Source organism: Ruegeria sp. HKCCA5929 (genome assembly GCF_013034525.1).
Taxonomy (GTDB): domain Bacteria; phylum Pseudomonadota; class Alphaproteobacteria; order Rhodobacterales; family Rhodobacteraceae; genus Ruegeria.
Genome location: NZ_WQGE01000004.1, coordinates 1 through 112,679, shown reverse-complemented (window position 1 = coordinate 112,679; position 112,679 = coordinate 1). Strand labels below are relative to the sequence as shown.

116 protein-coding genes, 1 tRNA gene and 2 pseudogenes (1 of these 119 running past the window's edge) are annotated in these 112,679 nt (G+C 56.6%); 75 read left to right on the top strand and 44 right to left on the bottom strand.

What is annotated here, in order from left to right:
* The 26 genes from GOV90_RS11600 to GOV90_RS11480 all read left to right on the top strand — a co-directional run.
* Positions 1-497 carry the 3' portion of a crotonase/enoyl-CoA hydratase family protein gene (locus GOV90_RS11600; RefSeq protein ID WP_171092181.1) on the top strand. Its footprint begins 292 nt before the window's first position, so 497 of the gene's 789 nt are visible here — the last part of the coding sequence; the start codon falls outside the window, past its left edge; the stop codon is at positions 495-497.
* Between the two features lie 187 nt (positions 498-684).
* A complete protein-coding gene (locus tag GOV90_RS11595; protein WP_050602775.1) occupies positions 685-1,050 on the top strand; it encodes an NADH-quinone oxidoreductase subunit A in 366 nt (121 codons plus the stop codon).
* On the top strand, positions 1,041-1,574 hold the full coding sequence (locus tag GOV90_RS11590) for an NADH-quinone oxidoreductase subunit B family protein (protein WP_010442777.1): 534 nt from the start codon (positions 1,041-1,043) through the stop codon (positions 1,572-1,574). Before GOV90_RS11595 ends, GOV90_RS11590 begins: the two co-directional genes overlap by 10 nt.
* An 11-nt stretch (positions 1,575-1,585) precedes the next feature.
* Positions 1,586-2,188 carry an NADH-quinone oxidoreductase subunit C gene (locus tag GOV90_RS11585; RefSeq protein WP_171092179.1) on the top strand — a complete coding sequence of 201 codons (603 nt, stop codon included), beginning with the start codon at positions 1,586-1,588 and terminating at the stop codon, positions 2,186-2,188.
* A 24-nt stretch (positions 2,189-2,212) separates the two neighbouring features.
* Positions 2,213-2,335: a hypothetical protein gene (locus GOV90_RS21305; RefSeq protein ID WP_256367953.1), complete on the top strand. Its 123-nt coding sequence runs from the start codon at positions 2,213-2,215 to the stop codon at positions 2,333-2,335.
* Positions 2,335-3,558, top strand: a complete 1,224-nt coding sequence (locus GOV90_RS11580; protein ID WP_171092178.1) for an NADH-quinone oxidoreductase subunit D — start codon at positions 2,335-2,337, stop codon at positions 3,556-3,558. Before GOV90_RS21305 ends, GOV90_RS11580 begins: the two co-directional genes overlap by 1 nt.
* Positions 3,558-4,676, top strand: coding sequence for an NADH-quinone oxidoreductase subunit NuoE (gene nuoE / locus GOV90_RS11575; protein WP_171092176.1), 1,119 nt, complete (start codon positions 3,558-3,560; stop codon positions 4,674-4,676). The genes GOV90_RS11580 and nuoE overlap by 1 nt, the downstream gene beginning before the upstream one ends.
* 30 nt (positions 4,677-4,706) lie before the next feature.
* Positions 4,707-4,928 carry a DUF5337 domain-containing protein gene (locus tag GOV90_RS11570; RefSeq protein WP_171092174.1) on the top strand — a complete coding sequence of 74 codons (222 nt, stop codon included), beginning with the start codon at positions 4,707-4,709 and terminating at the stop codon, positions 4,926-4,928.
* A 12-nt stretch (positions 4,929-4,940) separates the two neighbouring features.
* Positions 4,941-6,239, top strand: coding sequence for an NADH-quinone oxidoreductase subunit NuoF (gene nuoF / locus GOV90_RS11565; RefSeq protein WP_171092173.1), 1,299 nt, complete (start codon positions 4,941-4,943; stop codon positions 6,237-6,239).
* A 5-nt stretch (positions 6,240-6,244) separates the two neighbouring features.
* Positions 6,245-6,661 (top strand): MAPEG family protein, encoded by a 417-nt coding sequence (locus GOV90_RS11560; protein ID WP_171092171.1) that lies wholly within the window; start codon positions 6,245-6,247, stop codon positions 6,659-6,661.
* A gap of 37 nt (positions 6,662-6,698) precedes the next feature.
* On the top strand, positions 6,699-7,049 hold the full coding sequence (locus tag GOV90_RS11555; protein WP_171092169.1) for a hypothetical protein: 351 nt from the start codon (positions 6,699-6,701) through the stop codon (positions 7,047-7,049).
* 101 nt (positions 7,050-7,150) lie between these two features.
* Positions 7,151-7,555: a DUF5333 domain-containing protein gene (locus GOV90_RS11550; protein ID WP_253284637.1), complete on the top strand. Its 405-nt coding sequence runs from the start codon at positions 7,151-7,153 to the stop codon at positions 7,553-7,555.
* A gap of 3 nt (positions 7,556-7,558) precedes the next feature.
* Entirely contained in the window at positions 7,559-8,005 is a 447-nt protein-coding gene (locus tag GOV90_RS11545) for a DUF5333 family protein (protein WP_171092168.1), read from the top strand.
* A 7-nt stretch (positions 8,006-8,012) separates the two neighbouring features.
* The gene (nuoG, locus tag GOV90_RS11540; protein ID WP_171092166.1) at positions 8,013-10,034 is read left to right on the top strand and encodes an NADH-quinone oxidoreductase subunit NuoG; all 2,022 of its coding nucleotides are present in this window, start codon (positions 8,013-8,015) and stop codon (positions 10,032-10,034) included.
* Between the two features lie 204 nt (positions 10,035-10,238).
* Positions 10,239-11,276: an NADH-quinone oxidoreductase subunit NuoH gene (gene nuoH, locus GOV90_RS11535; protein ID WP_171092162.1), complete on the top strand. Its 1,038-nt coding sequence runs from the start codon at positions 10,239-10,241 to the stop codon at positions 11,274-11,276.
* A gap of 4 nt (positions 11,277-11,280) precedes the next feature.
* On the top strand, positions 11,281-12,054 hold the full coding sequence (locus GOV90_RS11530) for a class I SAM-dependent methyltransferase (RefSeq protein ID WP_171105705.1): 774 nt from the start codon (positions 11,281-11,283) through the stop codon (positions 12,052-12,054).
* A complete protein-coding gene (gene nuoI, locus GOV90_RS11525; protein WP_170331439.1) occupies positions 12,051-12,545 on the top strand; it encodes an NADH-quinone oxidoreductase subunit NuoI in 495 nt (164 codons plus the stop codon). The genes GOV90_RS11530 and nuoI overlap by 4 nt, the downstream gene beginning before the upstream one ends.
* The gene (locus tag GOV90_RS11520) at positions 12,542-12,952 is read left to right on the top strand and encodes a carboxymuconolactone decarboxylase family protein (RefSeq protein ID WP_171092158.1); all 411 of its coding nucleotides are present in this window, start codon (positions 12,542-12,544) and stop codon (positions 12,950-12,952) included. Before nuoI ends, GOV90_RS11520 begins: the two co-directional genes overlap by 4 nt.
* Positions 12,949-13,551, top strand: a complete 603-nt coding sequence (locus GOV90_RS11515) for an NADH-quinone oxidoreductase subunit J (RefSeq protein WP_170615376.1) — start codon at positions 12,949-12,951, stop codon at positions 13,549-13,551. The genes GOV90_RS11520 and GOV90_RS11515 overlap by 4 nt, the downstream gene beginning before the upstream one ends.
* A 4-nt stretch (positions 13,552-13,555) precedes the next feature.
* Complete coding sequence (gene nuoK / locus GOV90_RS11510) at positions 13,556-13,861, top strand: NADH-quinone oxidoreductase subunit NuoK (protein WP_005984024.1); 306 nt, start codon at positions 13,556-13,558, stop codon at positions 13,859-13,861.
* Positions 13,862-13,868: 7 nt separating this feature from the next.
* A complete protein-coding gene (nuoL, locus tag GOV90_RS11505) occupies positions 13,869-16,046 on the top strand; it encodes an NADH-quinone oxidoreductase subunit L (protein ID WP_171092156.1) in 2,178 nt (725 codons plus the stop codon).
* Positions 16,046-17,590 carry an NADH-quinone oxidoreductase subunit M gene (locus GOV90_RS11500; RefSeq protein WP_171092154.1) on the top strand — a complete coding sequence of 515 codons (1,545 nt, stop codon included), beginning with the start codon at positions 16,046-16,048 and terminating at the stop codon, positions 17,588-17,590. The genes nuoL and GOV90_RS11500 overlap by 1 nt, the downstream gene beginning before the upstream one ends.
* Before the next feature lie 15 nt (positions 17,591-17,605).
* Positions 17,606-19,048 carry an NADH-quinone oxidoreductase subunit NuoN gene (nuoN, locus tag GOV90_RS11495; protein ID WP_171092152.1) on the top strand — a complete coding sequence of 481 codons (1,443 nt, stop codon included), beginning with the start codon at positions 17,606-17,608 and terminating at the stop codon, positions 19,046-19,048.
* 54 nt (positions 19,049-19,102) lie between these two features.
* The gene (locus tag GOV90_RS11490; protein ID WP_171092150.1) at positions 19,103-19,852 is read left to right on the top strand and encodes a biotin--[acetyl-CoA-carboxylase] ligase; all 750 of its coding nucleotides are present in this window, start codon (positions 19,103-19,105) and stop codon (positions 19,850-19,852) included.
* Positions 19,853-19,864: 12 nt separating this feature from the next.
* Positions 19,865-20,644, top strand: a complete 780-nt coding sequence (locus tag GOV90_RS11485; RefSeq protein ID WP_171092148.1) for a type III pantothenate kinase — start codon at positions 19,865-19,867, stop codon at positions 20,642-20,644.
* Positions 20,641-22,308, top strand: a complete 1,668-nt coding sequence (locus GOV90_RS11480; protein WP_171092146.1) for a ribonuclease J — start codon at positions 20,641-20,643, stop codon at positions 22,306-22,308. The genes GOV90_RS11485 and GOV90_RS11480 overlap by 4 nt, the downstream gene beginning before the upstream one ends.
* A gap of 10 nt (positions 22,309-22,318) precedes the next feature.
* Here the strand turns inward: GOV90_RS11480 and GOV90_RS11475 are convergent, their stop codons facing one another.
* Together GOV90_RS11475 and GOV90_RS11470 are read right to left on the bottom strand one after the other, a co-directional pair.
* A complete protein-coding gene (locus GOV90_RS11475; RefSeq protein ID WP_171092144.1) occupies positions 22,319-23,020 on the bottom strand; it encodes an NUDIX hydrolase in 702 nt (233 codons plus the stop codon).
* 25 nt (positions 23,021-23,045) lie between these two features.
* Positions 23,046-23,444, bottom strand: a complete 399-nt coding sequence (locus GOV90_RS11470; RefSeq protein ID WP_171092142.1) for a DUF983 domain-containing protein — start codon at positions 23,442-23,444, stop codon at positions 23,046-23,048.
* Positions 23,445-23,664: 220 nt separating this feature from the next.
* Here GOV90_RS11470 and GOV90_RS11465 point away from each other — a divergent pair, with 220 nt between their 5' ends.
* The 4 genes from GOV90_RS11465 to GOV90_RS11450 are packed head-to-tail and all read left to right on the top strand — an operon-like array spanning position 23,665 to position 25,572.
* On the top strand, positions 23,665-24,135 hold the full coding sequence (locus tag GOV90_RS11465) for an EF-hand domain-containing protein (RefSeq protein ID WP_171092140.1): 471 nt from the start codon (positions 23,665-23,667) through the stop codon (positions 24,133-24,135).
* 6 nt (positions 24,136-24,141) lie between these two features.
* Positions 24,142-24,759: an RNA polymerase sigma factor gene (locus tag GOV90_RS11460; protein WP_171092138.1), complete on the top strand. Its 618-nt coding sequence runs from the start codon at positions 24,142-24,144 to the stop codon at positions 24,757-24,759.
* Complete coding sequence (locus GOV90_RS11455; protein ID WP_254429057.1) at positions 24,749-25,102, top strand: hypothetical protein; 354 nt, start codon at positions 24,749-24,751, stop codon at positions 25,100-25,102. The genes GOV90_RS11460 and GOV90_RS11455 overlap by 11 nt, the downstream gene beginning before the upstream one ends.
* A complete protein-coding gene (locus GOV90_RS11450) occupies positions 25,099-25,572 on the top strand; it encodes a periplasmic heavy metal sensor (protein WP_171092134.1) in 474 nt (157 codons plus the stop codon). Before GOV90_RS11455 ends, GOV90_RS11450 begins: the two co-directional genes overlap by 4 nt.
* 6 nt (positions 25,573-25,578) lie before the next feature.
* On the opposite strand, the gene GOV90_RS11445 is transcribed toward GOV90_RS11450, so the two are convergent.
* Positions 25,579-26,979 (bottom strand): diguanylate cyclase, encoded by a 1,401-nt coding sequence (locus GOV90_RS11445; RefSeq protein ID WP_171092132.1) that lies wholly within the window; start codon positions 26,977-26,979, stop codon positions 25,579-25,581.
* An 88-nt stretch (positions 26,980-27,067) separates the two neighbouring features.
* Between GOV90_RS11445 and GOV90_RS11440 the strand changes: the two genes are divergently transcribed.
* The 5 genes from GOV90_RS11440 (at position 27,068) to GOV90_RS11420 (ending at position 31,441) form a co-directional block, all read left to right on the top strand.
* A complete protein-coding gene (locus tag GOV90_RS11440; protein ID WP_171092130.1) occupies positions 27,068-27,352 on the top strand; it encodes a DUF3572 domain-containing protein in 285 nt (94 codons plus the stop codon).
* A 24-nt stretch (positions 27,353-27,376) separates the two neighbouring features.
* Positions 27,377-28,069 (top strand): HAD family hydrolase, encoded by a 693-nt coding sequence (locus tag GOV90_RS11435; RefSeq protein WP_171092128.1) that lies wholly within the window; start codon positions 27,377-27,379, stop codon positions 28,067-28,069.
* A 117-nt stretch (positions 28,070-28,186) separates the two neighbouring features.
* A complete protein-coding gene (locus GOV90_RS11430; RefSeq protein ID WP_171092126.1) occupies positions 28,187-29,746 on the top strand; it encodes a trimethylamine methyltransferase family protein in 1,560 nt (519 codons plus the stop codon).
* A gap of 118 nt (positions 29,747-29,864) precedes the next feature.
* Positions 29,865-30,452 carry a heme NO-binding domain-containing protein gene (locus tag GOV90_RS11425; RefSeq protein WP_171092124.1) on the top strand — a complete coding sequence of 196 codons (588 nt, stop codon included), beginning with the start codon at positions 29,865-29,867 and terminating at the stop codon, positions 30,450-30,452.
* On the top strand, positions 30,449-31,441 hold the full coding sequence (locus tag GOV90_RS11420) for a GGDEF domain-containing protein (protein WP_171092122.1): 993 nt from the start codon (positions 30,449-30,451) through the stop codon (positions 31,439-31,441). The genes GOV90_RS11425 and GOV90_RS11420 overlap by 4 nt, the downstream gene beginning before the upstream one ends.
* Before the next feature lie 14 nt (positions 31,442-31,455).
* Here GOV90_RS11420 and GOV90_RS11415 read toward each other — a convergent pair whose 3' ends face one another.
* The 8 genes from GOV90_RS11415 to GOV90_RS21375 all read right to left on the bottom strand — a co-directional run bounded on the left by GOV90_RS11415 (position 31,456) and on the right by GOV90_RS21375 (position 39,053).
* Positions 31,456-32,154 (bottom strand): CbiX/SirB N-terminal domain-containing protein, encoded by a 699-nt coding sequence (locus GOV90_RS11415; protein WP_171092120.1) that lies wholly within the window; start codon positions 32,152-32,154, stop codon positions 31,456-31,458.
* Positions 32,155-32,215: 61 nt separating this feature from the next.
* The gene (locus tag GOV90_RS11410; RefSeq protein ID WP_171092118.1) at positions 32,216-33,148 is read right to left on the bottom strand and encodes an AEC family transporter; all 933 of its coding nucleotides are present in this window, start codon (positions 33,146-33,148) and stop codon (positions 32,216-32,218) included.
* Positions 33,149-33,202: 54 nt separating this feature from the next.
* Entirely contained in the window at positions 33,203-34,000 is a 798-nt protein-coding gene (locus GOV90_RS11405) for an MBL fold metallo-hydrolase (RefSeq protein ID WP_171092117.1), read from the bottom strand.
* Positions 33,997-34,803: a TatD family hydrolase gene (locus tag GOV90_RS11400; protein ID WP_171092115.1), complete on the bottom strand. Its 807-nt coding sequence runs from the start codon at positions 34,801-34,803 to the stop codon at positions 33,997-33,999. Before GOV90_RS11400 ends, GOV90_RS11405 begins: the two co-directional genes overlap by 4 nt.
* Positions 34,800-35,921: a DNA polymerase III subunit delta' gene (locus tag GOV90_RS11395; RefSeq protein WP_171092113.1), complete on the bottom strand. Its 1,122-nt coding sequence runs from the start codon at positions 35,919-35,921 to the stop codon at positions 34,800-34,802. Before GOV90_RS11395 ends, GOV90_RS11400 begins: the two co-directional genes overlap by 4 nt.
* A 3-nt stretch (positions 35,922-35,924) precedes the next feature.
* Positions 35,925-36,551 carry a dTMP kinase gene (gene tmk / locus GOV90_RS11390; protein ID WP_171092111.1) on the bottom strand — a complete coding sequence of 209 codons (627 nt, stop codon included), beginning with the start codon at positions 36,549-36,551 and terminating at the stop codon, positions 35,925-35,927.
* Positions 36,548-37,714, bottom strand: coding sequence for a D-alanyl-D-alanine carboxypeptidase family protein (locus GOV90_RS11385; RefSeq protein WP_171092109.1), 1,167 nt, complete (start codon positions 37,712-37,714; stop codon positions 36,548-36,550). Before GOV90_RS11385 ends, tmk begins: the two co-directional genes overlap by 4 nt.
* Before the next feature lie 16 nt (positions 37,715-37,730).
* Entirely contained in the window at positions 37,731-39,053 is a 1,323-nt protein-coding gene (locus GOV90_RS21375; RefSeq protein WP_171092106.1) for an SPOR domain-containing protein, read from the bottom strand.
* A 202-nt stretch (positions 39,054-39,255) separates the two neighbouring features.
* Between GOV90_RS21375 and GOV90_RS11375 the strand changes: the two genes are divergently transcribed.
* Positions 39,256-39,345: transfer RNA gene (locus tag GOV90_RS11375), tRNA-Ser, on the top strand.
* 126 nt (positions 39,346-39,471) lie between these two features.
* On the opposite strand, the gene GOV90_RS21180 is transcribed toward GOV90_RS11375, so the two are convergent.
* Together GOV90_RS21180 and GOV90_RS11370 are read right to left on the bottom strand one after the other, a co-directional pair.
* The gene (locus GOV90_RS21180; RefSeq protein ID WP_253284635.1) at positions 39,472-39,627 is read right to left on the bottom strand and encodes a DUF5993 family protein; all 156 of its coding nucleotides are present in this window, start codon (positions 39,625-39,627) and stop codon (positions 39,472-39,474) included.
* A gap of 147 nt (positions 39,628-39,774) precedes the next feature.
* Positions 39,775-40,719: an aldo/keto reductase gene (locus GOV90_RS11370; RefSeq protein ID WP_171092105.1), complete on the bottom strand. Its 945-nt coding sequence runs from the start codon at positions 40,717-40,719 to the stop codon at positions 39,775-39,777.
* Between the two features lie 614 nt (positions 40,720-41,333).
* Here GOV90_RS11370 and GOV90_RS11365 point away from each other — a divergent pair.
* Positions 41,334-41,852, top strand: a complete 519-nt coding sequence (locus GOV90_RS11365; protein ID WP_170750418.1) for a redoxin domain-containing protein — start codon at positions 41,334-41,336, stop codon at positions 41,850-41,852.
* 24 nt (positions 41,853-41,876) lie between these two features.
* Here GOV90_RS11365 and GOV90_RS11360 read toward each other — a convergent pair whose 3' ends face one another.
* Complete coding sequence (locus tag GOV90_RS11360; protein WP_174825423.1) at positions 41,877-42,545, bottom strand: GntR family transcriptional regulator; 669 nt, start codon at positions 42,543-42,545, stop codon at positions 41,877-41,879.
* Positions 42,546-42,867: 322 nt separating this feature from the next.
* On the opposite strand from GOV90_RS11360, the gene GOV90_RS11355 reads away from it, so the two are divergent.
* The 9 genes and pseudogenes from GOV90_RS11355 (at position 42,868) to GOV90_RS11315 (ending at position 50,416) form a co-directional block, all read left to right on the top strand.
* Positions 42,868-43,842, top strand: a complete 975-nt coding sequence (locus GOV90_RS11355; protein WP_171092102.1) for a TRAP transporter substrate-binding protein — start codon at positions 42,868-42,870, stop codon at positions 43,840-43,842.
* A 76-nt stretch (positions 43,843-43,918) separates the two neighbouring features.
* Positions 43,919-44,452: a TRAP transporter small permease gene (locus GOV90_RS11350; protein WP_171092100.1), complete on the top strand. Its 534-nt coding sequence runs from the start codon at positions 43,919-43,921 to the stop codon at positions 44,450-44,452.
* Positions 44,453-44,454: 2 nt separating this feature from the next.
* A complete protein-coding gene (locus GOV90_RS11345; protein WP_050605415.1) occupies positions 44,455-45,741 on the top strand; it encodes a TRAP transporter large permease in 1,287 nt (428 codons plus the stop codon).
* Positions 45,742-45,760: 19 nt separating this feature from the next.
* The gene (locus tag GOV90_RS11340; RefSeq protein WP_170519537.1) at positions 45,761-46,195 is read left to right on the top strand and encodes a heme-binding protein; all 435 of its coding nucleotides are present in this window, start codon (positions 45,761-45,763) and stop codon (positions 46,193-46,195) included.
* A 10-nt stretch (positions 46,196-46,205) separates the two neighbouring features.
* A complete protein-coding gene (locus tag GOV90_RS11335; protein WP_170750424.1) occupies positions 46,206-47,078 on the top strand; it encodes an NAD(P)-dependent oxidoreductase in 873 nt (290 codons plus the stop codon).
* 54 nt (positions 47,079-47,132) lie between these two features.
* Positions 47,133-47,876 (top strand): SDR family NAD(P)-dependent oxidoreductase, encoded by a 744-nt coding sequence (locus GOV90_RS11330; RefSeq protein ID WP_170777634.1) that lies wholly within the window; start codon positions 47,133-47,135, stop codon positions 47,874-47,876.
* 72 nt (positions 47,877-47,948) lie between these two features.
* Entirely contained in the window at positions 47,949-48,872 is a 924-nt protein-coding gene (locus GOV90_RS11325) for a sugar kinase (protein ID WP_171092098.1), read from the top strand.
* 16 nt (positions 48,873-48,888) lie between these two features.
* Positions 48,889-49,632: a ribonuclease activity regulator RraA gene (locus GOV90_RS11320; RefSeq protein ID WP_170750430.1), complete on the top strand. Its 744-nt coding sequence runs from the start codon at positions 48,889-48,891 to the stop codon at positions 49,630-49,632.
* A 79-nt stretch (positions 49,633-49,711) separates the two neighbouring features.
* Positions 49,712-50,416, top strand: a pseudogene (locus GOV90_RS11315) (IS6 family transposase).
* A gap of 143 nt (positions 50,417-50,559) precedes the next feature.
* Here the strand turns inward: GOV90_RS11315 and GOV90_RS11310 are convergent.
* On the bottom strand, positions 50,560-52,197 hold the full coding sequence (locus GOV90_RS11310; RefSeq protein WP_170777636.1) for a GMC family oxidoreductase N-terminal domain-containing protein: 1,638 nt from the start codon (positions 52,195-52,197) through the stop codon (positions 50,560-50,562).
* A 10-nt stretch (positions 52,198-52,207) separates the two neighbouring features.
* Positions 52,208-53,236 carry a LacI family DNA-binding transcriptional regulator gene (locus GOV90_RS11305; protein ID WP_171092096.1) on the bottom strand — a complete coding sequence of 343 codons (1,029 nt, stop codon included), beginning with the start codon at positions 53,234-53,236 and terminating at the stop codon, positions 52,208-52,210.
* Between the two features lie 238 nt (positions 53,237-53,474).
* Between GOV90_RS11305 and GOV90_RS11300 the strand changes: the two genes are divergently transcribed.
* The 8 genes from GOV90_RS11300 to GOV90_RS11265 all read left to right on the top strand — a co-directional run bounded on the left by GOV90_RS11300 (position 53,475) and on the right by GOV90_RS11265 (position 62,438).
* Positions 53,475-54,941 (top strand): aldehyde dehydrogenase family protein, encoded by a 1,467-nt coding sequence (locus GOV90_RS11300; protein ID WP_216602310.1) that lies wholly within the window; start codon positions 53,475-53,477, stop codon positions 54,939-54,941.
* 54 nt (positions 54,942-54,995) lie between these two features.
* Positions 54,996-55,970, top strand: a complete 975-nt coding sequence (locus tag GOV90_RS11295; protein WP_170558391.1) for an ABC transporter substrate-binding protein — start codon at positions 54,996-54,998, stop codon at positions 55,968-55,970.
* Positions 55,971-56,037: 67 nt separating this feature from the next.
* A complete protein-coding gene (locus tag GOV90_RS11290) occupies positions 56,038-57,573 on the top strand; it encodes a sugar ABC transporter ATP-binding protein (RefSeq protein ID WP_253284633.1) in 1,536 nt (511 codons plus the stop codon).
* Positions 57,558-58,535, top strand: coding sequence for an ABC transporter permease (locus tag GOV90_RS11285; protein ID WP_170750436.1), 978 nt, complete (start codon positions 57,558-57,560; stop codon positions 58,533-58,535). The genes GOV90_RS11290 and GOV90_RS11285 overlap by 16 nt, the downstream gene beginning before the upstream one ends.
* A gap of 3 nt (positions 58,536-58,538) precedes the next feature.
* Complete coding sequence (locus GOV90_RS11280) at positions 58,539-59,534, top strand: ABC transporter permease (protein WP_170403549.1); 996 nt, start codon at positions 58,539-58,541, stop codon at positions 59,532-59,534.
* Complete coding sequence (locus GOV90_RS11275; protein ID WP_058277402.1) at positions 59,534-60,631, top strand: mandelate racemase/muconate lactonizing enzyme family protein; 1,098 nt, start codon at positions 59,534-59,536, stop codon at positions 60,629-60,631. Before GOV90_RS11280 ends, GOV90_RS11275 begins: the two co-directional genes overlap by 1 nt.
* Positions 60,631-61,671: a zinc-binding dehydrogenase gene (locus GOV90_RS11270; protein ID WP_171092095.1), complete on the top strand. Its 1,041-nt coding sequence runs from the start codon at positions 60,631-60,633 to the stop codon at positions 61,669-61,671. Before GOV90_RS11275 ends, GOV90_RS11270 begins: the two co-directional genes overlap by 1 nt.
* The gene (locus GOV90_RS11265; protein ID WP_171092093.1) at positions 61,668-62,438 is read left to right on the top strand and encodes an SDR family oxidoreductase; all 771 of its coding nucleotides are present in this window, start codon (positions 61,668-61,670) and stop codon (positions 62,436-62,438) included. Before GOV90_RS11270 ends, GOV90_RS11265 begins: the two co-directional genes overlap by 4 nt.
* Positions 62,439-62,468: 30 nt before the next feature.
* On the opposite strand, the gene GOV90_RS11260 is transcribed toward GOV90_RS11265, so the two are convergent.
* The 7 genes from GOV90_RS11260 to GOV90_RS11230 all read right to left on the bottom strand — a co-directional run bounded on the left by GOV90_RS11260 (position 62,469) and on the right by GOV90_RS11230 (position 69,232).
* Positions 62,469-62,888, bottom strand: coding sequence for a secondary thiamine-phosphate synthase enzyme YjbQ (locus GOV90_RS11260; RefSeq protein ID WP_171092091.1), 420 nt, complete (start codon positions 62,886-62,888; stop codon positions 62,469-62,471).
* A gap of 112 nt (positions 62,889-63,000) precedes the next feature.
* Positions 63,001-63,864 carry a sugar phosphate isomerase/epimerase gene (locus GOV90_RS11255; protein ID WP_171092089.1) on the bottom strand — a complete coding sequence of 288 codons (864 nt, stop codon included), beginning with the start codon at positions 63,862-63,864 and terminating at the stop codon, positions 63,001-63,003.
* A gap of 11 nt (positions 63,865-63,875) precedes the next feature.
* On the bottom strand, positions 63,876-64,766 hold the full coding sequence (locus GOV90_RS11250) for an NAD(P)-dependent oxidoreductase (protein ID WP_171092087.1): 891 nt from the start codon (positions 64,764-64,766) through the stop codon (positions 63,876-63,878).
* Positions 64,767-64,990: 224 nt separating this feature from the next.
* Positions 64,991-66,172 carry a mannonate dehydratase gene (gene uxuA / locus GOV90_RS11245; protein WP_171092084.1) on the bottom strand — a complete coding sequence of 394 codons (1,182 nt, stop codon included), beginning with the start codon at positions 66,170-66,172 and terminating at the stop codon, positions 64,991-64,993.
* Entirely contained in the window at positions 66,169-67,221 is a 1,053-nt protein-coding gene (locus GOV90_RS11240) for a Gfo/Idh/MocA family protein (protein ID WP_171092082.1), read from the bottom strand. Before GOV90_RS11240 ends, uxuA begins: the two co-directional genes overlap by 4 nt.
* Complete coding sequence (locus tag GOV90_RS11235) at positions 67,218-68,219, bottom strand: Gfo/Idh/MocA family protein (RefSeq protein WP_171092080.1); 1,002 nt, start codon at positions 68,217-68,219, stop codon at positions 67,218-67,220. The genes GOV90_RS11240 and GOV90_RS11235 overlap by 4 nt, the downstream gene beginning before the upstream one ends.
* Positions 68,216-69,232 (bottom strand): Gfo/Idh/MocA family protein, encoded by a 1,017-nt coding sequence (locus GOV90_RS11230; protein ID WP_171092078.1) that lies wholly within the window; start codon positions 69,230-69,232, stop codon positions 68,216-68,218. The genes GOV90_RS11235 and GOV90_RS11230 overlap by 4 nt, the downstream gene beginning before the upstream one ends.
* A gap of 123 nt (positions 69,233-69,355) precedes the next feature.
* Here GOV90_RS11230 and uxaC point away from each other — a divergent pair, with 123 nt between their 5' ends.
* Together uxaC and GOV90_RS11220 are read left to right on the top strand one after the other, a co-directional pair.
* A complete protein-coding gene (uxaC, locus tag GOV90_RS11225; protein ID WP_171092076.1) occupies positions 69,356-70,699 on the top strand; it encodes a glucuronate isomerase in 1,344 nt (447 codons plus the stop codon).
* On the top strand, positions 70,700-71,896 hold the full coding sequence (locus tag GOV90_RS11220) for a mannitol dehydrogenase family protein (RefSeq protein ID WP_171092074.1): 1,197 nt from the start codon (positions 70,700-70,702) through the stop codon (positions 71,894-71,896).
* Here GOV90_RS11220 and GOV90_RS11215 read toward each other — a convergent pair.
* The 10 genes and pseudogenes from GOV90_RS11215 to GOV90_RS11170 form a co-directional block, all read right to left on the bottom strand.
* Positions 71,883-72,746, bottom strand: a complete 864-nt coding sequence (locus tag GOV90_RS11215) for a sugar kinase (RefSeq protein ID WP_171092072.1) — start codon at positions 72,744-72,746, stop codon at positions 71,883-71,885. The genes GOV90_RS11220 and GOV90_RS11215 overlap by 14 nt on opposite strands.
* A complete protein-coding gene (locus GOV90_RS11210; RefSeq protein WP_170383330.1) occupies positions 72,743-73,624 on the bottom strand; it encodes a DMT family transporter in 882 nt (293 codons plus the stop codon). The genes GOV90_RS11215 and GOV90_RS11210 overlap by 4 nt, the downstream gene beginning before the upstream one ends.
* 3 nt (positions 73,625-73,627) lie before the next feature.
* Positions 73,628-74,554, bottom strand: a pseudogene (locus tag GOV90_RS11205) (NAD(P)-dependent oxidoreductase); the annotation flags it as partial.
* A gap of 100 nt (positions 74,555-74,654) precedes the next feature.
* Positions 74,655-75,659, bottom strand: a complete 1,005-nt coding sequence (locus GOV90_RS11200; protein ID WP_171092068.1) for a Gfo/Idh/MocA family protein — start codon at positions 75,657-75,659, stop codon at positions 74,655-74,657.
* A complete protein-coding gene (locus tag GOV90_RS11195) occupies positions 75,656-77,158 on the bottom strand; it encodes a UxaA family hydrolase (protein ID WP_171092066.1) in 1,503 nt (500 codons plus the stop codon). The genes GOV90_RS11200 and GOV90_RS11195 overlap by 4 nt, the downstream gene beginning before the upstream one ends.
* A 24-nt stretch (positions 77,159-77,182) precedes the next feature.
* Positions 77,183-78,133, bottom strand: coding sequence for a phytanoyl-CoA dioxygenase family protein (locus GOV90_RS11190; RefSeq protein WP_171092064.1), 951 nt, complete (start codon positions 78,131-78,133; stop codon positions 77,183-77,185).
* A gap of 10 nt (positions 78,134-78,143) precedes the next feature.
* A complete protein-coding gene (locus GOV90_RS11185) occupies positions 78,144-79,766 on the bottom strand; it encodes a TRAP transporter large permease subunit (RefSeq protein WP_142634770.1) in 1,623 nt (540 codons plus the stop codon).
* Positions 79,766-80,608, bottom strand: a complete 843-nt coding sequence (locus GOV90_RS11180) for a TRAP transporter small permease subunit (protein ID WP_170558357.1) — start codon at positions 80,606-80,608, stop codon at positions 79,766-79,768. Before GOV90_RS11180 ends, GOV90_RS11185 begins: the two co-directional genes overlap by 1 nt.
* A gap of 16 nt (positions 80,609-80,624) precedes the next feature.
* Entirely contained in the window at positions 80,625-81,794 is a 1,170-nt protein-coding gene (locus GOV90_RS11175; protein ID WP_171092062.1) for a mandelate racemase/muconate lactonizing enzyme family protein, read from the bottom strand.
* A gap of 79 nt (positions 81,795-81,873) precedes the next feature.
* Positions 81,874-82,887, bottom strand: a complete 1,014-nt coding sequence (locus GOV90_RS11170) for a TRAP transporter substrate-binding protein (protein ID WP_171092060.1) — start codon at positions 82,885-82,887, stop codon at positions 81,874-81,876.
* Between the two features lie 198 nt (positions 82,888-83,085).
* Here GOV90_RS11170 and GOV90_RS11165 point away from each other — a divergent pair, with 198 nt between their 5' ends.
* Positions 83,086-83,736 (top strand): GntR family transcriptional regulator, encoded by a 651-nt coding sequence (locus GOV90_RS11165; protein WP_171092058.1) that lies wholly within the window; start codon positions 83,086-83,088, stop codon positions 83,734-83,736.
* Here GOV90_RS11165 and denD read toward each other — a convergent pair.
* Both denD and GOV90_RS11155 read right to left on the bottom strand, forming a co-directional pair.
* Positions 83,733-84,668, bottom strand: a complete 936-nt coding sequence (gene denD / locus GOV90_RS11160) for a D-erythronate dehydrogenase (protein ID WP_174825426.1) — start codon at positions 84,666-84,668, stop codon at positions 83,733-83,735. The genes GOV90_RS11165 and denD overlap by 4 nt on opposite strands.
* A gap of 29 nt (positions 84,669-84,697) precedes the next feature.
* Positions 84,698-85,582 carry an NAD(P)-dependent oxidoreductase gene (locus GOV90_RS11155; protein ID WP_171092054.1) on the bottom strand — a complete coding sequence of 295 codons (885 nt, stop codon included), beginning with the start codon at positions 85,580-85,582 and terminating at the stop codon, positions 84,698-84,700.
* Positions 85,583-85,771: 189 nt separating this feature from the next.
* Here GOV90_RS11155 and GOV90_RS11150 point away from each other — a divergent pair, with 189 nt between their 5' ends.
* The 5 genes from GOV90_RS11150 to GOV90_RS11130 are packed head-to-tail and all read left to right on the top strand — an operon-like array spanning position 85,772 to position 90,595.
* On the top strand, positions 85,772-86,419 hold the full coding sequence (locus tag GOV90_RS11150) for an SDR family oxidoreductase (RefSeq protein WP_171092631.1): 648 nt from the start codon (positions 85,772-85,774) through the stop codon (positions 86,417-86,419).
* Positions 86,416-88,212, top strand: a complete 1,797-nt coding sequence (locus tag GOV90_RS11145; protein WP_171092052.1) for an IlvD/Edd family dehydratase — start codon at positions 86,416-86,418, stop codon at positions 88,210-88,212. Before GOV90_RS11150 ends, GOV90_RS11145 begins: the two co-directional genes overlap by 4 nt.
* A gap of 11 nt (positions 88,213-88,223) precedes the next feature.
* Positions 88,224-89,072: a fumarylacetoacetate hydrolase family protein gene (locus GOV90_RS11140; RefSeq protein WP_171092050.1), complete on the top strand. Its 849-nt coding sequence runs from the start codon at positions 88,224-88,226 to the stop codon at positions 89,070-89,072.
* On the top strand, positions 89,065-89,988 hold the full coding sequence (locus GOV90_RS11135; protein ID WP_171092049.1) for a 2-hydroxyacid dehydrogenase: 924 nt from the start codon (positions 89,065-89,067) through the stop codon (positions 89,986-89,988). The genes GOV90_RS11140 and GOV90_RS11135 overlap by 8 nt, the downstream gene beginning before the upstream one ends.
* Positions 89,989-90,004: 16 nt before the next feature.
* A complete protein-coding gene (locus GOV90_RS11130) occupies positions 90,005-90,595 on the top strand; it encodes a LysE family translocator (RefSeq protein ID WP_171092047.1) in 591 nt (196 codons plus the stop codon).
* A 47-nt stretch (positions 90,596-90,642) separates the two neighbouring features.
* Here the strand turns inward: GOV90_RS11130 and GOV90_RS11125 are convergent, their stop codons facing one another.
* Entirely contained in the window at positions 90,643-91,410 is a 768-nt protein-coding gene (locus GOV90_RS11125) for an SDR family oxidoreductase (protein ID WP_170777660.1), read from the bottom strand.
* Positions 91,411-91,479: 69 nt separating this feature from the next.
* Here GOV90_RS11125 and GOV90_RS11120 point away from each other — a divergent pair, with 69 nt between their 5' ends.
* Complete coding sequence (locus GOV90_RS11120) at positions 91,480-92,538, top strand: L-idonate 5-dehydrogenase (RefSeq protein WP_171092044.1); 1,059 nt, start codon at positions 91,480-91,482, stop codon at positions 92,536-92,538.
* A 4-nt stretch (positions 92,539-92,542) separates the two neighbouring features.
* Positions 92,543-93,349: a phytanoyl-CoA dioxygenase family protein gene (locus tag GOV90_RS11115; protein WP_253284632.1), complete on the top strand. Its 807-nt coding sequence runs from the start codon at positions 92,543-92,545 to the stop codon at positions 93,347-93,349.
* A gap of 196 nt (positions 93,350-93,545) precedes the next feature.
* Here GOV90_RS11115 and GOV90_RS11110 read toward each other — a convergent pair whose 3' ends face one another.
* Positions 93,546-94,322, bottom strand: coding sequence for a GntR family transcriptional regulator (locus GOV90_RS11110; RefSeq protein ID WP_171172851.1), 777 nt, complete (start codon positions 94,320-94,322; stop codon positions 93,546-93,548).
* A gap of 10 nt (positions 94,323-94,332) precedes the next feature.
* Between GOV90_RS11110 and GOV90_RS11105 the strand changes: the two genes are divergently transcribed.
* Both GOV90_RS11105 and terL read left to right on the top strand, forming a co-directional pair.
* Positions 94,333-94,512 carry a hypothetical protein gene (locus tag GOV90_RS11105; protein WP_171172850.1) on the top strand — a complete coding sequence of 60 codons (180 nt, stop codon included), beginning with the start codon at positions 94,333-94,335 and terminating at the stop codon, positions 94,510-94,512.
* On the top strand, positions 94,499-95,977 hold the full coding sequence (terL, locus tag GOV90_RS11100) for a phage terminase large subunit (protein WP_171172849.1): 1,479 nt from the start codon (positions 94,499-94,501) through the stop codon (positions 95,975-95,977). Before GOV90_RS11105 ends, terL begins: the two co-directional genes overlap by 14 nt.
* 408 nt (positions 95,978-96,385) lie before the next feature.
* Here terL and GOV90_RS11095 read toward each other — a convergent pair whose 3' ends face one another.
* Entirely contained in the window at positions 96,386-97,429 is a 1,044-nt protein-coding gene (locus GOV90_RS11095) for an AraC family transcriptional regulator (protein ID WP_170357385.1), read from the bottom strand.
* Positions 97,430-97,620: 191 nt separating this feature from the next.
* On the opposite strand from GOV90_RS11095, the gene GOV90_RS11090 reads away from it, so the two are divergent.
* The 8 genes from GOV90_RS11090 (at position 97,621) to GOV90_RS11055 (ending at position 105,099) form a co-directional block, all read left to right on the top strand.
* Positions 97,621-99,138 (top strand): amidohydrolase family protein, encoded by a 1,518-nt coding sequence (locus tag GOV90_RS11090; RefSeq protein WP_170343540.1) that lies wholly within the window; start codon positions 97,621-97,623, stop codon positions 99,136-99,138.
* A 51-nt stretch (positions 99,139-99,189) separates the two neighbouring features.
* Entirely contained in the window at positions 99,190-100,575 is a 1,386-nt protein-coding gene (locus GOV90_RS11085) for an amidohydrolase family protein (protein ID WP_170422135.1), read from the top strand.
* 74 nt (positions 100,576-100,649) lie between these two features.
* Positions 100,650-102,329: a hypothetical protein gene (locus GOV90_RS11080; protein ID WP_170392031.1), complete on the top strand. Its 1,680-nt coding sequence runs from the start codon at positions 100,650-100,652 to the stop codon at positions 102,327-102,329.
* Positions 102,330-102,469: 140 nt separating this feature from the next.
* Positions 102,470-102,799 carry a hypothetical protein gene (locus GOV90_RS11075; RefSeq protein WP_170357382.1) on the top strand — a complete coding sequence of 110 codons (330 nt, stop codon included), beginning with the start codon at positions 102,470-102,472 and terminating at the stop codon, positions 102,797-102,799.
* A 78-nt stretch (positions 102,800-102,877) separates the two neighbouring features.
* Positions 102,878-103,243, top strand: a complete 366-nt coding sequence (locus tag GOV90_RS11070) for a DoxX family protein (RefSeq protein WP_170342826.1) — start codon at positions 102,878-102,880, stop codon at positions 103,241-103,243.
* Positions 103,240-104,538, top strand: a complete 1,299-nt coding sequence (locus GOV90_RS11065) for a carbohydrate porin (protein ID WP_171096785.1) — start codon at positions 103,240-103,242, stop codon at positions 104,536-104,538. Before GOV90_RS11070 ends, GOV90_RS11065 begins: the two co-directional genes overlap by 4 nt.
* A 20-nt stretch (positions 104,539-104,558) precedes the next feature.
* Positions 104,559-104,768 (top strand): hypothetical protein, encoded by a 210-nt coding sequence (locus GOV90_RS11060; RefSeq protein ID WP_171096784.1) that lies wholly within the window; start codon positions 104,559-104,561, stop codon positions 104,766-104,768.
* Positions 104,769-104,823: 55 nt separating this feature from the next.
* A complete protein-coding gene (locus tag GOV90_RS11055; protein WP_170343544.1) occupies positions 104,824-105,099 on the top strand; it encodes a glycine zipper domain-containing protein in 276 nt (91 codons plus the stop codon).
* Positions 105,100-105,288: 189 nt separating this feature from the next.
* Here GOV90_RS11055 and GOV90_RS11050 read toward each other — a convergent pair whose 3' ends face one another.
* The 6 genes from GOV90_RS11050 to GOV90_RS11025 form a co-directional block, all read right to left on the bottom strand.
* The gene (locus tag GOV90_RS11050; RefSeq protein ID WP_170342831.1) at positions 105,289-106,326 is read right to left on the bottom strand and encodes an AraC family transcriptional regulator; all 1,038 of its coding nucleotides are present in this window, start codon (positions 106,324-106,326) and stop codon (positions 105,289-105,291) included.
* Between the two features lie 530 nt (positions 106,327-106,856).
* Positions 106,857-107,615 carry an SDR family NAD(P)-dependent oxidoreductase gene (locus GOV90_RS11045; protein WP_170343551.1) on the bottom strand — a complete coding sequence of 253 codons (759 nt, stop codon included), beginning with the start codon at positions 107,613-107,615 and terminating at the stop codon, positions 106,857-106,859.
* An 18-nt stretch (positions 107,616-107,633) separates the two neighbouring features.
* Positions 107,634-108,455, bottom strand: a complete 822-nt coding sequence (locus tag GOV90_RS11040; RefSeq protein ID WP_171096783.1) for an ABC transporter permease — start codon at positions 108,453-108,455, stop codon at positions 107,634-107,636.
* 7 nt (positions 108,456-108,462) lie between these two features.
* Positions 108,463-109,314, bottom strand: a complete 852-nt coding sequence (locus GOV90_RS11035; RefSeq protein WP_093962199.1) for an ABC transporter permease — start codon at positions 109,312-109,314, stop codon at positions 108,463-108,465.
* Between the two features lie 38 nt (positions 109,315-109,352).
* Complete coding sequence (locus GOV90_RS11030) at positions 109,353-110,516, bottom strand: PotD/PotF family extracellular solute-binding protein (protein ID WP_093962198.1); 1,164 nt, start codon at positions 110,514-110,516, stop codon at positions 109,353-109,355.
* A gap of 34 nt (positions 110,517-110,550) precedes the next feature.
* Positions 110,551-111,651 carry an ABC transporter ATP-binding protein gene (locus tag GOV90_RS11025; RefSeq protein ID WP_253284631.1) on the bottom strand — a complete coding sequence of 367 codons (1,101 nt, stop codon included), beginning with the start codon at positions 111,649-111,651 and terminating at the stop codon, positions 110,551-110,553.
* 153 nt (positions 111,652-111,804) lie between these two features.
* Between GOV90_RS11025 and GOV90_RS11020 the strand changes: the two genes are divergently transcribed.
* Positions 111,805-112,572: a helix-turn-helix transcriptional regulator gene (locus tag GOV90_RS11020; RefSeq protein WP_093962973.1), complete on the top strand. Its 768-nt coding sequence runs from the start codon at positions 111,805-111,807 to the stop codon at positions 112,570-112,572.
* Positions 112,573-112,679: the final 107 nt, after the last annotated feature.

Here is a 112,679-nt window from a genome sequence, read left to right as displayed (position 1 = left end):
TGCCCAAGCCCTTGATCGGGGCATTGCAAGGCAACGCCTTTGGCGGTGGCGTCGGGATGGCGGCTGTGTGCGACATCGCCATTGGCGTCGACAGCCTGAAGATGGGATTGACGGAAACGCGGCTGGGTCTGATCCCGGCAACAATCGGGCCATACGTCACCGCCCGTATGGGTGAGGCGCGCGCACGACGTGTTTTTATGTCGGCCCGTCTGTTTGATGCCGCCGAAGCTGTAGATCTAGGATTGTTGGCGCGAAGTGTATCGGCGGATCAATTGTCAGCTGCTGTCGAGACGGAAATTCGACCCTATCTGACCTGCGCACCAGGGGCTGTTGCTTCGGCCAAAGCGCTTGTTCAGAGCCTCGGGCCGCGCATTGACGATGCCGTGATCGATCGAACCATACATGCGCTGGTCGAACGGTGGGAAACCGAAGAGGCGCAGGAAGGGATTTCGGCGTTTTTTGAGAAACGTAGCCCATCCTGGAGTAACACGGGATAAGCGGTCTCTGCTTATTTGTTCTTGAACACCAGCGCTGCGATTCTATGCCGCGCTGTCAAGTGCATGTTTGATGTCGTGGGGCATTGTGTTCGGTTGACCACCTGACCCCGCACGGATAGAGAATGTCCAGTCAACACGCCAATTGACGGCGCACCCTTTTGGGAGATGCGCAGGAAAGGAGCTATTCGTGGAAGACCTGCTGCGGGAGTACCTCCCGATTCTGGTGTTTCTGGCCGTTGCCGTGGGCCTTGGGATCGTCTTGATTCTGGCCGCTGTGGTACTGGCCGTCCGCAATCCCGACCCTGAAAAGGTCAGCGCATATGAATGTGGGTTCAATGCCTTCGACGATGCGCGGATGAAATTCGACGTTCGGTTTTATCTGGTGTCGATTCTCTTCATCATTTTCGATCTGGAAATTGCCTTCCTGTTTCCATGGGCCGTCGGCTTTAAGGACATCAGCGATGTAGGCTTCTGGTCCATGATGGTGTTCCTGGGCGTTCTGACCATTGGCTTTGCCTATGAATGGAAGAAAGGGGCCCTGGAATGGGAGTGATGACGGGTGCAAACACCGCCGGTGTCGACAAAGAAGTTGCCACTCAGGCCCTGAACGCGGAACTGCAGGACAAAGGGTTTCTGCTGACCTCGACCGAGGATATTATCAACTGGGCCCGCACCGGTTCTCTGCACTGGATGACCTTTGGTCTGGCCTGCTGCGCGGTTGAGATGATGCATACCTCAATGCCGCGCTACGATGCGGAACGGTTTGGCATCGCGCCGCGTGCATCCCCGCGCCAGTCGGACGTGATGATCGTCGCGGGCACGCTGACCAACAAGATGGCCCCCGCGCTGCGCAAGGTTTACGACCAGATGCCCGAGCCGCGTTATGTGATCTCGATGGGTTCCTGCGCCAACGGTGGTGGCTACTATCATTATTCTTATTCGGTCGTGCGTGGCTGTGACCGTGTTGTGCCGGTGGACATTTACGTGCCCGGTTGTCCTCCGACCGCTGAAGCGCTGCTGTATGGCCTGATGCAGCTGCAACGCAAAATCCGCCGTACCGGCACCATCGTCCGCTGAGGAGAGAGTTGATGAGCGAAGCACTCAAAGAACTCGGTGCACAGCTGGAGCTGAAGCGGGCAGATTGTGTTTTGTCCTGGGATGTGACCCATGACGAGCTGAACGTGGATGTGGCCCCGTCGAACCTGGTGGAATTTGTCGAATTCCTGAAAACCGACCGGTCCTGCCAATTCTCATCTTTGGTGGACATCACCGGTGTCGACTATCCCGAACGCGCAAAGCGGTTTGATGTGGTCTATCATTTCCTGTCGATGTACCAAAACCAGCGTATCCGCCTGCGGGTTTCGATCCGCGAGGAAGACATGGTGCCGTCCATCGTCGACGTTCACCCCTCGGCCAACTGGTTCGAGCGTGAGGTGTTCGACATGTTCGGCATCCTGTTCTCGGGTCACCCGGATCTGCGGCGTATCCTGACAGACTATGGGTTCCGCGGCTATCCGCTGCGCAAGGATTTCCCGACCACAGGTTATACCGAAGTACGGTATGACGAGGCGCAAAAGCGTGTGGTCTACGAACCGGTCAGTCTGGTTCAGGAATATCGGCAGTTCGATTTCATGTCCCCGTGGGAAGGTGCGAATTACATCCTTCCGGGCGATGAAAAGCAGGAAAGCTGACACTGATGATGGAGCGTTGCTGAGATGTTGGGAGAACTGATCATGCTCGGGGCGCTTGGAGTTTTGCTTGCTGGGGCTGCTGCCAAGGCGGCCGAGGCCGAAAAGGTCCGGGTTCGGGCCGAAGCGAAGAAGAAACGAGGGCGTTGATGGACGGCTCAAGATACGATGACGGCAGCACGGACGCGCTGAGCGGAGAACAGAAGATCCGCAACTTCAACATTAACTTCGGCCCGCAACACCCTGCGGCGCACGGGGTTCTGCGCCTTGTGCTAGAGCTGGACGGCGAGATTGTCGAACGCTGCGATCCGCATATCGGCCTGCTGCACCGTGGTACCGAAAAGCTGATGGAAAGCCGGACCTACCTGCAGAATCTGCCGTATTTCGACCGTCTGGATTACGTGGCACCGATGAATCAGGAACATGCCTGGTGCTTGGCCATCGAAAAGCTGACCGGTGTTGAGGTGCCGCGCCGCGGCTCGCTGATCCGGGTTCTGTATTCCGAGATCGGGCGCATCCTGAACCACCTGCTGAACGTGACCACGCAGGCGATGGACGTCGGCGCGCTGACCCCGCCTCTGTGGGGGTTCGAAGAGCGCGAAAAGCTGATGGTGTTTTATGAGCGCGCCTGTGGTGCCCGCCTGCACGCCGCCTATTTCCGCCCCGGTGGTGTGCATCAGGATCTGCCGCCCGAACTGCTGGACGATATTGAGGCGTGGAGCCACGAGTTCCCCGCCGTTCTGGATGATATTGATGGTCTGCTGACCGAAAACCGCATCTTCAAACAGCGCAACGCCGATATTGGCGTCGTGACCGAAGATGACATTCAGAAATACGGCTTTTCAGGCGTAATGGTCCGTGGGTCCGGTCTGGCATGGGACTTGCGCCGCGCGCAGCCCTATGAATGCTATGACGAGTTCGAGTTCCAAATTCCCGTCGGCAAGAACGGCGACTGCTATGACCGCTATCTGGTGCGGATGGAAGAGATGCGCCAGTCGCTGTTGATCATCCGTCAGGCCATTGCCAAAATCCGCGAATGCCCCGGAGACGTCCTGGCCCGCGGCAAGATCACCCCGCCGAAACGATCGGACATGAAGACGTCGATGGAAAGCCTGATCCATCACTTCAAACTGTATACCGAAGGTTTCCACGTCCCCGCAGGCGAGGTTTATGCCGCTGTCGAGGCCCCCAAGGGCGAGTTCGGCGTCTATCTGGTCGCCGACGGCACCAACAAGCCTTACAGGGCCAAACTGCGCGCGCCGGGCTTCCTGCACCTGCAAGCCATGGACCACGTTGCCAAAGGCCACCAACTGGCCGACGTCGCCGCCATCATCGGCACCATGGACGTCGTATTTGGAGAAATTGACCGCTAATGCTCCGCCGTCTTCATCCCGAACAACCCAATAGCTTCGCCTTCACCGCTGCCAATCAGCAATGGGCCGAAGCGCAGATTACCAAGTACCCCGAAGGCCGTCAGGCCAGCGCGGTGATCCCGCTGCTGTGGCGCGCGCAGGAGCAGGAGGGCTGGCTGTCCCGCCCGGCGATTGAATCCGTCGCCGACATGCTGGGCATGGCCTACATTCGCGTGCTCGAGGTTGCGTCCTTTTACTTCATGTTCCAACTACAACCGGTTGGTTCGGTGGCGCATATTCAGGTGTGCGGCACGACCTCCTGTATGATCTGCGGGGCCGAGGATCTGATTGCAGTTTGCAAGGAAAAGATTGCCGCCAAACCACATGAGCTGTCTTCCGATGGCAAGCTCAGCTGGGAAGAGGTCGAATGCCTCGGCTCTTGTACCAATGCGCCGATGGCGCAGATCGGCAAGGACTACTACGAAGACCTGACGGCTGAGAGTTTTGGTCAGATCATCGATGATCTGGCCGCTGGAAAGGTACCGACACCCGGACCACAGAACGGGCGCTATGCGGCTGAGCCGTTGAAGGGGTTGAGCAGTCTGTCGGAATATGAAGCCGGCAAGCCGCAATACAACGCAAGCGTTGAGCTGGCGACGGATCTGGGCGACACGGTCAAGCGCATCGACGGCACCGAAGTGCCGATCCTGACGCCTTGGTTGGGCAAGGATGGCAAGCAGGCCGGAGCCTCGGCTGCGGCGAAGCCTCCCAAGGCACCAGAACCCGCGAAACCGGCGGTGAAACAGGCGGAAGAAGCAAAAGCCAAGGCTGAGCCGGAAGCTGTCAAAGAAGACGCGCCCAGAACGCTGACCGAGGCGCGTGGCGGATTGCCGGACGACCTTAAGCTGCTGAAGGGTGTGGGACCGAAGCTGGAAGAAACGCTGAATGAGCTGGGTTTCTATCACTACGACCAGATCGCGGCCTGGACACCCGAACATGTGACCTGGGTTGATGCACGTCTGAAGTTCAAAGGCCGGATCGAACGCGACGGCTGGATCGAACAGGCGGCCAAGCTTGCGCTGGGTGACGAAACCGAATTCGCCAAACGTGCCAAGGAAGACGGCACCTACGAAGACTAAGCGGATGCCCACCCGGGGCATCAGGGAAAGATGGACAAAGATAAGGAACAGGCCATAGCCCGCAAGGGTCGACACATCGGAGTGGTCATCGCCGTGACCATGCTGATCTGGCTTGCCATGAACCTGTTCATCGGCCCGGCGCTGGGTTTGACCACCCGGCACGCCTTGCTGTTTGATCTCGCTGCCTTGGCGGGTTTCATCTATGCAGGCATCAACATTTTTCAACTCTGGCGCATGCGTCAGGACAGCTGAAGGTAACACGCGATGCTGAAGGATCAGGACCGGATCTTTACCAACATCTACGGGATGCATGAGCGCACGCTGAAAGGCGCACAGGCCCGCGGGCATTGGGACGGCACTGCTGGCCTGATCGAAAAGGGCCGCGACTGGATCATCCAGACGATGAAGGACTCAGGTCTGCGCGGTCGCGGCGGCGCGGGCTTCCCGACGGGCCTGAAATGGTCGTTCATGCCAAAGGAAAGCGACGGTCGTCCGGCCTATCTGGTGGTGAACGCGGATGAATCCGAACCCGGCACCTGCAAAGACCGCGAGATCATGCGCCATGATCCGCATACGCTGATCGAAGGTTGTCTGATCGCCTCTTTCGCGATGAACGCGCACACCTGCTATATCTACCTGCGCGGCGAATACATCCGCGAGCGCGAGGCGCTGCAGGCCGCGATTGACGAGGCTTATGACGCCGGTCTTTTAGGCAAGAACGCCGCTGGTTCGGGTTGGGATTTCGATATCTTCCTGCATCACGGGGCAGGCGCATATATTTGCGGCGAGGAAACCGCCCTGATCGAAAGCCTTGAGGGCAAGAAGGGCATGCCACGGATGAAACCTCCGTTCCCGGCGGGGGCTGGCCTTTATGGCTGCCCAACCACGGTGAACAATGTGGAATCAATTGCCGTTGTGCCGACCATTCTGCGCCGGGGTGCGGACTGGTTCGCAGGTTTTGGCCGTCAGAACAACGCGGGCACCAAGCTGTTTGCGATTTCGGGCCATGTGAACAACCCGTGCGTCGTCGAAGAGGCCATGTCGATCTCATTCGAAGAGCTGATTGAAACTCATTGCGGCGGCATTCGCGGCGGTTGGGACAACCTGTTGGCGGTAATCCCGGGTGGGTCCTCTGTTCCTTGCGTGCGCGGTGAAAACATGCGCGACGCGATCATGGATTTTGATTACCTGCGCAATGATCTGGGCTCGGGCCTTGGTACGGCTGCGGTGATCGTAATGGACAAGTCGACGGACATCATCAAGGCGATCTGGCGGCTATCGAAATTCTACAAGCACGAAAGCTGCGGACAGTGCACGCCCTGCCGCGAAGGCACCGGCTGGATGATGCGGGTCATGGACCGTCTTGTGCGCGGCGAGGCCGAATTGGAAGAGATCGACATGCTGTTTGATGTGACCAAACAGGTCGAAGGCCATACCATCTGTGCCTTGGGTGACGCGGCCGCTTGGCCGATCCAGGGCCTGATCCGCAACTTCCGGGAAGAGATCGAGGACCGCATCAAGGCCCAGAAGTCGGGCCGCATGGGTGCGATGGCAGCGGAGTAAACCGAATGGAAGCCTTTGCTGAATATTCACACGCCATAGCATCCGTTGTGTTTTTCACGTTGGTGGTTCTGTTTTTGGCCCCGTTTTCTGCGCTGGCCAAGCAGGGCAAGGGATTGGCACCGGGTGCGACGCCTGAACAAGACTACGGTGATCAAGCCTATCGTTTGAACCGGGCCTATCTGAACGGAACTGAAACACTTCCGGCGTTTCTGACTGTTGTAGTTGCAGCAATTTTGTTGGGGGTCAGCCCATTCTGGGTCAACCTTCTGGCGTCAGTTGCTTTGGTTGCGCGCTTGCTCATGCTGGTGGTGCATCTTAGGGGGATCGGCAAGCCGAACAGCGGTCTGCGGTCCGTGCTGTATGTGCTGGGCTGGGCCTGCATGTTTGTAATCGGCCTTATGGCCTTGGTGGCGGCGTTTTAACGGCAAGGCGGCGGTAAAGACTGCAATGAGGGAAAGTATGAAGATCTCGAAGACCCTGGTTGTTGTTCTGGCTTTGGTCAGTGTATCCGCCTGCGGATTGATCAGACCGTCCGAGGACCGGCTTTTGTTCGATGGTCAGGCGTTCCGGACCAAGGCCAAAGCTGTCGACAAGAAGAAGTCGCCCGCCGACTTTACTGTGGTCGTCAAAGGTGTGTCTGCGTCATTGGATGGCGCGCGTGAGGCCGGGCGCCATGAAGGCACAAAGTTCTGTGTGCAAAACTTCGGATCGTCGCGGATTGATTGGAAAGTGGGGCCGGACACGGAACCGCAACAGCTTACCATCGCGGATGATCAACTCACATTTGCAGGAACCTGCAAACGCCCATGATGTCCAGTGTTTTTGCATATCACGACAGGGCGCGTAGGGCGTTATTGCCTAGCAGACGCGCATCCTTTCGTCTTGGAAATTCCAAGACGAAAGGAAAACCTATGTCCTATGCAAAAACAATCGCTATGGCTGCCTTGATGGCTGTTCCTGCGGTAGCAGAGGCAAAACCGCCCTTGAGGGATGTCAAAGAGATCGACAATGAACTCTATTACATCGCCATCGCAAACGAGATTTCGGAATACTGCCCCTCGATCAGCGGGCGACGACTGAAGGCGATCAGTGTGATGTGGGGGCTGCGCTCCAAAGCGAATGACTTGGGATACACAGACCGGGAAATCCGGTCTTATGTCGAGTCGGACGCAGAAAAAGACCGCATGCGCGCCAAGGGTGAGGCTTATCTGGCCTCAAACGGGGTGACTTATGAAAACCCCACCACGTTTTGCACGTTGGGCCAGAAGGAAATTCAACGAAACAGCGCCATTGGCGTTTACTTGAGGGCGGATTGACGGATGGGCGTTCAGGTTCTCAGATCCGGGACAGTTGGTGCGACATTGCTGATGTCATTATCGGCGTGCGAAACGCCAACCAGCTCTGCGACCGACACTGTCGCCTCTCGGGCAGAGTTTCGCGCCGAGCTGCCGCCGGAACTGTACGATTTCGCGTTCTCTGCAGCCGTGGCTGAGCAAATCGCTGGCGAATGCCGGGCGATTTCGTTTAATCGACCCGAGGCGCAGGCGCAGATGAAATCACTGGACGCCGAGCTCAAGGCCAAGGGTTATCAAGAAAGCGATATCCGCTATTTGGCCGATGCCATTCCGCGTAAGCGCGCGCAGGACGACCTAATCAAATACATCCAGCAAAGCGGCGTTGTCGTGGGCGAGCCCGACACGTTCTGCGCAGCTGGCCAACGCGAGATTGCCAACGGCACCCGGATCGGTGCATTCCTGAAAGGCTAACGAAATCATGTCTGACCTCCGCAAGATCAATATCGACGGGCAGGAAATCGAAGTCGAAGGCGCGATGACCCTGATCCAGGCTTGTGAGCAAGCCGGGGTAGAAGTGCCGCGTTTTTGTTATCATGAACGTTTGTCGATCGCCGGGAACTGCCGGATGTGCCTGGTTGAGGTTGTGGGCGGCCCGCCCAAACCAGCGGCTTCGTGCGCGATGCAGGTACGCGACCTGCGCCCGGGGCCGGAAGGTCAGCCTCCGGTCGTCAAGACAAACTCGCCCATGGTCAAAAAGGCCCGTGAAGGGGTGATGGAGTTTCTACTGATCAACCACCCGCTGGATTGTCCGATTTGCGACCAAGGCGGAGAGTGTGACCTTCAGGATCAGGCCATGGCTTATGGTGTCTCGGGCTCGCGTTTCAAAGAAGCGAAGCGCGCAGTCGATGATCTGGATCTTGGCCCGCTGGTTGGCACGGCAATGACGCGTTGCATTAGCTGCACCCGCTGCGTGCGTTTCACGACCGAGGTCGCCGGGATCACGCAGATGGGTCAGACCGGGCGGGGCGAGGATGCCGAGATCACCTCGTACCTGAACGAAACACTGCAGTCGAACCTGCAGGGCAATATCATCGACTTGTGCCCGGTGGGCGCACTGACGTCGAAACCTTACGCCTTTACCGCTCGCCCATGGGAACTGACCAAGACCGAGAGCATAGACGTCATGGACGCCCTTGGTTCGAACATCCGCGTGGACACCAAAGGGCGCGAAGTGATGCGCTTCCTGCCGCGCAACCATGATGGCGTGAATGAAGAGTGGATCAGCGACAAAACCCGCTTTGTCTGGGATGGCCTGCGTCGTCAGCGCTTGGACAAGCCCTACATTCGCGAAAACGGCAAGTTGCGCCCGGCTTCATGGCCCGAGGCGCTGACCAAAGCTGCTGAGGCGCTGAAGGGCGCCGAAAAACCTGCTGGGATCGTGGGCGATCTGGCCTCGGTCGAGGCGACCTTTGCTTTGAAGCAGATGATCGAAGGGCAGGGCGGTGTTGTCGAATGCCGCACGGATGGTGCCAAGTTGCCTGCTGGCAACCGCGGGGCTTATGTCGGAACCGCTACGATTGAAGACATAGACTCGGCCGAACGCATTCTGCTGATCGGGACCAATCCGCGTGATGAGGCTCCGGTACTGAACGCGCGGATCCGCAAAGCCTGGGCGCATGGTGCCGAGGTGGCTCTGGTCGGTCCCGCAGTAGATCTGACCTATGACTACCATCACATGGGCGATGATCGCGCGGCCTTGCAGAAGGTCGTCGACAGGGGGCGTGACGACGCCATCAAGGGCAAACCCTCGCTGGTGATCGTGGGGCAGGGTGCCCTGCAAGAAGCGGATGGTGCTGCAGTATTGGCGTCCGCGCAAACCATTGCAGCCAATACCGAAAGCAGGCTTTTGGTACTGCACACTGCGGCCTCGCGCGTGGGTGCGATGGATGTAGATGCGACCAACGAAGGTGGCATGGATGCCGTCAACGCTGCCGACGTGATTTACAATCTCGGTGCCGATGAGGTCGAGATCGGCGAAGGCGCGTTTGTTATCTACCAGGGCAGCCACGGAGACCGTGGCGCTCACCGCGCCGACGTGATCTTGCCGGGCGCGGCCTATACCGAAGAAAACGGTTTGTTCGTGAACACTGAAGGACGCCCGCAACTGGCGATGCGTGCCGGTTTTGCGCCGGGCGAAGCTAAGGAAAACTGGGCCATTCTGCGGGCATTGTCGGCCGAGTTGGGCGCGAAACTTCCATTCGACTCACTGGCGCAATTGCGAACCGCACTCATTGAAGCTGTGCCGCATCTGGCCCGGATCGATGAGGTGATCGAGAATGAGGTTCAACCGCTCGACGCAGCGCCGCTGGGTCAGGCCACGTTCCGCAATGCGGTCAAGGATTTCTATCTGACCAACCCGATTGCCCGTGCGTCGCAACTGATGGCCGAGCTTTCGGCACAGGCGCAGGCACGTCAGACCGGAAAGATCGCGGCAGAATGAGCCGGAACCGTTTCATATCACAAGCAAAGGCGGCTGCCGGGTGGCAGTTCGCCGCGCTGGATTTGTGTGTGAAACTGAAGATTAAGGGTGGCGCTGAAGCGGCAGATGCTGTTTACACCAACGCGCCGACCCAGTCGCACTTTGCGCAGGCACCTGGCCTTTGCATCGCGCGCGGAAAACGGAATACCCACGGTGTGAGGACCAATGGCTGATTTCTTTAACACCCCAGGCGGAATAGCCATCATCATTCTGGCGCAAGTGCTTGCAGTTGTTGCGTTCGTGATGATCTCGCTGTTGTTCCTTGTTTACGGCGACCGCAAGATCTGGGCCGCTGTCCAGATGCGTCGCGGACCGAACGTGGTTGGCGCGTACGGCTTGCTGCAATCGGTGGCCGATGCATTGAAATATGTGGTCAAAGAGGTCGTCATCCCGGCGGGGGCAGACAGGACCGTCTTTATCCTTGCACCGCTCACCTCTTTTGTACTGGCGATGATCGCCTGGGCAGTGATCCCGTTCAACGACGGCTGGGTTCTGTCAGACATCAACGTCGCCATTCTCTATGTTTTCGCTGTGTCTTCGCTGGAAGTTTATGGCGTGATCATGGGCGGTTGGGCGTCGAACTCAAAGTACCCGTTCCTTGGGTCTTTGCGCTCTGCTGCGCAAATGATTTCGTACGAGGTTTCGATCGGCCTGATCATCATCGGTGTGATCATCTCGACCGGGTCGATGAACTTTGGTGACATTGTGCGCGCGCAGGACGGCTCGTTCGGCTTCTTCAGTTGGTACTGGCTGCCGCACTTCCCGATGGTGTTCCTGTTCTTCATTTCGGCGTTGGCTGAAACCAACCGGCCACCCTTCGACCTTCCTGAAGCGGAATCTGAACTGGTCGCCGGTTACCAGGTTGAATACTCTGCCACACCCTTCCTTCTGTTCATGGCTGGTGAATACATCGCGATCTTCCTGATGTGCGCGCTGACCACGCTGCTGTTCTTCGGCGGCTGGCTGTCACCGATCCCGGGCCTGCCCGATGGCGTGCTGTGGATGGTCGCGAAGATGGCGTTCTTCTTCTTCCTCTTCGCAATGGTCAAGGCGATCACGCCACGCTACCGCTATGACCAGTTGATGCGGTTGGGTTGGAAAGTCTTCCTGCCGTTCTCGCTGGCCTGGGTGGTCTTTGTGGCCTTCGCGGCAAAGTTCGACTGGTTCTGGGGTGCGTTCGCCCGTTGGAGCACAGGGGGCTAACGCGTTGGGTATCGATTTCACAGTCTTCTCCAAGCTTGTCGAGTTTTCGACACGGCACTCTGTGGAAGGCCGTTCATTGATGCTGGGCCGTCAGGAATTTGTTCGCCTGCGGCCGCCCAGAATCTTTCAGCGCAAACTGCGCCGAGAGGGGCTGGACCATATTCAGTTGGAAGACCTTCAGCAGTCGGATGGCTACAGCGAGACGTTCTTTCGCAAGCTGGGGTTCGGTGAAGTCGAAACTATGGATTTCTCGGACCATGAAGGCGCAACGATCCTTCAGGACCTAAATCGCCCCATTCCGAAAGAACTTGCGGGTCAATTCGATTTCATCTTCGACGGCGGAACGATTGAGCATGTGTTTAACGTCCCCGTTGCGTTGGAAAACGTGTTTCACATGCTGAAGCCCGGCGGGCATTTCATCTCGGTGAATGGCCTGAACGGCTGGGCCGGGCATGGGATGTATCAGTTCAATCCGGAACTGGTCTATTCGTTCTGGCGTCGGAACGCGGGCTGCGTGGTCAACACGTGCCAGGCGATTCAACGCAGCCGTGCCTTTCACCAGGCGATTTTGGATCTACAAGATCCGGCGGATGGAGAACAACGGATCGACCTGGGCGATGCCCTCCCGGATGGGCAGGTCTATTTGTATTATGAAATCCAGCGCGGTTCCGAAGCGGCTCTCATGGACACGGTTCTTCAAAGTGACTACGAGACGCACTGGCGTGACTACTCCAATGCCGGTGGAACGCGATATGATCAGAAGGTTAGCTCTCTATGACTCAAATCGACTACACCCGCGCCGCCAAGTACTTTCTGCTACAGGACTTCTGGGTCGGTATGAAACTGGGGCTCAAGTACTTTTTCGCTCCGAAGGCCACTGTGAACTATCCGCACGAAAAGGGCCCTTTGTCGCCGCGATTCCGTGGGGAACACGCTCTGCGTCGTTATCCCAACGGTGAAGAACGCTGCATCGCTTGCAAACTGTGTGAAGCGGTTTGTCCCGCGCAAGCCATCACCATCGACGCCGAGCCGCGCGAAGACGGCAGCCGCCGTACAACACGTTACGACATCGACATGACCAAATGCATCTATTGCGGCTTCTGCCAAGAGGCATGCCCGGTTGATGCCATCGTCGAAGGCCCGAATTTCGAATTCGCGACTGAAACCCGCGAAGAGTTGTTCTATGACAAGGAAAAACTGCTGGATAACGGCGAACGCTGGGAGGCCGAGATCGCCCGCAATCTGGAAATGGACGCGCCGTATCGATGACTGACAGCCCGACAAATCCGTTCGAGCTGATGATGAAGCAGGCTCAGGACATGGCCAAGGCGATGAACCCGGCGATGGAAAGCTTTTCGCCCAAGGGGTTCGAAGCGCTGTGGCCGACCATGCCTAAAGAGGTCATGGAGATGATGTTCGGCAACACCGTCAACAAAGACGGGCTGGATGCCAAAACCCGCCTGCTGTTGACGCTGGCCGGGCTGACCTGTCAGGGCGCGCAAGCGGATAGTGCCGTGCGCCAAACTGTGCGCCACGCGCTGGAAGCGGGTGCCAAGAAACAAGAGATCGTGGAAACGATCGGTCAGATGTCGGTCTTTGCCGGCATCCCGGCCATGACCCGCGCGCTGGATCTGGCGCAAGAGGTCATGGGCGGCAACGAGGATGAGGATCAATGACCGTCTTTGCCTTCTATCTGTTTGCCATCAGCGCCATCACCGGCGGGCTGTTCACGGTGATCAGCCGCCAGCCAGTGCACTCGGTGCTGTGGCTGATCCTGTCCTTCCTGTCGGCGGCGGGGCTGTTCGTGCTGCTGGGGGCCGAGTTTGTGGCAATGCTGCTGATCATCGTCTATGTAGGCGCGGTCGCGGTTCTGTTCCTGTTCGTAGTGATGATGCTGGACGTGGACTTTGCCGAGCTCAAGGCCGAGATGGCGCGCTATATGCCGCTGGCCCTGTTGATCGGTCTGGTCATCCTGATGCAGTTCGTCATGGCCTTTGGCGCTTGGGACAGCGCGCAGGGTGCGGCGGCCAATCTGGCCCAGCCAGTTCCAGCGGACCGCCACAACACCGAGGCGTTGGGTGTCATCCTTTATGATCAATATTTCCTTCTGTTCCAACTGGCGGGCCTGATCTTGCTGGTGGCCATGATCGGCGCCATCGTGCTGACATTGCGCCACCGTCAGGACATCAAGCGTCAGGACATTGTCGGCCAGATGATGCGCGACCCGGCCAAGGCGATGGAGTTGAAGGACGTGAAACCGGGGCAGGGACTTTGAGACGATGATCGGACTTGAACACTATCTTACGGTCGCGGCGACGCTGTTCGTCATCGGCATCTTCGGTCTCTTCCTGAACCGCAAGAACGTCATCATCCTGCTGATGAGCATCGAACTGATGCTGCTGGCGGTGAATATCAACCTCGTGGCGTTTTCCAGTTTCCTCGGCGATCTGGTCGGGCAAGTGTTTACGTTGTTCGTGCTGACCGTTGCTGCGGCCGAGGCGGCGATTGGTCTGGCCATTCTGGTCTGCTTCTTCCGTAACCGTGGCACGATCGCGGTTGAAGACGTCAATATGATGAAGGGCTAAGAGAACTATGGAAACCACCATCCTCTTTGCCCCGCTCGTGGGCGCGCTGATCTGCGGCTTTGGCTGGAAGTTCATTGGCGAGAAAGCCGCCATGTGGACGTCCACCGGTCTGCTGTTTCTGGCCTGTCTGCTGTCGTGGATCGTTTTCTTCACATTTGATGGGGTGACCCAGCAGATTGAGATCATGCGCTGGATCGAAAGCGGCTCGTTGTCGACAAGCTGGGCTATTCGACTGGACCGTCTGACCGCGATCATGCTGATCGTGGTGACAACCGTTTCGGCGCTCGTGCACCTCTATTCCTTCGGCTACATGGATCACGACCCGCAGTGGCGTGAGGGCGAAAGCTATAAGCCGCGTTTCTTTGCCTATCTGTCCTTCTTCACCTTCGCCATGCTGATGCTGGTGACAGCGGACAATCTGGTGCAGATGTTCTTTGGCTGGGAAGGCGTGGGTGTCGCCTCGTACCTGTTGATCGGCTTCTACTATCGCAAATCTTCGGCCAATGCGGCGGCGATGAAAGCGTTCATCGTGAACCGGGTGGGTGACTTCGGCTTTGCGTTGGGGATCTTCGCGATCTTCTTCCTGACCGATAGCATCAATTTCTCGGACATCTTTGCGTCCGCCCCGGCGCTGGCCGAAGAAAAGTTGCACTTCCTGTGGGGCGAGTGGACTGCAATTGAAGTCATCTGTGTGCTGCTGTTCATCGGCGCGATGGGTAAATCGGCTCAGTTGATCCTGCACACCTGGTTGCCGGACGCGATGGAAGGCCCGACGCCTGTGTCGGCCCTGATCCACGCTGCAACCATGGTGACGGCGGGTGTCTTCCTGGTCTGCCGTATGTCGCCGCTGATGGAGTTTGCGCCGGGCGCAACCGGCTTTATCACGGTACTGGGCGCGTCCACCGCGTTCTTTGCGGCCACCGTGGGGCTGGTGCAAACCGACATCAAGCGCGTGATTGCGTATTCGACCTGTTCTCAGCTTGGATACATGTTCGTGGCTGCTGGTGTGGGCATGTACTCGGCGGCGATGTTCCATCTGTTCACACACGCCTTCTTCAAAGCCCTGTTGTTCCTTGGTGCCGGGTCAGTGATCCACGCCATGCATCACGAGCAGGAGATGACTGAATACGGCGGACTGCGTAAGAAGATCCCCTATACCTTCTTGGCGATGATGATCGGGACGCTGGCCATCACTGGCGTTGGTATTCCGTTGACCACGTTTGGTTTTGCAGGGTTCCTGTCCAAGGATGCCATTATTGAGAGCGCTTATGCGGGTGGCTCGGGCTATGGCTTCTGGTTGCTGGTTGTGGCGGCTGCGTTCACCTCGTTCTACAGCTGGCGTCTGATCTTCCTGACCTTCTACGGTGAGCCGCGTGGCGACAAACATACGCATGATCACGCGCATGAAAGCCCGATGGTCATGCTGGTGCCGCTGGGCGTTCTGTCACTGGGCGCGGTTTTTGCCGGGATGATCTGGTACGGCAATTTCTTTGGCCACGCCGACAAGGTCGGCAAGTTCTATGGCATCCCTGTTGCCGAAGCGTCTGAGCACGCAGAGGCCGGCGATCATGGCAAAGCCGAAGAGCATGACGATGCCGCACATTCGGATGACGGTCATGCGGATGATGGTCATGGCGCTGAAACACATGCGGATGAGGGCCATGCAGACGACGGCCACGGTGACAAAGCTGCTCATGGTGGTGATCACCACTATGCCTTTGTCGGCGAACCGGGCGAGGGCGCGCTGTATATGGCACCGGACAACCACGTGTTGGACGATGCGCACGCCGCTCCGAAATGGGTTAAGGTCTCGCCCTTTGTCGCGATGGTGCTGGGCTTTATCGTGGCCTATTGGTTCTACATCGTGAACACGACGCTGCCCGCGCGGTTGGCCGAGAACCAGCGCCCGCTGTACCTGTTCCTCAAGAACAAGTGGTACTTTGACGAGATCTACAACGTTATCTTTGTCAAACCCACCATCGCCCTTGGCCGGTTCCTGTGGAAGCGCGGCGATGGAAACACAATTGATGGCTTCCTGAACGGAGTAGCAATGGGCGTTGTTCCCTTCTTTACCCGCCTCGCAGGCAAGGCGCAGACCGGGTACATCTTTACCTATGCCTTCTGGATGGTGCTGGGCATCGCAGCCCTTGTAACGTGGATGTCTATCGGCGGAGGGGCCAACTAATGGACAATATCCTTTCCATCGTTACGTTCATCCCGGCGATTGCAGCAGGTATTCTGGCGCTGTTCCTGCATGGGGATGACGCTGCGGCCCAACGCAATGCCAAGTGGATTGCGCTACTGGCGACAACCGTGACCTTCCTGGTGTCGATCGGCATCTATACCGGCTTTGATCCCTCGAACCCCGGCTTCCAGATGGTGGAAGAGGGTGAGTGGTTGATGGGTCTCAAGTACAAAATGGGTGTGGATGGCATCAGCGTTCTGTTCGTGCTGTTGACCACCTTCATCATGCCTCTGACCATTCTGGCCAGTTGGAACGTGACCGACCGCGTCAAGGAATACATGGTGGCGTTCCTGCTGCTGGAAACCCTGATGCTGGGCGTGTTCATGGCGCTGGATCTGGTGCTGTTTTACCTGTTCTTCGAGGCTGGCCTGATCCCAATGTTTCTGATCATCGGCATCTGGGGCGGTAAAGACCGCATCTACGCCAGCTTCAAGTTCTTCCTCTACACCTTCCTCGGCTCGGTGCTGATGCTGGTGGCGATGGTGGCGATGTACGCAGATGCGGGCACCACGGATATTGAGGCGCTGATGAGCCACCAATTCTCATCGGAAAGCGTCAGCGTGCTGGGCATCTATGTTGTCGGCGGTATGCAGACTTTGATGTTCCTGGCCTTCTTTGCCTCTTTCGCAGTGAAGATGCCGATGTGGCCGGTGCACACCTGGTTGCCCGATGCGCACGTTCAAGCGCCGACCGCGGGTTCGGTTGTTCTGGCGGCGATCTTGTTGAAAATGGGTGGCTATGGCTTCCTGCGGTTCAGCCTGCCGATGTTCCCCGTAGGTTCGGCGGTGATGACCGATCTGGTGCTTTGGATGTCTGCGATTGCGGTTGTCTACACCTCGCTGGTGGCGTTAGTGCAAGAGGACATGAAGAAGCTGATCGCTTACTCGTCGGTCGCGCATATGGGCTTTGTGACCATGGGCATCTTTGCGGCAAACCAGCAGGGTATCGACGGCGCGATCTTCCAGATGTTGAGCCACGGGTTCATCTCGGCGGCGCTCTTCCTGTGTGTCGGCGTGATCTACGACCGGATGCACACCCGCGATATCGAGGCTTATGGCGGTCTGGTCATTCGGATGCCTGCTTATGCGCTGGTCTTCATGCTGTTCACCATGGCCAATGTCGGCTTGCCGGGCACTTCCGGGTTCATCGGGGAATTCCTGACCCTGATGGGCGCGTTCCAGGTCAATACTTGGGTGACGGCTGTGGCTGCGACCGGTGTGATCTTTTCGGCCGGTTATGCGCTGTGGCTGTACCGCCGCGTGGTCTTTGGCGACCTGATCAAGGAAAGCCTGAAGGCGATGACCGACATGAGCTCGCGCGAACGTCTGATCTTTGCCCCACTGATTGTGATGACCATCCTTCTGGGCGTTTACCCGTCGCTGGTAACGGATGTAATCGGGCAATCCACCGCCGCGCTGATTTCGAACTATGACACGGCTCTGGCCGCAGCTGAAGCTGCGACCCAGACGGCCGCCTCGCACTAAGGGAGCTTTGGAGACATGATCCAGGCTGATCTGACAATTATCCTGCCGGAAATCATTCTGGCGCTCTACGCGATGGCGGCGCTCTTGGGGGCTGTCTATACGACGAAAGACGGCATGGCACCTTTGTTGGTCTGGACCACAGCTGGTCTGATGGCCCTTCTGGCGATCTGGATCGCCACACAAGGCGAGGGGACCAACGTGGCCTTCAATGGCATGTTCGTCGATGACGGGTTCGCCCGTTTCGCCAAGATTGCGATCCTGCTTTCGGCAGGTGCCGTTCTGGTCATGAGCCAGGATTACATGGCGCGCCGCGACTTGCTGCGTTTTGAGTATCCGCTGCTGGTCGCACTAGCCGCTGTTGGCATGATGATGATGGTTAGCGCGGGCGATCTGATGTCGCTTTACATGGGGCTCGAGCTGCAGTCGCTGTCGCTCTATGTTGTCGCGGCATTGCGCCGTGACAGTGCGAAATCGACCGAGGCCGGTCTGAAGTATTTCGTGCTGGGTGCGCTCAGCTCAGGCTTGCTGCTTTATGGTGCGTCGCTGGTCTATGGCTTTACTGGAACAACGCTCTTTTCAGGCATCATCACAACCGTTCAGGCCGGAGAAGTTTCGATTGGCCTGCTGTTTGGTCTGATCTTCCTGATCTCTGGTCTGGCCTTCAAAGTCTCGGCCGTGCCATTCCACATGTGGACACCGGACGTGTACGAAGGCTCGCCAACGCCGATCACTGCCTTTTTCGCCACCGCGCCGAAAGTGGCTGCTATGGCCCTTTTTGCGCGACTGATGCATGACGCGTTTGGCGGCATTGTGAAAGACTGGCAACAGGTGATCGTCCTGCTTTCGGTTCTGTCGATGCTGCTGGGTGCTGTCGCCGCGATTGGTCAGCGGGACATCAAACGTCTGATGGCGTTCTCGTCGATTGCCCATATGGGGTATGCTCTGATCGGTCTGGCGGCAGGTACCGAGTTGGGCATCAAAGCGATGCTGATGTATCTGGCCATCTACGTGACCATGAACATCGGAACCTTTGCCTTCATCCTGATGATGGAACGGGACGGCAAACCGATCACCGATATTGACGCCCTGCGCCAATATTCCAAGCGCGATCCGGGCAAAGCCCTTGCCGTTCTGATCCTGATGTTCTCGCTGGCCGGTGTTCCACCGATGCTGGGTTTCTTTGCGAAATTTGGCGTTTGGCAAGCAGGTGTCAGCGCGGGTCTGACCGGCCTTGTGATCGTCTCGGCCATCGCGTCCGTCATCGGTGCCTTCTATTACTTGCGGATCGTGTTCTACATGTATTTCGGTGCTGAAAACGAGGACCCGATTGAAACCCGGTCGACGCCGGTGTTGTGGGTCGCCTTGATGGGCTCGGCCGCCTTGATGCTGATCGGTATCTTTTATCAGTTTGGTGTCGAGGGCGCGGCGGCAGCTGCGGCAGCGACGCTTGTCAACTGAAGGTTTTGAACACTCAGAAGGAGGGGCTCGGTCGCGTGACCGGGCCTTTTTGATATGACCAAATGGCCCCAAGGCTATGGACTGCACGAGCTGCAGGAAGTCGATAGCACACTCAATGAGGCAGCGCGGATTGCACCCACTGCCCGAGGTCCCGTTTGGATTATGGCACATCACCAAACGGCGGCGCGCGGACGGCGGGGCCGGGTCTGGGCCAATCCCATGGGCAATCTGGCCGCGACGTTGCTGATGCGCCCGCAAGGTGCGCCGGAACAGGCAGCGCTACGCAGCTTTGTGGCCGCATTGGCCTTGTTCGACGCCTGTGTTGCTGTGACCGGAAGAACGGCCGGGCTGTCGCTGAAATGGCCCAATGATGTTCTGCTGAACGGGGGTAAGCTGGCCGGTATCTTGCTGGAAAGCACCGGGCAAGGGCAAGGTGTTGCGCATCTGGCGATCGGCATCGGTGTGAACCTAGCCAATGCACCTGACGCGGATGCGGTCGAACCTGGTGCGATGCGGCCCGTTTCATTGCTGTCGGAAACCGGTTCAAATGTCTCGCCCGAAGATTTCCTAACCGAACTGGCCGCAGCTTATGCCAGGTATGAAACCCAATTCGTCACCTACGGGTTCGAACCGATCCGCACCGCGTGGCTGGCCCGCGCGGCGCGGTTGGGAGAGGTCATCACCGCACGTACCGGAACGTCAGAGACGGTTGGAACCTTCGAAACAGTAGACGCAAGCGGCAACCTTGTCTTAAACACCGCCAAAGGCCGCGTGAGCATTCCTGCGGCAGACGTGTATTTTTGAAAGGGGCGTTAAATGCTTCTGGCCATTGATTGCGGCAACACCAATACCGTTTTCTCGATCTGGGACGGCGAGAAGTTTCTGTGCACCTTACGCACGTCGACCCACCATGCGCGTACGGCAGACGCATATTTCACCTGGTATTCGACGCTAGTGAAACACTATGGCATCGAAGCGGTCATAACGGATGTCATCATCGCCTCAACAGTGCCGCGTGTTGTGTTTAACCTGCGTATCTTCGCGGATCGATTTTTTGGATGCCGGCCGCTGGTGGTGGGTAAGCCGGATTGTCTGTTACCCGTGCCCCCTCGTGTTGATGAAGGCACGGTACCTGGGCCTGACCGGTTGGCCAACGCAGTGGGCGCGTTTGATCGTCACGGTGGCAATGTGGTCGTGGTGGATTTTGGCACAGCAACAAACTTTGACGTTGTTGCCGCCGATGGGGCTTATGTCGGGGGCATTATCGCGCCTGGTGTGAACCTCAGCCTTGAAGCTCTGCACCAGGGGGCGGCTGCGCTTCCGCATATCGACATTACCCGGCCGGATAAAGTGATCGGGACGAATACGGTTGGATGTATCCAATCGGGCGTGTATTGGGGCTATTCCGGCCTGATCGAAGGGCTGATCGCCCGGATCAAAACCGAATACGGAATGCCGATGAAAGTTGTGGGTACTGGTGGACTGGCCCCTTTGTTCGATCAGGCCGACGTAGGGTTCGACGCAATCGAAGATGATCTGACGATGCACGGTTTGACCGTGATCCATCGCTATAACAAGGATAATGGCTCCGAATGAGCAGTGAAAGATTGATCTACCTGCCGCTGGGTGGCGCGGGTGAAATTGGCATGAATGCCTATGTGTATGGCTATGGTAAACCCGGACAGGAGCGCCTGATCCTTGTTGATTTGGGTGTCACCTTTCCGGACATGGACACAACACCCGGTGTTGACCTGATCTATGCGGATATTTCGTGGTTGAAAGAGCGTGCAGACCAGCTGGACGGCGTTTTTATCACCCACGCGCATGAGGATCATGTTGGCGCGGTGGCGCATTGCTATGAAGCCTTGGGTGCGCCGATTTATGCCCGCGCGTTCACGGCCAATATCGCGCGCCGCAAGATGGAAGAACACGCGCACCCAACCGAGGCCGTAACAACCGTATCCGCCTGGCCTGAACAGGTCTCGGTCGGGCCATTCACGGTTGGATTTCTACCTGTATCGCACTCGATCCCCGAAAGCGCGGCGTTGGTCATCGATACGCCTGCGGGACGGGTCGTGCATTCGGGTGATTTCAAACTGGATGCGCAGCCTGTCGTGGGTGAGGCTTTTGATCCAGACTTGTGGGCTGAGGTCGCCAAACCCGGCGTCAAGGCGTTGGTCTGCGACAGCACAAACGTTTTCTCGGCCCATCCGGGCCGTTCGGAATCCGAAGTTGGGCCGGAAATCACCAAACTGGTCGAAAACGCCGAAGGCATGGTCGTGGCGACCACGTTTGCCTCAAACGTTGCGCGGGTCAAAACACTGGCCGAAGCGGGTCAGCGGGCAGGGCGGTCGGTTGTTCTGTTGGGCCGCGCCATGCGCCGAATGATCGAGGCCGCAACCGAAACCGGCATCCTGTCGGATTTCCCAAAGGTGATCAGCGCGGAAGAGGCGTTGGATCTTCCGCGCCAAAATCTGATGCTGATCGTAACCGGCAGCCAGGGCGAGCGCCGTGCCGCCAGCGCCCAACTGGCCCGTGGCAAGTACCGGGGTCTCGAACTGGCCGAAGGTGACCTGTTCCTGTTTTCCTCGAAAACCATTCCGGGCAACGAGCGGGGCGTGATCTTCATCATGAACCAGCTCAGCGAAAAGGGCGTCGATGTGGTGGATGACAGCTCGGGTCTCTATCACGTTTCAGGGCATGCCAACCGGCCTGATCTTGAGAAGGTCCACGCGCTGATCGATCCGCAAGTCGTGATCCCGATGCACGGTGAACACCGTCATCTGCGCGAGCACGTCAAACTGGCCGAGCAAGGCGGCAGAAGCGGTGTGCTGGCAGTGAACGGTACCATGTTGGATCTCAGCGGTAACGCCCCGGCTGTTGTCGACTATGTTGAAACCGGGCGCACCTATTTGGACGGGTCGGTCAAGATCGGCGCGTTGGACGGCGTTGTGCGGGATCGTATCCGCATGGCATTGAACGGCCATGTCACGGTCACTGTGGTCTTGGACGAGGAAGACGAACCGCTGGGTGAACCTTGGTGCGATACCATGGGCCTCCCCGAGATCGGAACTTCGCGCGCCGCTTTGGTGGAGGTTCTGGAAGAGGACCTGAACCAGTTCCTGATGCGGGCCGCAGCCAAAACACTACGCGATGACGACAAGCTGGAAGACGAGATGCGCCGGATCGTTCGGCAGACCGCGAAAGCGGAAATCGGTAAGAAGCCCGAAGTAACAGTGGTTGTCAGCCGGATGCGGTGATCCGGTGCCTTCAGTCGTGTTCCGGCATCGGGTAACCCCTGAGGCGCAGGAACAGGTTGGCTTCTTCGTCATTCTTGTAGAACGGAACGGACACTGGAGGCTCGGGGGATGTAACCCGGGCCGCTACTTCGGCAAGAACAACCTCGGTTATGAAAGGCAGGTCCAAATCTCGCGCGCGGTCAAGTTGCACCCATTGCAGATGCGACAGCTCGTCTGAGGCGCGACTGAAATCGTCCAGATCACCTTGCAAGGCTTCCGCGTCGACCAAAAAGAACCGGGCGTCAAAACGACGAGGGCGACCGGGCGGAGTTACAGCGCGGAAAACGAATTGCAACGCAGCTGCAGACGGCACAAATCCCATGGCCGAAAAACTCTGCCAATCGTCAGGTGCATGACCTGGCCACGCACCCGGCTGGCCCAGAACAAGCCCGGTTTCTTCCCAGAGTTCTCGAATGGCAGCGGCGGCCAACGCATGTTGCAACCCGGACTCGGCCTGTTCTGCCAAACGGTCACGGCACAGATCGGGCAGCTTGGTCGCAAGGGGCACTTCTGAATCCGCTGGATCAACGGCACCGCCAGGGAACACAAACTTGTTCGGCATGAACACGGCTTTGGAGCCGCGTTGCCCCATAAGGATCGACGGGTTGGTCCATCTGTCCCGCAAAACGATGACAGTAGCGGCGTCACGGATGGCGGTCTTGTCTTCTGTCATATCTGCGCCACGCGGCCGGTTGGGTTCACTTGGACGTTCCGAAACCGTGCATACGCCGGGCCCACTGATACGCGACAACGGCGCCTTTCAAACGGGGCAACAGGTACAGCGACAGAGCAACGCAGCCGATTGAGAAACCGATGGCCATGGTCCAGGGGTCTGGCCGCCAATGAACGTAGGACACGTGCAAAGCAGGTGCCAGCAGGTGACCAACAAGAAGGATGGTCAGATAAGCCGGCCCGTCATCGGCGCGGTGATGAAACAGCTCTTGCCCGCAATTCGAGCAGCTGTCATTGACCTTGAGATAGCTGTGCAACAGCTTGCCCTCACCACAGTTGGGGCACTTGCACCGAAACCCTTTGACAAGGGCGGGCCATGTTTCACGCTCTGTGTCGGTCGCGGTGTCGATCGTCTGATCCGTCATAATATAACTCGCGCATTAATCTTTGGGCGATAATGCGCCTGATCGGGCGGATTTGAAAGGGGGGTGCGTCGCTTTGCAACGCTCAGTACCCGATGCGCCGAAAACTCTTCTGATTCCATTCTCAATAAAACCCACTTTTCTGCGACGGAATTTCCGCTGCCCCGCGTTTGAATTGATATGAGCAGCGGCACTGGGGCCGCGTCAACAAGGGAAAACCGAAATGAAAAACGCGACATTCATCACGGCCATTGTTTTGTCCGCAGTTGCCGTTACAGGCACATCTGTTCTGGCTGCCGGAAAAGGTGGGCGCGAGCCTGTATCCTTTCAGGAACTCGACGCCGATGGCGACGGTCAGGTGACGCAGCAAGAGATGGAGGCCCACCGCACCGCGCGTTTCACGCAAGCGGATACCAACGGTGATGGCCAGCTGAGCCTTGACGAGATGCAAGCCGCTGCACAGAAAAAGGCAAGTGACCGCGTCGCCAAGATGTTCGAAAAGAATGATGCGAACAAAGACGGGTTTCTGAGCCAGGACGAGTTGCCGAAACCCCGCCGGGCTGACAAGATGTTTGATCGGATGGACGCGGATAACAGTGGCGGAATCTCGGAACAGGAATTTGCCGATGCCAAAGACAAGATGGGGCGACACCACAAGAAAAAGCATCACAATTCGGACGCAGACGATAGCTGATGCAGGATGGAGGATCTGACCTCCCACCCACAAGATGCCCGCGAAGCGATGTGCAGCGCGGGCAGCCTCAGCGACGATGCGTTGCTGGGGCGCTTTGCCGATGGCAATGCCGAGGCCGCGCGGGTGCTTACTGACCGACTTGGGCCACGGTGTTACTCGGTCGCGTTGCGCATGTTGGGCAATCGGACCGAGGCGGAAGATGTGACGCAAGAGGCGATGATGCGGCTGTGGCAAATGGCACCGGATTGGGTGTCGGGTCAGGCCAAAGTCTCGACCTGGCTTTACCGGGTGACGCTGAACCTGTGTGTGGACATCCGGCGCAAGAAGACACCCGACAGGCTGTCGGATGTTCCCGAGCCTGAAGATGGTCAAGCCAGTGTGGTTGACCGGATGCAGGACGAGGCTCGCAAGGACGCGTTGCAGATCGCCTTGGCCGAATTGCCCGAACGGCAGCGACAAGCGGTGGTGCTGCGCCATATTGAAGAATTGCCCAACCCCGAAATCGCCGGGATCATGGGCGTTTCCGTGGAAGCGGTGGAAAGTCTGACAGCGCGTGGCAAACGAAGCCTGGCCGCCATTCTGGCGGGACGGCGCGAAGAACTGGGGTATGACAATGGCGAATAACGATCTGGAACTGGATCATTTGTTTGCTCAAGCGCGGCACCAACGGCCGGCCTTGCCAGACGATCTGGCCGTGCGCATCCAAACGGATGCCGAGGCGGTGCGCTTGGGCCGCATGAAATCCGCGCCACAACCGGGGCCTGCGTTGTGGGACAGGCTGGTGCGCAATCTGGGTGGCTGGCAGGGGTTGAGTGGCCTTGTTGCGGCCAGTGCGGCCGGTGTCTGGATCGGGTTTTCCGCGCCTGCCTTTTTGCCCGATCCTGCCAACCTGCTGACAACGCAAGAGACGGCCTTTCTTGTGGCCGACCTTGGCTATGACACGAGTTTTCTGGAGACCACGGAATGAACGCTGATCCCAAACCCAAACGCCGGTGGATGCCCGTTGTCCTGGTTGTGTCTCTGGCTCTGAATCTGTTGATCGTTGGCGTTGCTGTAGGCACTGTGTTGCGTCTGAAAGGCGGGGATCACGCCAAGGCACCGCCGGGATTTGGCCCGGCCCTGTACCGAGCGTTGCCAAAAGATGATCGCAAAGCGATGCGGGGTGAGTTGTCGGGGCTGCACAAAAAAGGGACCAGTGGTCGCAAACAGGATTTTGAGGCGATGAGCCAGGCTTTGCGCACCGTACCCTTTGATCCGGGTGCCGTTGAAGTGCTGTTGCTACAGCAGGCACAGGCAACGGCTGCATTGCAAGAGGCTTTGCAAACGCAATGGTTGGCGCGCGTTACCGCCATGAGCGATCAGGACAGACAGGCGTATGCAGATCGATTGCAGGACATTGTCGAACGCGGTCCGCATAAACACAAGAAAAAGGACTAATAGGTTTTAAGCTGCGTTTTGCCGGACGCTCACCTGATTGCGACCGGCTTTTTTTGCCGCATAAAGTGCGGTGTCAGCGGACTTAATCAGGTTCTCAATATGTGGCGTGGGACTTTCTTGGTCGGGGAACGGGCCTTGGGACATTTTCATCCCGACGCTGACTGTCACGTTGACTTGCGGTCCCTGATCCAAGAGCTGAAACGGCGCACTGCAAATGCTGTCACAGAGGGATTCAGCGAGCCGCATCGCTTGTTTGGGTGTTACATTTGGCACGCCTATCATGAACTCTTCTCCACCGATACGGGCGACAAATCCGTTGGTGCCAAGGGCACCACGCATACGTTCTGCCGCCTGCTTCAGCACGAGATCGCCACTCGCGTGACCGTGGTCGTCGTTGATAGCTTTGAAATGGTCGAGGTCAGCCAGCATGACAGCAAAACTGCTTCCAGTTCGCGCAGATTCGCGTGCGATCTGGTCCAGCGCTCGCATAGCAAACCGGCGATTATGCAGCCCGGTCAACGGGTCGATCCACGAGTCCGCCAGTCCCTTTTTCAGAGATACACGCATGTGATCCAGCCGGGCTTTGCGCGCGATTTGATTGTCCAGCCGAAGCAGGATTTCCTGCGCGCAGAATCCATCCAGGCAAACGGCGTCGGCACCTCGATCCAATGCCTCTGAAGCCTGAACGGCATTGTCGTCCTTAAGCACACCGATCAACACCGTGTTTCGCGTGACGTTACGCGATCTAAGATCAGCCAGAATATTCAGATCTGACGGATGAGCGCCCAATTCGACAACGATGGCGTCCGGGACAGCGCCAGACAAGACGCTTTGAAGGTTCGATTGCAGGTGCCAGGACAAAGAAAACTGACGCTGATCGTTGAGCGCCTTGTGCCACATGACGCCGGTTTGCGCGGCATGTGTCAGAATATGAACTTTCGCGGCTTTTGGCGGGCGGATAACGCTTGGTGCCGGTTCCCCGAACCCGATCGGCTGCGAACCGTTGCTGACCTGAAGGTCTTGAGTGGCAGCATGGGCACGCAACAAGCTTCGGATGCGCGCCAACAGCAAGGTATCCTTGAAAGGATGCGTCAGCACATCGTCCAACCCATCCTGCAAGGCACGCAGCCGCGCATCCCTGTCGTTTTGTGCGGCAAGTACAACAACTGGTACATCTTCAAGCCCGGGAACGGTCTTGGTCACCTTTTTGACATCCGCAGCTGTTCCATCTGGCAAGGTCTGAGCTGTCAGAACAAGATCAGGCTGAGTGCGACGCACAAGCGACAACAGCCCTTCAAGCTTTTCACCTTGGACTACGTGATACCAAGCCGCTGTCAGCTGAACTTTCAGCATGATGCGATTGGTTGCTACCCCGTCGAGGACAAGGATGGTTCCCTGCACAGACATAGTTGTTAACCGTTGATTGCATGCGTGAACAAAGTGTTTATGAGTCTGGTTAACAAACCCTTTCCAAAAGTGGATCTGAGCGCAGTTTATGTCGATATCATCCGAATCCGCGGAAACGCTGGCTCTGACAGCTTTGGGTTGGTTGGCCGGAAATGAAGAGCTTTTTCCTGTATTTTTGGGCTCGACGGGCGCGTCGGTGCAAGATGTCCGCGAGCGTGCAGCAGACCCGGAATTTCTGGCGTCGGTGCTGGATTTTCTGGTACTTGACGACTCGTGGGTCATGGCGTTTTGTGATGCCAACGCGCTAGCCTATGATCTTCCTGCTCAGGCGCGGACGGTTTTGTCCGGCGGCGCTGATGTACATTGGACCTGAAATCCTCTTCCGCTGGAGAACTTGATGCCGATAGATGCAATCGTCTTCGATAAAGACGGCACGCTGTTTGATTTTGCAAACACATGGGGTGGCTTTGGCCGCTCTTTGCTGCTGCGACTGACTAATGGTGAAACAACCCGCGCCGCCGAACTTGGACAGATAATCGGCTATGACCTGGAGCAAGAGAGATACAACGCAGACAGTATCGTTATCGCTGCGACTGTTGAAGAAATCGCCGGCGTATTGGCCGCTCATGTCGACAGCATGACCGTTGATGAGATCGTGGATCTGATGAATGCCGAAGCAGCTGCTGCCCCTCAGTCGCCTGCTGTTCCTCTGGTCCCGTTTCTGGAAAGTTTGCAGAATGCGGGGATTAAGCTGGGTGTGGCCACCAATGACAGTGAACATCCGGCCCTGCGGCATCTTGAGTCCGCCGGGATTCGAGAGCATTTCGACTTTGTTGCGGGGTATGACAGTGGTCACGGATTCAAGCCAGGCCCTGGTCAACTGCTGGCCTTTTCCGCGCATGTTGGGGTTGAACCTTCACGGGTCGCAATGGTTGGTGATAGCCTTCATGATCTCCAAGCCGGGCGGGCTGCCGGGATGACGACGATAGGTGTTTTGACGGGTTTGGCCGAAGCAGAGGCGCTGGCGCCCATGGCCGACGTCGTCCTGCCCGATATCGGACATATCCCTGCATGGTTAGCCAGCAAGTAAACGGTTAAATCCGGCAATCGACGGCCAAAATAGAAAACCGACATATTCTGTCGCAGACAGAGCGGCCATCATCGTGTCTTCCGGGCTTGCTTGTTTAAAGCAGGAATGGAGGCCGTGATGGGCGATACAACAACACGCAAGCGTCGCGGCGGTGGCCGCGCTGGGGCTGCAGCGCGCAGAGGAACTGCAGCGATCGATCAGATGCCCTGGGATCCGCCCATCAACATCGACCATCCCACAGAGCCCTTGGATCAGGCTGGCATCGAAGCGATCCATGACGGGGCCATGCGTATCCTGGAAGAAATCGGGATCGAATTTTACAATGAAGAGGCAATAGGCATCCTGCGTGAGGCAGGCTGTACCATCGAAGGTGACAATGTGCGCATGGGGCGTGACTTTGTCATGGAGATGATTGCGAAAGCCCCCAGTCAATTTTCGATCACGCCACGCAATCCGGATCGCAAGATCGAGATTGGTGGAAAGAACATTCTGTTCGGCAATGTCTCATCGCCGCCGAATTATTGGGATATGGAGATCGGCACAAAAGTTCCCGGCAACCGGGAGATGTGCCGAAATCTGTTGAAACTGACGCAATATTTCAACTGCATCCATTTCGCCGGAGGTTATCCGGTCGAACCTGTCGATATTCACGCCAGTATAAGGCATCTGGACGTCCTTTACGACAAGCTGACGCTGACCGACAAAACCATGCATGCTTACTCTCTGGGCAAAGAGCGCGTCGAGGATGTGATGGAAATGGTGCGCATCGCAGGCGGTCTGAGCCACGAAGAATTCGATGCCGCTCCACGCATGTACACCAACATTAACTCTACCTCTCCTCTAAAGCATGACCAGCCTATGATCGACGGGTGCCTACGGCTGGCCCGACGTGGACAGGCAATTGTGGTGACACCCTTTACGTTGGCCGGGGCCATGGCACCGGTGACAATGGCAGGTGCGGTGGCCCAGTCACTGGCCGAGGCGCTATGTGCTATAGCCCTGTTCCAATATGTGCGCCCGGGAACTCCGTGCGTGATCGGCACATTTACGTCGAATGTCGATATGAAAACCGGAGCACCCGCTTTTGGGACGCCGGAATACATGCGCTCGACCCAGATGACCGGCCAGATGGCGCGGTTCTACGGGCTGCCGATGCGATCGTCGGGTGTTTGTGCTGCAAACGTGCCTGATGGGCAGTCGATTTGGGAGACGTCGAACTCGCTTTGGGCATCCGTACAATCGGGCACCAACATGGTCTATCACGCGGCTGGATGGCTGGAAGGTGGCCTGATTGCAAGCCCGGAAAAGTTCATCATGGATTGCGAAATCCTGCAACAAATTCAGCGTTATATGAACCCGGAATTGACTGCCACCGGCCCTGATGAGATCGCGCTTGATGCGATCCGCTCAGTTGGCAATGACGGTCATTTCTTCGGCATTCAGCACACACAGGACCGTTATACCACCGCGTTCTATCAACCCTTCCTGAGCGACTGGAAGAACTATGAAGGGTGGGAGGTTGCTGGTGGCATTTGGACAGCCGAACGCGCCCACCACATGTTCAAAGAGATCATTTCGAGCTTTGACGCTCCACCAATGGATGAAGCCATTCGCGAAGAACTGGCAGAGTTTGTGGAACGCCGCAAAGCCGAGGGTGGCGCGCCGACAGATTTCTGAGCAATCGACAAATGTCGAAGTGATACCCGGTTGCATTCGCTGCAACTCAGGGTGGATTTTGTCTATTTGTTAAGATATGTCAGCACAGAGTGCAGGGGACACCAAGTTGGGGTTTCCGATGCATGGTCTGATCAATCGGGCGATACAGTCTTTTGTCTGCGCTACCTATGGGCAGGCCTGCTGGCTGCGTGTGACCGAAGATGCGCGATTAGGGTTTCGCGAGTTTGAAGCCATGCTCATCTATGATGATGACATGACGACAAGAGTGTTGGATGCGCTGAGTGGCGATCTGAACCGACCAAAGGCCGAGATTCTTGAGGATTTGGGGACATATCTTGTGTCCCACCCGAACATGGAAGGGCTGCGTCGCCTGCTCAGGTTTGGCGGCGTAAGCTATGTAGAGTTTCTGCATTCGCTGGACGATCTGGCCGACCGGGTGCGGTTGGCCGTGTCAGATTTGACTTTGCCGGCCCTTGAGCTGCGAGAGCTATCGGCCACGGAGTATCAGCTATGCTGCTTTCCAGGCTTGCCCGGTTATTCCAGTGTCATGGTTGGTGTTTTGCGCGCCATGGCAGATGACTACGGCGCATTGGTCATACTGTCACATGAAGGGCATCAGCAGGGCAGTGACATCATTTCCATCATGTTGGTTGAAAGCGCTTTCGCGGAAGGGCGTCACTTTGATTTGGGGGCGCACAACAGATGACCGATACTCAAGAACTTGCGGGCCTTCTGGAAACGCTTTGTCCAATGTTCCTGTTGGTCGAACAAGACGGACGAATACAGCAAGTGGGGCCGACACTTCAAAAACTGCGACCAGAATTACCGCTGATCGGGCAGGGGTTTCTGGAAGTGTTTGAACTGATCCGCCCCAGAACAGTTACAACCATTCCGGCGTTGTTATCGATGGCCGGGGCTAAGTTGCACCTGAAGTTCAAAGATGAACTGCGTACGACCCTCAAGGGCTTGGTCGCCCCTTTGCCGCAGTCCGGTGGTGCGGTCATCAATTTGTCATTCGGGATTTCAATTCTGGATGCGGTGCGGGATTACGCGCTGACAAGTGCGGATTTCTCAGGCACCGACCTTGCCATCGAACTGCTTTATCTGGTCGAGGCCAAATCTGCCGCGATGGAGGCGTCGCGGTCGCTAAACCTGAGGCTTCAAGGCGCCATGCTCGCCGCTGAGGAACAGGCCTATACCGACACATTAACCGGGCTAAAAAACCGCAGGGCCATGGATCACGTGCTTGCAAATCTGATCTCAAGCAATTCGGCTTTTGCCTTGATGCATCTGGATCTGGATTTCTTCAAATCCGTAAATGACAGACTGGGTCACGCTGCTGGTGATTTCGTCCTGCAACAGGCAGCCCGTATCATGATCGAGGAGACGCGCAGCGAAGATACGGTTACCCGTGTTGGTGGGGACGAGTTTGTCATTGTTTTCAAAGACCTGACACGAGACGACAGATTGAAGGCAATCGCTGACCGACTTATCCAACGCTTGAACGAACCTATGCTGTTTCAAAGCCAGCAGTGTACGGTGTCAGCCAGCATCGGCACGGCTCTGTCCACCCAGTTTCAAGTGCCCAAAGCGGCTGATATCTTACATGCTGCAGATTTGGCATTGTATCAGGCCAAACGGGATGGTCGATCGTGCCATCGGCTTTATTCGACACTGAGCAAGGCGCAATCCTGAACGTCCACCGAGGATCACGCTGATGCGAACGCCTCGGTGACCTTTTGCGCGATCTGCTGCTGAATGGGGGCGAGCTCTCCGACAACGGGCATGACGATACCTTTGAATTGGGCGCGCTCCAGCTCTTCGGGTACGTCTTCTAGAACATGACCTCCGGTACATGCGAAGAACGGTAGGCAAATCGCTTGATTAGATGCATCGCGCGCTGCTTCGGCAATCGAGGGCGGTTCTTCGACAAAGCCAACCCGGATCGATTGAAATGCAACCTGCCTGCCTAGCCGGTCCGCAAATTCATTGGCCACCGCCGATGGATTCCGGCTGCGGCCCGACCCGTGCGCAGCGATCACCAAATCCGTCGCATTGGCCGCCCAATGCTCTTCCTGCAACTTCGCCTCTAGCGCGTTCGCCGTCAACGCGGGCAGATCGGGATCAATGCCCAAAGGATCCAAAATACGTGCTGTGTGATCTCCGACCCGTTTCGGCAGGGCACTTGTTACAAACCACCCCTTCGCCATGAAAAGCGGGTAGATCACCGAATTTTCGGGAAGGCCGTCCAATTTGGCCTCAAGCGCGCCGGGCTTGGCCAGCGTCGCAGAACTCACCGTTACATGTTCGGCCAACGCGTCGACCTTGGCTGCAAATGCAGCCAGCGCGGCCTCGGCGGGATCCGGATCAGATGGTTGGCCGTGGGCGACGACTATGGCGTGTGGCATTCGGGTCTCCTGCTGCGTTCTGCGATAGGTGTTACTGCGAAAACCGAAGTCAACACCTGTGTTAGCCCAGAAGGCTCAACCAAAGCCAGACGGTGATTATAGATGCTGCTGTTCCGATCAAAACGGACGAAGCCGCAACGCGTTTGGCGCGGCCATACATATTCGCAAAGATATAGGCGTTGAAGCCCGGTGCCATTGCGGCATTCAACACGCCCGATCGAAACAGGTCCTGCGGCAGGCCGGTGGATGTTCCGAATAACCAAACTAGGCTGGGGTGCAGCATCAGAGAGATGCAGCAGACAAAACCAATGGTGCGCAAGTCGCCTTCGGGTTTGTATTTAACCAACACACCCCCCAATGCAAACAAAGCGCCAGGAAGGGCTGCGCGGGTAACAAGTTCAAGCGCTTCGTCCACGACTGCTGGGATGATCAGACCGGTTATGTTGACGACAAAACCAAGCGCAATACCAAGGATCAGTGCGTTTTTGAACATCGCTGACAGAACTGATCGCGCCATATGTACACCGCCGTTGCCGCGATTGCGCACGACCTCCATCACCGTGATCCCAACGCCGTAACAAAACGGAGAATGGAAGGCGATGATCGCGTAGTTGCCCGTCAGGTTTTCAGGGCCATAAGCACGTTCGGTTATCGGCAGGCCCAGCAGGACCGAATTGGAAAATAGACAGCAGAAACCGATGGCCACGCAGTCTTCCCAGTCCCTGCCAAAAATGATCCTTGCTCCAAAAAGACCCGCAGTGAAGCACAACGCAGCGGCGGAATAGAAGCTGGCCAAAAGCCGGGGATCGAAACTGGCGCTAAGGTCCAGGTGTGCGATGGCCAGGAACAGCAGGCAGGGGATCGCAAAACCTTGGGTGAATTTCATCAACCCATCGACGTGCTCTTGTTTGAAATAGCCCGTGCGGGTCGCCGTGTATCCGGCACCGATCACAAGGAAGACCGGAAGAATGACGTCGATCAGGCTTTGCAGCATTTGGCCCTCGTGCGGCAGGCGCGCTGTGATATCTTGAGCGCGCGGGGCAGGGGCTTATTGCGCCTGATAGATCACCATCCCGTCAAAAGCGGGGGTGATATAGTCGGGAGTTTCCGCGTCAACCGTCGCATAGTCCAGATCGATATGCATATTGGTGAGCACCGCGCGTTTTGGTTGCAGTTGTTCGATCCATCCCAGCGTCTTTTCCAGATGCGCGTGCGTGGGATGCGGGGAGCGTCGCAGGGCATCGATGATCAGACAGTCCAAACCTTCCATCTCGGGCCAGGCGGCGTCGTAGATCTCGGCAACGTCCGGCAGATAGGCAAGCTGACCGATGCGGAACCCAAGAGAGTCGATTGAGCCGTGGTTCACTTTGAACGGGCGCAACGTAATGGGCCCACCGGGACCATCGATGTCGAAAGGGCCATCAATGGATTTGAGGTCCAGGATCGGAGGATAAGGTGAACCTTCAGGCTGAATGAAGGCGTATCCGAAACGGCCCAGCAATGCGTTCTGTGTGTCCCCATCCGCCCAGACGGGTACGCGCGTTTTCATGTTGAAAACGATCATGCGCAGGTCGTCGATCCCATGCACATGGTCCGCGTGCGAATGGGTATAGACCACCCCATCCAACCGCCCGGTGCCGGTGTCCAGCAACTGGCTGCGCATATCTGGCGTGGTATCGACCAGAACCGAGGTCGTTCCATCCGGCCCCTCGCGTTCAATCAGCAGCGAGCAGCGGCGGCGCACGTTTTTCGGGTTTGTAGGATCGCAGTCGCCCCATTGACCGCCCAGCCTTGGTACGCCGCCCGAGGAACCGCAACCCAGAATTGTAAAACGCATCCCGGTCATGCAGCGGCCTTGTACAGCGCGGCCTTGGTGAACAAGCGGTCAAAATTGGCCTGTGTCTGGGCTGCAAAAGCGGCATAGTCCATGCCGAAAACCTCAGCCCCTTTCCGGGCTGTGTGGGCGGTGTAGGCGGGTTCGTTACGTTTGCCACGATAGGGTGGTGGGGCCAGATAGGGCGCATCGGTCTCCACCAGAATGCGGTCTACCGGTGCAGTAGCGAAAATATCGCGCAACTCCTGGCTTTTGGGGAAGGCGGTGATGCCGGACATCGACAGGTAAAAGCCCAGATCCAGCGCGGCCTTGGCCAATTCGGCAGAAGAAGAGAAGCAGTGCATAACGCAGGAATAGGGTGCGTTGCGATACTCGTCGGCCAGAATTCGGGCCATGTCATCATCCGCTGCGCGGGCGTGAATGATCAGGGGCAGGCCAGTGCGCTGGGCCGCTTCGATATGGATGCGCAATGACTGTTTCTGCACTTCCGCACTGTCGGCGGTATAGTGGTAGTCCAGACCAGACTCTCCAATGCCGACGAATTTCGGGTGCTGGGCCAAGGCAACCAGTTCGTCGACCGACGCTATCGGCTCATCCGCCGCACTCATCGGGTGCGTGCCGGCGGCATAGAAGACGGGCGCATGGGCCTCGGCAATCGCACGGACGCTGGGTTCGTTGCGCAGTTTGGTGCAAATCGTGACCATGCGGGTCACGCCAGCCTCGGCTGCGCGCGTGATGATCTCGTCCAACTGGCCGTCGAAATCCGGGAAGTCCAGATGGCAGTGGCTGTCGGTAATCTGGGGGGTGTCGCTCATCTGTTCTGACCGGCGGTTTCCTGTATCTTGAACACCGTATCTAGGACCAGAGCGGCAGGGTCAAGGTTCACCGCCTGACCATGCCGTGCGCGTGCCGTGATTGTCGCGGCGACTTCTGCCCAGCGGCGGGCTTGATCGGGGGAAGCCGAAAGACGCATCAGCGATTCACCTTCGTTTGGGGCCGCTTCGGGAACGGGGGGTGTACCGGTTGCGCCAGTCAAAGCCAGCCGTGACAAGGCGACGTCGATCAGCGTTAGCAACAACTCGAAACGATCAGCGGCACCGCGCTGTGCTGCGGCTTCGGCCAACGCCAGTGCGCGTTGCCGGTCCATACGGGGCAGGGTGCCCAGAATGGCGATCAGCTCGGCATAAATGTCCAGACCGCCAAGATTGATTAACCGCACAGCATCCCCAACTGATCCTGCCGCAAGTGCGGCCAGGTGTTCAGTCTGGGCGGGAACTTCTGTTCTGGTTTGCGACAGGGCGGTTTGCATGTCCTGCGGACTCAGCGGGCCAAGGCGCAGCGTGCGGCAGCGCGACCGGATGGTTGGCAGCAGGCGCGAAGGTTGGTGCGATACGAGCAAAAGCGTGGTGCGCGCAGGCGGCTCTTCCAGCATCTTCAACAGCGCGTTGGCAGCACTGATGTTCATTTCATCCGCCGAATCCACAATCACCACCCGGCGTCCGCCATCAGCCGAGGACAGACCAAAGAATTTTCCAAGCTTGCGGATATCGTCCACGACAATCTCGCCGCGCATCCGCCCCTGATCATTCAGAGATCGGGTGACCACAGCCAATCCTGGTTCGGCTCCGGCCTGCATGCGATGCGACACCGGATGATCGGGATCAATTTCGAGCGTTTCTGGCGGCGGCGGCGCTCCGAACAAGCCGCCGTCATCTGCCGGGGGTGTGGCCAGCAAAAATCGCGCGATCCGCCAGGCCAGCGTCGCTTTGCCGACGCCGCGCGGCCCGGTCAGCAACCAACCGTGGTGCAACCTGTCGAAATTGTAGGCCGTCAGAAACGCCTGCTCAGCATTCTCCTGACCAAAAAGCCGCGCGGTTTCGCGCGGATGCGGTGCACCCGGCACCTGATCCGGAGAAGGGGTATCGTCACTCATCGTTTACCGCAAAGCTGCTTGAACGATATCTGTCACATCCTGCGCCACACTGTCCATGTCTCTGTTGCCATCCACGACGCGAAACCGGCCCGAGAATTCATCAGCCAGCGCCAGAAACCCTGAGCGCATTTTCTTTTGCAGATCGGGGCCGAAATCTTCGAACCGCTCTTCTGTGCCCTGTCGGCCTTTTGCACGCGACAAGCCCGTTTCCGGATCCATATCGATCAGCAACGTCATGTCCGGCTCTCGCCCGATCATCAGGTTGTGCAATTGGTCTACCAGACTGCGCAGGTCGCCGCGTGACAAGCCCTGATACATCCGCGTGCTGTCGGCAAAACGGTCGCAAATCACCACTTTCCCTGCCGCAAGGGCGGGTTCGATGGTGCGTTCCAGATGGTCGCGGCGGGCTGCGGTGAACAGCAGCAATTCCGTCTCGGCCGACCAACGATCCGGGTCGCCTTCCAGAACAAGGCGGCGAATTTCCTCGGCCCCCGGTGAGCCGCCCGGTTCGCGCGTCAGCACGACCTCATGTCCCTGCGCGCGCAGACGATCCGCCAGCATCCGCGCCTGGGTTGACTTGCCTGATCCGTCAATGCCTTCGAAGGTCAGAAATAACCCCGCTTTCGTCACATCGACTCCAGTGGGTTGTTGATCACGTCTTTCAATACGATGCCGCCAACGGTCAGCATCCGCACGACAAAGCCACCTACGGCTACGTCCTCGGCAGCCACAAGCGGGCGCCGGATCTCGGGCAGTCCTTCGGGCTTGATCACCAGTTCAGCCAATTGCTGGCCTTTCTGGACAGGCGCGTTGATTGGGCCGTCATACACAACTTCGGCCTCGACATTTTGGGTGCCCAGAACCGGGAACAGCACGTTCAGATCACCTTCGGCAACAAGCCCGACGGTCTTTTTCTCACCCATCCACAGTTGGGCTTCGGCTATCGGCGTTTCCGCGTTGGCAACTGTCCTCTCGACAAAATTTCGAAACGACCAGTTAACCACGGCCTCAGCCTCCTCTGCCCGCTGGCCGGTGGTGTCGAGACCGGTCAGAACGAAAATGACGCGCCGGTCACCCTGTTTGGCAGAGCCGACAAGGCCATAGCCGGCCTCTTGCGTGTGGCCGGTTTTCAAACCGTCCGCGCCGATATCCAACTTCAGCAGCGGGTTGCGATTGCGGGCATTTGACGGCGCGCGGCCGTCGAATTCAAAAACTTCCTCGGCGAAGAGAGGGTAATATTCGGGGAAGTCCGAAATCAAGCGATCCGCAAGAACAGCCAGATCATGCACTGACATCATATGACCGGCGGCAGGCCAGCCGTTCGAGTTGGCAAAGTTGGAATTGTTCATTCCCATCTGCTGCGCGCGTTGGGTCATGTACCGCGCAAACCCGGCCTCGGTTCCGTCGGGGCTAAGTGCTTCGGCGATAACGACGCAGGCATCATTGCCCGACAAAACGATGATGCCGCGCAGCAGGTCTTCGACGGTGACGCGGTCCTGCGTGTTCAGGAACATGGTCGAGCCGCCATAGCTCATCGCGTGTTCGGACACGGGCAGGGTTTCATTCAGTGTCAGTCGGCCATCGCGCAAAGCCTCGAAGGCCACATACAGCGTCATCAACTTGGACATCGACGCGGGCGGCAGGGGCTGGTCGGCGTCTTTTGACAGAAGAACAGTGCCGGTGGTCTGGTCAATCACATAAGCCGCGCGAGCTGTGGTATCAAAAGCGTGTGCGGGCAGTCCCATGAGGGCAATCCCCATGGCGAGAACGGATGTGCGCATCGAGGCTAGCATGCTGCGTCTCCCTGTTTCAGTCGGATACGGTGAACGCGTCTTTGAAGCCAAGGTCTTTTACGTCCTTCTGAATGGCTTTGCGTTCGGCCCGGGTTGCGGCAGGGCCAACCAGCACCCGCCAGACGGTGTTATTTGCGGTTTTCAGTTCCCGAACAACTGCGGACATACCGTTCCTGCGCACCTTCTGTGCGGCAGAGTTGGCGTTATCCTCGACGCTGAAGGTTCCGATCTGAACAAACGGTTTGCTCAGCGGTGATGCGGTGGTCGCGGCAGCCGCAGCCGTCGCCGCTGCTGGTGTTGCTTCGGTCGCATCAATTGCGGCGGCGGCACCTTCGATCGGGTCCAGTGGCGTTTCGGTGATCTCTGCGGGATCCTTCTTTTGCCACCATTTCCGCTTGGCGGGTTTCTCGGCCGGGGCTTCGACCGGCGCATCTGACAAAGTCGGAGAGGTTACGGCAACAGCAGCCTCGGTCGCAACTTCGGCGCTATCCGTGGCTGCATCTGTTGCAGCCGCTGCGGTTCCAGCGGCTGCGGCAGTTCCGGCGGCAGCAGCAGCGGGTGCTTTCTTCTGCCACCATTTCCGTTTGGCCGGTTTTTCAGAAGGCGCTTCGGTTTGCTCCTCTGCGTTTTCCTGAGCAGAATCGCTGACCGTTTCCGTTTCTGCAGTCTTGTCCTCTTCGGATCCTGAAGCGCTTGCTACAACAGCGGCGGTACCGGCGGCAGCAGCTGCGGGCTCTTTCTTTTGCCACCATTTCCGTTTGGCCGGCTTTTCGGTATCACCCGTGGCTTGGCCATCGGTTGCTGCATCTGCCGATGCGGTCTCGGTTTCTGCGGTTGCGTCCTCAACTGGTGGTGTTTCCTCAGATGGGGGCTCTTCGACCTTCTCGCGACGCAGCGCTATAACGCTAAGCTTTGTAGGTGACCCTGCCAGCAACCCAAGCTGTTCCGCTGCCGAGGACGAGACCTGAAGCGCCGGGCCGGGCAAGTTGCGCTCGCGCCGGAACAAGGCACCAGTCACGGATTTGTTGTTGGTGGTGTTCTTGATCACAACGCGCTCGGGTTGCGTCACGTCCGGATGCGCGACCCAGATGCCACCCAACGATGGTCGGCCATCCCAAAGCCCCGCTTCGGTAACGCGGAAAACGTCCGGTGCTTCTACGTCGCGCTGCGAACCACTGGTCACCTGGGGTATAAGTTCGATTTTCCCATCGTTGTCCTGGGGCTTTTCGGCGGTTTCAGCTGTACCCAAAGCCTCTTCACATCCGGCCAAAATCGTCAAAGTCAACGCCAGATACGCCAGCCTTTTGGGCCCCGGGCGTGTCTCGATCGCTCGCTTCATCTGCTTATCCCTTGCCTGAAGGGGTTTCGTTTCACGAACCCCGCTGCCGGTCTGCTGGTTCTGTATGCCAGCCTGTTTCGGTCTTTCCACCCGATCATAACGTGGCTGAAGGGTCATGGAAAGAGCGCTGAAAACTCTTCGGCAAGATTTCCCGTTTTCGACTTGCCTCTGATCGAACTTGGCCTTAGACCCGGCTTTCGACGGGGAGGTGGCAGAGTGGTCGAATGCGGCGGTCTTGAAAACCGTTGGGCGTGAGAGCGTCCCCAGGGTTCGAATCCCTGTCTCCCCGCCACTCATACCTGTCTCACTTCAGTTGTATTTTCTGATCCGGAATTGTTACGCAATTCCCGCGCGTTGGCGCATGCGCTTTCAATCAGAGACGAAGCAAACCGTACATTCAGAGGACAATTCAGCAATCTCACAATTGGATTGAAAGCGGCGTTGTTGCATGAAATTTTAGCCAATAAACGCTCGCCAAAAGCGTTACTGCGAAGAGTGCGTATGAAAGGCGAACGAGTTTGTAGTAAGCGAGCCCCAAGGCGCATGTGAACAACGCAAATAGTAATGCAATCATATTGATCCCTTTGACTTTTTGGCCTTGTCGAGACTAGCAGGCACTGAGGACACCGTTTTCTTTTTCGAAAATAGGTTCTGAGCTCCAGAACAAATCTCGCATGATCTTCCGCCTTGTTTGAGATACTGCCCCCTTTGGGGTTTTACTCTAAGCCTCAGGATTCTCCGAAGAACTCCCGAGCTTGGCGAGTTCCTCCCAAACGCCTTCAGGGATGGGCCACTCTGCCCATTCCATTGCCTGTTGAACATGCTGAGGCCATGTCACTCCGCAAACCGTCGAAGTAATGTCGTCGTTTTTTAAAGAGTATTGCAACGCGACCGCTCCGACGGGGACATCGTAATGCCCGCATACCTCTTCAACAGCACGTATTGGCGCAAGTACTTCATCATCTGCAGGTCGATAGACATAAAAGCGATGGATCGCGCTGCCTCGGGCCAGTGCACCTCCGGAATACGGTGCCGCGTTCAATATCGAAACGCCTCGTGATTTCGCGAGTTTTATTAGAGGTGCCGCGTTATCGTTTACCACAGTATGCCTGTTGTGTGTTAGGACCACGTCAAAATCCCAACTCTCCAAAATTGGCATCATCAAGTCGATACGTCCCGCCGCGATTCCGACCGCCTTGGCCAGACCTTCCTCCTTGATACGGAACAACTCTTCAATCGCGCCACCCCGCCCTTTGACCTCAGATAGGTCACTTGCATATTCGAAATCATGGACGTGGAGTATATCAACGCTGTCGACGCTTAAGGCCGTAAGACTTTCCTCGAATGATCTACGTGCCTGAGAACCATCAAAAGCACCGGTTTCCATGTCCCGGTCGATTTTGGTGGAAAGCACTCGCCCTTCCGGCCAACCACCAAGCTCACGAATGACTTTGCCTATGCGCTCTTCACTTCGTCCCATGGCATAGCAACGGGATGTGTCCAGGAACGCATTTGGCTGCGAAAGAATTGCCCGAATTGTATCAATCGCGCGGTCTTCCTCAACTTCATACCCATAGATTTCCGGGATACTTCCCAACCCCGTCGATCCAAACCCGATGCGAGGAACCCGTATCCCAGTCTTGCCAATTTCGCGTAGCTCTGCCATGCCACCCCCCCAGTTGGTTCAGGACATTCACAGATGTTGCGCCAGTAGTTTGTTGAAAACAAGTCAGGCTTGTCGCTGGAGTTACTCTCTGGTCTCAACGCAATCGTTCAAGCCGAAAATTCACAAAGCTTTTCGCGAATGGTAGAAATGTCCGCATTGCGGTCATTGACGATGCAATCGGCTGATGGTTGCTTTCACCAAAACCGGCCATTCGTACAAAGTGCAGCGACCGACGGCTTCGAGCCTAAAGTTACAGTTAACTAGTAACGGTGACGTTTTGGGTTTCACCGGACCGATCGTTTGAACGTTCTGGTCTCGATTCTAAAGTTTTCTTGGGGGCCACAGGTGATCAGGTCGCGTTGAATTCGACACAAGTACGCTGGTTGCGCTCACACCTGTTACGGCATTAGAAGCCCGGCTGCAATGAGGGGCGTAGAGTGACGGCGGGTAGGTATCGGTGATTCCTCGTTAACTGACAGCAATCTTAGATCGAGCGTGCCTTTCAAGCACTAAATGATATCGCGATCTTGGTTTCAATAATTGCCTTGACGTGACATGAACTAAGCTAACGGTATCCGCGCAAAGCCCTTGTTTGTAGAAGAAAGGAACGACTCATGACCTCAGCCAAACCAAATGTCGGCGCGCAAATCGAGCAAATGAGTTTTTTAAGGCTGGGGTCTGATGACCAGGTTACGATCGGTCAACAAAAAGACCGCTGGACCATGTTGTTTGTTTATCGAGGTAAGCATTGTCCACGCTGCAAGCGCTTTTTGAACAAGTTGAATGCGGCGCTGTCGGCATGGGCTGACGTTATGGACGTTATTGTTGTCTCTGCCGACACCAAAGAAAAAGCTGCGGCAGACAAAGCAGAATTCGGCTGGGATTTTGATCTTTGCTATGGAATGACTGAAGCGCAAATGCGCGCGCTTGGTCTTTACGTGTCATCGCCTCTATCTGATGCAGAAACGACGGGTCTGTTCGCCGAACCTGGCGCGTTTGCCATCCGTCCGAATGGAACACTGATGCTGGCCGATATCTCTAACGGCCCTGCGGCACGTCCCGATTTGGAAGAGCTTTTGGACGGCATGAAATTCAATATTGATAATGATCGTCCGGAACGAGGAACGGCCTGAGACCACCAGATCGCATGGCCTCGGTTACTCAAAATAGCCTGGGTGCGTCTTGTGGATGAAGTCGATGGTTTCGTCGAGGCGGGACAGGTGTTTTCTAACAGCGGCTTGTGCTTGGTCATGGTCTCCTGCCGCCATGGCCTGTGCAATCTCTCGGTGATCGGCGAGGATGGCGTCCGCGGCACTGCCCTTTTCAAGACTGAGCATACAAAGCCGGTCAACCTTTTGCTTGGATTCTAGCATTACTTCAAATGCCATCGGATTGCCGCTGAGCACGTAGATCAGTTTGTGAAAATCATAGTCCAGAGAGTGAAACGCCGATAGATCACCGTCACTAATTGCCTGTTCTTGTAAGGCGAGATTCTCTGCAAGTTTTGCTTCACGTGTTGCGTCCCAAACTTCCATTGCCCGATGGACGATCTCTAGCTCCACCGCCATTCTAACCAACCGCGCGAGAGCCACACGCTCCATAGAAAATCCTCGAACTACGGTCGCCTTTTGTGGTCGTATTAAGAGCAGATCTTCGTTGCCGAGCCTTGTGAATGCGTTGCGAACAGGTTGGCGTGATACGCCGAATCGGCTGGCTACCTCTGTTTCGGATAGCTTTGTACCGGGAAGAATTTCAAGCGAAACGATCTCGTCGTGTAGCGCTTCATAGACCGCATCGGTTGTGGTTCGTCTAACAATTTCTTCCAAGGTATGTTGCTTGCGCCCTCTGTCTTAGTCACGTTTCAAATTACAGATTCACTGTTATAGCATTGAAATAAATAGAATATTCTATTTCACTTTGCTTGAGTGAACCAATGTAGGCCTGTCACCTATCAAATGCCCTGCGCTTTCGACTGTCAAGCAATCTGACATACTAAAAGCCTACAGTTGACATAACTTGGATACTAGTGTCCCTTTGGGGGCAGCAGCGATTCTGGTTCTTGGGGGAAATCGAAAGCTACGTGGCTTACGATCTCTGAAATTCCATGAAAGCCAAATCCTGTCCAAAATTAACCGGGGAGGAGAACCCATGACTTTCACGAAATCGTTCTTTGCAACTGCGACCGCTGTGGCATTCATTGCAACGTCAGCTTCAGCCGAAAACTGGCGGGCCTGGAATATCCACAACGACGGCCATCCCAACACGGCTGCAATGGACAAGTTCGCCGAACTGGTTGACGCTGCTACAGACGGCGAAGTTACCGTCGATGTGTTCCACGGAGGTGTTCTTGGCTCCCAACCGGATGCCCTAGAACAGGTTCGTATCGGCGCAATCGAGGTTGGTAACTTCAACCTCGGTCCCATTGGCCCAATGGTGAAAGAAGCTAACCTTGTATCGCTTCCTTTCATCTTCAAAGATGTGCCGCACATGTTCCGCGTGCTGGACGGCGACGCCGGTGAGGTTGTTTCATCTGCGATGGGTGAAGCAGGCATTCTGCCACTGGCATGGTTTGATGCCGGTGCGCGTTCTTTCTACAGTCAAAAGCCGATCAACACGCCCGCAGATGTCGAAGGTCTGAAAATCCGTGTGATGAACAACGATCTTTATACATCTATGATTTCAGCTATGGGCGGTAACCCGTCGCCAATGGCCTTCTCCGAAGTTCAGCAAGCGCTGAAAACCGGCGTTGTTGATGGTGCGGAGAACAACTTCCCGTCGTTCAAGAATGTCGGTCACTATGAAGTGACCACAAATTATTCTTTGTCCGAGCACCTGATTATCCCCGAGTGCATCTGCGTGAACACGGCCAAATTCAATGCCCTGTCTCCTGAATTGCAAGCCGCTGTGCGCGGTGCAGCAGAAGAAGCCGCATTGGTCCAGCGTGAGCTTTGGGCAATTGGCTCTGAACAAGCGCGGAAAGATGTTGAAGCGGCCGGCATCACTGTCAATGAAATCGCCGACAAAGGCCCATTCCAGTCTGCAATGGAATCGGTTTATGCAGACTACTTGGCTGCAAATCCTGACATGAAAGCGTTGGTAGAAATGGCGCAAGCCACTGAATAAGTTGTCTTAACAATTCAACTTTGAGCGCCCGGCTCCGCCAATTGGATGCCGGGCGGTTTGTCTCAGAGGAAATCCAATGCAAGAGCCCGATACCCCCCCTGCCGCCATGCGCAACATGGACAGGATTCTTGATCTACTCGCACGAGTTTGCATGTTGCTGTCTGGCGTCGCCATTGTCGTTATGACAGCGATCTTTGCCTGGCTGGTGTTCGGGCGCTACGTTCTGAACAACACGCCCACTTGGGTTGAGCAGGTTTCACTGCTTTTGGTCATGGTCATCGCGTTTCTCGGTGCGGCTGCGGGTGTGCACAACCACACGCACCTCTCTGTTGTCGTGTTCCGCAATATAGTCCCACCCTCTGTGCGAACGGTTTTCGTCGTGCTCACTGATGTCCTGATGGCAGGTTTCGGTGGCATGATGCTTTGGTACGGGATCGAGCTGACAATATTCAAATGGAACACCTTGATTCCGCTCATCCAATGGTCAGAAGGCTTGCGCTCCTTGCCTCTGACAATCAGCGGCGCTTTAGTGTTTCTTTTTTCCACTGGCCATTTGATCCGCCTGTTTCTGGGCCGAGACGAACGCCAAGACAACATTGATCAGGGGTAGCCATGGGACTCATGATTCTGTTGGGGGTTTTTGCCCTTTGTGTCATCATCGGCGCGCCAGTAGCATACGCCCTTGGTATCGCTGCATTGGCTTCCTTTTGGTTTGAAGGATTGCCAATGTTTGTTGGGTTCCAGCGTATCGTGTCCGGGATCAACGTCTTTTCCCTAATGGCGATCCCGTTTTTCATCTTTGCGGGCGAGCTGATGTTTCACGGTGGTATCGCGATCCGGTTGGTTCGGTTTGCGCAGGCCGCCGTAGGCGCTGTGCGCGGTGGGCTTGGTATCGTCAATGTCTTCTCGTCCATGTTGTTTGGTGGCATTTCCGGATCGGCAATTGCAGATATCTCCGCGCTTGGGTCAATCCTGATCCCGGTGATGAAAGACAAAGGTTATGATGCCGACTATGCGGTGAACGTCACAGTGACATCATCAATTGCCGGGATCATCATCCCACCCAGCCACAACATGATCATCTTTGCCCTTGCAACAGGCGGTGCAGTTTCAATCTCAAAGCTGTTCCTGGCCGGTGTTGTGCCCGGTGTCCTTATGTGTTGCTGCCTTGCGATTGCCGCCTATGTCGTGGCGGTCAAGCGCGGCTATCAGGCCGAACAGTTTCCGGGTTGGACCGCACTGGCCATCGCCTTTGTGGGCTCGATCCCTGGCTTGTTGACGGCCGTGATCATTGTTGGAGGGGTCTTGTCAGGCGTCTTTACGGTAACTGAATCCGGCGCGTTCGGGGCAATGTACGCCTTTGTGGTGACGCTGGTTGTCTATCGCAGCCTTTCCTGGGAAAACTTCAAAACCGCCGTTATCTCTTCGGTGCGCACAACGTCTATGGTGATGATCCTGATCGCCTGCGCCGGTGCCTTTGCCTATATGCTGACGTTCAACCGGGTGCCGACAAAAACAGTCGAATTCCTGTTGGGTATCACAGAAAACCCGATCCTGATCTTGTTGATGATCAACGCTGTGCTGTTGCTCTTGGGGATGATCATGGACATGGCCGCGTTGATCCTGATTTGCACACCGATTTTCCTGCCGGTGATGAACATGCTGGGCATCGACCCGCTGCAGTTCGGTATGATCCTTTTGGTGAACCTCGGTCTTGGTCTTTGCACGCCACCTGTCGGGACCTGTCTCTTTGTGGGGTGTGCTGTTGGAAAACTACCGATGGAGAAAGCGGTAAAAACGATTTGGCCTTTCTACCTCGCCATCTTTGCCGCGCTCATGCTGATCACTTTTGTACCGGCAATATCGCTGACGCTGCCGAACCTAATCATTGGTCCCTAAATCAAAGGAGAATGAGGCGATGCTGACAATAAGACGCCTGGACATCGATGACGCGGGCAAGTTGATCGCAGGAGCGCGAGCCAAGGCGCAGGAAATCGGCGTACCGATGTGTATTGCCGTTACAGACGAAAGCGGCAACCTCATCGCGTTTGAGCGGATGGATGGTGGCAAGATTACCAGCATCATTTTGGCCATCGACAAGAGTTTCACTGCAACCGGTATCCAAAAAGGAACCGATGCTCTTGGTGAAGCAAATCAGCCTGGCATGGCCGCACACGGAATATCCTCAACGCTGGGCGGACGAATGGTGACCGTTGCAGGTGGCCTTCCCGTGACGGTCGACGGACAGGTGGTTGGCGGGATCGGTGTCAGCTCGGGCTCGCCAGCTCAGGATCTCGAAGTTGCGCAGGCAGGGGTCACGGCGCTCTGCGAAGCCCAATTGGAAAGAGTTTAAGGAGTCAGATATGACAAAACCCGTCATCGGTTTCATCGGCCTCGGTCTTATGGGCGGTAACATGGCAAAGTGCCTGCAAAACAACAGTTTTGATCTGGTTGTTATGGGTCGGAACAAGGAAGCCGTCGCAGCCACTGTCAACCGCGGTGCTGTAGAGGTTACAACGCCACGCGAGCTTGCTGAAAACAGCGATATCGTGATGCTTTGTGTAACAACATCGGATGTCGTCGAAAGCCTGATCTACGGCGATGACGGCATCCTGGCAGGCATCAAAGATAGTGCTGTGGTCATTGACTTTGGCACCTCGATCCCAGCGTCCACACGCAAAATCGGCACAGACTTGGCCGCAAAAGGTGCTGGTATGATTGATGCGCCGCTGGGACGCACACCCGCGCACGCCAAGGACGGTTTGCTGAACATCATGGCAGCGGGCGATATAGCCACCTTTGAGAAGGTGAAACCTGTCCTGGATGTACTGGGGGAAAATGTCTTTCACCTCGGCGAACTGGGTGCGGGCCATGTGACCAAGCTCATCAACAATTATATGGGCATGACGACAGCTTGCACCATGAGCCAAGCCTTTGCTGTGGCTGAACGCTCAGGGGTAAACAAACAGCAGCTTTTTGACATCATGTCAGCTGGACCGTCCAATTCCCCCTTTATGCAGTTTTGTAAGAACTACGCGGTGGATGGTGTCAGCGATTTGGGGTTTTCGATTAACAACGCCAACAAGGATCTTGGATACTTCCTGAAGCTGGCCGAGGACGTGGGCACTCGTGCCGAGATCGCTGAAGGAACCGCGAACAACCTTCAGGCAGCAGCGGACGCAGGCATGGGCGACGGCAACGTGCCGGAAATCTTCGACTATTTTGCCAAGCTTTAGCGTCAGATCCATCAGTCACGCATAGCAGCACCAATTGAACGGGAAAGAGCAACCATGAGACTTCAGGAAAAGACCGCAATTGTCACGGGTGGTGGCCGCGATATCGGGCGCGCCTGCGCTGTCAAACTCGCCTCCGAAGGGGTAAATGTCGCGGTGAACTACTTCGCCAGTAGTGCCGGCGCCGAGGAAACCGTAGCCGAGATCAAAAAGATCGGTGGACAGGCGTTTGCAATGCAAGGCGACCTGAACAAACCTGAAGAGGTCGATGCGTTGATCGCCAAGACGGTCGATACCTATGGCAGCCTGAACATTCTGGTGAACAATGCCGGAGGTTTGATCGCGCGCAAGAAAATCGCCGAGATGTCGCTTGAGCATTGGCAGGCTGTCATGGATCTCAACCTGACCAGCACGTTTCTTATGGTCAAAGCGGCACTGCTGCATATGAAATCCGGGGCCATTGTAAACATCGCCAGTCAGGCGGGTCGCGACGGTGGTGGCCCGGGTGCGTCGGCTTATGCAACGTCAAAAGGCGGGGTCATGACGCTCACCCGTAGTCTTGCAAAAGAACTGGGTCCGGATATCCGTGTCAACGCAATCTGCCCAGGCATGATCGACACGGATTTCCATAACATCCATACTCCCGATGCAGGCCGTCGGGGGCTAGAAGCTGCTGCGCCGCTCAAGCGGCAAGGCCAGTCTCAGGACGTTGCGAACCTCGTGGCGTTTCTGGCAAGCGAGGACTCGGCTTATCTGACCGGGACGAATGTCGATATCAATGGTGGGATGCTGTTCTCGTGACCACTGCAGAACAGGTTACCTAATTGTCGAACGCTACCGTTTGCCAAACTTCGAAGTACTGGAAACCGGAATATGCGAATTCTCGCGATAGGTGAATGTATGGCCGAAATGGCCCCAACTGACGCGCCAAGCACGTATCAAATGGGGTTCGCCGGAGACACGTTCAATACAGCTTGGTATCTGGCCCAACTCACACCCGAAACGCCCTTGTCCTATTTTACAGCCGTCGGAGATGACGCCATCTCATCACGGATGCTGAGTGTCATGCGCGAAAGCGGGGTCAACACCCAGAAGGTGCGGATCGTGCCAAACCGTTCAGTGGGGTTGTATCTTATCACGCTAAACAACGGGGAACGCAGTTTTACCTATTGGCGCGGCCAGTCGGCCGCACGCCTATTGGCCCAAGACAAGCAAGCACTTGCCCACGCCATGACGCAATCTGATCTCATTTATTTCTCGGGCATCACTCTGGCAATCTTGAACCCTGAAGGGCGCGCTGCCTTGCTTGACGTTGCTCGGTCAGCGCGGCGTGCCGGAAAACGGATTGCCTTCGACCCCAATCTGCGCCCGCATCTTTGGGACAGCCCCTCTGAGATGACCGAGAACATCATGCAGGCGGCCGCCGTTAGCGATATTGCCTTGCCATCATTCGAGGACGAGGCACATTGGTTCAGCGACATGAACCCCGCGGCCACTTTGCAGCGCTATGCAAGGGCGGGTGCAGAAACGATCGTTGTCAAGAATGGCGCAGAAACGGTCATTTTTCGTACTCGCGGCGCAGAGGGCTCTGTCCATGTTCCGCCTCTGGCCTCGGTTGTGGATACGACTGCTGCAGGCGACAGTTTCAACGCTGGCATTCTGGCGGGGCTGGCAACGGAAAAATCCTTACCTGACAGCATAGCACTGGCCTGCAAACTGGCAGGGCATGTCGTGCAAGGCAAAGGTGCACTTGTTCCCGTCAACCAAAGCCTGCTCGATAGTTGCCAACAGCCTTAGCAGAAGGATCCAGCCCTTGCCGAACCCTCAGCCTGCCGAAACGATCAAACTGCATCCGGATACGCTTGATCGCTTGTCAAAGGTCAGCACAGCGACTGTGGCCACGCTGCTTTACAAACGCGGTTATCAAAACGCCTATGTTCAAGGCGTTGCCCCATTGGGCAAGGGCAAGCCCTCCCTTGTCGGCCCGGCTTTTACACTGCGCTACATTCCTGCTCGGCCTGACACCGACCCGATCGAGGCGTTTCGTGAGCCAGATCACCCGCAGCGCGTGGCCGTGGAAACATGTCCTGAACGCGCGGTATTGGTCATGGATTGTCGGCAGGATGCATCGGCGGCCTCGGCAGGTTCGATCCTTTTGACGCGACTGGAAATGCGCGGAGCAGCGGGCGTTGTCACGGATGGTGGAATTCGCGACGCCGACGGTGCCGCAGCACTTGAGATGCCAGTCTTTGCTGCAAAACCGTCTGCCCCAACCAACCTTACGAAACATCATGCGGTAGATATCGGTTTGCCAATCGGGTGTGGCGGCGTGGCGGTCTATCCTGGTGACATCGTTCTGGGTGATGGCGATGGTGTCATGATTATCCCACGCCACCTCGCCGATGACATTGCGATCGAGGCAGGCCCAATGGAGCTGTTCGAACGTTTCGTTCTGGAAGAGGTGCGAAAAAGCACCCCCGTAATTGGACTTTATCCTGCAACCGACCCAGACGTTCTCGAACGATTTGAGGTCTGGCGCGCGCGGCTCTCTGACTGATGTCTGAATCGCTGCAATGTAGGTTTTGTCAGAAGAACTTGGCTTGAGGCGGGCAAGGGGGCATTCATAGCCTTTGTGGATGGAAAGACGATCACCATTTAAATGCTTCAAAACCAGTCCCGAGATCATCCGCTTTGCGGTGATGCTGTACATCCTTTCCCGCTCTCGCTTCGGAATGTCGAAGATCTGGTGCACGAGCGAGGCATCGACGTGCGCCACGAAACTGTTCGATTTTGGTGGCACAGGTTTGGCCCGATGTTTGCTGCTGATATAAGGCGGAAGCGTGTTCAGCTGCTGCGCGCGTTCTCCAAATGGAAGTGGCACGTTGACGAGGTTTTCGTGAAGGTAGATGGCAAGCGGCATTATATTTGGCGGGCCGTTTATCAGGAAGGCGAGGTACTGGAAGCTGTTGTCACCAAGCGCCAAAACAATGCTGCAGCATTGAAATTCCTTGAGAAATTGATGAAGCGACACGGCAAAGCGGAAACCATCGTCACGGATCGCTTTGCCTCATACAGAGCCGCTCTCAGAGAGCTTGGCGTTACCGAAAAACAAAGGACGAGCAGGTGGATCAACAACCGCGTCGAGAATTCGCACCTGCCGTTTCGACGACGCGAACGCGTAATGCAGCGGTTCATACGGGTGCGAAGTTTACAGACATTCGCCTCCGTCCATTCCTCCGTCTACAACCACTTTAACAAGGAGCGATCTCACCAGCAGAGATACATTCAAGCTGACCCGCGCCGCCGCCCTTAGCGAGTGGCGTCAACTTTGTTCCGGATAGGTTCGCGGTTTCCGCGGCAAACTGAGGCTAGTTCGAATTAGTCGGAAAACATCTAGGGAAATCCGTTTTCGGTCGGGCGGGCAGCGCGACGCCATTTTTTGCGCCAGGAATCGGATCAATGACGGACGACGCCGCAGCTTAGGTTAAGAATTGCGTCCCTCGCGTGCTGATCCGATGCCAAGGATCAGGTCGGCGCATCGTTCGCCAAGCATCATGGCAGGTGCGTTTGTGTTGCCGGCGTTGATGTCAGGCACTGCGGACATGTCGCAAACCCGTAAGCGCTCGATCCCGCGCACACGCATTCTGGCGTCCAGCACTGCCATTCCGTCGCCGTCCCGACCCATTTTGGCAGTGCCCGCCGGGTGATAGTTGGTTTTTACGAATCTCTTACAATGTGCTCGCAGCGTCTGTTCGTCGTCCGCTATCGGAATGACGATTTCGCGAACCCTTTGAGCAAGCGGGCCCGACGTGAATGCCCGGCGAAAGAACCGCTGCCCCCGGATCATCTCTTGCATGTCGTCTTCATGCTTCAGAAGGTTGGGCGAGACCACTGGCATGGTGTGAGGATCGGCCGAGCGAAGTCGGACCTCTCCGCGTGATTTCGGTTTGACCACGACGGTCGTAACGGTCAGGCCAAAGTCATCCTGCACCTCGTCCAGAGCGTCGCGATCCAGATAAACAATTGGCACGCAAAAGGCTTGGATGGTCGGTTCTCCATCAGGAATCGACGGATTGACAAACGCGCCGGCTTCGACTCCGGCGGAAGTTACCGGTCCGCTGCCGAACAGTTTGAACTGGATGCCGTTGCGAAGCATCCGCCAGCCCTCACCTTGTTTGAAGTATCCGTAGGGACCGTTGGCAAAGGCGGTAATTGGAACTTCGGGGTGGTCAATCAGGTTCTGGCCAACCCCCGGCAATGGGCAGATCACGGGAATACAGTGATCGGCAAGATGTGCATCAGGTCCGATGCCTGATAGCATTAGGATTTTTGGCGTCACCAGAGCGCCCGCCGCAACGACAACTTCACCATCGCACCGGACCGTGTGGGCTCCGCGTTTGTCTCGATACTGCACGCCGACGGCCTTATCGTTTTCGATGATGACTTTGCTGACCGTTGCGCCAAGCCGGATGGTCAAGTTCGGGTTCGTCTCGAGAGGGGCGAGAAAAGCATAAGCCGACGAACTGCGCTTACCGGCGCGATTGGTGAACTGATAGAACCCGACACCGCGCTGCGTTGCGCCGTTGAAGTCCGTGTTGAATGGTTCGCCAAGGGCCTGCACCGACTGAACGAACCAACGTGACATGTCGTCTATATGCCCCGGATCCGAGACCTGCACCGGACCGTTGCTGCCATGCAGGTCATTGTGAAGCCTGTTGTTGTCTTCCATCCTGCGGAAGTAGGGCAGCACATCATCCCATCCCCAGCCGACTCTGTCGTTGGTCTGTCGGAGCAGGTTTTCCCACGCGTCATAATCAGAAGGGCGGCCACGCATATAGACCTGGGCATTCACAGACGACCCGCCACCCAGCACGTTGGCCTGCGGAATGTCATGCACGCGACCGTCCAGGTGGTCCTGCGGTTCGGTCTGGTGGTAGGTCATGAACTTGGACCCGTTGATCATCTTGAAGATACCCGGCGGCATGTCCAGCAACGGATGGCGGTGCGAATGCCCGGCCTCCAGCACCAGAACCCTGCACTTGCCCTGGTTGACCAGTCGCGCTGCAGCGGCTGCGCCGGCAGAGCCGCCGCCGATGACGATATGATCGAAGGTTTCCGTCACGAGTTCGCCTTCAGGCCCGGCGTTTGGGTTCGCTGATTGAGTCGCGCTCCACCAGTTCGCATTCAAGCTTCACGAGAGGGTGTCGCTGACCATCCGTCGGACCGTGGAACAACTGTTCGATGACCCAGCGTCCCATCGCCCTAGTTGGAAGGATCATCGAGGTCAGGGGTGGCGACAGGTGTCGCGCGGTTTCGTCATCGTCGAATCCGATGACCGAGATGTCCTCGGGGATGGATAGGCCAAGTTCCTTGAGCGCCTCATAGCAGCCGATTGCCATTCGGTCATTCTGACAGAAAATGGCGGTTGGCGGAGAGGGCAGGTCCATCAATTCGCGCGTGGCAGCATAGCCTGCGCTGGGCAGCCAGTTGCCCTCGATGACCAAATCCTCGTCAAATGGGATGTCGGCGGAAGCAAGGGCGTTTCTGTACCCGGTCGTTCGCCCTGCGGCGCATTCCATGAACGGCTCGCCGGTGATGGTGGCGATTCGTTTGTGCCCCGCCTTGATCAGGGCGTTGGTCGCCGTATGTCCAGCGGCGACTTCACCGGGTATCACCGCAGGAAAAGAGAGGTCGTCGCAAAAGCAGTTCAGCAGCAGAACCGGGGTTGCGGTCTGCCTGAGGATTTCCGGAACGACCACCCGCCGGGTGAAAACGGTTGCGTAAATGATGCCCGCAACCTGTTGGTCGAGGAAATACCTAAGCGTTTTGGGTTCGACCTCGGGGTCGTTTTGGGTTTCTGCCAGCAATACAAGATTTCCCGTGTCCCGAACGGCCTGTTTCACGCCATTAAACGCGTTTACCATTTCGGGGCTCGACGCCAGATCGTCCACGACAAAAGCGATGGTGCCGTCTAACGCCGAGGGCCGAGGCGCGCTGTTCTGTGGTTTCCTGAGTTGAGAGGGCATGGCGTATCCAAGCGTGTTGGCGGCGTCCAGGACTCTTTGCTTTGTGTCCTCGGAGATTTTGACGGAATCGTTCTTGTTTAGAACCAGCGATACTGTCGTCTGTGAGCACCCGGCGACGCGTGCAATATCATGCATCGTTATGCGCTGCCGGCCCGCGACTCGTCCCACGCCCCTGTGCTGCCCGGCCTTGTTCGCTTGATCGTTCATCGCTCAACCTTTTTGTTCGCTTCCTTTTTATCGACTATACGAAGGACGCGCAACTAATATTAGTGAATAGTTATTAATATTAGTGTTGACGAAATAATATTATTAGTGTTTTGATCGATGGTGGGGTCGCCAATGTGGTCTGACCGAGTAAGCGCGGGAGGCGAAATTGCGGTCTGTAGTGGGGGAGTTGGGTCAGGTGGTTCGGCATTCGATGTTCATCGATGGCCGCTTTACCGACTCTGACGCGGACACGGTTGGTGTCGAGAACCCTGCAAATGAAGAGATCGTTGCGCAAGTTCCAGATGGCGGTGCCGCTCATGCGGATGCGGCCGTCGAGGCGGCCCATCGTGCTTTTGGCTCGTGGTCCTCGCGCCCGGCGATCGAGCGGGCGCGACTGGTTCAGCGGTTGGCCGAAGCCATCCGGACTGACGCCGGGCGTCTGGCCGCTCTGATCACGGTCGAGCAGGGCAAGCCCATCACCCAGTCCCGAAGTGAAGTTGATGCCGCTGTTACCTTTCTTTGCCATGCGGCTGAAGAGGCCCGGAGGATTTCAGGTGACATAGTGGCATCGGACAACAAGTCCGAGGAAATCCAGATCCGGCGTCATCCTTATGGCGTTGTTGTTGCGTTGACGGCTTGGAACTATCCGCTGGCATTGGCCGCCAGGAAAGTCGGGCCTGCGCTGGTCGCGGGCAACACTGTTGTTCTGTTGGGACACGAAATCACGCCGCTGTCCGGTCTCGCGATCGCCGAGCTTGCCGAAAAGGTCGGGTTTCCGCCCGGTGTTCTGAATGTTCTGACAGGCAAGGGGCCGGTGGTAGGGCAGCGGTTGGTCGAACACCCCGATACCTCACTGATCACAATGACCGGCAGCACACGAGCCGGTAAAGAGATTTTTCGCGCCGCGGCCGACCGGATCAAGGTTGTCCGGCTCGAGCTTGGCGGCAAGGCGCCGTTCATCGTGATGGAGGATGCGGATATTGACGCTGCTGTTTCGGCCGCCATTGCCGCCCGGTTTGCCAATTGCGGCCAGATTTGCACCTGCAACGAGCGTATGTATCTGCATCGCGGTATTGCGGATCAGTTCTTGGAAAAATTCGTGACAGCAGCCCGCGCATTGTCGATCGGAGATCCGATGGAGGACTGCGACCTGGGGCCCAAAGTCAGCAAGGTCGAAATGACCAAGGTCGCCGAAATCATCCAGCGCAGCATCGCCGAAGGTGCCACGGTCCATCTGGAAGGCGGGCCTTTGACGGACGGCGCGCACCGCGAAGGGCACTGGATGTCCCCAACGGTTCTCGAGGTCTCCGACAACGGCAATGCCGCGATGCAGGAGGAGGTCTTTGGACCCGTGGCGACAGCCATGCGGGTCGATGATTTTGATCAGGCGATAAGTTTTGCGAATGACACGTCATTCGGGCTGTCCGCCTATCTCTTTACGGCATCGCACCGGCGATTGATGGAGGCCCCGAGCCGTTTGAAGTTCGGCGAATTGTACCTGAACCGCTCCAATGGTGAGGCCGTACAGGGATTTCACACCGGTTGGGGTTTGTCCGGGGTTGGGGGCGAAGACGGCGCGTATGGCTTCGATGGCTATCTGAGGAAACAGACGACTTACATGAACTGGGCATGACCTAAAACTCGCGGTCAAAACGGAGGCGACCGCACCAATGGAGGAGGAATAACCATGAAACGCAGAACTCTTTTGATCTCGACGGTTGTCGCGGGTGCGCTGTTGGGCACGACTGCGATAGCGCAGGATCTGCCACCGCTTGAGCAGAAGGATCGCTACAAGGTCGGCTTTGCGCAGATGGAGTCGAACAATCCGTGGCGCATTGCCGAGACAAAATCGTTCCATGACACGGCCGAGGCCTGCGGCTGGGACCTTATCGCGACGGATGCAGCCGGATCTGCAGCAAAGCAGGTTGCGGATGTGGACAGCATGATCGCCCAAGGCATCGACGTTCTGTTCCTGCCCCCGCGGGAAGAAAAGCCGTTGATCCCAGCCGTTATGAAGGCCCGTGCCGCGGGAATCCCGACCTTTTTGGTGGACCGCTCGGTTGATCCGGCCGTTGCCAAGCCGGGCGAGCATTTTGTGGCGTTCCTTGGGTCGGATTTCATTGATCAGGGCAACCGTGCCGCACAGTGGCTGATGGAGAATTTCGACGGCGACAATGGCGTCATCGTCCAGTTGGAAGGCACGACTGGTTCTTCACCTGCAAATGACCGCAAAAAAGGTTTCGACGACGCGATTGCAACGGATGACCGCTTTGAGATCGTGGCTTCTCAGACCGGTGACTTTGCGCGCGACCTGGGTCGTCAGGTGATGGAAACCCTGCTGCAGGCGCACCCCGATGTGAACGTGGTCTACGCCCACAATGACGAGATGGCAATCGGTGCGATCCAGGCACTGGAACTGGCCGGCCGCAAGCCTGGCGAGGACGTGACCATCGTTTCGATCGACGGGACACGCGATGCACTTCAGGCTATTATCGATGGCAAGATGGGGGTGACGGTGGAAAGCTCACCCTTCTTCGGCCCTCTGGCTTGTGAAGTCATGAATAAATACGCGGCTGGCGAGGCGATCCCGGAATGGGTGAAAGTCGAAGATCGCATCTTTACCAAGGACAATGCGGCCGATCACATCGACGAAGCCTATTGATTCTCCCTGGTGGGTGGTGCTGGCCTGTGGTCGGCGCCACCTGCAAGCAATCGGAGGAAGACATCTCATGAATGCGCTCGTCTCGATGTCGGGAATTGAAAAGTCCTTTGCCGGCGTGCCGGCACTTAGCCAGGCCAACCTGGAAATCGCGCCCGGCGAGGTTCATGCGCTGATCGGCCAGAACGGTGCGGGCAAATCGACGATGATCAAGGTTCTGACCGGAGTTTACGATCGGGATGCCGGCGACGTTCATCTGGCGGGTGTGCCAAGCCGCATTTCCACTCCGCGCGAAGCGCAGGAATCCGGAATTGCCACCATCTATCAAGAGCTCAACCTGGTGCCGCTGCGGTCAGTGACTGAAAACATCATCATGGGGTACGAGCCCAAACGTCTCGGCTTTCTGGTCGACTGGCGCGAGGGCAACATGCGCGCACGCGAGGTTCTTACGCGCTTTGGCATAGATATCGACGTGACCGAGCCGCTAGGAAATTTCTCGACAGCGATCCAGCAGTTGGTTGCGATTGCGCGGGCTGTTTCGCTGGATGCGAAACTTGTCATCATGGACGAACCCACGTCGTCGCTGGATGCCAGCGAAGTCGAGGTGCTGTTCGGTGTTGTGCGCGAGTTGAAGAAACAGGGCGTGTCTGTTCTTTATGTTTCGCATTTCCTCGATGAGCTGTTCCAAATATGCGATCGAGTCACAACGATGCGAGATGGGCGCACCGTCAGCACACGTAACGTCCAGGATACGACCAAACTGGAAATGATCGCGGACATGCTGGGCCGCAACAAGGATGAGATCGCGGCAGACGGTTTGACGGACTTCGCAGGTGCCAAGGCCAAGAAAGGCGATATCGTTTTGCGGGCGGACTCTGTTTCAACAGGCCCGCGGCTGACGCATTTCGACCTCACTCTCCACCGCGGGGAAATCGTTGGGCTGGGCGGATTGCTGGGCTCAGGCCGGACCGAGGCGGCGCGCGCTTTGTTCGGAGTGGACGGGAAACACAGCGGCGCAATCGAATTGCATGGCGTGGTCGGGCAACCGTCCGGACCGGGTGACGCGATCGTAAACGGCGTCGGCTTTCTGACCGAAGATCGCAAGGCCGAAGGGATCATTCCAGACATGTCCGTGCGCGAGAACATGACGCTGGCCCTGCTGCCGAAACTGGCCAGTCGTGGTCAAATCGACTTTGCCCGCGAGCGCGAGATTGTTCAGGCCTTTATCGACGATCTGGGCATCAAGGCGGCGCATATGGACCAACCCATTCGCGAATTGTCCGGCGGCAACCAGCAGAAGGTGCTGCTTGCCCGTTGGCTGGCGACGCAGCCCGACATCCTGATACTCGACGAGCCGACCCGAGGCGTGGATGTTGGCGCCAAGCGAGAGATCCAATCGTTCATTCGGTCTTATGTCGAGAAGGGGTTTGGCGTCGTTCTCATCAGTTCGGAATTCGAAGAACTGGTGGAAGGCGCCGATCGCATCGTGGTCATGCACGAGGGACGCTCGGTCAAGGAACTGACCAACCCCGGGGTCACCGAGAACATACTGGTGCGCGCGCTTGCGCATCATGAAGAAGGAACTGGTTCATGGAACGCGCAATGAAGTTGCCGCAACGGGTCGCATCAATGCCCTTCCGCTTTCACGGCGGCATCGCCGCGTTAGTCGCCCTGCTGGTGTTCAACGCGTTTTTCACACCTAATTTCCTGCAACTGCAAACCCTGTTCGTAAATATCAGCCAGGTCGCTACGATCGCCATCGTGGCCATGGGGATGACGCTGGTAATCGCCACGGGTGGGATCGATCTGTCGGTTGGGGCGGTCATGGCGCTGGCGGGGGCGCTTGCTCCGTTGATCTTTCTGTCGGATCTGGGCTCTGCCAATCCGATGCTAGGCGTCACTTTGGCCATTGTCCTGCCGCTGTTCATTGCGGGGCTATGCGGGGTATTCAACGGCGTGATGGTTGCCGTGTTGAACGTGCAGCCCATCGTTGCGACGCTCATTCTCTTCATCTCTGGTCGCGGTATTGCCCAAGTCCTGACGAACGGGAACTTGCAGACGTTTTCAAACCCTTCATTCAGTTATCTTGGAACTGGTAAAGTGCTTGGATTGCCGTTCCAGGGCTGGCTGGCGCTGGCCATTGCCTGTGTGCTGTTTTGGGTGATCACCAGAACCACATGGGGCCGTTACTTGCTGGCCATAGGGGGCAATGAACGCGCGGCCTATCTGTCGGGTGGTCCCGTCCGACGGGTCAAGATCGGGGCCTATGTCATCTGCGCGGTGCTTGCGGGCCTAGCCGGTTTGATCGTGGTTGCAATCAACTCGGCCTCGGACGCCGCGCGCAACGGCAATCTGATGGAGCTTGATGCCATCGCGGCCGCGGTTGTTGGCGGGGCTCTTTTGCAAGGCGGGCGAGCGCCGATCTTTGGTGCCATACTGGGTGCCGTCATCATCCAGTTGGTCAAATATACATTGTTGGCCAACGGGGTAGAGGACGAAGTTGCACTGATCGCCAAGGCCGTCATCATTATCCTGGCCGTTTGGGTCCAGCAGTTTCGGAGGGCTTAATCGATGTTGGATGAAACGGCTTTTGACCTGCGAAAATACCTTCGGCGTAATTCGGCCTCGGTGACGGTTTGGATCGCACTGCTGGCTTTGATTCTGTTCGGGCTGATGCGCTATGACAACTTTGGCAGCGCCTACAATTTCTCGTCTTTCCTGAATTACAACGCGATGTTCATCGCGATTGCGCTGGGCATGTGTTTTGTGATCATGACCGGCGGGATTGATCTGTCGGTCGGATCAGTGGCGGCCTTTACCTCGGTTGTTGCGGCCTATCTCAGCCCGTATGGGATTCAGGTTGCGTTGCCGGGGGCCGTTCTTGCCGGGGTTGGTTTCGGGGCGATCAACGCCTTTTGCATAATCATCCTTCGGATCCCGCCCTTTATCGCCACGCTGGCCACCATGCTGGCCGCAAAAGGCGGCGCATTGGTGATTTCGGGCGCCCAGACAATTTCGGTCGATTGGGGGTCGAACTTCACCAAGCTTGGCATGGGGCAGGCGTTTGGCCTGTTTCCATGGGCAATCGTCATCGTGGCCGGACTGACTCTGGCACTTTGGCTGGTGCTGGAAAGAACCACCATCGGGCGGACCGTCTTGGCGATCGGTGGCAGCGAGGATGCCTCGAACCTCATGGGCCTGAAGGTCAATCGCGCCAAGGCTTTTGTCTACCTGCTGTCGGGTGGCTGTGCGGGGCTGGCCGGAGTCTTTCTGGCCTCGGGTTTTGGAGCTGGGCAACCCCTTGAAGGCATCGGATGGGAATTGTCAGCTATCGCTTCCGTGGTTGTAGGCGGCACTTTGTTGACGGGTGGGATGGGATCGATCCCTGCGACGGTCGCCGGCGCGTTGTTGCTGGGGCTGGTTTTCAACGTTCTAAACTTTGAAAACGGTCAGGGCACCATCAGTTTCAGTGCCTATTGGCAAATGGTCATACGTGGAGGCTTTCTATTTGCGGTCATCCTTTTACAGTCTCGGGTTATTGCCAGGCAGCAGAAGGTCTTGGGTTAATGAATCGCATAGAAAGTGTATCAGCGCGGCTGTTCAACGTTCCGCTCGCAGAGGTCCTGGTCGACGCCAAACATGGGGATCACACGTTTTTTCAATTGATCACGGTCACCATTCAAACCTCGGATGGGGTCGAGGGGGTCGGGTATACCTATACCGGGGGCAAGGGTGGTCACGCCATTCTGGCGATGATCAAGCATGACCTGTCACCGTTCCTTGTTGGACAAGACGCCGAACAGATCGAAAGCCTGTACGATGCCATGCAGTGGCACGTGCACTACGTCGCAAGGGGCGGGATCGCCTCGTTTGCCATCTCGGCCGTGGATATTGCACTGTGGGATATTCGCGGCAGAACGCAGAATGCGCCATTGTGGCAGATGGCCGGTGGAGCGTCGAAAAGGTGCAAGGCCTATGCCGGCGGGATCGACCTGAATTTCTCGTTGGAGAAACTGCTGCGTCAGACCGAAGGGTACCTTGCGCGTGGGTTCAACGCAGTCAAGATCAAGGTCGGTCAACCAGACCTGGCCGACGATCTTGCACGTGCCCGGGCGGTGCGCGAGATGCTGGGGCCGGACCGGTTCTTCATGGTCGATGCGAATTACTCTATGAGTGTCGAACAGGCCATCGTCGCTGCCAGAGGGTTCGCCGACTGCGATATCCTGTGGTTCGAGGAACCGACAATTCCAGACGACTACAAAGGTTATGGCCGAATTGTCGAAGCGACGGGCGTTCCCCTTGCCATGGGTGAAAACTTGCACACCATACACGAATTTGAATACGCCTTTGATGACGCGAAACTGAGTTTTATCCAGCCCGATGCCTCAAACTGCGGTGGAATCACCGGCTGGCTGCGCGTGGCCGCGCTAAGCGCACAACACGGCATTCCGGTTTGCAGTCATGGGATGCAGGAACTGCACGTCAGCCTTGTTTCTGCGCAACCCAACGCAGGGTGGCTGGAAGTACACTCATTTCCGATAGACCAGTACACGACCCGTCCGCTGGTTGTGGAAGACTGTCTGGCCGTAGCCCCGGATACCCCGGGAACCGGAGTGGAGTTCGACTGGGAAAAATTGAATGCGGAACACAAGGAGATGCAATAATGACGACCCAGACGATCTCTGCGGCATACTACAGGGGCGATAAGAGCTTTGCTGTAGAGCAAGCCCAAGCGACTGCTCCGGGCCCAGGCGAGGTTGCCGTTCGCGTTGCCTATTGCGGGATTTGCGGGACGGATATGCACGTCTACCACGGCAACATGGATGCCCGCGTCGGCCTGAACCGGGTGATTGGGCATGAGATGTCAGGTGTCGTCGAAGCGGTGGGCGAGGGCGTCGATACGGTCGAACCCGGCCAGAAGGTCGTTGTCCGACCGCTTGATCACTGCGGAGAATGCCCAGCTTGCAAGCGGGGGCATCAGCATATCTGTCAGAATCTCAAGTTTCTCGGCCTCGACACCGATGGCGCGATGCAAGAGATCTGGACTGTTCCGGCCCACACGTTGCACGTTCTGCCGGATGACTTGCGCATGGATTACGCGGCGCTGATCGAGCCGGTTGCCGTTGCCTGCCACGATGTGCGGCTGTCTGACCTGCAACCTGGAGAGGATGTTGTCGTTATCGGCGGCGGCCCGATTGGCATCCTGGTTGCCATGGTTGCGCGGGACGCGGGTGGAAATGTCGTAGTTTCCGAAGTGAATCCGAACCGTCTTGCGATAGCTGAAAAACTTGGCTTTGACACGATCAACCCAACCGAAACCGACCTAGTGTCCACAATCAATGCGCGCACGGGCGACAAAGGGGCAGATGTGGTTTTCGAGGTGTCAGGAACGCAGCCCGGTGTCGATGCAATGACCGCCGTTGCCGCGACTCGGGCCCGGATCGTAATGGTCGCGATTCATGCTCAAAAACCTCAGATAGACCTGTTCCAGTTCTTCTGGCGAGAGCTGCAACTGATCGGTGCTCGGGTCTATGAGCCAGAGGATTACGAGAAAGCCATTGCAGTTGTCGCCTCGGGCGGAGTGGACGCGGATGTTGTGATCACGGACGTCAGCCCACTGGCAGACATCCAGGCCGCGTTCGAAGCACTAGATCGCAGCCCAACCGCAATGAAAAGCCTGATCGAAGTAGGACCGCGTTCATGAGTGTTTTGCAAAGTTTCGACCTGACGGGAAAGACGGCCCTTGTGACCGGGTGCAAACGCGGTATCGGGCGCGGTATGGCCGAAGCATTGGCATCGGCCGGAGCCAATATCATCGGAGTGTCCGCCTCGCTCGAGCTGTCTGGCTCGGATGTCGAAAAAGCCGTGACGGCGATGGGACGCAATTTCCGGGCCTACCAATGCGACTTCTCGGATCGCGCCGCGCTGCATGGGTTCATTGATCAGTTGAGGGCCGACGGACAAATCCCTGATATACTTGTCAACAATGCCGGCACGATCAAACGCAAACCCGCCGCCGAACACCCGGACGACTGGTGGGACGAAGTGATGGAGGTGAACCTGTCCTCGCAGTTCGTTCTGTCACGCGAGATCGGCAAGGACATGCTGGCGCGCGGCTCGGGGAAGATCATCTTCACTGCATCGCTGCTGACATTTCAAGGCGGCATCACCGTTCCGGGCTATGCGGCCTCGAAAGGCGGGATTGGACAGCTGACCAAAGCCTTGGCCAACGAATGGGCCGGGCAGGGCGTAAACGTGAATGCGATCGCGCCTGGCTACATCGCGACCGACAACACCCAAGCCCTGCGGGATGATCCGGTCCGGTCGAAGTCGATCCTGGAACGAACACCCCAAGGCCGTTGGGGTACGCCTGATGATTTTGCCGGACCGGTGGTCTTTCTGGCCTCTGCTGCGTCGGACTTCGTCAACGGTGAAATCCTTGTAGTCGACGGGGGCTGGATGGGGCGTTAGCACTGCCAACGCTCCATGTGATCCAAGGCATCACGTCCCGATGTAGTGCACCTGCAATCGGCGTGCCTTGGGTGCTTCCCGATGTTCGAACAGGTACAGGCTTTGTACGCGACCCAGCGGAAGCTGCCCCTGTTCGACCGGGATCGATACCTGAGTTTGCGTCAACAGCGCCCGCAGATGCGATGGAGCGTTGTCGTCCTCGGTCGGGCGGTGGTGATACTTGCCTGGTGACTTGGGTACGAGTTTCTCGAAGAGCGTCTCGATATCCTTGAGCACTTCGGGATCGGCATTGGCTTGCACCAACAGCGCGGCACCGGTGTGGACGCACCAAAGGGTCAACAGGCCCGAGACAAATTCGTGTTCGGACACCGCACGCTGAACGATCCCGCTGATGTCGATGAGGGATTTGCCCGGCGTTTCAATGGACAGGTCAAAAAACTCTTGCTTCATCCAGCAGGCCCTTTCCTTGATATCACGCGATCGCAACCAGCTTTCTACATCCCAATTGGCATTCAGCAATGGGGATCAAACTTTTGATTTTGAACGCATATTGACTGCATGTTCATGCAAACAGGCTTTTAAACTGGTCCACACACAGACGAAAACCATCTTCGAAATTCCCGTTGCCGGGGTGATAAACGCTTTCGAAAGAAATGACGCCATTATAGCCGTCGAATCTAAGCGCGTCCGCGATGGGTTGGAACAGAGGCGCAAGCTGACCTTCCCCCATGCAGCGCACTTCCAGCGTTGCCCGTGGCGTGTCAACCTTCACGTCCTTGATGTGAATGTGACCCAGATAGCCGCCGCGCAGTTCTTCATAACCGTCCGGATATGCCAGTTCATGGCACCAGCAGTTGTTTCCGGGGTCCCACAGCACTTTCAAAGTGTCTATTGCGTCCAAATCGTCAATCAGCTTGCGGGCTGTATAGTTGGAGTTGACCAGCGTGCCGTTTCCGGTTTCCACGACAAGCGTCACGCCTTCAGCTCTTGCCAGTTCAACCGCCGGCGCGATCAGCGGCGGCATCGAGTCCCATACCCCATGCGCTACGTTCCACTTCTCGGCGCCGTTTTTTCCCCACAGTATCTGCTCTTTTCGTTGGGTCATGATCCGAACCAGCGGAGACCCAACAACATGCGCCATGTCGATTACGCGTTTCAAGGCGTCCATATGCCGAGTGTGCAGGTCGTCGCCGGGCCTATTGGCAGCTGTCATCCCCGCAAAGATATGGCGCGACAGACATGATACAGGCTTGCCTCGGTCGCGCAAGAGCGCGTTGATCTCGGCGATTTCCTGCGGGGAATGATCCCCGACCTCCGCATCGCCAACGAATTGAAGCTCTGCATAGTCCAGGCCGAACTCGTCCATCACGTCCACGGCATGCCGCAGATCGCGGGAAATGCCGTCGCAAATTACACCTAATTTCATGTCCGGTCCCCTCAGCGATGCAATTCTGCGTCAACGATTTCTTCGATGACGCGAGTACACACCCAGTTGTCACCATTCGGGTATTTGGTTTTTCCTGCGTGAAAGATCTGCATTGCGGACGAGGCAGTATGCATGGGAACGCCCAGCGCACCCGCCAGTGCCAGAGAGATCGTCAGGTCCTTATGCATGGTTGCGATATGGCTGCCGGTGGCCTCGAACTTACGGTCAATGATGTTCTCTAGCGCGGTATTCACGACGCCACACCCCGCGCTGGAGGACGAGAACACATCAAGCAATGCCTGACCGCTGACACCGGCTTTGGCCGCCAGGGCTGCAGCCTCGAATGTGGCGGAAAAGATCGATCCGATCAGAGATTGCAGGCAGGCTTTCACGGTTTGCCCGTCGCCGGCGTTTTCTCCAACCCGATGAATTGTTGCCGACACTGCCTGCATGACTTCGGCATTTCGGTCCAGCACATCCGCAGCGCCGGCAGCCATCATCGTCAATGTGCCGTTCTGCGCGCCGGGAAACCCACCCGAGACCGGAGTGTCGATCAGGTGGATGCCTGCGCCCTCCATGTCTTGCCCGATAGCGCTTGCTTCGGCCGGGGTAATGGTCGCCGACAGGATGACAGTTCCGCCTTTGGCCATGTTCGCAACCAAGCCATTTTCACCCAGAATGACATCGCGGGCCTGATCTCCGTTCATCACCATGACAAACACACTGGCGGCGTGACGGCCGACCTGTCCCACGCTGTCCTTGGCCAGGCCACCTATGTCGGTAAATGCCGTCATGCGCGTCTCGCTTAGGTCGAAACCGGATGTTTCAAAGCCATTCTTGATCAGGTTCTTGGCAAGGCCGCTGCCCATGTCGCCAAGACCGATTACGCCTGCTGTTTTCATTTGGAATCCTCCCGTTTTTCTGCCATTTCCGTATGGCAGACGTTTCGAAAAATGATGCCCAATCGCATCGGTTTTCGCGGGAGTTTCACGCGTCTTGAGCAGACGTCGGGCGAGTCCGGAAGACACCCCGCTGCCCGTTTACGTACCGTAAGTAAACGAAGAATGCAGCGCTCAGGCAAGCAAAGAAGTGTTGCGTGTGGAAAGAAACTGTCTGATCCGACGCGTTACGAGAATGCCGCCATTATGCCGCGTAGTTCCGCCAGCCCGCGCATTCGTCCGATCAGCGGATAGCCAGGAGTACTCTGTCCGCCCAGATCGCTCAGCAGTTCTTGTCCGTGGTCGGGCCGCATCGGAATTTGCCAGTCGCCACGCCCTTGGGATTTGCGGCGGCGCTGTTCGTTCATCAACTCGCGAATGGTGCCGACCATGTCTGTGTCGCCCTCCAAATGCGGGGCCTCAAAGAAGTCTGGCTTCTGGCTGTATGACCCCGCGATGCGTCTGGTGTTCCGCAAGTGAACAAAGTGAATCCGGCCGCCATGTCTACGCACGAAGTCCGGCCCATCGAATTCGGGGGACACTCCCAGCGAGCCGGTACACAACGTTGCGCCGTTCGCCTGCAAATCAACCGCATCCAGAACGGCGCCGTAGTCATCGGTGCTGGACATGACCCGCGGCAGACCGAGCAACGAGAACGGCGGATCATCCGGATGACAGCACAAGCGTAGATCTAGTTCTTGGGCCTCTGGGGCGACCTCGGACAGGAAGTCTATGAGGTTTGCGCGAAGCTGGTCACGGCCTATGTGCGCATATGTCCGCAACAAAGAGCGTACGTCCTGCACGCTCCACTGATCGTTGGCGCCGGGCAGCCCCGCAGTGACATTGTGCTGCAACTGAGCTTTGGATTCATCCGACATGCGCAAGAAACGATCCTTGGCCGTTTGCTGGACGTCGCTGGAATAGTCTTCCGACGCACCTGGACGTTCGAGAATATATATGTCGAATGCAGCAAAATCGGTCAGGTCGAACAGCATGGCCGTTCCGCCATGCGGCTGCGGGGCGCGAAGGGCGGTGCGTGTCCAATCCAGGATTGGCATGAAGTTGTAGCAAACGACTTTGACTCCACGGGCGGACAGGGCTCTGAGGCTGGACTTGTAAGCCTGGAGATGTTCGGCCATGTCTGTGGATTGCGTCTTGATCGCCTCGGAGACGGGCAGGCTTTCGACAACGTCCCAACTGTACCCGTCAGCGGTCAGAACGGCCTGCCGGTCGGCGATGCTCTGTTCGTCCCAGGGCTGTCCCGGTGGGATGTGATGCAGCGCGGTGACAATGCCCTGAACCCCGACTTGATGGAGATCGACCAGGGCGATCGGATCTTCGGGTCCGAACCAACGCCAGCATTGTTTCATGTCAGCCATCCTTCATACAGAGGGTGATCGGGCTCGATGGGAAGGGCAACACGCTGCCCGGTGCGCGCCGCGTGATAAATCGCCGTCACAAGGCCGATGGACGCAGCACCGTCCTGCAGTGTAACGACTGAATTTGCCTCGGACCGTAGCGCCTTGCCGACTTGGGTGAAGAACCCTTCGAAACCTGTTGGCTCCATAGCGGAGGCGGCAAGAGCGTCGTCGATAGTGGCTTGATCCAACGGGTCCCGCGCGACGAATGTCCAAGGCATTTGACCCGGGGCATAGGGTTCCGTGCCAGAGGTGGCGGTCACTTTTTCAAAGACGAACCGCAGGCGGGTTTCGTCCTTAGCGGCGCCTAGTGTGATGTTGCTTGTGCACAAAGCTCCAGAAGTCATGCCAAAGCAGATCGCGGCGCAGTCTTCCGTCTCGATCGGGTTAACTCGCGTTGTGGCCATTGCGGACACCCAGGCGATATCACCCGCAATATGAGTCAGCAGATCATGGTTGTGGATGGCATGGCCCAGCACTGCGCCGCCGCGTTCACCGGCCCATGTTCCCCGCCACGGCACCGCGTAATAGTCTGCCCCCCGGGACCAATGAGTTTCAAGCGCGGCAGTTTGGACCGCTCCGGTGAGGCCTGAACGTTGCAACTGGCGCATTTGGGCCAGTGACGGGCCCCACCGGTATTGAAAGACGGGAAACACATGCTTGCCCTTGCTGCGGGCGGTTTCCGTGATCCGATCTACATCCTGCATAGAGGTCGCAAGGGGCTTTTCGCATACAACGTGTTTTCCTGCGGCCAGTGCCGCAAGGGTGGTCGGTACATGCAGATGGGGTGGCAGGCAGATGTCGATGACATCAATCGCCGGATCATCCAGAGCGTCTTGAATGTTGGTAAGTGCTTGAAAATCCGAGTTTTGTCGAATCTGCTCGATCCGGTCCGTATTCTGGTCGACGACGGCGGCTACGCGGAAGGTGCGGTCAAGCCGTTCCAGTGCGCTCAGATGTTGCGCACCTATACCTGCGCCAAGGATCGCAACGTTGATCATCTTCGTTCCGCCATTTCCTGTGCACGCAGCGCCAGTTCCATGACCGTAAAGCAGTGGGTCTGCGCCATTGCGGTTTCGGTCCGGTTACGGACGTCATCGGCGAGGCGCGAAAAGTAGGGAAGGCCGGCGTTGGTTGCGTCGATCTTTTGGCAGGTTTCACCATTGACGAGGATCAGATGGTCTGTTCCCGAGGCACCACCCACATCGACGTATTTCCGCAACTCGATATAGCCTTCGGTGCCCAGGATCGTCAGGCGACCATCCCCCCAGTTTGGCAAGGCATCCGGAGTGAACCAGTCAACCCGGATGTACCCGGTGCCATTCTCGCTTCGAAGATTGAGCTCTCCGAAATCCTGCAATCCGGGATCATTGGGGTTTGCGTAGTTCGCTACATAGGCGTTTGTGATTTCTGCGGTTTTCGAACCTGTGTAGTGCAAGAACTGATCGATCTGATGCGAGGCTATGTCGGTCAGAATGCCGCCATAGCGGTCACGCTGAAAAAACCATTCCGGCCGGGTTGCCCGGTTCAATCGGTGCGGGCCAAGTCCGACCGTCTGGATCACGCGCCCGATGGCACCGACCTCGATCAACTCGGTCGCCCGGGTGCTGACCGGCGTTTCAAACCTTTCGGAAAAATCCACCGACCAGATTCGACCGGTGTCCGCAACCGCCCGTTTGATCTGGTCGAGTTGCTCGAACGACGTGCAGCCCGGCTTGTCGCTCATGACATCCATACCGTTCTGCATGGCGCGGATCGTCAACGCGGCCCTATCTGCCGGAATTGCGGAAATCAGCGCCAAATCCGCCCCGCAGGTTAAAGCGTCTTCCAGTCGGGCCAGCCGTGGAATATCGGGAAACCTTTTGACGTAGCCCGCCAGCGTTTCGGGTTCGCCTTGTGTCCAATAGCCAACGCAGTCCACGCCGATTTTCCGCATGTTTTCCGTCATGCCATAGATATGGCGGTGGTCCAGGCCAAGGGCGACGCAGGTCAGGCTCATGAGATGACTCGTGTTTTCTGGCCGGTTCGATTGGCGATCTGTATCGCGTCTATGACGGCGTGGGTCAAAAGGGCACTGCGTCCGGTGGCCATGGGTCGCGTTCCACCGGCGAGGGCGTTGGCAAAATCCTCTATGACCGCCTGGTGCCATTCATGGGTGAACGCCATGGGATCGGCCGCGCCGCCTGTGGCGGACGTTTCGCCAACCGTGGATTTCTGACCGTCGAAAGTGGTCAAGGTCAGAACACCTGATTCCAGATGCGCTTTGGCGTGCGTGCCCTGGATCGTGATAGATTCAGCGGCACCGGGATATACGGCGGTGGTTGCCATCAACGTTCCCACCGCGCCGTTATCCATTTCAAAGATTGCACCTGCCCAATCCTCGGCCTCGAGATCGTGCAACGGAGTTTTTCTCATCATGGCTTGAATGTCCGAGATCGGCCCCAACAGCCACATCGCGAGGTCAAGCGTGTGGATTGCCTGCGAAATCATGACACCGCCTCCGTCGCGTGCATAAGTGCCGCGACCTGGCTCGTCATAGTAGCTCTGATCGCGCCACCAGGGGACACGGATTTCCACCGTGGCGATCGCGCCCAACTCACCCTGTACAATAGCTGATTTCAGCGCCTGCGAGGCGGCGCGAGCGCGGTGCTGAAAAACGATGCCCAGCAGCACGCCAGACACCTCGCACTGCTCGACTATGGCTGTCGCGGCGCCAAGCGTTCTTTCGATAGGCTTTTCCATTAGGATCGGTTTCGAAGCGGTCGAAAGAACCCGCACCAACTCAGTGCGCTGATCAGGCGGGGTTGCGATGATCGCAAAGTCGACGTTTGAGTCGTTTGCGATTTCCTCAACCGAGCTGAACGCGCGGGTGTCGTTTCGCTGCGCGAACTCAGCTGCTTTTTCAGGATTGCGCCCTAGGACGCCAGCAAGATTGAGACCTCGCTCCGATGCCTGAATGGCAGCAACATGCGTTCCCGAAACCATCCCCAAACCAATCAGCGCAATATTCATTCATTCCCCCGGATCACCCGGTCAGTCTGCGGGTTCGAACGGGAAAGATGCAACCATTAAAAACTGTGTTAACAATTGCGGGCAGCAGTATCGGAGGCAGAATTGACTGGTAATTTGAATGGGATGGCAGAAGGCCTGTACCTGGGCATCAAGGACCTCCCGATCGTGTCTCCGCATGGTCACTGCGATCCGGGGTGGTTCGCAACCGATGCACCGTTTCCCAACCCGGCAGAGCTGCTGGTGGTTCCCGACCATTACGTGTTCCGTATGCTCTATTCGCAGGGTGTTCCCTTGTCCGAACTTGGCGTTGGGGAAGAAGGGCGAAAAAATGATCCTCGCGCCGTGTTTCGCACCTTTGCCGAGCACTGGCATCTGTTTCTGGGAACGCCATCCCGGATCTGGGTGAACTACGTGCTGCATGAAACGCTGGGCGTGTCTGAGGAGTTGTCTTCGCGCACAGCAGACCTGATCTATGATGAGATCGCCGAAAAGCTGGCGCGACCCGAATTTCGCCCGAGGGCTTTGTTCGACAAGTTTGGGATCGAGGTTCTGGCCACCACGGATTCCGCTCTCGACGGCCTCGCGGAGCATCGGGATATCCGTGCAAGCGGTTGGGGCGGGCGAGTTATTCCGACGTTCCGCCCAGACGGGGTTTTGGATGGGGCAGACCCGGAGTTCGTACAGAACCTGAACAAGTTGGCCGAGCTGACAGGCTGCGATCTGGGCAGCTATGATGGCTACCTCAATGCGCTGCGAATGCGGCGGGCTTATTTCATCCGGCTGGGCTGTACGGCTACCGACCACGGTATCGAACGTGTGCAGACCGAGTGGCTGGAAGACCCGGATGCGCTGTACCATCGGCTGAGACGGCGGGAAGGGACCGAACAGGATGCTCGCCGTTTCTACGGGCATATGCTGATCGAAATGGCGCAGATGTCTGTCGATGATGGTCTAATCATGCAGATACATGCGGGCAGCAAGCGCAACACGAACGACGCGGTAATGCGGGACTTCGGACGGGACAAGGGGGCTGACATTCCAATCGCGATGGATTGGGTCACGGGCCTTGAGGCGCTGTTGAACCGGGTCGGAAACTCGCCGGAACTGCGGATCATTCTCTTCACATTGGACGAAAGCACCTATGCCCGTGAACTGGCGCCAATGGCGGGGCATTGGCCGTGCCTTCGGATCGGGCCGCCTTGGTGGTTCCACGACAGCCCAGCCGGGATTGCGCGGTATTTCGATCAGGTCGTTGAAACGGCCGGATACTACAATCTGGCCGGATTCAATGACGACACGCGGGCTTTTCTGTCCATTCCAGCTCGTCACGACCTGTGGCGACGAGGTGTTTCTATTCATTTGGCTGAGCAGGTTGCGCGCGGCTATTTCGGCCGGGACAGTGCCGAGCATCTGGCGCGATTGCTGGCGGTCGGTCTGGCGAAACAGGTTTACGGGTTGCAAAGCTAGATGGGTACCATTCTTCACTTCGGCCTTGGAAACTTCGCCCGGGCGCATTTGCTGGACTACACCGATCAAGCGGGCGGATGGGACGTTGTCGGCGTTAGCCTGCGTTCATCCTCGGTTCGGGATGGATTGGCCGGCCAGGGTTTCGAGTACGATTTGTGCGTACAGGGGCAGGGCGTCCGGCGCATAAAAGCTCTGCGGGACGTTCTGGTCGCGCCCGAGGATCGCGCCGAGATTCTCAATGTGATGGCGGATGCCGAGATCATCTCGGCGACCGTCACCGAAAAAGGTTATCACTTGGACGCAGCGGGCAATCTGAACCTTCAGGACCCGGCGATTGCTGCCGATCTGGCGGGGCAGGGGCCCGCAACGCTGATCGGGTTTCTCGCTTTTGGCCTCGCGGAACGGCGCAAGCCAGTGACGGTGCTAAGCTGCGACAATCGCATGGAAAACGGCAAAACGCTTGAAATGGCTGTTGCCGATTTTGCAAATGCAGCCGGTCTGGACGTGAATTGGGACGCAGTTCGCTTTCCTAACGCGATGGTCGACCGGATCACCCCGGCTACCACGGACGCCGTTCGCGCAATCAGCGGCGATCCTATGGCTGTTCCAACCGAGGCGTTCTCGGAGTGGGTGGTCGAGGACAATTTCGTCGGGCCACATCCGGATTGGCCGGGCGTGCAACTGGTCGATGACGTGGCCCCGCACGAGATGCGAAAGCTACGCATGTTGAACGGTGCCCATTCCCTCTTGGCTTATGCCGGGTTGGAGCGAGGCCTGACCTACGTTCACGAAGCGGTTCGAGACCCGGTTTTGCGCCCACTGGTTACCGAGTTGATGAAGGATGCGGGCGCAACGCTGCCCGCAGCACTGCAAGTACAGGTTCCGGACTATGCCGAGGCTTTGTTGCGCCGCTTTGAAAACCTCGAGCTGGCGCACCGTCTGGACCAAATCGCGATGGATGGCAGCCAGAAGCTGCCGTATCGGTTTGTTCCCACACTCCGTGAGACCGGCTCTCAGGCGGTGATTGCAGGGATGCGGGCCTGGATCTCCTTTTGCATGTCCGAGATCGCCAAGGGCAGGACGCTGAACGATCCTTGCGCGTTGGAAATCGCCTCGGCTGTCACACAGCCAGATCCGGTAGTGCCGCTTTTGGACCTTGTTGGCGCTGAGGATCTCGCGTCACTTATCCGGGAATGATCGCGCCGCGGAACTGAACAACGGTGGACGCCAGATTGTGTCCGGCCATCAGGGCCTTGGCCTGCGATTTTCCTGTCAGCAAGGCTGCGAGGTACCCACCGTTGAAACTGTCGCCCGCCGCTGTGGTATCCAGCACGTTTTTGGCAGGCTCATAGGTTTGGTCAATGTTCTGACTAATGGACAGAGGGCCATCCTCTCCGCGTTTCAATGCACCGACACCGTGATGATCGGTAAAGCGTGCCGCCACTTGATCCGCGCTTTCCCCGAACAGTGCCATCTCGTCGTCGATGGATGGTAGGGCAATATCTGCACGCTGCCAAAGCCGTTGGTTGATCTGCCGGGCGTGTTCGGCGCTGTCCCAAAGACGCGGACGAAAATTGCTGTCATAGACCAACCGGACTGAAGAGCCTTCGAGCCAGTCCAGAAGCGCAACCCTTACTGAATGCGGAAGAATGGCCACGGAAATCCCTGACAAGTACAGCACGTCGTAACCTTTCAGCGAGCTGAAGTCATGATCGGCAAAAAGCTGGCGGGCGGCCGCCTCGCTGCGCCAATAGGTGAAGCTGCGTTCACCGTCCGCAGAGGTCGTGATCGCGTATAGTCCCGGAGAAGCGTTGGGAATGATGCGGATGCCGGATGTCCCGATGCCATGGCTGGCGATAAAGTCCGCGATGCGCCCTGAGAACGGGTCGTCGCCCAGACATGTCACATACTCCACCTGCAGATCAGGAGCCGCGCGGTGCATGTAGATGGCTGTGTTCAGCGTATCCCCCGCGACGCCCACCTTCGCGCCGGTCTCCAGCATGGACAATTCGATCATTGCTTCTCCGATGCAGGCAATTCGCGTCATTTCTTTTCTCTTTTCCAGATGATGAGCCCGGCGACCATGATCAGCGTAGCCCCTGCCAACGTGAATGCGTCCGGTACTGTGTCAAAGAACAGATAGCCCCAGATCGCAACGTAGATCAGGAACGAATAGGTGAATGGCATCAACTGGTTCGCCGTTCCGAATCGATGCGCGTTCGTCAGCAGTTGATGCCCGCACCAACCAAAGACGCCAAGACTTATCAGGACTATCAGGCTCCAAGTGTTTTCCGGCTGGACCCAAAACCAGATGGCGAAGGGCAGCAGGACCACCGTCCCGGTAAGCCCGAGGTAGAATTGCATGGTGTCCACCGCAACAACCCCGGACAGCCTGCGCGTCATGATCGAGTACAAAGCCAACGCGGTGGCATTGTAAACGATCAGAAGCATGGTCGGATGAAAGGCCGAACCAAACGGCCGCACGACAACCAACACCCCCAGAAAGCCCAGTATGATGGCCGCCCAACGCCATGGACCCACGCTCTCTTTCAACACGAAGACGGACAGGAAGCACACGATGACCGGGCTTGAGAACATGATTGCCGACACAACGGTTAGAGGCAAAAACCGCAGGGCATAAAAATTGAAAACGGTTGCCGAGATCAGCAGCAAGGCCCGGCTAATGACCTGCCATGGATGGTCAGTCTTGAAGCGGCTGGCCTCAATCCCTCCTTTGGCGATCACCCCCACAGAGATCACAAAGTGCCCCGCATAGCGCATGAACGCCAACTGAAATGCCGGCACGCCAGCCAACGCCAACCACTTGGCCCCAAGGTCCACCAGCGAAAAGAACAGCCACGCTGTCAGCATCAGCACGATGCCAAGGCGCGGCAGGTCTGCATTTGGGTTGGCGGTGACAGCCATCGATCAGGTGTTGAAACGCTTGACGTAGTAGTCGACCATCTGGCTGACCATGTCATCCGCCTGACCGTGGTCGCGCGCGTCATTTAGCGCCGAAAGCGCGCACTGCGACATCACGCTGGTGACGCCTGCATCGCGTGCCATACGGTCATAATACCCGAGGTCTTTTGCCGCGTTCTTGATGGCAAAGGCCAGCTGGTTTGGATCATTATCGACTCCGTAGGCTTTGACGAAATCCATCATTCCGGAATGCAGCGGCCCTGCGGCCATAACGTCATACACCTGCTTGCGGTCAACTCCGGTGATATCTGCCATGGCAAACGCTTCGGCCATCGCGTTCGCAACGGTCATTCCGAAGAAGTTGTTGATCAGCTTGATCGTGTGTCCGGACCCAACGGGGCCAAGGTAAAAGACGTTTTCACCCAAATCCTTCAGTGTCGGCTCGGCCTTGTCGAAGGCAGCCTTGTTGCCGGACGTCATAATGTTGAGCTTGCCTTCGAGCGCGTGCGATGGCGTCCGGCCAAGCGGCGCATCCAGATAGCTTCCGCCAGCAGCGGCAACCTCCTCGGCCAAGGCGCGTGTGCTGCCTGGAAGCGAGGTGCCAAAGTCGATGACGATTGCTCCGGGTTTCAATCCCGCAATCACTCCATCTGCGCCGCGCATCCGGCTCTCGACCTGTTCGGAGGTGCCCATGCACAGCATCACGATGTCGCTGGCCTCAGCCAGCTCTTGGGCGTTTCGCATCTCGCGGGCGCCCCGGTCTATCGCGGCGTCCAGGTATGTGCGGTCGCGGTTTCCCAATACAGCGACCGAGTATCCTTGGTCCAACAGTCGGCTCACCATGGCTCCGCCCATTAGTCCCAAGCCGATAAACCCGATTGATGGTTTGCTCATTGGTTTCCCTTTCCGTGAATGTGTCTGGTTTTCATTCTTGTGTCTGGCGCGGGCGGCTTTGCAGTTTGAATGCTCACATTTCCCGGCGGATAATCATTGGTTTTTGAGTGGTCCGGAATTTTGCCGGGCCGCATGGCCATCACGCCGGTGCCCGCGCTCGAGCTGTTCGCGCCTTGAGCCCCTGTTCGATCCATGATGTGACCTCGAGCGTCCGGGCTGCATCCTCCACGTCGATAAGTGGAGGGGCGCCGTTGATCACGTCAAGGAAGTGATCCAGTTGCGCTTCAAGCGGCGCGCGTTGTTGTTCCGGTCGTGTAAGTTGGTCTTTCTGGGCCGGAGTGCCCCAATCCTTTCCACGCCACAGGGTCATGGAGGGAAAACTGACAGCGCCGCTGGTTCCCGTGATCCACATCATGTCCTGGTGGGTCGTGCCGATATTCGGGTTCTCGCCGGTTCCGGCCTCAAACCCCCAAGGGCTAGGTGCGGTGTCGGCAAAGCTGATCGTGCCCGTCGCACCGTTTTCGAACGCGATCGCAACAGCCCCGCTCTCTATGCGATCTGATCCGCGGATTGACGCGCCGGGCAGGGCGACGACATCTGAGATTTCACCGATCACAAAGCGCAAGACATCGATATCATGCACCAGATTGATCATGACTGGACTACCATCAGACGTCCGCCAGTTCTGTTCAAAATAGCTCTCGGGTTTGCGCATGGCCCACAGCAACGAGACGTTGATGACTTGTCCGATCGTACCTTGCACGATCACCTCTTTCAGGCGCTGCAAGGTTGTGTGATACCGCCGATGGTGGCCTACAAGGCTGCGGACATCGGCCTGGCGAACGGCCGTTCCAAGGCGCTGGGAATCATCGATCGATGCGGCAACTGGCTTTTCGATCAGCATGTGCCAACCGCGGGATGCGGCCAGAATGCCATGTTCGGCATGCAGGCGGGTCGGCGTCGCGATGATGACGCCATCTACCGGGCCCTTCACCTCGTCCATACTGGAAAAACGCGGCGCGTCGATCTGGATCGAGCCGTCTGGATCGGCCAATCCGACCAACATGCAGCCGGGATGCTCAATCACGGCGCGGAGGTGGCGGATACCGATTAATCCGCCGCCAGCTACAAGGATCCGTTTCACATCACCGCTCCGATTTGCCAGGGAACAAATTCGTAGTCACCCAGGCCTTGCGCCTCGGACTTGGTTCGCGCGCCCGAGGCGACTTGGAGCAGCCGTCGGTATATTTCCTGTCCTTTCACTTCGACGCTGGCACCTTTGGTCAGAATGTCGCCCGCATTCACGTCCATGTCTTCGGCCATGCGCGCTGCCAACTCAGAGTTGGTAGCGATTTTCAGCGTAGGCGCCGGTTTGGACCCAAAGGCAGAACCGCGCCCCGTGGTGAAGCACACAAGGTTGCACCCGGCCGCGATCTGCCCGGTCACCGAGGCCGGGTCATATCCGGGGCTGTCCATGAAGGTGAAGCCTTTGGCGGTGATGGGTTCGGCGTATTTGAATACACCGGTCAATGGGGTGGTTCCGCCCTTCGCCGCTGCCCCCAGCGACTTCTCAAGGATGGTCGTCAGACCGCCTTGCTTGTTGCCGGGGCTTGGGTTGTTGTCCATCGAACCGTGATTGCGGGCGGTATAGTCCTGCCACCAATCGATCAGTCCGATCAGTTTTTCCCCAGTTGCACGACCAAGGGCGCGGCGGGTCAAAAGGTGTTCGGCTCCGTAGATTTCGGGCGTTTCCGCAAGGACTCCTGTGCCTCCTTGGGCAACCAACAGGTCGCAGGCATGCCCGAGCGCCGGGTTAGCGGTCACACCTGACCAAGCGTCCGATCCACCGCATTGCAACGCAACCATCAGTTCGGACGCAGGGGCTTCGCTGCGCCGCGCCTCATTGGCAATGGGTAGCATCTGGTTGATCTTGCTGATGCCCATTTCCACGGTCCGGCGCAATCCCGCGACGTTCTGGATGTTCATCGTCTGGAAGGTGGGACTTTGCTTCAGACCATATGCGTCCAGCAGCCAGTCGATTTGGTTCATCTCGCAGCCCAGACCGACCATTAGAACGGCAGCGTGGTTGGGATGTTTCGCAAACCCCCACATGACCCGTTGAAGTGCTTCGAAACCGTCGCCGGAATCGGCCATTCCGCAGCCCGTTCCGTGGACAAAGGCCACCACGCCGTCGACGTTCGGAAACTCGGCCAACTTGTCCGGCGTGAAGTGGTTGGCGATCATACGGGCCGCAGTCGCCGAACAATTAACTGTGGTCAGAAGCGCGATGTAATTGCGCGTGCCGACCCGACCACTGTCCCGGTGGTAGCCCATGAACGTATCGACCGAGGTGGCGGGTTTCATGGGCCTGTGATCCGTCGCAAACTCGTAGTCCACACTAGTGTTGCGGAACTCGATATTGTGGGTGTGCACATGGTCGCCAGGTTCGATCGGTTGGGTGGCGTAACCGATAATCTGGGCGTATTTTCTGACAGGATCGCCGGGTGCAAGATTCCGCGTGGCGACCTTGTGTCCCGAGGGGATGCGCGTATTGGTCATGACATCCTCCACCATACTGCCGGCATCCAGGAACCGAGTTGTAACAACCACGCTATCCGTTCTATCTAAACGTACAAAAGTCATAATCAGCTTTCCTGGCGGCAGCAGCTAGGCGCAGAACGGTGAATCCGATGTCCACCGGTGAATATCTATGTGCGGTTGTCCGGACAGCCTTGCTCGCGCCGCTTCCCAATTGGACTTGCAGACACGCCAATCTCGCAGTTCGGTTTCGGGGCGCGATCTGGACCTAGCGATGAAGCTGGGGAAATGGTCTCGACCGGTGGGCTGGCCTGCCGCACTGAAGCGGATGTCGAACGACCAGCGGAACCGGTCCGTTTCATTGACCAGCGAAGCATGTGGCGTCAGAGGGTGAAACAGGATGATCCCGCCCGCCTTGACAGGAAGGGGCACAGCCCGGCCTTCGTCAATGAATCCGTCGGCAATACCAGTCTGCGTCCGCGCGCAATGCGGTAGGATGGATTGGTCCTGTTCCTTTGGCAGCACTTGCAGGCAGCCGTTTTCGACCGTTGCATGGTTGACGGCAATCCACACCGTGACCATGTCGGTCTGATCCGCATCCTCCAACGCAACCGCCCGGTCCTGATGCCAGTCCGTCGCTGTGATGTGCGCGCGCACCTCATCCTTGGACAGCTTGAGAGCGGGGGGCTTCAGCCGAACGTGCTGGATTGGATTGCTCACCAACTCTGGCCCGATCAACTGCTCGACAATGTCAAGCATGGGCCGGGCCGTTAGCAAGTCGAACACTGCAGGCCCGATATGGAATGGTGTGTCCGCCTTGATCCGATCGCCGGGCAACGAGATGTCAAGCGGCTGGAAATAGTCGCAACCGGCCTGATAGGCGGACAGAAGTTTGTCCCAGAAGGTCATTCCAGACGGTTCGTCCTTGACCAGCCCTTTTTCGTACCAACCGTCATAGAGCCGGCTCAGGACATCCGAGTATTCGGTCTGTACCCGATCAAGGACATCGGCAGGGATAACATCCTCGACCACGAGGTATCCGTCCGTCTGGAACTTGCCAATCTGATCTTGTGTCAGCATGGGTGCGACCTCACAACAGCAGCGCGATGATGCCCGGCCAAATCAGAAGAACGGAAAGCGCCAGCAACTGGATCCCGATGAATGGCAGGAAGCCGCGGAAGATATCCGTCAGACTGATATGTGGCGGGGCCACCGACTTCAGGTAGAACGCGGCCGGGCCAAATGGGGGCGAGAGGAAGCTGACCTGCATGTTCATACAGAACACGACGCCGAACCAGATGGCGACATGACTCGGCTCCAACTGGCCAAAGACTCCGATTTCTTCGATAGGAAGGCGCAGGACGATCGGCAGAAAGACCGGAATAATCAACAGCACGATGCCGACCCAATCCATGAATGCGCCCATGAACAGCAAGATCAGCATCATCACCAGAATGACCAGCATGGTTGGCAGCTCCTGGCCGACGATTAGGTCGGCCACGTATTGGGGCCCGCCAGCAATGGTGTAGGCACCCGCCAGCGCGGCGGCCCCGATCGTAACCCAGATGATGGTGCCTGTGGATTTTAGGGTTCGCATCAAGCTGTCCCAAACCAGCTCGAACGATCCTTCGCCCCGCAGGATGGCGATAATCAGAACGGCGAAGGCGCCCATGCCCGCAGCCTCGGTGATGCCTGTGATCCCGCCATAGATCGAGCCGAGCACGACGCCGATGACGACCAGCGGAGCGACGAGGCCTTTGCCCATTTCCCACCCGATTTTAGCGCGCTCTCTGCCAAAGACGAAGAAGATCAGCAGAAGGGCAACGATCGTGATGCCGGCAAACCAGGGCAGGTAGTCAGCCGTTCCCAGCCTCGCGGGCTCACCCTGGCTGGCAGCGTTCGAGCCTGAGAGCTCGAAAAACGCGGCCCGGATAAACAGAACGGTGGAAAATCCGGCGACGACGATGCTCATGAAGGCCCCAAACAGTTTGCGTTTTTCGGCCGGTTCGGGGTCGTTCGGATCCGGTTCCGGCAGCGGAGCGTGATGAGGATTCAACTGCGTGCGGATGATGATGTACAGGATGATCATCGAGGCCAGCATGAAGCCGGGAATGAAAGACGCGGTGAACAGCGACTTGATCGAGGTTTCGGTGATCAGCCCATAGATGATCAGAACGATGGAGGGAGGGATCATGGTGCCCAGCGAACCCGAGGCGCAGATGACGCCGATCGCGAGATTTTGATCGTACCCTAGGCGCAGCATCTGGGGAAGGGCGATAAGTCCCAGCAGGACAACCTCACCACCGATTATGCCGGACATGGCTGCCATGATCACCGCCATGATCGAGGTCACGATCGCGATGCCGCCGCGTGTTCTGGACAGCCAGACATTCAGCGACGAATACATGTCACGCGCGATCCCGGACCGCTCTAGCAGCGACGCCATGAAGATAAACAATGGCACTGATATGAGCACGTAGTCCGTTAAGAGCCCGTATATTTTCTGTGCCAGGATATAGAGCGGCCCAGTCCCTGGCCGACCGGTGAGAACCCCGTCGCCGAATGAAAACGGGTTCAAAAGCAGTGTCGGTTCGAACTTCAGGACAAGAACCAGAACCGCAAGCGAAGCCGAGGCCAGACCCAAGGGCATTCCGATCGCCAGAAGCACGATCAGGGCGACCATCAGGATGAGTGAGATTGTTCCAATATCCATCAGTCTTGTCCCACCGCTCGTTTGATCATTTCAATTTCGTCTTCGTCCGGTTCATCTGTGTGGATTTCCGGTTCTTTGTTCCAATCAGCGATCAAGTTCAAAATTGCTTGCATTGCGACGAGCGTAATCACGATCAGCACCATCGGCTGCAACGTCGCCGGGATCGGAGGATTGAAGGCGGAGCCATAAAGCTCCCATTTATAGAGCTTGTTGACGAACACCTGTTTGTAGCTGCCGTAGACCAAAAAGAAGGCAAACAGCACGATCAGTATTGTCGAAACCGTATCAAAAACGCGTTGAAGCCAACGTGGAACTGCGTCGTAGAGCAGGAATATTCGAATGTGACTGCGTTGCTGCATGGCGTAGTAGCCGGACATCAAAAACACAAAGCTGGCGAACCAAAGTGTCATTTCGTTGGCCCACTCGGTCGGCTTTTCCAGGATATAGCGCATGAAGACTTCGTAGAGCATGACGACAGTCATGATTGCGATCATCATCATCGTAACTCGTCCTATGAACAGGGCGAAACGATCCATAACCGTCGTGCCTTCGAACTCCATCGTCGCTGGGCGCACTGTCTTGGTGCCAATCACTGCAAGAAACGGTAGAAGGACGAGCGCGGCGACGTCGATGATGTCGACATAACCCCCGAACACGCCAGACAATTCGGGCGTGATGTCGCTGCGCAGATATATTTCTGTTACCTGACTTTTGAGGGATTCAGAGGTGTAGGGCAGCCAATCCAATAGGAATGCAGGGAGATGCCAAACAAGCCAACTCGCCGTCGCGACGAAGGCCAACGGTATGAGCCATTCAATTGGTCCGCCTGAATTCTTGTGCATCGCGTAACCCTCGTCCCTATCCTTCGATCCTGTAGTGATCGACAAAGTCTCGATCCGGCTCGACACCCAGTCCGGGCCCAGTCGGGATCATGACACGACCGTTGTTGGCCTTGACTTGATTTTGAATTCCCAGCGGTACGGTCAGCAGATCGTCCCGAAACTTGTTGTCCGTTGTGTCGAACTCCAGCATCGGCTCCCACGGATGCAAGCCGCCTGGAATCGCGGGCATGGCCGCCAGTAAATGCAGATTAGTTGCGACAGCGATGGCGCTACCCCAGACGTGATTTACGACCGGAGTGAAATGTGCGTGGCATAGGGCCAGTACCCTGAGATACTCTGAAACACCGCCCAAAGCGCAAACTTCTGGCTGCGCTATATCGATGCCGCGATTTTCAAGAAGACTGCGCCAGGCCCAGCGATTGAATACTGTCTCGCCGCCCGAAATGTTGACTTTCAGCGAAGTGCGCAATTCGCGGTATCCGTCAATGTCTTCTGGCGCGACGGGTTCTTCGAACCAATATGCGTCTAGTTCTTCCAGCGACCGACCGACGTAGAATGCGTCCGAAGTCGTATAGGCATGGTTTGCATCAACCATAAAGGGAAAGTCGTCACCAACCCCGCGTCGAACGGCTTCGCACAGCTTCACATCAGGCTTCGCGCCAAAGCCCGTTTTCATTTTGGTGGCGGTGAAGCCCATTTCCTTGATCTTTGAGGCTTCATCCTCAAAACGGCTGGCCAGATTGGAAATCGGTTCTTCCCTGAGCATCATGCCGTAGCCGTAGCAAGGAACGCTTGCGCGATGTGCGCCGCCGACAAGCTTATGGAGGGGGAGGCCAGAGATTTTGCCGGTGATGTCCCAAAGTGCGATGTCCACACCGGACAAAGCCTGTATTGGCATTCCGCTTTGGCCATGGTCTCGCAAAAGGTTGTACACCTTGTGCCAGATCACGTCTTTGTCCAAAGGGTCCATGCCAAGAACCATTGGTTGGATGACCTTTTCCACGATGGATTTGTTGGCAATGGCCACGTTTCCGGGACCAAAGCACTCCCCCCAACCAGTTACCCCTTCATCTGTCTGAACCTCGACCAGATGAGTTGTACGCTTGTCATAATACTGTTGCGAGTAGCCCAGAACTTCCGGCATGTCGTACTGCAGTACGTGACTTATTATTCTGGTGATTTTCATGAAGCTCTGGATCCCGGCGCCGAACCGGAGAGGCCGCTAGTGCGGCCTTTCCGTGTGTCGTAAGTCGGTCGCAGCCTGACTACTGCATCGCGCCCAGGTCACGCAGGAAGTTGATGTGGCTTTCCAGCAGCGCCTGTGCTTCAGGGGTCGTTGCGAACTCAGTCCACCCGACTTGAACGGCCGCGCGGTAGGCTGCCAGATCTTCAGGCGACCATTCGTACAACTGAACGCCTTTTGCTTTCAGGTCTTTTGCAGTCTGAGCGTTCTGCACTTCGTTGATGGTCGCATTGTGCAATGCCAGGCTATCCATTGCGACTTCCATGATCTTCTTATGGTGTGCGGGCATTGCTTCCCAAACGTCTTTGCGACAGGCAAGGTGGTCCGCGGGCATCGAGTGGAAACCGGGATAGTTTGTGTGACCTGCGATCTCGTACAGGCCCAGGCCCACATTGTTCGTCAGGTTCGCAGCATCCGCACCATCAATGATGCCGGTTTCCAAAGCTGTGAAGATTTCGTTGAAGTCCATCACGATCGGAGAAGCACCAAGTTCCGCGAACACTTTTGTTGCAAGGCCCGGAGGCGAGCGGAACTTCCAATCCTTGAAGTCTTCCACTTTAGCAATCGGCTTGGTCGAAGAAAGCGACTCCGGCCCGGGAATCCACCATCCGATGAACTCCATGTCGTAGCCGTTGTATAGATCATTTACGGCTTCTCTTCCGCCGCCATGAAGAAGCCAAGCCATTTGCTGATAGGGGTTCTGATACCCGCCGAGCAGGTCGCCCGCAAACTGGAAGGCCGGATTTTTACCGGTTTGATAGCCGCCGCCCGTCATGTCGCAATCAAGAATGCCTGTAGCTGCGGCATCGAAGGTCTCAACTGACTTGACCACCGAAGAGGAATAGAACATTTCAACTTCGATTTCGCCGTTCGACATTTCCTGAATGTCTTCAACGAATTTTGCAGCCATCTGGCCCGACAGAGTTTCGGGCGAAAAATGGGTTTGAATTCTAAGCTTCGTGGTTTCAGCCATCGCGAAACCGGCTGCCATTGTCGTGGCTAAGGCCGCCACGGCCGCTGTCTTGACTATTTTCATATTGTCCTCCCAGACGTTGAGCGACGCGCGGAGTGGGAGATCTTGCTGCCTCCTTTGCCGTCACGCAGATAAACGTTAAGCCGACGAATCGAATGCAACAAGAAGAATTTGAAATTTCTGATAATTTCGAGATTCTTGCATAAATTCGAAAATAGGCTTAGGACGCTACTTGGACAAAAATTGAAGGCGCATACCGGGATGAAAGAAGAAGTCGATATTTATCAAGATCTTAAAATGCGCCTAGTCTCGAACGGATTCGAGCATGGAGCCAAGGTGAGGGCCGAAGAACTACGTAAAGAGTATGGCTGTTCTGCGAGCGCAGTTCGTGAAGTCCTTTTTCGATTGTCCGCTGTTGGATTGGTGGACTTTCAGGAACAAAAAGGTTTCCGCGTGCCAATACGTTCGCCGCAGAAGCTTATCGAATTGACACATGTCCGTGTTTTGTTGGAGGCCGAAGGTACAGCAATGTCAATCCGTAGTGGCGGGGTGGATTGGGAAGCAAGACTGACGGCCGCGCATCACAAACTTAGCCACATCGAAAAACGCATACATGCCACAGACGACCCGAGCGGCCTTATCGAGATATGGTTTGCCTCGGAGAAGGAGTTTCACCAAACGCTTATTTCTGCCTGTGGCTCGGAAACCTTAAAACAAATGCATGGCCGAGTTTACGCGCAATTCAGACAGCAGTTGATGGTGGCAGACCGGAACTTTGAGTTCATTTCTCAGAACATAAGACACCATGCGGATATACTCGAGGCAGCATTGTCAGGGGATGAACAGTTAACACGAGAGAAAATTCACGATCATCTGAAACGCCACCTAACTGGAAAGACGATGGGCGACTAGCGCCGAAAATCGTCTTCCAAATACACCTGAATGATTTCGTCGAAGCTTGATTCCGCCTCGAACCCCAACTCCAGAGTGCGATCTGTTTGAAAGTCGCGCGGCCAATTCTTGACTATTCGTTCGATTGCCTCGTCGGGTTCTCGTCTGATGAGGCCAACTGCATCTTGGCCGGCCGCGGCGCGCAGCGCTTCGATTTGTTCTGCGACGGTGCAGCTTACGCCCGGCATGTTCAACGCGCGTCGGTCATTCAAAAGCCGCGTGTCGATTGTTGCTGCGTGGGTCAAAAAAGTTGCAGCGGCGCGGGGGCTGGCGTGCCAGTGGCGAACAGTTTCGGCAACAGGCAAGACAGCCTCAACCCCATTCAACGGCTCTCGGATAATACCTGAAAAGAAGGACGAAGCGGCAGCGTTGGCTTTGCCAGGGCGCACACACAAAGTGGGCAAGCGTAAGGAAACACCGTCGATATACCCCTTCCTGCTGAAATCCGTGATCATCAATTCAGACGCCGCTTTCTGCGCTCCGTAACTGGTCAAAGGAGCCGATAGAAACTCATCGCTTATCTTTTCGGGGAACGGTGCCCCGAAAACTGCTATGGACGAGGCAAAAACCAGACGAGGCTTGTACTCGCCTCCTGACGCCTCGTGTTCATCCTTGAGTGTGTTCAGCAGTGTCCAGGTCGCCATAAGATTGACATCCCAACCCAACGCAAAGTCAGTTTCAGCTTGGCCTGAAACGATAGCTGCAAGGTGAAATATGACGTCCGGGCGCTGAGCTGCAACCGACTTGGCGATGCCTGACGTGGTCAAGTTTCCCACAATTTGCTTACCTGGCGCACTGTCGAGCGGGAATGAGAGATCGAACAGTGAGATTTGGGCATTTGCTCCAAAAATTTCTTGGGTCGAAACGCGTTGGGCCAGTTTCTGGCCCAGCATTCCTCCACCGCCTATAACAAGTACCCGCGTCACAACATTCCATTCCGTTTTTTGAGTTCCAGATACAAAGCCGAATGATCCAGTTCGGCCCCATCCATTTCATTTATCAAATATTCGAAACGGTTGCGCACGGATTGGGTGCTGGGTAGCTCAACGCCAAGGCTGCGCGCTTCTTCTAGCGTGTTGTCCAAGTCCTTTATTTGAAACTTAGACAAACCTCCTGGTACAAAATTTCCATCAGACATGCGTTCGCCATGTTGTTGTAAGATAATACTGTCCGCAAAGCCCCCCTTCAGTGCGGCCCTCAACGCGGTGGGGTCTGCACCGCCTTGCTGAGCCAGTAGTGTCGCTTCGGCGACGGCCGATATTGTCACAGCGACAATTGTTTGATTGGCCAATTTGCACAATTGACCAGAACCACTTGGGCCTACATGCACAGGACGTCCCATTGCCGTCAGAACCGGCCGCACGCGCTCCAAAACGTCCTGATCGCCACCGACCATGATCGCGAGGGTGCCAGCTTCTGCACCCATGGTGCCGCCGGAAACCGGGGCATCCAGATGCTGCACCCCCATCGAGGACAATTGCGCGGATTGCTCTCTGGCGTGTTCGGGTTTGGCGCTGGACATATCAATCCAGATCATCCCCGGTTTGAGTTGTTCGCGGAAAGCCTCATCAGAAAGTAGCGCGCCGGTCGCGTATCCATCCGAGAGCATGGTTATTATTACGTCTGCACCCGAAATCGCCAGCGGCGCAGATTCCGCCAATTTCGCGCCTTCTGCTGTTAACGGTTTTGCCTTTTCCAAGCTGCGGTTCCAAACAGTGAGCGGAAATTCGGCGCGCAAAATATTCCGCGCCATGGGGGCACCCATCAGGCCGGTTCCCAACAGAGCCACTTTGAACTGCTTGCTCATCATCTACGTCCTTCCCAAGGTGCGCCACGCATGGTTATGGCCAAACCAAAATCTCTATCATACGCTAACGGCTCTGTGCCCACATGCCAGAATTCGTTGCTGAACCGCCAAGGTTTCTTTGCTTTTCGGTTGATCTGTGGAACGAAATAACACGCGTTCAACCGCCACCTTATGAGTCGGAATATTTATATGTTAGAAAGGCTTAAGGAGAAGCGCGACCTAGCCGTAGCCACCTCACAAAGGATCAGAATTGCAAGCACGATTGCATCGGCAAGAAGGGGTGCGAAAGACTATGCGACGGATATAAACTCCAAAAATCTAAATTCGATTCGCGGTCAGAATCTCGAAAATCACGAAATTTTCGAGATGAATGTGGCGAATAATAGCAGTATTCATCATGGGGTCGCGCGATTGAAGCCAGATGTTTTGTTCAACGGCGACGGGTTCGTGCATCACGGAACTATTCTTGATGCAACGGATGGTGAAAGGGATTTCGCCATGGACCACAATCTGCGCTCAATGGTGTGCACGACAAAGGCTGCCGTTGTTGGGGTGACGAAATCGGTGACCGTGGATTTAATAGTGCGAGAAATTCGGTGCAATTGTACTTGCCCTGGAACAGTCGAGAGTCCCAGCAGGCGTGACCGCGTAGATGCGCTGGGAGAGCAGCTGGGCAGCAGAAAAGAAGCGCTTGCTCAATTCGTGTCGCCTCAGTCTGCCGGGCGTGTAGCGAAAGCGGAAGAGATTGCTGCGTTGATCGTCTATCCGGCATGGGTTGAGAGTGCATGCACCACAGTACAGACACATAAAATTGACGGAGGTTGGTCAGCCCAATGACAAAAGTATCAAAGGACGATCTGCGATCTCGCAAGTGGTTTATGAATTCCGAGAACCTTGAGATGACTGCATTGTATCTGGAAAGATACCTGAATTACGGGTTGACCCGTGCAGAGCTGCAATCAGGCAAACCGATCATTGGCATTGCTCAGACTGGCAGTGATTTGAGCCCCTGCAACCGGCATCATATCGAGTTGTCCAAACGCGTTCGCGACGGAATCATCGCCGCCGGGGGAACGTGCATCGAAATACCGGTCCACCCGATACAAGAGACCGGCAAACGGCCAACGGCCTCACTTGACCGCAATCTGGCTTATCTCTCCTTGGTTGAGAGTCTATTTGGGTATCCGATTGATGGCGTTGTTCTGAACATTGGTTGCGACAAGACTACTCCCGCACTTCTCATGGCCGCTGCGACTGTCAACATCCCAGCGATCGCCCTGTCGGTCGGCCCCATGCTCAACGGTTGGTGGAAAGGCGAGCGCGCCGGATCGGGAACGGTTATTTGGAAAGCGCGCGAAGACCTTGCGGCTGACCAAATCGACACCGACGAGTTCATGGAAATCGCAGCCGCCGCAGCACCTTCAGTGGGGTATTGCAATACGATGGGAACAGCAACGACCATGAATTCGCTTGCTGAAGCCTTGGGTATGCAATTGCCCGGATCAGCAGCCATACCAGCCCCGTATAGAGAGCGCGGTCAAATCAGTTATGAAACCGGCAAACGTATTGTGGACATGGTCTGGGAGGATCTGCGCCCTAGCGATGTGATGACACGTCAGGCTTTTGAGAATGCGATTGTTATCAACTCTGCGATTGGTGGATCGACGAACGCGCCGATCCACCTGAATGCAATCGCCCGGCATCTTGGTGTTCCATTGAACAACGATGACTGGCAGAACCTTGGCCACGACGTTCCTCTGTTGGTAAACATGCAGCCTGCGGGTGAGTATCTGGGCGAAGATTACCAACAGGCCGGGGGTGTTCCGGCCGTTGTCGGAGAGCTTCTTGATGCTGGATTGCTGCCGCATCCCGATGCGATAACGGTGAACGGCAAGACAATGGGCAACAATTGCTCGGCGCGCCGGTCTCAGAATAGCGAAGTAATCAAGCCAGTCGGTAGCCCGGTCAAGCAACAGGCGGGGTTCATCAATCTCTCGGGCAACCTGTTCGAAAGTGCGATAATGAAAACATCTGTGATCTCAAAGGCATTTCGAGAGACCTACCTGTCGAACCCGGATGATCCAAATGCGTTTGAGGGCAGGGCGATTGTGTTTGATGGGCCTGAGGACTTTCACCATCGGATCGATGATCCCGCAGAAAACATCGACGCAAACTGTATTCTGATCATGCGCGGAGCAGGACCAAAAGGATACCCGGGTGCTGCAGAGGTCGTGAACATGCGCCCGCCCGCATATTTGTTGAAGCAAGGCATCGAAGCCCTTCCTTGCATCGGTGATGGACGGCAATCTGGTACATCAGGAAGCCCGTCTATCCTGAATGCTTCACCCGAAGCTGCAGAGGGTGGTGGGTTAGCCTTGGTGCGAAATGGCGACCGACTGCGCATCGATCTTGGCAAAGGCACAGCAGATATTCTGGTTTCGCTTGAAGAACTGCATGAACGCGCCCGCGACCTGGAGGCAAAGGGAGGGTATGCAATGCCGCCCAACCAATCCCCGTGGCAGGAAATATTCCGCGAAAAAGTAGATCGTTTGGATCGCGGTATGACGCTCAAGGGGGCAGAAAACTACCACGATATCGCGCGAGGATTCATGCCACGCGACAATCACTAAAAGGAACAGAAATGAAACTTGTTCGTTACGGAGTAGAGGGCTCGGAAAAGCCTGCGTTGGTCGACGCTGAGGGCCAATTGCGGGATCTGTCCGCTCATATCATTGATATTACGGGTGATATGTTGGATGACGGAACGCTTGATAACCTGCGCTCATTGGATCCGAACAACCTGCCAATTGTAGAGGGTGACCCTCGTATCGCACCGTGTGTCGGTGACATCGGTAAATTTCTTTGCATCGGTTTGAACTACTCGGACCATGCTGCAGAAACCGGCGCAGATATTCCCGAGCATCCGATACTTTTTTTCAAGGCTAACTCAGCAGTCATTGGTGCATATGACGAAGTTGTAATGCCGCGGGGATCTACACACACCGACTGGGAATGCGAACTGGGCGTCGTCATAGGCAAAACAGCCAAATACGTTTCCAAGGCCGACGCGCTCGAATACGTTGCCGGCTATTGCATCGTAAACGACGTGTCGGAAAGGCATTTTCAAACTCAACTGACCGGTCAATGGACCAAAGGCAAGTCTTGCGACACATTTGGCCCTACTGGCCCTTGGCTAGTGACCCAGGATGAGGTGCCGGATCCTCAAAGTCTTGGTATGTCACTGGATGTAAACGGTCAGCGCATGCAAACCGGGAATACTGCTACGATGATCTTTTCCGTTGCCGAGATCATTGAACATCTAAGCCAACTTTTCACACTGCATCCCGGTGACGTCATTTCAACTGGAACACCGCCCGGTGTTGGAATGGGGATCAAACCGGAACCAGTTTACCTGAAAAAAGGCGACGTCATGGAGCTTCGCATCGATGGGCTTGGCGTTCAGCGGCAAGAGGTCGGCCAAGATGACTGACTTATTGCAAATCGGAGGGATCACTGAACGGATGCGAGAACGCCTGGCCACAGTGTTCAATATTCATCAATTGGACGATTTCAGCGCGGATAGTATAACACATATCGTTACAAATGGGCATGATGGCGTTCCGCATGACCTGATGACATCACTCAGCAGTTTGAAGATGATCAGCGTCTATGGAGTCGGTTACGACGCCGTCGACGCAAATGCCGCGGCTGAGCGCGGGATTGTCGTGACGCACACACCCAATGTTTTGAACAAAGAAGTCGCAACCACCGCCGTTCTGCTGTTGCTGTCATGTTATCGAGAGCTCATAGGTGACGATAATTACGTACGGTCCGGACGGTGGGAAGTTGAAGGTAATGCCCCTTTGACGCGATCAGCGGACAATCAAAAATTAGGCATTCTTGGTCTTGGTCGCATTGGTCAGGCGATTGTTGATAAGTTGGAGCCGTGGGCACCCGAAATCTCTTATCACACCCGCAATCAAAAGGATGTCCCGTACCGATATTTCGACAATTTGGTTGAAATGGCAGAGCATGTGGACGTCCTCATATGCATCACGCCCGGCGGCCCGTCGACCAATAAGCTGGTCAACGCTGAGGTGTTGCGCGCGTTGGGGGCAGGCGGCACTCTGATAAACGTTAGTCGAGGTTCGGTTGTCGACGAAACTGCCTTAATTAGTGCATTGCAAAACGGTGAGCTCGGGTGGGCAGGGCTTGATGTCTTCGAGGACGAACCGCGCGTTCCAAAAGCATTGCGCGAGTTGTCCAATGTCGTTCTGCTCCCTCACGCTGGTAGCGCGACTTTTGAGACGCGTGCAGCAATGGGTGACCTGACTGTCGACAATCTGCTGCAACACCATAAGGACGGATCGGTGATCACAGCTGTGCCGGAATGCAGAGATCTGTAGAAGGCCAATCTGAATAGTGTTTGAGTTTGCCGTTGCGGTTTTCTTTCTGCTGATTACGCCGGGCCCAGGTGTTTTGACAACTGCGGGTATTGGATCAGCATTTGGTTTTCGAGCTGGGCTCGCTTTTGTGGCCGGTTTGATGCTGGGCGGGTTCATCAACATGATGTTTGTTGTCTCTGGAGTCGCTGCAGTAGCTTTGGCTATACCGGTACTTAGAACTTTGCTGCTATTTGCCTCTGTTGGGTATTTGGGATTTCTTGTCTGGCGTATTGCAAGAGCTGGCTCAAAGGTCGGGTTTTCCCCCGCGGTCTCGCCACTTGGTTTTGCGAACGGGCTGACACTTCAGTTCATTAATCCCAAGGCTTACGTGGTCGGCACTGCATTGTTTTCAGGGTTTGCCTTTTTGCCCGATGCGCCCGTTTGGGAGGTCGTCATAAAAATCGTAATATTCAATATGATTTGGGTGCCAGTGCACATGATCTGGCTGGGTGCTGGCGCAAAGCTAGGCAGCCTTGATTTAAGTGAGAGATCACATCAAAGGATCAACTTTGCGATGGCGGCTTCATTGATGGTTGTTGTGGTGATTGCTTTGGCGTCGGCGCTTTAAACAAAGCCTGCGTCAGTCGTACCAAGCAGACGGTTGAAAGACACAAATCAAAGTGACGCCGTTATTCCGCCATCAACGTAGAGAGTATGTCCATTGACGAAACTGGATGCAGGGGAGGCAAGGAATATGGCGGCGCCGACAAGTTCTTCCACATTGCCCCAGCGACCGGCCGGGGTGCGTTTCTCGAGCCATGCACTAAACTCAGGGTCAGCAACCAATGCGGCGTTCAAAGGTGTATCGAAATATCCAGGCGCAATGGCATTGCAGTTTAGGCCATACTTAGCCCAATCAGTCGCCATTCCTTTTGTAAGGTTGGTCACGGCACCTTTTGTCGCCGTGTAAGGCGCAATACCCGGTCTTGCCAATGCGGATTGAACCGACGCAATGTTAATGATCTTGCCTGACTTTCTTTCAATCATGTGCCGTGCCACAGCCTGACCGACATGAAAGACGGACGCTACATTTGTCTGTAGTAGGTGCTCGAAGGCATCAGCGGGGAAATCCTGTAGCTCCGTCCTGTGTTGCATTCCGGCGTTGTTTATCAGGATGTCTATGGGGCCGACATTGTCTTCAAAGTTGTCCACGGCAGATCGGACACCTTCATGATCGGTTGCATCGAACGAAAGTTCACGTACCGAGGCGCCTGTTTCGCTCAACTCGGATGCTGCTGCCGCTAGTTTCGCGGTGTCGCGCCCGTTCAAAACGACTTGCGAACCGGCGGCAGCCAAGCCACGGGCCAACGCAAATCCAATGCCTTGGCTAGAGCCTGTTACTAGTGCGCGTGTTCCCTCTAGGTTGAACATTTCAAGCATCATGCAAAAACCCCTTGGTTGTCAGCACCGACTATCCGTATCTTTTGGCAATATGTATAGGGAGTCTGTGCAATGTCTTCGGCCAATGTTGCTGTTGTTATCCATGCCGCAAAAGATCTGAGGTTGGAAAACCGGGACGTACATGACGTGGGGCCAGACGAAGTCTTGATTGCCATGCGCGCGGGTGGGATTTGCGGCTCTGACCTGCATTATTATAACCACGGTGGTTTCGGTGCGATCAAGTTGCGTCAGCCGATGGTGCTAGGACATGAAGTCGCCGGAGAAATCGTGAAAGTCGGGTCAAGTGTGCAGGGGCTGCACTTAGGCCAACTGGTTGCAGTTTCTCCATCCCGCCCTTGCCAAGCCTGCATTTATTGTCTGAACGGGCAGCAAAACCACTGTCTTGATATGAAGTTCTATGGCAGCGCGATGCCGTTCCCGCATATCCAAGGCGCTTTTCAAAGCAAACTCGTGGCGAAAGCCAGTCAATGTGTTCCGGCAGATGGGTTGAGCCCTGCGCAGGCCGCTATGGCCGAACCTCTGGCTGTCTGTTTGCACGCGATTAAACAAGCCGGGAACCTCTTAGGCAAAACGGTACTTATCACGGGATGCGGTCCGATTGGCTGCCTCACGATCTTGGCGGTACGTCGTTCTGGAGCGGCCAGAATAGTGGCGACGGATATCTCGGACCAGACCCTCGCTCTTGCGAGTGAATGCGGGGCAGACGATGTCATCAACACCTACGCCGATCCGCAAAAACTGGAGCAGTTTGAAAACGACAAGGGCCAGGTTGATGTCCAACTGGAGTGTTCTGGGGCTCAATCGGCTCTGGCTTCTGGCGTCGCATGCTTGCGACCGGGTGGAACATTGGTTCAACTTGGTCTGGGTGGAGATATGACTGTGCCGATGCAGGCGTTGACTGCAAAAGAGATAGTGCTTCGCGGGTCTTTCCGTTTCCATTCCGAGTTCTCAGTCGCGGTCGAGATGATGCGAAGCGGACTAATATACGTCGACCAGTTGGTGACGCATTCCTTCGAAGTTGGCGAGGCAGTAACTGCCTTTGAGGTCGCGTCTGATCGAAGCCAATCAATGAAAGTGCAGTTAAAGTTTCCGGAAAATGACGACGGATAGGCGAATGCGTGATATTGCAAAGACTTATGAAAGAGACGGTTTCGTAGCTCCGCTGGATATCCTGACAGCTTCCGAGGTCCAAACGCTGCGCGATGATTTTGAGAAAGCAGAGCTCATTCTCAGAGACGACCCAGAGAAACTCAAGCTTCTGTATTCTTATCCGGATAGGCTGATACCATCATTCGATGCACTTCTTCGCCATCCGAAGCTGATTGAGGCTGCTTCAACAGTGTTGGGGCCGGACCTCATGGTTTGGAGCGGTGCACTTTTCGTAAAAGAAGCGCGATCATCGAAGATAGTCTCGTGGCACCAAGACTTGACCTATTGGGGTTTGGATGATGCTGAAGAGGTAACCTGTTGGGTTGCGATTTCAGAAGCGTCTGAGCAAAGCGGGTGTATGAGGTTTGTTCCTGGCAGCCATAAAAGCCGGATCGTGCCTCACGTGGACACCTTCAGCGAAAACAATCTTTTGTCACGTGGGCAGGAAATCGCAGTCGATGTGAACGAAAAAGATGCAGTTGCTGCCGAATTGCGTGCAGGGCAGGCATCCATGCATCACGGGCATCTCTTTCACGCATCAGGGCCCAATAACACGGACGATAGACGCATTGGTGCGGCGTTGCGTTTCATAAAGCCCTCAATGAAACAGCAAAACGGAGTGAAAACTTTGGTTGCGCTAGTCGCAGGGCGAGATGATTTTGGGCATTTTTTAGTTGCGTCCTCCCCTCAGGGCTTTTTGCATGAGAACGATTTCGTTTTGTGTCAAAGGGATGCAGATCGCAAGAAACAAATACTCTTCGCCGGAGTGTAATGACTCCCTTCGCGAGCTCAGACCCATTGCTATATCGACCGGGAAGCCGCCCTGAATCGCGAAAACTAGTAGACAATTAAAAGTTAACATAGTCGCTAAGATTTTCTTCCACTGGGCGAAAAGTTGCAGAGGAAGTCTACGGCAGGTTCGAAATCAAAATAGTCATTACAAACTCACAAAGTATTCTGATTAATTTTTAATTTGCTATCGTTGCGCTTAGCGCCTCTTCCTTTGTTTTGACCTTTTCGGTTGCTTCGCTCCAATATGAACCACTTTTTTTGTCAATGTGGTTTTCCAATACTTCGAAAGCACTGTGGAAATCATCCTGCTTCACTGACTTGACTAGTTCAATGTGCTGCTCGTGGGATCTCGACATATGCCTAGGGTGGCGACCTAGCCTGTTGCGCACGGCTGAGACTTTCAAAGCTATTGTCTGATAGGCGTCGTTGAGGAACCTATTGTTCGCGCAATCGAATATACACTGGTGGAAAATAGTGTCCTGTCGAAGATATTCCGTATCATTTCCAGAATCTCTTGCCAGATTCATTTCTTTAACACATTTGTCCAGTTCGGCGTGCAGCTTCTTGCTGTCGGTTTGCATAGCGTATTTTAACGCCGCGGTTTCAAGGCAAACTCGCGCATCGATTAGTTTATCGAGTTCGTCAGGTTCAAGGTCAAATACGAATGATCCACGTTGGGGTTCGACGACCAATAATCCTTCCATTTCAAGTCTGTTGATCGCTTCACGTACCGGCGTTCGACTTACTTCCAGTTCTTTGGCAATTTTAGCCTCTGAAAGCTGTTCACCTAGATCGAACTCGCCACTAACAATGCGTTCTTTCAGATTTTCAGCCACTAACTCGGTTAATGATTTCGGGCGGTTTACGGTTCGCGAAGGCAGCCACGAAATCCGGATTTCCAAGGCTGAGGCAATTGCCAAGCGGTTCACGGCAGGCGCGTTGAAGGGCGACACGAAATTGTTGATGGCGCTGCTTAAGCTGGACACAGATCTGTTCAACGCAAGTGAATTGGACGCGCAAGAAAGCGTCCGTACGGTTGAGCCCGACGCTGTCGACTACGACATCCTCCGGGATTTCTTTTCCAGCCAACTGGACGGTGACGGTGATCTGGAAAACGAGGAGGCGGAAGATGACGACTCCTGATCCAAAAATCGTCGTGCAAGCCGCTCGCGAGGTTTGCCGGGACAATTTCTTTCCCTTCGTTTGGCGTGTGTTTGGCACGCTGCACCAGGGAACTGACCGCAGCTTTGATCCGGCCTGGCATGTGCGGGCCATGTGCCATGAGTTGGACAATGTCCGTCGAGGCGAAAACAAGCGACTGATCATCAACATCCCGCCACGTTGCCTGAAATCGGTCACCGTGGCCGTTGCATATGTCGCTTATCTTCTCGGTCATAACCCCAGCGCCAAGATCATCGTTGCCAGCTATGGGTTGGATCTGGCGCGCAAACATTCCGAAGATTGTCGTCGGATCATGTCTGCGCGCTGGTACCGGGAAATGTTCCCTGAAACGGTCTTGGCTAAAAAGGGCAACACCTCAGAAGAAATCCGCACCACAAAGGGAGGCAGCCGTAAGGCTGTCTCCATTGGAAGTTCTGTCACCGGTCATGGCGCCGATTACATCATCATCGATGACCTGCTGAAAGCCGGAGATGCCGGCTCCGAAGCCGAGCTGGTCAAGGCGCAGGAGTTCATTGAGGGGACCTTGTTGTCGCGCTTCGACAATCCGGCCGAAGGGCGTGTGGTTATGGTTGCGCAACGGTTGCACGAGATGGATCCGCCGGGTTATCTGCTCGAACGCGGGACCTACCGGCATCTGAATCTGCCTGCCATCGCAGAAGGCCATGAGGTGGTTCCTCTTGGGCATGGAAGGGTCATGCGCCGCAAACCGGGTGATCTCCTGTGCCCGTCCCGTTTGGATCAGCAAACGCTGGATACCAAGCGTCGCGAAATGGGCGCGGCCGTGTTCAATTGCCAGTATCAGCAGAACCCCATTGCTCCCGACGGGTCGCCCTTGCGCTGGGAGTGGTTTGGCACCTACGAGACCATCGAAGATCGCCGCTGGTTCCAACTGGTGGTTCAGAGCTGGGATACGGGCATGTCGGCAGACCCCCGGTCTGATTTCTCTGTCTGTACAACCTGGGGGTTCCGCGAAAATGCGTGGCATCTTATCGACGTCTGGTGCGGGCAGGTAGACTACCCAGACCTGAAAGCCAAGGCACTGCAACTTGTCGGCCGTTGGGATCCCGATCGTGTCCTGATCGAAGATGCGGCCTCCGGCAAACCTCTTTTGGACGAATTGTTTCGTGATGACCGTCGGCGCTACGAACGCATTAAACCCGACAAGGACAAGGAAACCCGGTTCCAGTCCGCTTGCGGTCCTGTCGAAGAGGGCAAGGTTTATCTGCCTGCAGATGCACCCTGGCTGCCGGTATTCAAACGGGAGCTTCAGTCCTTTCCACGCGGACGCAACGACGATCAGGTCGACAGCTTTGCCCACTTTCTGAACTGGTCCAAGGGACCGGGCTTCTACCGGGCATTGGGCCGCGACCACCGGATCAACATCGAACGTCGGGAGCGTAATCGAGAGAGGGTCAGGCGACGGTAGGATCTCGGAGTTGAGCTTGAAAACTCGTTGAATAGTACTGGGAGGGCCGATGTCGGACCAATCCTGAGAGCGGCCCCAATGACCGCTCGCAACCACAAACCGGTCTAATCGCTAATGCCGTCGGATGACGGCTTTGAGCCCTTCCCGACCGATGCAGCTTTTGTCACGAACGGGCAGAATGCCGACCTTACGGACCTTCGCTGCGGGCACGAGAAGTCAGAGTTCGCAGAAACCAAGGCGGTCAAGATGGGCGGCAAGCGGGAGTTCGCTGCGGATAGCATGGAGGTCTCCTTTCCCATCGATTGCTCCCCGCGAAGGGCTCGCCGGTTCATGCATCTCTTCGGCATTACCATTGGCGACCGAGGTTCCAAGAGATTGCGGTAGTCGAGAAGTCGCAGCGGGGTCAGGCTAATCTGCAGGCGCTCCGGCAATTTGGGCCTCTTGTGCCTCCTTATTGCGCCAATCTTTCGGGGATATGCCGAAGTTCCGCGTGAAGGCTCGGGTGAGTGCCGATGTTTCGGACAAGCCGACCAATTGGGCGATCTCCTTGATCGAATGATCAGATGTGGTGAGCAGTTCGGAGGCCTTTTCCATCCGCAGCCGGTTGATCACCTTGGACGCCGTTGTTCCGTAGGAGGACAAGCGCTTGTTCAGCACCTTGGTGGTGATGCTGCACATCCGGGCGGCCTCGCTCACCGTCAGCGCCGGATCGGACAGCCTTGATCGCACGAGAATTTCGAAGCCTTCGAGGTAGTCCAGGGGCACATCGACCTGAACCGGTTCTTCGATATCATTGTCGTGGTTCACGAGGAGTTCGGGGTTGATTGGAAGCGACAGCCAGGCCGCCGGAAAGCGGATGGAGAATCCCCTGTTGTTGCACTTGATGCCCCGCACGCCATGAAACTGCTCCGGCAGCAGGGTCGGATCGCAGAGGCGCAGAACAACCTGGGTTGGATCCCATCGGAAATCGAGAACACGGTGCAGCAGGGAGATCCAGATCCCGACGAGAAAGGCGTCCGAATGGCCCGGCGACACCTCGGGTTCGAAATTGCGACTGGTGGTGAAGTAGGCGTGTTCCTCCTCGATCAGGAGCCGGAAGGACACCGCGTTGCTTTCCTTCGAGACGATCTGGGTGAACCGGGTGAAGAAATCGCCAAGGGTCACCGACTGGCCGAGGAGCGCCCCACGCGGCAGGAACTTCAACAGGTCTGTCTGTTGTCCCGCCAAGGCGCAGATATCCGGCCGGGTGATGTCGGCGATGGAGGCCAGCGCCGCATAGACCGTGTCATGCGGGATGAACTCGGCCGGGTTCAGGACCTGTTCCTCGCTCAATCCATGCAGCCCGAGCGCAAAGGCCGGATCCGCATCGAGCCGCCGCATCATCGCTACGACGGGGCCGAGGACCGTAGCACGTACGAGGGACAAACCGTCCTTTTGTTCTCCTTGCGGCATCCACATCACCCTTTCGCTCTCCGACACGCTACGGGCGCGGGCGCCTGACGGCCAAGCAGAAATTGGCTGAAATTGACCGGATCGGGTCAGAAAAATGCACCACGGGATCAGCGGGTCAAAAGAATCTCGGGGCACATGTGCATAGTGGGAGGATCGGTCCGCAGGAAGACCGACCCCTGGGAGGACACCGAATGACAACACTCAACCTGAAGGCGTTGCTGCCGGCCATGTCAATGGCAATTGCGCTCACGACGCCTGCCATTGCGCAGGATATCCCCAACATTCCCTCGGAGGTCACGCTGTTCAAGAACGTGATGGTCTTCGACGGGGTGAATGACGGCTTGAAAGATGTCGACGTGCTCGTCGTCAAGAACAAGATTCACAAGATTGCAGAGGACATTCCCGAATCCGGCACGTGGGAAGTCGAAGTTCGAACGGGCGGAAGCAAGCGCCTGCCCGATCCTGTTGGCGGTATCGACGGCTATTCTTTCACCATCCAGACCGAACGCGGTATCGAGACCAAAGAGGTCGAGGTCAATGTGATCGACGGCGGCGGACGCACCTTGATGCCGGGACTGATCGACAGCCATGTGCATGTGAATATGTACAAGGATGGCACGATCCCGGGCCTTCAGGACACGACATGGGAGGAGATCGGCGCACGTTCTGCGGCCTTTGCGCAGGAAATGCTGGCGATGGGCTTCACAACCGTGCGCGACATGTGCGGTGCACATGGTGGACTTCGTGCGGTAATCGACGAGGGTTCGCTTCCGGGCCCGCGGATATACTCGTCCGGCGCCTGCCTCAGCCAGACCGGTGGTCATGGCGACTGGGGGATCGCCGGGCAACGCAAGAACGAAAGCAATCTTGAACGGCTGGAGATCACGCGGCTTGTCGACGGCCCTGCCGAAGTGCTCCACGGCGCGCGGCGGAACTTTGCGCTTGGGGCCAACTACCTCAAGATCATGGTCAGTGGTGGTGTGACCTCCATCAAGGACCCGATCTACCAGTCCGCCTTTACAGACGAAGAAATCGCCGCTGCCGTCGAGGTGGCCGGGGACATGGATTCCTATGTCGCCATGCATGTCTTCATGGATAGCGACCTGTCGCGCGCGCTCGATCTCGGGGTCAAAGTGGTGGATCACGGCCTGACCATAACGGAACCGACGATGCAGAAGCTGGTAGAGAAGGAAGCGTTCTTCTCGCCCAACCTGACCGCGTTGGCGCCCGAGGCGCTTGAGCATCCGATGCACCAGGACCCGACCTTCCCGCCGACGGCGAAGTTCCTCTGGTTGCGGAAAAACAGCGAGCAGTTGTTTGATCTGGTGCGGAAGTACAAGCCGAAGATGGTGTTCGATTCCGACTACGTGCTGCTGACCGGTGTGCCGTACCGGCAGTCGATGGACTTCACCAAGGCTTTCATGGCGCGTGAGTTCGGCAACCTCTGGGCCTTGCAGATGATGACCTCGAATGGCGGCGAACTGGCCGCACTGACGGGACGCGGAAACCCCTATCCCGAAGGCAAGCTCGGCGTGATCGAGGAAGGTGCCTATGCCGATATCCTCATCGTTGACGGAAACCCGCTCGAAGACATCACTGCCATCGGCGCTGTCGATACATGGTTCGATGCCGAGCCACGCGGGCAGGACGTGCCGAGCATTCGCGTCATCATGAAGGACGGCAAGTTCTACAAGAACACGTTGAACTGAACTTTCGGCGGGGCGCTGGCTCCGCCGTCAACATTGCGGAAGGGCAAACTTATGAAGCATCTTTTCAAGTCCACATTACTGGCGGGCGTGGTGTCGCTCGCTGCCGGCATGTCCTCTGCGCAGGACGAAGCGCTGCCGCAGATCCTGTTCACCAATGTCCATGTTTTTGACGGCGTGAACGAGGCGCGGATCGAAAACGCCAGCGTTCTGGTCGAAGGCAACCTGATCAAGGAAATTTCGACGGACGGGATCGAAGCGCCCAACGCAACCATGATTGACGGCGGCGGGCGCACGCTCATGCCGGGGATGCATGACCAGCACGTGCATTTGCTGGTGTTCAACCCGCTCAGTGACGGGTTGCGCCAGAACATCACGCCCTTCCATCTTGGTGGCGTTGCAACGATCCGGTCCGAGCGCATCCTGATGAACGGGTTCACGACGGTTCGTGACCTCGGCGGACCGGCAAAGTCCATCGCGCGGATCATCGATACCGGTATGTTCCCCGGCCCGAGGATCTATTCCTCGGAGGCCTTCATCACGCAGACATCGGGCCATGCCGATTTCCGCAAGCTGAACGACCGGCATCCAACCCTGTCGGGGCAAGGCCCATCGCATTGGGTCGACACGGACATGAGCTTCATCGCGGATGGCCCGGAGCAGATCCGCATGGCGGTGCGCGAGAACCTGCGGCGCGGGGCAACCCAGATCAAGGTCATGGTCAGCGGTGGGGTCACGTCCGAGTTCGACCCGCTGCATTCGCTTCAGTACCAGGCGGACGAGATCCAGATGGCGGTCAAGACCGCCGAGCAATGGGGCACCTACGTCACCTGCCACGTGTTCACCGAGCAGGCGATCCGCAACTGTATCGACAACGGTGCAAAGACCGTTGAGCACATCCCGTTCCTGACCAAGGAGGCCGCCGAGATCATGGTCGAAAAGCAGATCATGTTCGCGACGGCGGTAGCCCCGGTCTACTCGGTGACGACCGAACAGGCGGAAGCCTTCTACACGCCAGCCTCGTTCGCCAAATGGAAGAGTGTCCGTGACGCCGCCGCCAACATGATCGAGGTGATCCAGACGACACCGGGCATGATCGACCTCTACACTCTGGGCACCGATCTCATCAACAACTGGGACCAGACGCTTGAGCAGGACAAGAAGATGAACGACGAGTTCAAATACCTGCACGAGGCCAAGTTCAAACCCTTCGACATTCTGCGCATGGCCACATCGAACGGCGCCCGCATGAACCGGCTTACGGGCTTGAACAATCCGTATCAAGACGGCCCGCTCGGCGTGGTCGAGGAAGGCGCTTACGCGGATCTCCTGCTGGTCGATGGCAACCCGCTCGAAGACATCCTTCTTCTGGCCGATCCTGATCCCAACCTGAAGGTCATCATGAAGGACGGCGTGATCTACAAGAACACGCTGGACTGAGGAGAGCGCGGGGCGGTCTCCCTCGTCCGCCCCGCGTTTTTTTGCCCGACGCAATCATCCCGGAAGGACTGACCGTGAAACACCTCACTCTTGCCACTCTCATGGCCCTCTGCAGTTCGATGGCGGTTGCTCAGGAGTGCGACGTCGCGCTTCTCAACGGCCGCGTCATGGACCCGGAAACCAATCTTGATGCCGTGCGCAATGTCTGCGTGACCGGCGACAGGATCACCGCGATCACCGAAGATGCCTTGACGGGCAAGCGCGAGATCGACGTTTCCGGGCATGTAGTCGCGCCGGGATTCATCAACACCCATTCGCATTCCTTTGGCGGCTTCGATCAGAAGATGATGGCCCATGATGGCACGACGACGATCCTCGATACCGAGAGCGGCGTGGCGGATGCCGACCTGTTCTACGACAAGTACGAGGGCAATTCCTTTCTCAACTTCGGTTCCGGGATGGGGCACGAGGAGATCCGGCGTGTCGTGATGGATGGGGTTTCAGTCGAGCTGGCATCCGATCCGACCTACATCCTCAAGTCACGCGGTGCAGCCGAGGAAGAAGACGGACATGCCAGCTGGGCGCTGGATATTCCGACTGCGGATCAGCTCGTCGAAGTCATGACCATGTATGAAAAGGGTCTTCGCGCCGGGGCGATCACCGTCAACACGACGGTGGGATACATGGGATACAACACCTATCCGAAGGAGATTTTCGCGCTTCAGAAAATGGCGAAGAAGTATGACCGCTTCTTTGGCGCCCATACCCGTTTCGGTCCGACCGAGAGCCTGCCGCTCTACTATTCCCTGGGCGCAAACGAGGTGATCGCAAACGCCGTTGCGCTCGACGGGGCCCTGATCCTTTCCCACATCCAGAACCAGGGGTGGGAAGAAATCTACGAGCTTGCGCGCCGCCTGCAAATGCGCGGAATGACCATCTTCGCGGAATACTACCCGGCCATCACCGGCAATCCGAACATCGCGACACCGCAACTGCTGCCGGACAAGATCGAGGCGAACAATATCGTTCCGACCCGCGATATCTTCGATACCAGCACCGGCGAACTCTACGAGTCCGACGAGGAGTTCTTCCGGCAGCAGAAGGAGGATCCGAGCAAGCCGATTTTCATCACAGTCCGCCCCGAAGCAGACCTGGAGCGCTGGATCCACATGAAGGATATTGCGATCGCCAACGACATCGTCGGCTTCACCGTCGATGGCGAACCGCTGCCGATCGAGGCCGATTTCACGGAGTACGGGGGGCACCCGCGCAATGCCGGCACCTATGGCATCGTGTTCCGCGAGGCCCGTGAACAGGGCATCGCGCTGATGGAGATGGTGAACAACGCCTCCTACATTCCCGCGAAGTACTTTTCCAAGGTGGGCCTGAAGGCGATGCAGGAACGCGGCCGGATGCAGGAAGGCATGATCGCGGATATCACGATCTTCGACCCCGACACGATCACCGAAACATCATCGATGAAGAAGGGCATGAACGGCTCCTTCACCAAGGGAATCCCCTACGTTCTGGTGAGCGGGCAGGTCATTATCGACGACGGTGTCGCTAATATCGACCTGCGGCCCGGGCAGCCGATCCGTTACCCGGTCATCGAAGGGGGCGAGATCGATCTGGACCTCGGGGACAAGGAATTCACCTGGCACGCCGACATCGAAACGCCAGAGGATGAGCATTCCGAGTTCCCGCTCCGCCCTGCCGAGCTGGAACACTCCATTCCCGGAGCTCCGGGGCATTGAACCCACAAGAACGGTCAGGGCAGCCATGCTGTACTGACCACAACATCGAAGCAATTCCGGGTGGCAAGATGAACAGGATCCTTCTTTCGACAGCCCTTTGCGTCTCTGCGACAGTTGCAGCGGCGCAGGACACAAAAGACATGCGCACCTTCCTGTTTATCGGCGCATCCAACAGCGCCGCCTGGGAGATGCAGATCGCCAATCCCGGGGACCGCGCGGCCTCGGTGAAGGGTGGGATCGAGGCGCTCGGCGGCGAGCTTTTGAGCTACTATTGGGGGCTTGGGAACGGGAAGAACTACATCACCGTCGCCCTGCCGGACGACCCCACCTTCATCCAGGCCTTCTATGTCAGCCGTCTCGGTGACGGGTTGCTGGAGGATTACCAGATGATCGAGTTGATGAGCAGCGCCGACATGGCCGAAGCCCTCGCCCGTGTGCCGGAGATCAAGGCGCAGGACGATCTCAAGTAACCGGACTGCACACTCGGGACGATCCAGAAGGGAACATCAAATGAACTTCAGCCCTGTGTGTGTCGGCGGAGTCGTATTATGCAAATAGTTGCCATTGGCCTGCTGTCCGCCTTCTTTCTCTTCGCCAGTTCGATCAAGATCCTTGGCTGGCAGAAGCTCATCTTCGAAACGCAACTGGCGATGTTCGTCAAATACGGGCTGAACCGTCAGATCATGGCGCTTGTCGGTGGTGTCGAGCTTTTCGGGGCGGTGGCGATCTGGTTTCAAGGCAGCTTGCTCGGGCCGCTCGGGGCCGCTGCCCTTCTGGGCACGTCGCTTGGCGCAATCGGTTGTCATCTGATCTGGGACACTTGGAAAGACGGTGTGCCTGCCATGATCACGGCTACGCTTTCGGCCTTCGTCCTCTGGACGGGCCGGGATGTCGTACTGGCGATACTTGCATGAGCGGGCCGAAGAAGAATCAAGAGCAACAAGAGAGACCTCATATGGGACAGGCAAGGCTTCTCGGTACGGTCATCGTCGCTGGCTTCTGGTTATCAACCGGAGCCTTGGCGCAGGAAAGCCGGCCAACGTCCGCCCTGGAGGCCGCCGCAGCGGTCTCGCTCGGTGGCCCGGCATCCACGCAGGCCCAACTGGAACAAGACCGAGTGCGGCGGTTGCAGGACTCTCGCTGGCCGGGGCTGGATGCGGCATTGGACCCCTTGGAGGCATCGCGGCAACGCTTTGCCGAACGCACCGGCCTGAACCTCTCCTTCGACTACCAGGCCTATTACCAGTCCGCGACCGAGAGCCTGACCGATATCGACGAGGCCGCCTTGGGCCAGGCGCGCATTCTGGGCCAGTGGACGCTGCTCAATCGCGGCGGCGAAAATCCCGGGCAATTGGTCTTCACATTGGAGAACCGCCATCTGCTCGGCACGGACATCGCGCCAAGCGGGCTTGCCGGGGAAATCGGCTATGCGGGCGTCACCGCAACGACATTCAGTGACACCGACACGACCCTCTCCGTCGCCTACTGGTCCCAGACGCTCGCTGGCGGGAAGGCCGGTTTCGTGGCCGGCCGGATCGATCCGGGAGACTACTCGGACATCCTCGGCTACGTGAACCCACGCACGACTTTCTCCAATTTCTCGATCCTGTTCAGCCCGGTCCTGCCGATCCCCGATCCCGGCTTCGGCATTGCGGGGGGCGGTTTCCTGACCGACCAGATCTATGCCCTCGGTGTCCTGTCGGATGCAAACGGCTCGCTGACCGATGTCGAGTGGTTTCCCGGTGGCCCCGAGTTCTACAAATACGCCGAGATCGGATGGACGCCCGAACGCTCGAAGCGCTTTCTAACCAACGTTCACCTCGGGGTATTTCACGTCGATGAACGCACCGAGGCAGGCGTGCCGGAGAGCTACGGGGCGATCCTGTCTGCCAACCACACGATCAACGAGGAATTCATGATCTACGGACGCCTCGGCTGGTCGGAGGGTGAGGCGCCGATCGCCCGACGCGCAGCCAACGCTGGACTTCTATGGCGGCCGGACCTCTATGACGACCTCTTTGGGTTTGGCGCGACCGTTGCGGACCCGGTAGATGAAACGCTCGACACCCAGACCACAATGGAGGCCTTCTATCGGTTGGACCTGTCGGACAATGTCGCCCTGACGGCGGACGTCCAGCACATGATCAACCCGGGCTTCAACGATCAGGACACGACCGTTTTCGGCTTGAGGCTGCGGATCAATCTTTGACCTGAGTAGCGGCGGATAGAATGCCGTCTGGTTGGGAGTGTCGTGCCTGCGCCGGAACGGCCCATGCAGCCATCGCGGCCAAGGAGGCGACCCCTTGGATGATTGGCATTGCGTCAGGCGAAAGTCTTGACGGCAGAACAACCGTCGAATTTGGCTTGTTGCTCTGCAATGTCAGCCATTCCAATGAAGCTGTCGGATGCTCTCAAGCGGGGGCATGGCGGTTCGCTTAGATCTTTCCACAGAAGGCGGCCACGGAGGTCGCCACCGTCAGAAAGGTTGGAACCGATGACAAACACCCTCAAGAACACCGTATTCGCCGCCCTTGCCGCCTCACTCGCCCTCGCTGCCCCGATGGCCGCCAATGCCGGTGACATCGGTGAGAAAGCCCTCAAGGGCGCTGTGGCCGGCGCCGTGCTGACCGAAATCACCGGCGGCGACGCCAAGGACGGCCTGGCCCTCGGCGCAGCCGCCGGTGCGCTCGGTGGCAAGATCGCCGAAGACCGGGATCGTCAAGATCGCAAGGACGATCGCAAGAAGGGTGGCAACAAGCACAAGCGCTGATCCCGCAACGAGACGACCGGAACGGTTTACCCCTTCCAACCGACGCTGGAGAGATCCGGCATCTGCTTCAAACCCGTTAGGCCTCATGCCTGCCGGGTTTGTTGCGTCAGGGTGGTTCAGGAAGACGGAGAAACGTGAAAGTGCGGGCCTATGATCCGAGCAGTCCGGCCTCTACTCAGATCGTTCGCCCTATGCCAGGGGCGCTTCTGTTGCTGGCTGCTCCCTGAAGTCGCTGGGGGGCTGTCCGTACCATCTTCGGAATGCCGTGCTGAAGGTACTGGCGTCGCTATATCCGAGAAGATAGGCGATCTCGGTGAGCGGAAGCGTGCTGTTGAGCAGATAGTCCCGGGCCAGAGCCTTTCGCAGATTGGCGACGACCGCTGCGAAGCTCGTGCCCTCGTCGGTCAGTCGGCGGGCCAGCGTTCGGGCGCTCATCCCAAGTTCCGCCGCAATTGCGTCCTGCTGGGCCGTGCCGGCTGCAAGACGCGCCGTGATCTGCCTCTCAACAACCCGGGCCACACTGTTGGGTGTCTGCGGCATCCGAGCCAGCGTGTTCTCGCAAATGACCGAAAGCGTCCGCTGCAAGTTGTCGTCGGCCGTCAACAGCGGCACATCCATATCAGCCGCCTTGAAGGCAATGCTGTTCTCCGCGGCACCAAACAGGACATTGCAGCCAAAGAACCTGTCGAGGGCCTCGGTGCCGGTCAGCCGCTGATGCGCGAACCGAACATGCGTCGGACGGATTTGCCGATTGGAGTAGTCCCGCAGGGCGAAGACCGTGCCAACGGCTCCAAACTCGGCATATTGCCCGGTCGGAATGCTTGCTGGCACATCGTAGTGCCAGGTCAGCCGGGTGGTTTCCGGGCCTTCTTCCATGGCCGTCTTGCTCGCGTCACCGATCACGCGCTGAAAACGGGTGATGTTTCGAAGGTAACCGCCAACGGTAGGTGCCGAAACGCCGACATAGGCGAGCAACCCGGCCTTCCTGACCAGGTCCGGCGACTGTGCCAGGCGGTATCCGACAAGGTCGTCCCTGGTCAAAGCGCTCGCCTTTTCAAACAACCAGGCAGTCTTGTCGAAGGACCAGCGAGCATCCGGGTCTTCGAGTTGAGATCTGGTTATCCCGAACTCCTTTCGGATATCCCGCTCGGAAAGGCCTGTTTTCTTCAACTCACCGACAATGATCTGTCCCCAGATTGCGCTGTGTTTTGGAATCTCGGATTTCATTTCTGGTCCGTAGTCTCGGTGTCTGACGTGTTGCGCCACGTTAAGGCCCGTCTGACCTTCTTGCCAGTTGCCAAAGCCAACGTTCGAACAACGCAACGCCCGTTTCGTTCAATACCCGCAGTGCCTTTCACACACTCGCCACCAAGGTAGGCGCGACGTCGGTCGCGAGTAACTCGAGATCCGTGCGGTGTGACACACCGAGTAGCGGCGCACATCGTCCGGGTTGGGCAGCTTGCTTGTTCGCTGTGGCTTTCGAAGCCGCCATTCTCGGCGCGCTACTTAAAAGTCCGCTCTGGGCCGTTCACGAGGGTCTGAGATCGTGCTGCGCTTGCGAAGTGCGGTGCTCGACCAACGACCGCAATGCGCAGATAGCGGCCGTATAGGGGCGCAAGGCGAACGGCGGGAAAGTCCGCAATGCAGTCATTGAGCGTAGGTGAGCGAACGTCTGCCTCGAGCCCAAAGCGGACTGAAATGTGCTCGCCAAAATGAATTGCGGCGATAGACATTCTCTTGAGCGGTCTAACCCATCACTAAATGCATTCACCGCCATCGATAACCAGGGCTTGCCCCGTCATAAAAGCGGATTCATCTGAAGCTAAATAGACAATCCCATGGCCAATCTCTTCAACTGTCGCCCATCGACTCATGGGGATCGCCTGCTCGATGTAGCTTTCCAGTTTGGCACGGCCTCCCATCTGCTTTTCGAAGCCTGCATTGAAAGGGGTGTCTACAAATCCTGGACATAGGGCATTGAAACGGATTGCATGGACAGCGTAGTCGGCTGCCATCTGCCGGACCATCGCAACAGCAGCGTGCTTTGTAGTCGCATAGGCGATCATACCCCGGTCATATTGAACCCCAGAATTGGAGGCCGTGACGATCACGCTGCCTCCACCTTGTGATTTCATATGGGCGACGGCTGCACGCGCGGCAATGAAGTGAGCGCGGACATTCAATGCCCAAGAAGCATCCATTCCATCTGGTTCCACTTCTTCCAGCGTTCCTTCGATCTGCAACCCAGCGTGAGAGTGCAACACGTCAAGCCGACCGAAGTTTTTAACTGCTTCGTCTATGGTTCTGGTAAGGGCATCGTCATCGGTCACATCAAGCTGTATGGCAGATGCTTGATTTCCCTGCGCTACGATCGCGGCCACAGTGGCTTCAGCAAGGGTTGCATCGCGATCGGTTACCACAACATGCGCACCCTCTTGTGCCATTGCCATTGAACCCGCCCGACCAATTCCTGATCCCGCGCCCGTCACGAGCGCGACCTTACCTGCAAGCCGCATGTTACTTGGCTCCTTTATTTAATTATTCGATTTTGAGGCGCCTCGGCGCAATAGCAGCTGCGCTGCTACGAGCAACAAGAGCGACGCGCCCATAACCATAGTGCCGATGGCATTGATCTCGGGTGTTACGCCGCGCCGGATGGATGAGAATATGTAGATTGGCAGGGTTGTTTCTGAGCCAGCTACGAAGAACGCGATGATGAAATCATCAAATGAGAAAGTGAAGCTGAGCAGGAAGCCTGCCAAAATTGCCGGTGCTATCAACGGCAGGGTCACCTGTCGAAAGGTGCCCCAGGGCGTCGCAAAGAGGTCAGCCGAAGCTTCCATGAGCGCGCGGTCCATACCCGATAGCCTTGCACGTACGATGATTATGACCAGCGCCATTGTGAACATGGTGTGTGCGGCGACAAGCGTGGGCATCCCCATGGAAAGTTGCGGGGGATTTGCTCCATCGGGCCATAGGCTTGCAAGAAGCGGGTTTAGCCAGCCGAATACGGTGACCAGGGCAATGAGTGTCGCGATGCCGATGACGATACCGGGTATCATTATTGCAATATAAATCATCGCATCAAACAAAGTTCGGAGCCATCCCTTAACCCCTTCTAAAGCGATGGCCGCCATGGTTCCGAGAGTGGATGCGAGGCAAGCAGTTATGAATGCCGCAAGCAGACTGGTCTCGAGCGCGTCCATTACAAATGGGTTGTTCAGCGCTTTACCATACCATTGGGTCGAGAACCCCATGAACTGGCTTGCGTGTCGTCCGGCATTAAAGCTGAAAAACGCGATGATGCCGATTGGAATATAGAGAAAAAGGTAGACGCAAATCGCGTATAAGCGCATCGGACCCTCACATCAGCGAGACATCTTCGCGCTGGCCACCCAGGCGCGAGATGAATTTCATGTAAATTGAGACAGTGACAAGCATTACGACAACCAGAGTCATTGCGACCGCCGATCCGTACGCCCAGTTCCGAGACTGCAGGAACAGGTCCACCAGCGCATTTCCGACGAAAAAGACCTTTCCGCCGCCCAAGATCGCTGGGATCAGAAACTCGCCCATCAGCAAGATGAAGACCAGCATGCAGCCAGTTGCGATACCAGGTACCGACAAAGGAAGTGTCACCTGACGGAACGTACGCCATGGGGTAGAGCCGAGATCAGCCGATGCTTCCAGAAGGCGTTTATCCAGTTTGTCTAAGCTTACAAAAATCGGGAAAACCATCAGAGGTAGATACCCATAGACAATCCCGACAAGCACAGCGAACGGCGTATTTATCAGGCGGATATCATCGATGCCGATCGACTCCAGTAAAGCGGGCAAGCCACGCCCCCCAAGGATGAAAATCCAAGCGTATGACCGGATCAGGATCGATGTCCAGAACGGCACGATCACTAGGATCAACAGCGAAGTTCTCCACTTTGGTGAACAACGCACCGCAAGAAAGTAGGCGAGCGGGTAGGCAATTACCAACGCAGCGATAGTCCCCAGAGGTGCAAGGATCAAAGTGTTCTTAAACGCCGTCCATCGCGCAGGAAGGTTGGCATATTGTTCCAACGTGAACGCTGGAACGTAGCCTCCGGCGGCACCCCGTTCGCCAAAGGAAAAGACGAAGACGACCAGCAGAGGAAGGGCTAGCATTACCAAAAGCCATATTCCTGCTGGAGCCAGCAACAGTGCTTTTCTGCCTCGTTCGGTCATTTTGTCCTCGTCTTTTCCGATATTGGCGGCCTTGCCGCTTAGGCCGACTTGAAGCGGGCGAGCAACTCGGCACGGTTTGGATCGGTTAGTGTAGCCGCCGCGCCGAACTCGAGTGCATTCAGAAGGTCAGCTGCCGGATAAAGGATCGGATCTTCCAGTAGTTCCTTCGGCAGCAACGCATTGGTGCGAGCATCAGCCGATGGATAGCCGTGAGCGAGGACTTCTTTCGCATTAACTTCCGGGTTCAGCAGGAAGTCGATCAAGGCATAAGCGGCATCCATATGGGGTGCGCCCTTAGGAATAGCGTAGTAGTCGGACCAGAGCTCACCGCCCTCAGTTCCCAGAACGTAGGCGATTTCAGGCATGTCGACATTCATCTGCTTGCCGTCACCTGTCCAGCACATCGTCATCCAGGCGTCACCGTTACGCATCGGTGGCTGATAATCCGACGAGATTGCAAACAGATGCGGTTTGGCATCCAGCAACAATTTCTCGGCATCCGCCAGTTCCTTCTCATCGACCGAGTTGAAGGAGTAGCCGAAGTATTTCAGGGCATTACCGATGGTGGTGAGTTGGTAATCATGCACCATTGTCCGGCCTGAGTAACCTTCCATAGTAAGGTCCCAGAACTCTTTCCATGTGGTTGGAGTCGGAGCGCCGTCAAGCTTGCTGGTGTTCACTGCAAAGCCAGTCGTGCCCCAGTTTTTTGGCACCGCGTAAAGCTGGCCATCGACAGAACCGGCATCGGAAAAGCGCTGTTCGAATGAACCTGCGTCGTAGTTTGGCAGTTTGGACGTATCGAGCGGGATGATCAGATCTTCACCCACATACGTAGTGATCGTGTAGTTGGTTGGAACGAAAACGTCCCAGCCAGACCCTCCAGCCTGTAGTTTTGCCAACATCTCTTCATTCGAGCCAAAAACATTGACCTGAACATGGGCGCCAGTGGCTTCCGTGAAGGCTTCGAAGTTCATCTCGTCATGGTAGTTCGGCCATGTGGCGAGGATCACTCGGTCGCCAATGTCCCCGGCAGCAAATGCCGGGCGTGGACGCAACCCAGGAATGGCCGTGCCCAGAACGGCCGTTGCCATCCCAAGACCTGTCACGCCTAAGAAATGTCGCCGTGTAACCGAACCCTTTTGGTACCGGCGAAGCTCTTCCATGAACTTTTGCTTGGAAATAGTCCCATTATCCTTGGTCATTGTGAACCTCTCTGTTGTTGGATTGCGGGATTTGTTATTTTTTCAGGATCAGCAGTGCGCCTTCGCCCCATGAAACAAAGGCCTGCTCTCCTGCATTGAACGTCCCCTCGTTCAATTCCGCTTGCCTTGGCACAAGTACATGGAAATCACCCAGTGCTTCGTTGCGCGCAAGGTATTCTGTGTGCTCCCCAAGGAAGATCCGATTTTGAATGGTAACTGGCAGAGCGATTTCAGCTGTGGGTAGCGCGCGGGTCAGCGTGATCTGTTCAGGACGGATACTAACGCACACTTCCTGCCCTGCATCTATTGGAATCTCCGGAGTTCCGTGCACCTTTTGGCCACTCGCTAATCGCACAGTGATTTGGTCGGTTGCTGAGTCAGTCACAGTTGCATCAAAGAAATTTGAGGTGCCTACAAATCCAGCCACGTAGCGGCTGCGGGGCATGTCATAGAGTTCGCGTGGGCTGCCAACCTGCACAATACTGCCGCCTTCCATCACACAAATTCGGTCGGACATTGAAAGCGCTTCTTCTTGGTCGTGCGTGACGAGGACAAAAGTTATCCCTAGTTGTCGTTGCAGGTTCTGCAGTTCAAACTGCATTTCTTTTCGAAGCTTTCGATCCAGAGCAGCCATTGGTTCATCAAGCAGCAAAAGCTTGGGCTCGTTTACGATCGCACGCGCCAAAGCGACGCGTTGCTGCTGACCACCAGACATCTCCCAGATGCGACGTGGGCCAAACCCACCAAGACGGACAGTTTCCAGCGCTTGCTCAACCTTTGTCGCGATTGTTTGTTTGTCTACGCGTGGTCGTTGTTGGCGCAGGCCGTACGCGATGTTGTCGAACACGCTTAGGTGAGGAAAAAGAGCATAGTGCTGAAACACCATGTTGACTGGGCGATGGTGCGCATCCAAGTCGTTGACGACTTCTCCATCGAGCAACACCTGACCTTCGGTTGGCTTCTCGAAACCTGCCAACATTCTAAGCGCAGTGGTTTTGCCGCAACCAGATGGGCCTAAGAACGACAGGAACTCTCCTTTCCCAATGGAAAGATTCAGGTCTTTGGCGGCGACCACATTCCCGAAGGTCTTGGTCACTCCTCGGAGTTCCGCAATCGTCTGCATGGTGACGCTCATGTCAAAGCTCATATACTGCCGTTTTCCTTTTGCTTGATTTTTTGGCATTTGTTGGCATACCACTCAAACAAGGAAAAAGTAACAATAACTCGGAATAACTGTATATACCACAATTGGGGTATAGAGGTGCTTTTCGAAAATCTGGAGCGGCGTGTGTACGATTGGATGGAAGAGGCCGGCAGGGTCGTGGAGAAGATCGGAACCCCAGAATTTCCATGTGCTTTGGCAGATGGCTTACGGCAGGTCGCACCATTTGATTTTACGGTGGTGTTTGGCCATGTTGGAACCGAAGCACCAATAGACCTTCACGACGATTTCCCCAAAAGCAAACGGCGTATTTTTGTTGAGGATTACCAAGCCGGGCCCTACGTACTTGATCCATTTTTTTTGGCCGCGACAAAACCAATAACACCGGGTCTGTACCGCATGCGCGATATCGCACCGGACAGGTTCTATCAGGGCGAATACTATCGCAGCTATTACAAAAGGACTGGGTTAGCAGAGGAGATTGGCTACTTTATCGATATCCCAGGCGCTGGGATGGTTGTGGTCTCGCTCATGCGAGCAGAGAAGCCTTTTTCCGCCAAGGAAATTCGTCATTTGCACGCTCTATGGCCGCTCGTTCGGGCAGCCTGTTGCAAACATTGGAGTGACTTTCCAACGATGGCCCGCGGCGCCGCAGCGAATGGCGTTAGTCGTCGCGTTGATCTAGCATTCCAGGCATTTGGCGATGGCGTTCTGACGCCACGAGAACGAGAAGTCGTTGAGTTCACATTGAAGGGCCATTCGGCAGAAGCTGTTGGCACAATTCTCGGCATCTCTCCAGGCACAGTCCGCATCCACAGACGCAACATTTACGCGAAACTTAGGATCAACTCGCAGGGTGAGCTTTTTTCAAAGTTCATTGAAAAGGCGCTTTAAAAGGTTCCTTGAACACCCACTTTATCCGTTTTGCCGACCTTGCTACCTTGTGGGTCTTGTCAGAAGAACTTGTCTTGAGGCAGGCAGGACGGTTGCGTAGCTTTTGC

What these genes read in the sequence shown, in the direction of transcription:
- GOV90_RS11280 (WP_170403549.1), top strand. Translation starts at nt 58,539, where the DNA reads ATGTTGGATGAAACGGCTTTTGACCTGCGAAAATACCTTCGGCGTAAT.
- GOV90_RS11570 (WP_171092174.1), top strand. Translation starts at nt 4,707, where the DNA reads ATGGACAAAGATAAGGAACAGGCCATAGCCCGCAAGGGTCGACACATC.
- GOV90_RS11455 (WP_254429057.1), top strand. Translation starts at nt 24,749, where the DNA reads ATGGCGAATAACGATCTGGAACTGGATCATTTGTTTGCTCAAGCGCGG.
- uxuA (WP_171092084.1), bottom strand. Translation starts at nt 66,172, where the DNA reads ATGAAACAATGCTGGCGTTGGTTCGGACCCGAAGATCCGATCGCCCTG.
- GOV90_RS11150 (WP_171092631.1), top strand. Translation starts at nt 85,772, where the DNA reads ATGTTAGAAAGGCTTAAGGAGAAGCGCGACCTAGCCGTAGCCACCTCA.
- GOV90_RS11045 (WP_170343551.1), bottom strand. Translation starts at nt 107,615, where the DNA reads ATGCGGCTTGCAGGTAAGGTCGCGCTCGTGACGGGCGCGGGATCAGGA.
- GOV90_RS11560 (WP_171092171.1), top strand. Translation starts at nt 6,245, where the DNA reads ATGGAAGCCTTTGCTGAATATTCACACGCCATAGCATCCGTTGTGTTT.
- GOV90_RS11430 (WP_171092126.1), top strand. Translation starts at nt 28,187, where the DNA reads ATGGGCGATACAACAACACGCAAGCGTCGCGGCGGTGGCCGCGCTGGG.
- nuoF (WP_171092173.1), top strand. Translation starts at nt 4,941, where the DNA reads ATGCTGAAGGATCAGGACCGGATCTTTACCAACATCTACGGGATGCAT.
- GOV90_RS11155 (WP_171092054.1), bottom strand. Translation starts at nt 85,582, where the DNA reads ATGAGCAAGCAGTTCAAAGTGGCTCTGTTGGGAACCGGCCTGATGGGT.
- GOV90_RS11095 (WP_170357385.1), bottom strand. Translation starts at nt 97,429, where the DNA reads ATGCCGCAAGGAGAACAAAAGGACGGTTTGTCCCTCGTACGTGCTACG.
- GOV90_RS11030 (WP_093962198.1), bottom strand. Translation starts at nt 110,516, where the DNA reads ATGACCAAGGATAATGGGACTATTTCCAAGCAAAAGTTCATGGAAGAG.
- GOV90_RS11085 (WP_170422135.1), top strand. Translation starts at nt 99,190, where the DNA reads ATGAAGCATCTTTTCAAGTCCACATTACTGGCGGGCGTGGTGTCGCTC.
- GOV90_RS11580 (WP_171092178.1), top strand. Translation starts at nt 2,335, where the DNA reads ATGGACGGCTCAAGATACGATGACGGCAGCACGGACGCGCTGAGCGGA.
- GOV90_RS11425 (WP_171092124.1), top strand. Translation starts at nt 29,865, where the DNA reads ATGCATGGTCTGATCAATCGGGCGATACAGTCTTTTGTCTGCGCTACC.
- nuoH (WP_171092162.1), top strand. Translation starts at nt 10,239, where the DNA reads ATGGCTGATTTCTTTAACACCCCAGGCGGAATAGCCATCATCATTCTG.
- GOV90_RS11190 (WP_171092064.1), bottom strand. Translation starts at nt 78,133, where the DNA reads ATGCTGACACAAGATCAGATTGGCAAGTTCCAGACGGACGGATACCTC.
- GOV90_RS11195 (WP_171092066.1), bottom strand. Translation starts at nt 77,158, where the DNA reads ATGACTTTTGTACGTTTAGATAGAACGGATAGCGTGGTTGTTACAACT.
- GOV90_RS11465 (WP_171092140.1), top strand. Translation starts at nt 23,665, where the DNA reads ATGAAAAACGCGACATTCATCACGGCCATTGTTTTGTCCGCAGTTGCC.
- GOV90_RS11340 (WP_170519537.1), top strand. Translation starts at nt 45,761, where the DNA reads ATGCTGACAATAAGACGCCTGGACATCGATGACGCGGGCAAGTTGATC.
- GOV90_RS11125 (WP_170777660.1), bottom strand. Translation starts at nt 91,410, where the DNA reads ATGATGCTTGAAATGTTCAACCTAGAGGGAACACGCGCACTAGTAACA.
- GOV90_RS11235 (WP_171092080.1), bottom strand. Translation starts at nt 68,219, where the DNA reads ATGAGCCTGACCTGCGTCGCCCTTGGCCTGGACCACCGCCATATCTAT.
- GOV90_RS11105 (WP_171172850.1), top strand. Translation starts at nt 94,333, where the DNA reads ATGGCGCTGCTTAAGCTGGACACAGATCTGTTCAACGCAAGTGAATTG.
- GOV90_RS11470 (WP_171092142.1), bottom strand. Translation starts at nt 23,444, where the DNA reads ATGACGGATCAGACGATCGACACCGCGACCGACACAGAGCGTGAAACA.
- GOV90_RS11040 (WP_171096783.1), bottom strand. Translation starts at nt 108,455, where the DNA reads ATGCGCTTATACGCGATTTGCGTCTACCTTTTTCTCTATATTCCAATC.
- GOV90_RS11490 (WP_171092150.1), top strand. Translation starts at nt 19,103, where the DNA reads ATGACCAAATGGCCCCAAGGCTATGGACTGCACGAGCTGCAGGAAGTC.
- GOV90_RS11175 (WP_171092062.1), bottom strand. Translation starts at nt 81,794, where the DNA reads ATGAAAATCACCAGAATAATAAGTCACGTACTGCAGTACGACATGCCG.
- GOV90_RS11215 (WP_171092072.1), bottom strand. Translation starts at nt 72,746, where the DNA reads ATGACGCGAATTGCCTGCATCGGAGAAGCAATGATCGAATTGTCCATG.
- terL (WP_171172849.1), top strand. Translation starts at nt 94,499, where the DNA reads ATGACGACTCCTGATCCAAAAATCGTCGTGCAAGCCGCTCGCGAGGTT.
- GOV90_RS11050 (WP_170342831.1), bottom strand. Translation starts at nt 106,326, where the DNA reads ATGAAATCCGAGATTCCAAAACACAGCGCAATCTGGGGACAGATCATT.
- GOV90_RS11135 (WP_171092049.1), top strand. Translation starts at nt 89,065, where the DNA reads ATGACTGACTTATTGCAAATCGGAGGGATCACTGAACGGATGCGAGAA.
- GOV90_RS11250 (WP_171092087.1), bottom strand. Translation starts at nt 64,766, where the DNA reads ATGAAAACAGCAGGCGTAATCGGTCTTGGCGACATGGGCAGCGGCCTT.
- GOV90_RS11415 (WP_171092120.1), bottom strand. Translation starts at nt 32,154, where the DNA reads ATGCCACACGCCATAGTCGTCGCCCACGGCCAACCATCTGATCCGGAT.
- GOV90_RS11440 (WP_171092130.1), top strand. Translation starts at nt 27,068, where the DNA reads ATGTCGATATCATCCGAATCCGCGGAAACGCTGGCTCTGACAGCTTTG.
- GOV90_RS11210 (WP_170383330.1), bottom strand. Translation starts at nt 73,624, where the DNA reads ATGGCTGTCACCGCCAACCCAAATGCAGACCTGCCGCGCCTTGGCATC.
- GOV90_RS11355 (WP_171092102.1), top strand. Translation starts at nt 42,868, where the DNA reads ATGACTTTCACGAAATCGTTCTTTGCAACTGCGACCGCTGTGGCATTC.
- GOV90_RS11255 (WP_171092089.1), bottom strand. Translation starts at nt 63,864, where the DNA reads ATGAAATTAGGTGTAATTTGCGACGGCATTTCCCGCGATCTGCGGCAT.
- GOV90_RS11295 (WP_170558391.1), top strand. Translation starts at nt 54,996, where the DNA reads ATGAAACGCAGAACTCTTTTGATCTCGACGGTTGTCGCGGGTGCGCTG.
- GOV90_RS11460 (WP_171092138.1), top strand. Translation starts at nt 24,142, where the DNA reads ATGGAGGATCTGACCTCCCACCCACAAGATGCCCGCGAAGCGATGTGC.
- GOV90_RS11500 (WP_171092154.1), top strand. Translation starts at nt 16,046, where the DNA reads ATGGACAATATCCTTTCCATCGTTACGTTCATCCCGGCGATTGCAGCA.
- GOV90_RS11270 (WP_171092095.1), top strand. Translation starts at nt 60,631, where the DNA reads ATGACGACCCAGACGATCTCTGCGGCATACTACAGGGGCGATAAGAGC.
- nuoE (WP_171092176.1), top strand. Translation starts at nt 3,558, where the DNA reads ATGCTCCGCCGTCTTCATCCCGAACAACCCAATAGCTTCGCCTTCACC.
- GOV90_RS11325 (WP_171092098.1), top strand. Translation starts at nt 47,949, where the DNA reads ATGCGAATTCTCGCGATAGGTGAATGTATGGCCGAAATGGCCCCAACT.
- GOV90_RS11370 (WP_171092105.1), bottom strand. Translation starts at nt 40,719, where the DNA reads ATGGCAGAGCTACGCGAAATTGGCAAGACTGGGATACGGGTTCCTCGC.
- GOV90_RS11090 (WP_170343540.1), top strand. Translation starts at nt 97,621, where the DNA reads ATGACAACACTCAACCTGAAGGCGTTGCTGCCGGCCATGTCAATGGCA.
- GOV90_RS11025 (WP_253284631.1), bottom strand. Translation starts at nt 111,651, where the DNA reads ATGAGCGTCACCATGCAGACGATTGCGGAACTCCGAGGAGTGACCAAG.
- GOV90_RS11275 (WP_058277402.1), top strand. Translation starts at nt 59,534, where the DNA reads ATGAATCGCATAGAAAGTGTATCAGCGCGGCTGTTCAACGTTCCGCTC.
- GOV90_RS11330 (WP_170777634.1), top strand. Translation starts at nt 47,133, where the DNA reads ATGAGACTTCAGGAAAAGACCGCAATTGTCACGGGTGGTGGCCGCGAT.
- GOV90_RS11285 (WP_170750436.1), top strand. Translation starts at nt 57,558, where the DNA reads ATGGAACGCGCAATGAAGTTGCCGCAACGGGTCGCATCAATGCCCTTC.
- GOV90_RS11400 (WP_171092115.1), bottom strand. Translation starts at nt 34,803, where the DNA reads ATGAGCGACACCCCCCAGATTACCGACAGCCACTGCCATCTGGACTTC.
- GOV90_RS11435 (WP_171092128.1), top strand. Translation starts at nt 27,377, where the DNA reads ATGCCGATAGATGCAATCGTCTTCGATAAAGACGGCACGCTGTTTGAT.
- GOV90_RS11290 (WP_253284633.1), top strand. Translation starts at nt 56,038, where the DNA reads ATGAATGCGCTCGTCTCGATGTCGGGAATTGAAAAGTCCTTTGCCGGC.
- GOV90_RS11550 (WP_253284637.1), top strand. Translation starts at nt 7,151, where the DNA reads ATGTCCTATGCAAAAACAATCGCTATGGCTGCCTTGATGGCTGTTCCT.
- GOV90_RS11450 (WP_171092134.1), top strand. Translation starts at nt 25,099, where the DNA reads ATGAACGCTGATCCCAAACCCAAACGCCGGTGGATGCCCGTTGTCCTG.
- GOV90_RS11170 (WP_171092060.1), bottom strand. Translation starts at nt 82,887, where the DNA reads ATGAAAATAGTCAAGACAGCGGCCGTGGCGGCCTTAGCCACGACAATG.
- GOV90_RS11065 (WP_171096785.1), top strand. Translation starts at nt 103,240, where the DNA reads ATGAGCGGGCCGAAGAAGAATCAAGAGCAACAAGAGAGACCTCATATG.
- nuoK (WP_005984024.1), top strand. Translation starts at nt 13,556, where the DNA reads ATGATCGGACTTGAACACTATCTTACGGTCGCGGCGACGCTGTTCGTC.
- GOV90_RS11410 (WP_171092118.1), bottom strand. Translation starts at nt 33,148, where the DNA reads ATGCTGCAAAGCCTGATCGACGTCATTCTTCCGGTCTTCCTTGTGATC.
- GOV90_RS21180 (WP_253284635.1), bottom strand. Translation starts at nt 39,627, where the DNA reads ATGATTGCATTACTATTTGCGTTGTTCACATGCGCCTTGGGGCTCGCT.
- GOV90_RS11185 (WP_142634770.1), bottom strand. Translation starts at nt 79,766, where the DNA reads ATGGATATTGGAACAATCTCACTCATCCTGATGGTCGCCCTGATCGTG.
- GOV90_RS11350 (WP_171092100.1), top strand. Translation starts at nt 43,919, where the DNA reads ATGCAAGAGCCCGATACCCCCCCTGCCGCCATGCGCAACATGGACAGG.
- GOV90_RS11305 (WP_171092096.1), bottom strand. Translation starts at nt 53,236, where the DNA reads ATGCATGATATTGCACGCGTCGCCGGGTGCTCACAGACGACAGTATCG.
- GOV90_RS11515 (WP_170615376.1), top strand. Translation starts at nt 12,949, where the DNA reads ATGACCGTCTTTGCCTTCTATCTGTTTGCCATCAGCGCCATCACCGGC.
- GOV90_RS11070 (WP_170342826.1), top strand. Translation starts at nt 102,878, where the DNA reads ATGCAAATAGTTGCCATTGGCCTGCTGTCCGCCTTCTTTCTCTTCGCC.
- GOV90_RS11345 (WP_050605415.1), top strand. Translation starts at nt 44,455, where the DNA reads ATGGGACTCATGATTCTGTTGGGGGTTTTTGCCCTTTGTGTCATCATC.
- GOV90_RS11165 (WP_171092058.1), top strand. Translation starts at nt 83,086, where the DNA reads ATGAAAGAAGAAGTCGATATTTATCAAGATCTTAAAATGCGCCTAGTC.
- GOV90_RS11055 (WP_170343544.1), top strand. Translation starts at nt 104,824, where the DNA reads ATGACAAACACCCTCAAGAACACCGTATTCGCCGCCCTTGCCGCCTCA.
- nuoL (WP_171092156.1), top strand. Translation starts at nt 13,869, where the DNA reads ATGGAAACCACCATCCTCTTTGCCCCGCTCGTGGGCGCGCTGATCTGC.
- GOV90_RS11420 (WP_171092122.1), top strand. Translation starts at nt 30,449, where the DNA reads ATGACCGATACTCAAGAACTTGCGGGCCTTCTGGAAACGCTTTGTCCA.
- uxaC (WP_171092076.1), top strand. Translation starts at nt 69,356, where the DNA reads ATGGCAGAAGGCCTGTACCTGGGCATCAAGGACCTCCCGATCGTGTCT.
- GOV90_RS11480 (WP_171092146.1), top strand. Translation starts at nt 20,641, where the DNA reads ATGAGCAGTGAAAGATTGATCTACCTGCCGCTGGGTGGCGCGGGTGAA.
- GOV90_RS11475 (WP_171092144.1), bottom strand. Translation starts at nt 23,020, where the DNA reads ATGACAGAAGACAAGACCGCCATCCGTGACGCCGCTACTGTCATCGTT.
- denD (WP_174825426.1), bottom strand. Translation starts at nt 84,668, where the DNA reads ATGCTGGGCCAGAAACTGGCCCAACGCGTTTCGACCCAAGAAATTTTT.
- GOV90_RS11520 (WP_171092158.1), top strand. Translation starts at nt 12,542, where the DNA reads ATGACTGACAGCCCGACAAATCCGTTCGAGCTGATGATGAAGCAGGCT.
- nuoI (WP_170331439.1), top strand. Translation starts at nt 12,051, where the DNA reads ATGACTCAAATCGACTACACCCGCGCCGCCAAGTACTTTCTGCTACAG.
- GOV90_RS11365 (WP_170750418.1), top strand. Translation starts at nt 41,334, where the DNA reads ATGACCTCAGCCAAACCAAATGTCGGCGCGCAAATCGAGCAAATGAGT.
- GOV90_RS11230 (WP_171092078.1), bottom strand. Translation starts at nt 69,232, where the DNA reads ATGAATATTGCGCTGATTGGTTTGGGGATGGTTTCGGGAACGCATGTT.
- GOV90_RS11240 (WP_171092082.1), bottom strand. Translation starts at nt 67,221, where the DNA reads ATGATCAACGTTGCGATCCTTGGCGCAGGTATAGGTGCGCAACATCTG.
- GOV90_RS11145 (WP_171092052.1), top strand. Translation starts at nt 86,416, where the DNA reads ATGACAAAAGTATCAAAGGACGATCTGCGATCTCGCAAGTGGTTTATG.
- GOV90_RS11265 (WP_171092093.1), top strand. Translation starts at nt 61,668, where the DNA reads ATGAGTGTTTTGCAAAGTTTCGACCTGACGGGAAAGACGGCCCTTGTG.
- GOV90_RS11115 (WP_253284632.1), top strand. Translation starts at nt 92,543, where the DNA reads ATGCGTGATATTGCAAAGACTTATGAAAGAGACGGTTTCGTAGCTCCG.
- GOV90_RS11035 (WP_093962199.1), bottom strand. Translation starts at nt 109,314, where the DNA reads ATGACCGAACGAGGCAGAAAAGCACTGTTGCTGGCTCCAGCAGGAATA.
- GOV90_RS11585 (WP_171092179.1), top strand. Translation starts at nt 1,586, where the DNA reads ATGAGCGAAGCACTCAAAGAACTCGGTGCACAGCTGGAGCTGAAGCGG.
- GOV90_RS21375 (WP_171092106.1), bottom strand. Translation starts at nt 39,053, where the DNA reads ATGAAGCGAGCGATCGAGACACGCCCGGGGCCCAAAAGGCTGGCGTAT.
- GOV90_RS11555 (WP_171092169.1), top strand. Translation starts at nt 6,699, where the DNA reads ATGAAGATCTCGAAGACCCTGGTTGTTGTTCTGGCTTTGGTCAGTGTA.
- GOV90_RS11220 (WP_171092074.1), top strand. Translation starts at nt 70,700, where the DNA reads ATGGGTACCATTCTTCACTTCGGCCTTGGAAACTTCGCCCGGGCGCAT.
- GOV90_RS11445 (WP_171092132.1), bottom strand. Translation starts at nt 26,979, where the DNA reads ATGTCTGTGCAGGGAACCATCCTTGTCCTCGACGGGGTAGCAACCAAT.
- GOV90_RS11060 (WP_171096784.1), top strand. Translation starts at nt 104,559, where the DNA reads ATGCCGTCTGGTTGGGAGTGTCGTGCCTGCGCCGGAACGGCCCATGCA.
- GOV90_RS11180 (WP_170558357.1), bottom strand. Translation starts at nt 80,608, where the DNA reads ATGCACAAGAATTCAGGCGGACCAATTGAATGGCTCATACCGTTGGCC.
- GOV90_RS11395 (WP_171092113.1), bottom strand. Translation starts at nt 35,921, where the DNA reads ATGAGTGACGATACCCCTTCTCCGGATCAGGTGCCGGGTGCACCGCAT.
- nuoN (WP_171092152.1), top strand. Translation starts at nt 17,606, where the DNA reads ATGATCCAGGCTGATCTGACAATTATCCTGCCGGAAATCATTCTGGCG.
- GOV90_RS11485 (WP_171092148.1), top strand. Translation starts at nt 19,865, where the DNA reads ATGCTTCTGGCCATTGATTGCGGCAACACCAATACCGTTTTCTCGATC.
- GOV90_RS11545 (WP_171092168.1), top strand. Translation starts at nt 7,559, where the DNA reads ATGGGCGTTCAGGTTCTCAGATCCGGGACAGTTGGTGCGACATTGCTG.
- GOV90_RS11075 (WP_170357382.1), top strand. Translation starts at nt 102,470, where the DNA reads ATGCGCACCTTCCTGTTTATCGGCGCATCCAACAGCGCCGCCTGGGAG.
- GOV90_RS11385 (WP_171092109.1), bottom strand. Translation starts at nt 37,714, where the DNA reads ATGCTAGCCTCGATGCGCACATCCGTTCTCGCCATGGGGATTGCCCTC.
- nuoG (WP_171092166.1), top strand. Translation starts at nt 8,013, where the DNA reads ATGTCTGACCTCCGCAAGATCAATATCGACGGGCAGGAAATCGAAGTC.
- GOV90_RS21305 (WP_256367953.1), top strand. Translation starts at nt 2,213, where the DNA reads ATGTTGGGAGAACTGATCATGCTCGGGGCGCTTGGAGTTTTGCTTGCT.
- GOV90_RS11260 (WP_171092091.1), bottom strand. Translation starts at nt 62,888, where the DNA reads ATGAAGCAAGAGTTTTTTGACCTGTCCATTGAAACGCCGGGCAAATCC.
- GOV90_RS11405 (WP_171092117.1), bottom strand. Translation starts at nt 34,000, where the DNA reads ATGACCGGGATGCGTTTTACAATTCTGGGTTGCGGTTCCTCGGGCGGC.
- GOV90_RS11140 (WP_171092050.1), top strand. Translation starts at nt 88,224, where the DNA reads ATGAAACTTGTTCGTTACGGAGTAGAGGGCTCGGAAAAGCCTGCGTTG.
- GOV90_RS11120 (WP_171092044.1), top strand. Translation starts at nt 91,480, where the DNA reads ATGTCTTCGGCCAATGTTGCTGTTGTTATCCATGCCGCAAAAGATCTG.
- GOV90_RS11335 (WP_170750424.1), top strand. Translation starts at nt 46,206, where the DNA reads ATGACAAAACCCGTCATCGGTTTCATCGGCCTCGGTCTTATGGGCGGT.
- GOV90_RS11590 (WP_010442777.1), top strand. Translation starts at nt 1,041, where the DNA reads ATGGGAGTGATGACGGGTGCAAACACCGCCGGTGTCGACAAAGAAGTT.